The organism is Mucilaginibacter sp. P4_A11, assembly GCF_056402535.1.
In genome coordinates this window covers 403,700-519,042 of sequence record NZ_JBFUHE010000003.1, presented here as the reverse complement: position 1 = coordinate 519,042, position 115,343 = coordinate 403,700, and the positions used below count along the sequence as shown (strand labels likewise).

The following is a 115,343-nucleotide window of genomic DNA, read 5'->3' as shown; positions in this document are numbered from 1 at the left end:
TTTTTACCCGAAGGCTCGGGCGATTTCATCAGGTGTTTGCCGCTGGCTGTAATATTTTGCGTGCTGGCATCTATGCTGGTATCATTAACTTTTATCCCGTTCCTGTCGAGCCGGTTATTGAAAAACCATACCGGTCACCCTGATGGTAACCTGATTATGCGCGGATTGAAAAAACTGATTCACGGCAGTTATGCACGTTTATTGGATAAGGCGTTGCAGAAGCCGTTTTTAACTATTGGCGTTGCCGTGGTGTTATTTACAGCTTCTATCTATTTGTTCGGGGTTATCGGTTTTAGCCTGTTCCCATCTTCAGAGAAACCGCAGTTCCTGATCAATATCACTACACCTAATCAATCCAACCTGCCTTATACTGATACTGTTACGCGGGAAATTGAAAAGCAATTAAAGCAGGAGCCGTTGATAAAATACTACGCAACAAACGTAGGGCACGGTAATCCAAGGATCTATTACAACGTAATTTCAGAAAACAATCGCAGCGATTTTGCGCAGTTGTTTGTGCAGCTTGATAACGATACCCGGCCGGATGAAAAGCTCGCACTCATCCAGAAACTCCAAAACCGCTGGGCGCATTATCCGGGTGCTAAGGTAGAGGTGAAAAACTTTGAACAGGGCCCGCCGGTTGTCGCGCCGATAGAAGTACGTTTGTTTGGCGATAACCTGGATACCTTGCGTGCCTATTCGCTTAAAGTTGAAAAACTGCTGCACCAAACGGCAGGTACCATGTACGTAAATAACCCGGTGAGCTTGCTGAAAAGCGACATCCGCATAGCGGTGAATAAAGAAAAAGCGCAGCAATTAGGTGTTAACTCCTTAGCCGTTGATCAGATTGCGAGGTTGGCCGTTACCGGGCTCGATATGGGGACTTACTATAATAACGATAATAAGTACGGTTACACCGTGTTGCTTACCCGAGTAAAAGAAGGACGCCCAAGCATGGATGCTTTCCGCAATTTGTATGTGAACAATGCGCAGGGCAGTGCTTTACCGCTTAACCAGGTAGCAAACCTGCAGTTAGAAGCTTCGCCGGCAGTTATCAACCACCAGGAAAAGAAGCGTGTAGTATCGGTACAGGCTAATGTGCAAAAAAGCTTTTTGGTGAGCCGTGTAATTGATGACGTAACGCAAAAAATGGATAAGCTGAAACTGCCGCCGGGGTATAGTTACGAAATGGGCGGTGAGGTTGAATCAAGAAACAACTCCTTTGGTGGTTTTATGAGTATTATCCTGGTAACTGTATTCGTATTTGTTGCCGTATTGGTATTGCTATTCAAGACCTTTAAAAGTACGCTAATCATTCTATCGGTTATTCCGCTTGGGGTAGTAGGGGCGGCTGTGGCACTTTGGGTTACCGGTAATTCGCTGTCGTTCGTGGCAATTATAGGTTTAATAGCATTGGCCGGTATTGAGGTTAAGAATACTATTTTACTGGTTGATTTTACCAACCAGCTAAGGCAGCAGGGCAGGAGCTTGCAGGATGCCATTCGTGAAGCGGGTGAAGTGCGGTTTTTACCTATCGTACTAACTTCGTTGACAGCTATCGGTGGTTTGATTCCCATAGCTATTTCAACTAATCCGTTGATATCTCCATTGGCTATAGTGCTTATTGGGGGATTGATCAGTTCTACTTTATTGTCGAGGATTGTAACGCCAATAGTTTACGAGCTGATTCCGCCGGCTATCACCGCCGATCAGCAAACCAGTTAATTGAAGTTATTACTACCCCGGCAGCTTAATAAAAATGCGGCCGGGGTGTATAATTTGTTAACTGCATATTCTCAATATGTGTTAAAAATATACACAAAACCAATGATTAACCTTGCTAATGTTAATGTATGGTTATCAATTGGTTAACGATTTTTGTAAAGCTCATTTATTCAGTATTACTCCAGATTTAGCACGGTGTTTTGTCAAAAAACATGTGTTATATGATCAATAAAATTTACCTGTTATTTCTGTTAACCTTCTTCACATCAATTGCCTCGGCACAAACCGGCGGAATAAAAGGACAAATAATTGACGCGCAAACAAAAGAACCGTTAAGCGGCGCCTTTGTCCATTTCGATAACAAAAATGGAGGCTCCGTTACCGATGCATTTGGTAATTATGCTATTACCGGGGCTAGTCCCGGGACGTATAAGCTTAAAATAAAATACATAGGCTATACAGAGTACAAGCAGGATATCACCATTACGGCCGGCCAGGTATCTGTAATTAATATCCGGCTTTCAGAAAAGGCAGAAGAGCTTAAAACTGTTAAAGTTTACGGCACAACCAACGCCGAGTCTGAATCATCATCCCGCCATAAGGAAAATAAGGCGGATAATATTATTAATGTGCTTTCGGCGCAGGCTATGCAGCGATCGCCGGATATTAATGCCGCAAACGCCCTGCAACGTGTTTCGGCAGTTACTATCCAGCGTAACAGTGGTTCGGACGAGGCTTATGCTATTATAAGGGGTTTAGAACCACGTTATAATAATACATTAATTAATGGCGTAAAGGTTACAAGTCCCGATCCTGTTTCACGGTTCATCTCATTAAGTATTGTCCCTTCAGATCTGTTAGAAAGCGTAGAGGTAAGTAAAAGCCTTACGCCAGAAATGGAAGGCGATGCAATAGGCGGAACTGTAAACCTTGTTTTTAAAGATGCTCCCGAATATGAGTACTTTAAGGCCAACGGTTCAATAGGTTACAGTGCTATTTTCTTTAACCGCAGGTTTGATGATTTTTATCATGGTGCGGTGCAAAGTAAAAGCCCAACCGAAAGATTTGGAGCAGGTTATAATGCCCCTCCGGGTTATTTTTCAAGGGCAAATCTCGATTTTACAAAAAAGAATGCCCCGCCCACCTCATTGCTCGGCTTTACCTATGGGCGCAGGTTCCTGAAAAACAAACTGGGATTTATTATTGCCGATAGCTACCAAAACCAGTTTTATGGTACAAATTCGGAGTTCAATGTAGCCCAGCCCGATATCAGGGCGGGTAAAAACTTCCAGCCGGTTCTGTCAGATGTGGCCAATAGGGCCTATTCAACTCAGCAATTAAACAATGGGTTGTCGGCTCATTTGGATTATAAGTTTGACGATAATAACAAGATCAGCGTTGATAACGTGTTCCTTTACACGCACCTTGCACAAACACGCTTGAGTGTCGATACTTCGATATTGGGAGGTAATGGCGGCAGGATAGGGCCGGGTACAGGTACCGTGTTTAATGATAACCGGTCAAATATTCAAAACCAGTATGTCGAAAACCTTAAGCTAAGCGGTAAGCACGTCATTGAAAAGCATTTCCTTTTTGACTGGGCAGGCGTTTACAGTAATGCTACCCAAAATGCTCCGGACAGGGCCGATATATCCATCAACCATTTAATTAATCCTGATTTTACAAGCACTCCCGATTATTTTGATAATATATCGAGGATCTGGCAAAAAAGCGGAAATAAGGACCTGAGCGCTATGGCCAATATCGGCTACAAAACCGGGCTGGGTGAAAAAAGTGCTATTGAATTAAAGGCAGGCGGCCTTTACAGGCATAGTACACGCTACAACCACCAAAACCAATACATTTTGAGGCCGGCAGCCACTGCCAACGGAGGTAAAAGCGGTTTTACCGATATATACTCGGCCAACTTTGTAGTTTATAATCAAACTGGTACCGACCAAAGCGACAAAACCAATTATACAGCTTATGAAGATATAACCGCCGGTTACGGTGAAGTTAAGCTTGTACTGGATAATTTAGCAGTTATTGGTGGTGTACGTATTGAAGGTACTCAACAGGGATATGATACCCATCCGGTGGTACTGGACATCCGCAGTAATGCAAAGAAAACCTACACGGACATTTTGCCAAGTGTTCAGTTAAAATATAAGCTTACCGAAAACTCAAATTTAAGGGCATCTTACTTCAAATCGATAGCACGCCCGGCATTGTATGAACTGGTACCTACACCAACCCTTGGCGAAAGTACCGATGTTACAGGTAACCCACTTGTAAAGCATACCGAGGCCGATAACTATGATATCCGCTATGAATTGTTTCCCGGTAAAGAACAGCAATTGTTTATTGGCGGGTTTTACAAAAATATCATCAACCCAATTGAGTTTGCGTTAAATGATTCACAAAACGGGCAGCTTAACACTTCGCCGCAAAACTTTGGTACAGCCAAGGTTACAGGTGCAGAAATAGTTTACAGCAAGTATTTTGGCGATCTCGGGGTATCAGGCAACTACACCTATACTTACTCTAACATAAAAACCACAAAACTTTATACTTCTACCGATGCAAACGGAGTATCTACAACGGTGCCCAGGTTGCAAAGCAGGCCATTGCAGGGGCAAACAGGCGATGTGCTGAACCTGTCATTGTTATACAAAAATGATAAGCAAAAGGCATTTGTTCAACTGGCTTATACGTACACCAGTAAGACCCTTTCGCTGATCTATCCAAATTACGGCTATGATTATTATCAGCAGCCGCAATCGTTCCTGGCCTTATCTGGCGAAAAGCAGGTTGCCAGGCACCTTGTTTTAACAGTTAAAGTAAACAATATACTTAACACCCCAACAACAGTGCTTATTAATAACCTGGTACAATCAAAAGATTTGTACAACGTGAGTTTCAATGCAGGTTTCAGGTATTCATTATAAAAGCATCAAATTATGAAAGCAAAAAATATAATTATGTTAGCGGTTGGCTTCATGGCGGCTGCAACGTTTAACAGTTGTAAAAAAGCTGAGCTAACTACTTTTACTAAAATTAAAATACCAACTTCAAGCCCTATACAGCCTGGTAATATTAGTGGCTTTATTAAAGGTACCCTGGTAACCGGCGAAACTTATACCATAACAGCTGATATAACGGTAAAAAAGGGTGATACCCTTTATGCTCAGCCCGGTGCAAACGTTATTGTGAAAAATAATTCACAGATCAATATCCAGGGTGTCTTAAAATTAGTGGGGACTAAAGATCAGCCGGTATCCTTTAATTCAGATTCAAATAAGCCTGGTACCTGGGGTGGTTTTCAATGTGATACCGCACAGGCCATAACCATAATCTGGACGCACGTTGATAACACAGGCGGACCCGATGATTCCGGAAGTCCACGAGGTACCTTAAAGGTTAAGGCCGCTGTAAATGTAGATATTGAAGATTCATGGTTTACCAACGGCCAGGATGACCTGATGGCTTTAAGCAATGGCGCGAAAGTAACTATTTTAAGAAACACGATCAGCTCATCGGGCAGTACCGATGGAGAAGGCATTAACCTGAAAACAGGTGTTACCGGTACCGTGGCTTATAATGTGATTTTTAGCCAGGCAGGTTCGGGTGTTAAGCTTGAAACCAGCTCAAGCAAGCCTTTTCCGCAAACAGAGGTAAATGTGTACAACAATACCCTGGTTTCAAATGGTTGGCGAAGAGGTTCGGCGGAGCCGGGTAGGGCTGTTTCTGTGGGGGTAAATGCTATTGGCCATATTTTCAATAATATTATCGTTAATGATTACCACGGGATTGAACTATTTGACGATGGGGATATCACACATACAACTTATGGCAATAACCTGTTTTATGCTACTGTTGATACCTATGCCGATTTGGTTGACCCAACATTAAAGATCAATATCAGGGATGGCTTTTACCCCGCATCAGGTTTAGGTAAACCTCAAGCTACCGATTTGATCTCAAAAAAGATTGGCGATAAAGATCCGCTGTTTGTGAAGTTTGATGGTACGGTGGCTGCACCTAACGGATTTCCTAATACCAACGATTTTCACCTTCAAAGTACATCACCAGCGTTTAGTGCAGGCAATACGCAATATAACCTTGATCTGGGTGCTTATACCAGTGACGGCAAGGGGAATAAACATTAAGCACCTATATCTTAATATAACTCAATTATAAAAAACATCATGAAAAAAATAGTGTTATTGTTTCTTTTAAATGCCGGCCTGTTTTCAGGGGCAAAGGTATTTGCTCAAAATTATGTATTGGATAAAACCATCGCCTTACCCGGTAATGGTGGCTATGATTATGTGTTTATTGATCAGCCTAATCATATGTTATATGCATCGCATGGGACCGAAGTAAATGTGGTTGACCTGAAAACCGAAACCGTTAAAGGTACCATTGGCGATATGAAAGGTGTGCACGGTATTGCGGTTGATAATGAACTTAACAAAGGTTTTATCAGCGATGGCAAAGCCGATGAGGTTATTGTGTTTGATATCAAAACGCTGGCCGTGATTACCCATATTCCATTAGATCATAAGGGTGCTGATGCCATTATTTTTGATCCCTATTCAAAAAAGATATTCACGTTTAATGGCCATAGCAGCAGTTCATGTGTGATTGATCCGGTGTCAATGAAACAAATTGCGGCAATTGACATGGGAGGTGCCCCTGAGTTTGCTGTGGCCGATGGTAAAGGGACTATCTACAATAACCTGGAGGATAAAAGCAGCCTGAATGTAATTGATACAAAAACATTAAAGGTTTCCAAAAACTATAACCTAAACCCTTGCGGCGGACCAACAGGGATAGCTATGGATAAAGAGAATCAAAAATTATTCACTGTATGCCGCGAAAACAAGGGCCTCAGTGTGGTTGATATCCCAACGGGTAAAGTAATCCAAACCCTGCCAATTGGCGCGGGTGTTGACGCTGTTGTGTATGATCCGGCTAAAAAAATGCTCGTGGCTTCAAATGGTGATGGAACCGCCAGTATTTTTAAACAGGATGCTCCCGGTACTTATAGCCCTGTGCAAACATTAACCACGCAATACCGTGCTAAAACTATGGCTGTTGACCTGAGTACACATAAACTTTACTTCCCGGTTGCTGATTATGAGCAGGGAACCAAAACCTTGATGCCCGGTACTTTTAAGTTGCTTGTTTACCGTCAGCAATAACATAAATATGAAAAGAAGAGATTTTGTAAAAAACACAACCCTATCCGCAATTGGTGCTTCGCTTATTGCACCCTTAGGTGCTTTTGCGGCAAACAGGGTAACACATTTAACAAGCGAAGAGCTGACATTGCTGCCTGCAATCAAAGATGATTATTCCCTGCATTTTATGGCATTGGGCGACTGGGGCCGTAACGGCGAATATGACCAGGTGGAAGTTGGTAAGCAAATGGGCCTTTGGGGGGCAGCACATCCAAATGATTTTGTTATTTCGGTTGGTGATAACTTTTACCCCAAAGGTGTTGTAAGTGAGTTTGACCCATTGTGGCATTATTCGTTCGAGAATATTTATACCGCGCATTCATTGCAGTGCGACTGGTACCCGGTTTTTGGCAACCACGACTATCACTCGGATGTTGATGCCCAGATCAGGTATAGCAAAATAAGCCGCCGCTGGAGTATGCCGGCACGGTATTACTCGAAAGAAATAAGCCTGAACAAGGCTAAAAATAACGAAGACGAGGCTGTCAAGAAAGAACCAAAGGAAAAGAAGCAGCAGGCTAAAGCGAAAGCTCTTTTGATATTTATTTGATACCGATCCTTTTTTACATGAAGCACAAGCCCAATACGTTGAAAAGCAAATGCAATGGCTTAATGAAACACTGGCGAATGCATCTGAAGATGTAAAATGGAAGATCGTGATCGGTCATCATCCTTGTTATTCTGTAGGACCCCGTATCGATAACTACGATACGTTAACCATGAGAAAAGCATTGACTAAAACTTTTGAAGAACATAAAGTCGACGTTTATCTTTCGGGACATGAGCATTCATTGCAACACCTGAAACCCGAAGGGTTTACACATCAGTTTATTTCAGGTGCGGGATCTGAACTCACAAAGGTCACGGAAGGTGTTCCTTATAGCCGTTTCCAGGCTTCAGCGCATGGGTTTATGTATTTTGCCATAGATGAGAAACGATTAAATGTAAGGGCGATAAATTACCAGGGTGAGATACTTTATCAAACGGAACTTACTAAATAAAAATAGATAGGATCAGGGAGCTATCCGTGCATAACCCAGGTTTTTCAGCTCGTGTTTATTGTTTATTAAATGGGTTTTACCGTTTGATAAACAATAAACACGATCGCTGATCTCTAAAATATGGTTATACATATGATCGGTTATCATAATCCCTTTATTGGCTCTCTCTTGTTGTAAAAACAGTTTTACATTTTCAATCTGTAAAGGGTTTAAATGTGTAAAAGGCTCATCTAACATAATGAACCGGGCGGGTGATTTGGCTATTACATAAATTTCAAGCAAACGCCGCTGGCCACCGGACAGTGTTTTTACCCTGTTTTCCTGTATCATTCCTGTCTCGGGGAATTTATTCTGAAAGTGTTTATAATCCAGTTTAAAATCTCTGAAAACCTGGCTCAATTTTAAATGTGCAGGTATAAAATGAAATTGCGGAAGGTACATTAATAAATCCGGATGTTTGAAGGCATTGGTGATCTTTACACCGTCAAAACCGATATAGCTATTGGTGACTTTTAGGTTACCAAGGATAATGTGCATTAAACACGTTTTTCCTGTTCCGTTTCTTCCCAGCAAACCTATTATCTCGTTGGTATGGCATTTCATGAAAATACCGGCAAGTAGCCGGTGATTGTTGAATTGGAGCTCAATACTATCAATCTGAAGGGTATGAGTCATATGGCCATATAAGTTGAGGTAAATAATATCAAAAACAAAATGAAGTCAATTGTCGAGGTCGCTATGATTAATGTCCCTTTGGATACGCCAAGGTTTTGATAATAATAAAGCGTATGTTTTTTGCCGTTAATAGTTAAATAAAGTATGACAGACATAGTTATTATTTTATACCAGATCAATGTGGTTAAGATGAAATGCGCTTTAGCCCCATAAAAAAGAAGCAGGATCAGCGTACTTAGCGTCACACAAAAATCGGCAAAGAAAAAACCAGAATAAAACCTGCAGATCAGCATTAATTTTCGCATCATCCAGCAAACGTAATATTGCCGTAATTATTGGATTCCTATACGCGTTTTGCCAAAGATTATTGGAAGCCGTTTTTAATAATTAAAAGACTTGGAGCACTTAATTAGCCTGTGATGTTAAGTTTGTATTAAGTTTAAGTTATGGATTATTCATAGGTCTCTTTATTCAATTTTTCTCCAACTTTCAGCGGGTTTCTTTGCGGAAAATTAAACCCGTTGTTCATGAAATACCCTTACTTTCTTAACAGGCTATTACTATTATTTTCAATATGCCTGCTATTTTCCTTTTCGGCAATGGCCCAAACCATAAAAGGAAAGGTAACCGATGCTAAAACCGGCGAACCCCTTACCGGTGCAACTGTGCACTTAACCCAAGATGGGCTTAGCAAGTTTGTAGCTGTTAACCTGAATGGGTCTTACAGTTTTAAAAACTTAAAGAATGGGCCTTACAAAATACAGGCTAATTATGTTGGCTATGGCCCCTCTAAAATTAGCGAAGGTAGTATTACCTCAAGCAGTGATGTAACTACAGTAAATATTGCTCTGCAGGACGCCAGTATGCAAATGACGGAAATACAGGTTAAAGGCCAGGGCAATAAAGAATCTGATGGCGCGGTACGCGGCATCGAAAAAAACGCGCCGATGGTTATCAACGTGCTTTCGGCAAATACCATTAAACTACTGCCCGATGTTACCGTGGCCAATGCCTTACAGCGTGTTAGTGGTGTAACTATTCAGCGCTCGGCAAGTGGAGAAGGGCGTTACGCTATCATCAGGGGCATGGACCAGCGTTACAACTCAACCCTGGTAAATGGTATTAAAATACCAAGTCCAGACGCCCAGTACCGTTTTGTGCCGATGGATATATTTCCTTCAGAAATGCTGGAAAGGCTTGAAGTGATCAAAGCACTTACCCCAAGCATGGAAGGTGACGCTATTGGCGGCGTAATGAACCTGGTGATGAAAAGCGCACCAAGCCAATTTACGTTCAGCGCTAACGTATCAGGTGGCTTTTCTACATTGTTTTCATCAAGCAGACCATTTGTTGGTTTTAACGCATCGCCTAACAGCAAATCTCCGGCAGCTATTAATGGCAACAGCTATGCTGCTACTTATGCTGACTTCAGTAATAAAGCACTCACAAGCGATAAAAACATCTCAACTCCATTTAGCTCAACCGCAGGTATCACCATAGGTGATAGGTTTTTGGATAAAAAATTAGGCGTTATTGTATCGGCAAGTTATCAGAATATATACCGTGGCTCTAACTCAAAGCAACTTACGCCAAATGCGCAGCCATCGGCTATTCCATTGCCTAACTCGCCGCAGTTTTCTGATGCTTATGACCGTACTTATTCAACCCAGACAGAACGTGTTGGCATCCACAATAAAATAGATTACGCGTTTAACGACAAAAACAAGATCTCGTTATATAACCTTTACATCCATCAAAGCGAATTTGAATCGCGCTTTACTTCAGATACCCTGGGCCTTGGTTTAAACTCAACAGGTTTAAGCAAACAAATCACCATTTCAAACAGAAGCACTTTAACCAAGCAAAATATTTACAACTCAACCTTGCATGGTGAGCATTGGCTTGGTAACGAATGGCGTTTAAACTGGGATGGAGTATATTCAGAAGCTACCAGGCACCAGCCTGACAGGACCGAGTTTTTCTATGATGCCAATAAAACCCTTAATAATTCAGGAGCTGTAACCGCTGAGGTAGATAACAACACCCAGTTAGATCATCATTGGGAAAATAACAGGGATAAAGACCTTTCGGGATATGCAAACCTGATCTATACACCCAAAATTGCCGGTAAAGACGTTGAATTTTCGGCGGGTGGTTTATATCGCCACAAGGTAAGAGATGCTGATTATATCACTTATTCGTTAACCGGTGGTAAATCAACCTTGTTTAACAATAATTTTAATGCCATTCCTTTTGCATTTAATTCAGCAGCCGATGGTATTGGTAGTAATAACCCCGATCTGCAAAACAACTACCATGTAAGGGAAAATGACAATGCCGAATATTTGCAAGTTAAGTTTGATCTGTTCCCGAAACTCCAGGTATTAGGCGGTGTACGTGTCGAAAATACCGATTTGACCTATGCTACACAATCGCCCGAAACGGTTACTCAAAGAAGCGGCAATATCAAGTATACTGATGTATTGCCAAGTATCCACTTACGGTATCAACTAACTGACAACCAAAATATCCGTGCATCATACTTTGCAGCAATTAGTCGCCCTGGTTTTGGCGAACAGGTGCCATATAAAGTTACGGGCGAGTATTATGACCAGGTTGGTAATCCTTTGTTAAAACATATCACTGCCGATAATTACGATGTGCGATACGAGTTTTTTCCTGGTGGTGCTGATCAGTTATTGTTAGGTTCATTCTACAAAAAGATCTATAACCCTATTGAGTACTTTGTTGTGCGTAACGGTGGTCCGAGCGATCAGGTTATTAAACCTCAAAATGATCCGGGGAATGCTACCAACTATGGTTTTGAGGCTTTGGCCACTAAGTTTTTTGGTGTGATAGGTTTTTCTGTTAACTATACCTATACCCACTCAAGGATAACTACCAATAAATTATTGTACTCAAATGATCCGGTTTTAGGTTTACAGCAAACCAATGTGAATGAAACACGTCCGCTGCAAGGTCAGGCAGATCACGTGGGTAATGCATCTGTGTTATACAAGAGTGCAAAGTTAGGTTTAGACATGCAGCTGGCCTTTGTTTATACCGGCGAGCGCCTGGCACAGGTATCCCCATATTATAACCTCGATTTTTACCAGCATGCCTACAATCAGTTAGATTTTTCTTTTGAAAAAACTATTGCTAAAAAGCTATCCTTTTATGGCAAGGTTAATAACATAACTAATGCGGCCAGTAAAATCTATTTAAAATTCCCGCATGGCAGCCTTGATGCAAAACAACAGGAGTTTTTAGGCAAACAGGATATTGCAGGGCAAACGCTTGTTCAAAGCGACTATTACAAAACACTGTTCCTTGGTGGTTTCAGGTATAAATTATAATAAACGTAACGATGAAAAAATATATAATCCCAGTTATTTGTATCCTGATGGCAGCGGCATTTTCCGGCTGTCAGAAATGGAAAGGTGAACACTCCGATATTTACAGCTATACACCGCCGGCAGCAAACCCGGTAAGTGATAAAGCCCCGCTATCATGCAGCGCAAGCGGTACAAGTGTTATCCCGGTAAAAGGTACCATGCTTAGCGGCAAAACTTACACTGTTGAAGATGGTTGCGACCTGGTGATCAACCCAACCGATACTTTATTAATGCAGCCTGGTGTCAGGTTAAATATGGGCGTTGGAAGCAGCCTTATAGCTCTTGGTACATTGGTAAGCAACGGTTCAAAAGATCAGCCAAACTGGATCACCGTTCCGGGTATTGTGAAAAATGATGCACCGGGTGGCCTTACTGCCGCAGCCGATCCAGCCTATGCAGGCAAGTGGAAAGGGATTATTGGCGGCCCTACCTGTAATTTGCTCGTATTACGCTGGACACACGTTGAATATGCTGGTTTAACAGAAGGTAAAGCCACATCAACTATTGCAGGTGCAGGCACCGGCAACCAGTACAGTATTTTATTTGCCAATTACAACGGCAACTTTATTATGGAAGATTCCTGGCTGTACGGTGGTGTGGATGACCCGATCCGGATCTCGGCGGGTAAAATTGCCATCTTCAGAAATACTTTTGAAAAAAATGGCGTTAGCGGAGGCGACTGTTTAAATGCTAAGGGCGGTACTGTAGGTACTATGGCCTATAATATTTTTATGGGTACCGCAACCAACGGACAAAAAGCTTCAAACAAAGGCCAGGCAACAGGTGCCCCGCAAACCAATATCGTGATGTACAACAATACATTCGTTAGCGGCGGCTACAGGCAGGTGCAAAGCGGTCGTGGTGGTTGTATCAACTTTGAAGAAGGTGCAGCGGGTATGTATTACAACAACGTAGCCATCAATTGTAAGTTTGGTTATCGCGTAGTTGGCAGCCCTGTTGCGGATGTTGCCCACCTCTCATACGGTAACAACTACCAGTGGGCCGATTCATTGAGCGTAGCAAACCAGTTTTATCCTACGGGCTATATTACACAACCACAAAGCACGGATATTCCTTCAATTACAACATCGGCAAAATACCTGCCTGCAAATTATACATTAGGCTCTATTTATGATGGCACCGATGTTGTGCAGAAGAATAACCCGATGTTCCTGAATTTTCCGCTTCCTACAGTTGGCCACCCGTTATATCAATATAGTGCAATCGGAAACTTTAATTTCCATTTGCTGGCTAATTCGCCACTGATTGGTAAAGGTAATACCACTATAAAACCATTAATTACTGTGCCGCTTGATAAAATATACGGTTTATCGGATGCAACATTACCAGGTGTTGATCTTGGTGCATACCAGTTAAACGGTTCTGGGAATCAGCACTAATAATTTTTTAACTATTTAACTAAGGATGAGGCTGTATCACAAATCATGATCAGCCTCATTTTTTTACTTATTCAGATACTTAAGCGATATATAGTTTCGGGTTGACTCTACTTAAAAAAAGGGGGTTAACAGGGTTAACACAATTCGGGGTTAATATTTATTTATTTAGCTAATAATCAGTTAGTTGAGTGTATTTTATCAAAAAACATGTTAACTCCCTTTTGTATAGATATTATCGGCTAAATTTCAATTTACAGGTAACACAACACCGAGGGGTGGTCAATTTGACTTATGGTACAGCCTCATCCTTTTTATAAACTCAATTACAAAATGAAAAAAATCATTTGTATCCTTTTTTTATCTATCATATCTCCCTTAGCCATACTGTCGGTTAAGGCCCAGTCAGCTGATTTAAAGATTGTCTTTATCCGCCACGCCGAGAAACCGCTTAAGGGCGATAATTTGAATTGCCAGGGCATAAACAGGTCGTTGAAACTGCCCGCCGTAATAACAGCCAAATTTGGTGTCCCTGATAAAATATTTGTTCCCGGCTTAGGACTGGGAGAGGCTACCAAGCATGCCAGGATGTTTCAAACTATTGTGCCGCTTGCAGCTAAGTACAATTTAACTGTAAATAGTTCCCGCACAGAAAAGGACTCTTTAGGTTTGGCTGCCGATTTAAAGAGCCGTACAGGTGTAATACTGGTAGTATGGGAGCATGGCGGTATAGCGCCGATTGTGCGTTCATTGAGTGTAAAACAAGACAACTTAAAATGGCCTGATGACGATTATGACAGCATTTGGATCGTGACCTTTAAAAATGGCATGGCTGTTCTTTCGCGTGATAAGGAAAATATCGATCCGGGAAAAGATTGCAATTTTTAATTGTTACTGATGAGTTCCGGCTATAACCGGAACTTGTTTTAAAAATCCGGGTTGAAACTAAATTTAACGCCATATTCCGCGGCGCCCGGATGGTCAAGGTAGTTAAACCTTTTGATCCCATCCACCCTCAAAAATTTAAATATATTACCTATGCCTACGCCAGCCTCTACGTAAGGCTTAGTGCCTAAGGCGTAAGTACCGTTTGCACCATCACCGCCTACCGGGAATCGGAATAAATTAGATGAATAAAGCGGGTTGTTCTCATTGCGTAAACCACCATATAATACTTTGGCTGATAGGTATTCTCTCCATTTCAGATGTTTTATCAATGGGAATTTATTCAGCAAAAAGCCGTTGAAGCTATGAGTTAAGTTGATACCCGCGTAATGGTCGCTTACAAACTCAAGGTACGTCTGTTGGTTATACGCATCCTCGTTATAAGCCAGCGATTGGTTTGCCGGGGCGATGTTCAGGAGTGGAAAGGGCACTTTACCCATTAAATAATTTCCAAGTATAGTAATATCAGTATAACCAAGCTGAGAGAGGTAGAAACGCTTGAAAATGCTTGCTTTAACGCTTGTGAAATCATACGCACCGTTGAACAGGCCCTTAAAACCGTGATTGATCTGCAAATTCATGATCGGGTATTTGCTGTAGACGGTGCGGCGGTATACCGTTCCCTGTAAGATCTGTTCATGAGGTGCATACCTGAAGGCGAGGTTCAGCTCGCTGGTTGTCAGGTCATGCAGCAAGGTGTTAGCCTCATCGTTGTATTGAAATGCCAGTGACGCGGCCGGACGTTGGTTCCAGTTTCTGAATGCCAGATCGAACGAAAAGTGGTTTTCAAAATCCTTTACATATTCAATTTTGGCAATCTTACTATAAAGCCAGTATGTTGTTTTCCCTGTGGAAAATGAGGAAAGTGCAGCTTGCTGATTGATGGTTGAAAGATCCCTTCCAGGTACGTCGACATCGTTCTGATAACTTGCCTTAAGGTAGTCGTTAGGGTAGCGGTAAAAAGGTGTTTTATTAAATGAGTAGAAAGTAGCGATATTGTATTTAAATGCTTTATCACGTACCCCGTAAGCGCCAAAGCCCTCAAAATATATTGATTTGCTTAATTCGGGATTGGTACGCCCGCCGAGCTGAAAACGAGATCCTTCCTGACTGTCACGCGAGTAAATTGTTCCAATGGGGCCAATCATTACAGGCCCCACCTTAGCATAACCGCCAGTGAAGGTAGCCGCAACCCAGGTCGCTCTTTTAAATTGCGGCATTTTTTCTAACCTGGAAATGCGCGGATAGATCTTCGATTGATGATCTGACAAGGTATCGGGCCGTTGCTGTGTCCAGTACGCGGTATCTGGTTTGTTGGCATCGGCTGCTATCTGTAATTCTTTGCCATCGTAAAAAGTGGCGCTAAGTGGTTTATCTGCAACGTAGTTTGATAAAAACACCGTTCGTTCACCCATCAGACCCAGCCCTTTGTTTTTTAAAATACCAAAGTCGGCTTTAACATCACTTTTACTTAAAAAATATTTGCCACCGGGATTTTGCTCAAAATCAAGCGTGATCTTAAGCGTTCGCATAAAATTAATGTTGATCTGCTTGTTTACATCCAGCTCGCACGATCGTACTGCATAGTTGCCGGTCATGCTCACCATTAGTTTACCTTCAAAAAGCAAATCGCCTTTTGTGCGTGGTGTAAAGCTTAGCTCTATCAGTTTTTCCTTGCCTGTTTGTATAGTGTCGGTAATAAAGAATTTGTAGTAGTTAGGAGAGTGATCGGCAATGGGGCTGAGGAACTGGTTGGTTATAATGAAAACGTTGTTTTCGTAAATATCGATGTCATTACCATAAAGCCTGTTCATATAAACGTCCAAACCTGCAGTATCAAGAAATTTAAGCACATTGGCTTCTTTTTGCGCTTTCAGCACCCGTATAGATTTAGCCGGATTTTTACGGTAATAATTTTGGTATTGCTTTTCGCTAAAATAGGCGGGGAGCAGCACCTGTGTTTGTCCGTTGTTTTTGATCGTATCAAGCATAAACTGATACATTTTAAAATAACGGCTGTTCATTAATTTGGCGGGAACGTCGATAAATGACAGATTGATCCGTTCATATTGATCATATTGCAGGTAATCGGCACTTTCCATCCGGTTTTGTTTTTTATGGTCGATAACCTGCTGAATGAGTTCGACTGCCGGATTGCCTTTGTTGCGATAACGCTGTTTTTTGCCTGAAACCACAGTAACTTCTTTTAGCTGGGTTTGACTGCCATGAAGCCTTATGTGAAGAACGTTGACCTGTCCGGGTTTAATTACTTTGACAATGGTTTGATAGCCAATGTAAGAGAAGGAAATATGTGTAAACGCTCCCGGGGCGTTTAACTCAAATTTTCCATCCGGGTCTGCAATTGTTCCGTATTTACCGCCGGTAAGTTTAACATTAATACCGGGAAGCGCTTGCCCGGAGACATCATCTACCACTTGCCCTTTAACGCTTGTTATTACCGAGGATTGTGTTTTCTTAACGCTGTCCGGTTGCTGCGCTGTGCCGCACAGCGGAAACAATATGAAAATAAGCAACGGTGTTAAAATATTGGAAAATAACAGTCTTGTTGAGCTTGACGTTCGGGAATAAATCTCAAAAGAGGATAGCAAATTGTGGTAGATTAAAAATACAAAAAGAGTCCGGTTTTATTCATATTCCGGGCGTGAACCCGGAATATGCTTTACAATTGTCTTAAACGTACAAATTAAATTTGAATTGTTACAAAAGATAGTATTATTTTAAGATTAACTGGATTGTGACGACCGAACTCAATCAACTTTAATAAACCTGCCGCTTTCGTCAAATAACAGGTCTTTTCCTTTTATTTCTGCTTCAAACGTCTTTTTGCCCGCAGCATTGGTTACATGTCCGGCTTCCTTAACTTTTGCGCCTTTGTAATTGGTTTTAATGTATTCAAAAACAGCGGAAGGCAGTTGGCTAACCGGCATCGCATCAACTTCTTCAACAAATTCGCCCGCTGGGGTAAATGTTACCGAAGTATCCTCACCCGATTTACCGCCCCAATTGGCTTCATAATTTCCTTTCTCTTTTTCCCAGGTGACTTTTGTTGCATTCGGATATTTTTTGGCGAGGCCTTGTTTTACTGCCGCAGGTACTTCTAAACCAATGGCTGCATTTGCAATAGCACCAGTGCCAAGCAGGGCGGCAGTGATGGTTAATAAGGTGATCTTTTTCATAAGTGCTTTTATTTGATTTATACTAATGTAATGCACCAATCTGGAGAAATATGGTGCGCATAAACCGGCTTGATTTTAATTGAATCAAACTTGAACGGGTTTGAACCGGGGAATGTAACTCACCCCGCTAATTTTGTTTTGCAGATCTGTATATAACAAAATCACCATTAAAATAAACTTAACCACCGCGTTATGAAAAGCTTTGTACTTTCCCTGTTTCTGGCTTGTTGCTTTTGCACCAGCTTGTTAGCTCAAAATAATTTTTTCAATAGTAAAAATGCTTATTTAGGCCAACGCCTGCCCAATGATACGCCACGGATTTTCGCGCAGCAAATGCTGGTGCCAGATAGCGGCATAGCTATGGATAGGTCGGCTTTTTCGGCAGATGGAAAAGAATTTTATTATTGTAATGCTATGCATTGGTTTACCTCAAAGGGTAATAGGATTCGTTATTTTAAATTTGAAGGTAATAAGTGGCGGGGGCCCTTTGTACTCAACTATGGCTATTATGCGCCAACTTTCTCTATCGATGGTAAAAGCATGTACTTTTTAGGTGGTAAGGGCGATGGCCGCCATGCTATTGTTTGGGTATCGCACCGCACCAAAACAGGTTGGACAAGCCCCGTAACTTATTTAAAGAAGGATTATGGCTTGTATGACCTTATGCCCACATACAGCGGTACTTTTTATATAGGCAGCAATGTAAGCCCGGGTAAAATGAAAGATTATACTAATTATGATTTTTGTACCCTTACCGTCACCAAAACAGATACAGTTGTTAAAAGCCTGGGCCCGGTTATTAACACACCTGGCTTTGACGGCGATTTTTATATTGCGCCTGATGAATCATATATGATCATCAGTTATAAGGAAAAGCCTGATTTTGAATGTGAACTTGGCATCACTTTCCGCAAGTCTGATCATAGCTGGACAACACCGCAAAACCTTGGTCCGCTGATCAATGACGGTGACGCGCACCGCTGGGGTGAATATGTTACTCCTGATGGCAAATACCTGTTTTATACTAAAGGTACCGGCGAAAAGGATTGCCACCTGTACTGGGTACGGTTTGATGCTTTGAAAGCTAAATTAAAAAAGGAAGCTTTCAGTAAATAGCATTGGGCTTTACTTCACTTCAGGGCCATAAAATTTCAAACCTAAAACCCCGGTCATGATGAGGAGCATGAAAAATATCTCTACATAGGAGAGGCGTTGGTTCAAAAACGAAACCTCAACTAATTTGATCAGGATCAGGGTTACGGCTGTCCATACTGCATAAGCTACCGCGGTAGGTACCAGTTTTATAGCTAACGAAAAGAAATAGATATTTCCGATGCCAAAAACAATGTAGCCCACAAAGGGTAGCCAAACCGGTAAGCCATGCTGCAGGCTTAACACAGAATTGATGCGGAGCGCTTTCAAATCGCTGAATTTCATGAACTTCAATGAGAAGGTCCAGGCCGCTTCAAACGCGGCGGCAATAAAAAGATATAACCAGGCCAATATGTTAGTTTTGTTGTAGTACGTTTTCTTGTTCAGTTACTAAGGTAACGGGTTGTTGCTCAATCTCCAATTTGGGAGTGCTGTTTATTTTAACGGTAATGAGAGTTTTTAACCTTGCCGGTATGATTGTTATCAACCAATTCATAAACCGTGGCCTTAAATTATAATACCAGTTAAACCACCGGTATTTGAGTAGCGTTTTTTCATCAAAGCGTTTTACACTGAAGGCATGCTGCATAAAGTAATCTTTGGGGTAATCATAGTAAAGCCCCCAGTTTTCGGGTTTATTGCCGGGCGCATGACCAGGGTCATAAACGGTGCCGAACAGGTAATCCCAAAATGAAAACTTCGTCGCGAAGTTGGCGTGAAAAACCTCCTGGTAATTGGCATGGTGCCATAAATGCAGCTGGGGCGAGTTAATAATGTACTTAAGCTTGCCCATATTTACCTTGATATTGCCGTGTATGAACATGCCGAACATAGCATCTAACATGGCTTTAATAGGTATAACTATTGGGTCTGCACCTAACAATATGATAGGTGCAAACTCAATAGTTTGATTGATGACGATCTCCATGATGTGCGAACGCGAACCGGCCAGAAAATCAACTTCTTTGCCCGAGTGGTGCGCCTCATGAATGCGCCAAAAAAATTTATTGGAGTGCTGAAAGCGGTGAAACAAATAAATATAAAGGTCATGCGTAAACAGGAAGAATAACACTTGCAGTACCACCGGCCAGCTACTTACAAATTGAAAATGCGACAGATCAAAATGCGCTTTTAACGGCGTAATGATATAATCGAAAATAATGATCTTCAAAAAGTAGCTTTGTATCAGTGTATACCACACCAAATCAATCCAAAAGCCTTCCCTGAAAAATTTCAAACCTTTTCTGTAAGGTGAAATCCTTTCCCAGGCTATGATGAATGCTATCCAGCAAAAAAGGATAATGGATGTAATTAAGGTAGTTAAATCCTGCCGAGACATTTATTATTATTTAGCTGTTGGTTTTTCCTTGTATTCGTCGCTGATGTTAACTCTCAAACGTTTCATCGGTGCCAGTTCTGATTCGTAAACCCTTTTTTCACCATCGCCGGCTGCGGTTTCTACATCCCTGATATCACGCACCAAACGTTGCAATCCCTGTGGTTCAACTGATGCTGCATGGTCTGATCCCCACATAGCGCGGTCAAGCGTAAAGTGGCGCTCAACAAAGGTAGCACCCATAGCTACTGCACCTACTGTAGTTGCCAAACCAGTTTCGTGACCAGAGTAGCCGATTGGGATGCCCGGATATTTGTTTTCCAGTGTCTGGATCATTTTAAGGTTAAGCTCCTGCGGAGGGCATGGATAAGCCGAAGTAGAATGAGCGATGAACAATGGATAGTTTTCATCAAAAGCATTGATATAATCCATAGTTGTTTCGATCTCTTTCATTGTTGACATACCGGTTGAAAGCATTAATGGTTTACCAGTTTCCAATATACGCTGGATCAAAGCAAAGTCAGTCAACGAAGCCGATGCCAGTTTGTAAAGGATGGTGTCAAACTGCTCCATAAAATCAACAGAAGGTGCATCCCAGGCAGATACAAACCAATCGATGCCTACTTTTTTACAATATTGATCGATAGTGGCGTATTCGGCTATGCCAAATTCAGTTTTGCGTTTGTAGTCGATGTAGGTAATACGGCCCCATGGGGTATCACGCATAATATTCCACTGATCTAACGGTACGCAGATCTCCGGGGTGCGTTTCTGAAATTTAACCGCGTCAGCTTTGGCTGCTACAGCTTCATCAATTAATTTTTTACAAATCTCAAGTGAGCCGTTATGGTTAATGCCAATTTCGGCAATGATATAACTTGGCTGGCCTTTGCCAATAACGCGGCCGTTTTGCAGGGTAATAGTACCGTCTCTTTTGCCTGATAAATATTTATCGCTTTTGGCTTCAATGATGAGTTCTGCAAATTCGCGGAAACAGCCATCACCGCCGTTTAAGGCACTTACAAAATCTACCTGTGCTTTAACATGTGGTAAAGCATCGGCAGGGGAAGCGGTAAGACCAGCCAGCTTCATTACTTCCAGATCGTTGTAATCATCACCAATAAATGCAACTTCGTTTGGTTGCAGATTTAAGCGGCTGCAGATCTCCTTAAAAGAAGCTACTTTATCTTTTATCCCTAAGTGCAACTCGGTTATTTGCAGCTTTTCAGCCCTTTTAATTAATGAAGGTGAATTTTCACCGGTGATGATACCTGTATTTACATCAGCAAATTTGCGAAGGCGTTCAACCCCCATACCATCGCGCATGCTGAATTTTTTTAAAAGCTCGCCTTCGTGATTGTAGTATACTCCGGCATCTGTTAAAACCCCATCGTTGTCGGTCAGCAATAGTTTAATGCCCGCCGCTTTTTGTTTCAAAATCTCGTTCATAATAGTTGGTTTAAATTAAATAGCTGTCCATCCTCCGTCAACAACCAGGTTGGCGCCGGTCATGTATGCCGATGCCTCGCTGGCAAGGAATATAAGCGCGCCCTGATAGTCTGACGCTTTGGCCATGCGGCCTAATAAAGTTTTTGCTGAATAGTTTCCGATAAAATCCTCGGTTTGGCCGGCTTCAACACCGCCGGGCGAAAGGGTATTTACCCTCACACCGGTATGCCCCCAATAGGCGGCCAAAAAGCGGGTGAAATTGATGATAGCACCCTTGGTTACCGGGTAAGCTGCTGATTTGTAGAACGTTTGCTGGCCACGCGAATCGCGGTAAATGCTTTGATCGGGGCCAACCATGCCATAGGTCGACGCTATGTTGATGATGCTGCCGCTGCGGTGCAGCGCCATCTGCGTGCCAAACACCTGCGAGCATAAGAACACCCCGGTAATATTTACATTAAGCGATTGCTGGAAAGCCTCTAAGGGATAGTTTTCAAACGCCGATAGCTCCTTGGCCATGGCCGGGTTCTCGAACTTATCGTTAATAGCGGCATTGTTCACCAATACATCAACCGAATCATATTTATCAAGCACTGCGTTGAGCGCATCAATCAATGATTCTTTGCTGGTTACATCAACGCCCAGGCCCAAATGGTTATCGCCCAGTTCGGCAGCAAATTGCTGTGTTTGCGCGATATCGATATCCGCTACGATAACATTAGCGCCGGCTGCAGCCAGAGCTTCGCAATGTTTACGACCGATAAGCCCTAAAGCGCCCGTTACCACAGCGGTTTTTCCCTTTAATGAAAACAGCTCCATGCTTAGGCTATGCTTTTTGGTTTGATGTTGTAGTTGCTCACCTTACGGAAAACTGCTTCAAGTACTTCGCCTTTTAACTGATCTTTGATATTGCCACTTTCAATGGCTTCTTTTACCAAAGGCAATACATCGCGGTAGGCAGCAAGGATATAATCCATATCTTCGGTAGTATGGCTGTAGCACATATTGTGAAAACCAGCCCAAAGCACCCCGCGTTTGATCATTTCCTGCTGCATAAAGGTTTTTACTTCCAGTCCGTTACCGGCATCGGGGGTAAAGGTTACCATACTGCGGCAGTTAAATCCAACGCAGCGAGTGTATTTGTCAACACCCAATTCAATGGCAAGGCTGTTGTAGCCATCTTTCAATAAAGCGCCATGTTCGTCAAGGTATTGCGGTACTTTTTTATCGCGAAGCTCATTGATGGTAGCAATACAGGCAGCTAATGATAGTGCCTCGCCGCCAAAGGTGGTATAGCTAAACACTTCGGAGTTGAAAAGTTCCATTACATCTGCGCGGCCGGTCAGCAAGGCTATAGGCATTCCGTTAGCGCATGCTTTTGAAAACACGGCCAGATCTGCTTTAACATTAAAATACTCCTGTGCACCGCCTACGGCCACGCGGAAGCCAGTCCACATTTCGTCAAAAATGAGCAGGGTGCCGTTGGCTTTACATACTTCGGCCAGCTCCTGCAGGTAACCCGGTTTTGGTGCCTCAAAGATGAAAGGCTCCAATATTAAAGCTGCAACGGTTTCATCCAAAGCGGCTTTTACAGATTCAATATCGTTATATTCAAAAGTATAGGTAAGGTCCTGGATTGCTTCCGGTATGCCCGCATTACGGCTGGTGATACCAATGTACCAGTCATGCCAGCCGTGATATCCACAGCAAAATATTTTATCGCGACCTGTAAATGCCCGCGCCACGCGGATAGCAGCTGAACAAACATCAGCACCTGTTTTAGAGATCTTTACCGCTTCGGCATTAGGTACGACTTGTTGCACCAGTTCAGAAAGTTCAACTTCCAAAGGGTGCATTAATGAAAAGGTAATACCGTCGTTCAGTTGCTGACGGATAGCCTCATCAACTGCCGGGTAAGCATAACCCAACGAAATAGGGCCGATGGCCGAGTTTAAGTCGATATATTCGTTACCGTCAACATCCCATACATGCGATCCTTTACCTTTTACAAGATATTTCGGCGCTACACCTTTGGTAAATTGTCCCGGGCCTTTAGCCAGGGTTTGGGTAACCGGTTTTTGAACTTTTAAAGCGCGTTCATATAATTTATCCGATTCGGTGATGTTCGGAAAATCGTTGTTAAGCTCTATTTTATTAGCCATGATCAATATTTTTATTCTGAAAATTCAGGTGTTAAAATTTGTGGTTGGTGATGGGCAGTTTGATAGCCCAGTATTTTTTCGGCAATTTGTTTGCCTGTAAAACCTTCGTGCTCAAGCACAGAAGGAAGCAGAGTTGGCCTGAACCATTTTTCATTCAGTGCCATAGGCAGCACATTGGCCGTAGTGCGGTTTTTTAATAAAACCTCGGCTACAATAGTGTAAAGACCGCCTGTTAAAAAATGATCTTCAAGTGTAACTACCAGTTTGCTTTGTGCCGATGCTTTTAATATAGCCTGCTCATCAACCGGTTTAAGGCTGCGCATATTGATCAAACCAGCAGAAAGGCCTTCGCTTTTCAGCATTTCAACAGCAATTAACGCCTGTTCAAACAGTAGCCCATAGGTTAAAATGGTTACGTCGGTACCCTCGGCTATTATTTCGGCCTTGCCCATGGTAAAAGGCTCGTGGATATAAGTGGTTTTGCGGGTATTGATGCGGGTGTAAGCCGGGCTTTTGCTTTCCCAGATCTGCGGCAGCATCTTTACCAGGTCGTCCTCGTCGGCAGGGGTAAAAACCGTTACATTAGGGATGCCACGCATGATAGAAATATCCTCGATAGCCTGGTGAGTTGGGCCGTTACCGTCCGATAAAAAACCGGGGATAAAGGAGCTTAGTTTAACCGGTAAATTGGCTATACCAACATCGGTGCGTACAAACTCAAAAGCGCGCATAGTTAAAAATGCGGCAAGTGCGTGTACAACCGGCGTCCGGCCACGCAAAGCCAGACCAGCCGCTGCGCCGATCATAGTTTGCTCGGTAATGCCGGTATCAATAAAACGTTTGCCTAATATGCCGGGCAGGTTACGTACCAGTGCTCGGTTTTCGGCAGTCATTACAATCACCCGCTCGTTGGCAAGGGCTGTTTGGGTTAAAAGTTCTTCGTAACTCATCTTATCGCACCACTAAAGTTTCTGATGTTAATGTTGTATTGTGCTGGCCATGCAGCTCCAGTAAAAGCTGCTCAATCTCGTCTGCATTGAAATTGCAGAACCATCTGTCGGCACGTTCCTGGATACTTGGCAAACCTTTACCACGTACGGTATCGGCAATAATTACATTCAGTTTTCCGGCCTGGAAAGGGAAGGCATTAAAAGTTTCGTTGAGTTGGGCAAAGCTGTGTCCGTTTATTCTTTTAACTGCCGCACCAAAAGCCTCAAACTTATCGGCAAGCGGCTCCAGCGGAATCAGATCCTCCGTACGCATATTGGCCTGGAAGTGGTTACGGTCTACCACGAAAAGCAGGTTATCCAATTTATAGGCGTTAGCCACCAGCATGGCTTCCCAGCAGGTGCCTTCGTTCAGCTCGCCATCGCCTAAAATACAAACTACTTTGTTTGTGCTGCCGCTGATCTTCAGGTCCATAGCAACACCAATAGCCACCGAAGGTAAATGACCTAATGAACCAGAGTGAAATTCAATGCCCGGAATTTTAGTATTTGGGTGCCAGTAAATATGATCATTAAGCAGGAGGTGATTTTTAAGGCGCTCTTTTTCCAATAAACCCAGTTCGGCAAAGGTGCCGTACAGGGCAGGTACATCATGGCCTTTAGATAGAAAAAGGTAGTCGCGGTTTGGATCATCAAGGTTATCTTTATTAATGTTCAAAAAACGACTATATAAATAAACGATCAGGTCGACCGCAGATAGCGATGCCCCTGTAAAACACCCGCCATCGGTAGACATGCGGATGATATGCTCCCTTACTTTCAGAGCGGTATCCGTTAATTCCTGGTAATTGTTATTCTCCACTGTTATCATTCGCTTGTTATAATTCCTGTAAGTTTTTTGTGGGCGCCTGTTTAGTTTGGTCAGGCGCGATAGTTTTTAGTTCATCCATATGATGCCTATACCAGTTTACACCAGCGTATTGTGCGTTAATGTTATAGATCTCGGGCTTTTCATTAAGCAGGTTAAGAATATCATCGCAGGAGAACTGATTATTATCAGCGTATAATTCCCGGAATACACGCTCTATAAAGTAATAATCTTCAGCGTAATCAATAGTAAACCTATGCGACATGGAATAATCCAATCCCGCAGGCCAGGCTACATTATTTATCCTGAACAATTGCGGGTTTTCCCATATATAAGGCGTAGTGTGTTCTAACTCTAAAGGGCGGTTTGCACCTTCCCATGCCTTGGTGAGGCATTGCATGGTCATTATCTCAACATCGTTGCCATCGGGGTAAGTAGCCGGGTGCAGGTTGCTCACAAAATCGAAAGACTCGCGGTTGGCAAAAAAATAATCCAATACATGATCAACAATGCGCGGGTCAATCAGTGGACAATCAGATGGGATCTTTAATATGATATCGGCATCATGAAGTTTCGCTACCTGGTAATGCCTGTCGAGCAGGTTGTTCAGACTACCACGATAATAGGGGATACCTATGTTTATAGCCTCATTTATAATGATGTCATCATCCGGCGTTTCGGATGTGGCGATGATAATCTCGGCTTTATGACTGATCATTTGAAGCCGCTCAACCATCCGGGCAAGCAGGCTTTTACCCAATATTGGAAGCATTACCTTACCCGGTAACCGGCTCGATGCCATGCGGGCTTGTACTACTATTAGTATCTTGTTTTTCACGGTAAAATTATTACCAGTTAGCAATCAATTCTTCGGTTAATTGAAATTCCGCCTTATTAACCAGGTGTTTATTCATAGCCAGTTGCGGATCAAAGCTTTCGCCACTACCGGTATGATTTAAATAGCCGCGGCAAATGGCTGCTATATTTTTTGCCGATACACCATCGTTTTGTATTGGTGCAAGCCGTTTAAGTTCATCAACATCAAAAAGTGAATGAACTTTTTTGCCTAAAGCAATGCCGGTATACACCACGGTTGAATATTGTGTAATGAGCTCGCAGCAATTGGCTATCATTTGGTTGGTATTACCTTTACTGTACACCAGGGTATTGGCAGGAGTGTTGGCACGGATCTCCTTTTCGGCCCGGACAAAATTTTCGTTTGGGTGAAGTTTGAAGAGTAAAGGCCTGCCGTTAGCGATTTTTACTGCCTTTTTAATGAAAGCTATCCTGTTTTCAATGCGGAAGGTTTCACGCATATCGGTAGTGGCAACCATTACATAATTATGATGTGGAAAATCATTGCTTACGTGCTGAACCAGGTTATCATAGTTAGGCATGCCCGTAACGGCAATTTTCCGCCCTTCGGTACCTTTGCCCATAAAATATTGTTTATAACCTTGAGATGCTGCACAGTATACATCACAGATATTTGATGATCCGTTCAGTGAAGTATTACCACATAGTGTAGGGGGGAGCTTGAGGCTCCTTACAACCCGGCTCCACGGGGTATAACGGTCAATCATTCCTTCCTGAACCCAAATGGTTTTGGTGTTTTGCATCCGTTGAGGTACAACCAGGTCGCTACAATAAACAACCAGGTCATATTTGTTTTTTCTGGCTTGAAAATCTATTTGCAGATTGTTGTTTTTAAGGTACTCTTCAGAGATAAGCCTAAACTTGGTAGAAAGCACCGTGCCGCTTAGTACCGTAGTATTATTAATAATGTAATTGAGCGTTGTGTTATCAGTAAACAACTGGCTAAACCAGCAATCAAATTCAGGCAGCTCATTGGCTATCTGGTGCATTTGCGTGGTTTGGTTAATTGAACCGGTAATGAATAGTATTTTCTTCATCCTTTTATTTCAATTAGCTTTAATTCCTGAAATTGTGTTTGTGAAAGGCATTAAGTTATGAACCGATTTTGGAAAGATTCTGTAATTAACCATCGTGAAAAGAAATTGGCCGGAGAGCACAGTAATATTGTCAGGTTGAGTAATTATCATATCAAATATTAAAATACCATAAGTGTAAACTCCTGCAAATTCCTTATTCAGAATTTCAATAACAGGAGGCAACCATATCCGGCTAAAACTTATGATTTGATAAATGTAGGAGGGTAACTTTTAAATAATGAGAACCCTGGGTTATCAAATCGTTAAGCCATAATTTGCAGTAAATTATTTATTAACAATCATTACGTTCTGTTAATTAATTTAAACAGAGTGTGATAGCGCAGGAGAGAAATAAAAAGAGCGTATTAAATTGCAGTAAGGTTAATTGATATACAAGTTACGACCAATTTACACCATTGCAAAATTTTTTTTACAAAGTATTTTTGATAGTGGTAAAAACTAAATTTACTGATTTTGCCAATGACAAGTGCGTAGAGATGATAATGCAATGCCGGAAGCTAATGGGCTCCATGCAAGTAATTATCGGTATTGTATAAATGTTTAGGATGGTTTGTGTTTTTTTTAAGCCAGAAACAAGATTGTGTATGCTAAACCTAAACCATGATATTAAATATAATAAGTATGGCGGTAACAAACAATACCATCATCCCGCCAAGAAAAAGATAATCGGCCACGGCTTCTGACCGGCCACCTGGTTTAATATTACCCCTGATTGAAAGAAACGATAAGATGCAGCTCAGCATAAAGAAAACCAGTGCTATTGTAACTGTTTCATCGATATAAGTCCGTTCGGAAAGTTTAAGAAATTTCAATGAGGTAAGTACTACAAAACATAACCCTAATAAATTTGATGCTGCATTAAGGATGTGAGGTGATTTATCGTTGCGTGACATATTGTTATAAAACTAATAAAATCTACCGTACCGAAGCCGTTTACCTTTAAAATGTTTATCGGTCAATATCAACAATGTAGTAACATAACCTCCGGCCCAATGTGCAAAATAATTGAGGATTGTTTATTTTTATCAAAATATTAGAATATCATTAACCGGGGATCGAGAGCTGTTGCACCACAGCTGCGTTATTTAGGCTTATTTTGGGTTAAATAACGATATATCGTCAGTTTTTTTTGTATTTTAGTTTGTAAGTTATTGCAAAACAAATAGTTGTATTTTTGGTATGCATCTTGCAATCAGTTTAGCATTTTAAGTCCCTACATCTTAAGCACATTGCCTCATGACAAAAAAGTTACTCAGTTTTTTATTCCTTACAGGTTCGGTGGTGTATGCCAATGCGCAGGCCATCGCTCCGGCGGCCTGGCAAAAATTTCAGGATAGTACCGTTGTAAGTGTTCACGCTTCATATGATGATGTAACCGGCATACATCGTTGGTTGTTTGGTGAAAATTACCGTAAGGATTGGGCCATGAAAGTTAAGCTGCCGATTATAAAATTATCGCAAATAAATGGAGGGCTAACACCTATTAAACAAGGTGGTGGCATGGAATCAAAATCGCTGCGTCTTGAAGATAAAAGCGGTCGGGAATGGGTATTGCGCAGCGTTGAAAAAACACCAGATAAGTTGTTGCCCGAAAATTTACAAGGTACTTTTGCGGTTGATTGGGTTGGCGATGAATTTAGCGGGCAGCATCCGTATTCGGCATTAATAGTACCTCCGCTTGCCGAAGCTGCACATGTACCGCATGCAAACCCGGTTATAGGTGTTGTTGGTGAAGATCCCGCGCTTGGTCAATACAGTAAGTTGTTTGTTGGTACGGTTTGTTTGATAGAGGAAAGGGAGCCTACCGGATCGTCAGACAATACTTTAAAAACGGAGGCGCAACTACTTAAAAGCTATGACAACAGGCTGGATGGCGAAGGCTTTTTGCGGGCCCGCATGCTTGACCTTTTAACGGGTGATTGGGACAGGCACGAAGATCAATGGCGCTGGGCCGATACCAAAAATGGTAAAGGAAAAACTTATGCAGCTGTACCACGCGACCGGGACCAGGTATTTCACGTTACACAGGGTGTGTTTCCAAGCATTGCGGCCTTGCCCTGGATTGATCCCTTACTTGAAGATTTTACCGGAGACATTCCGCATGTGAAATATTCTCTTTTTAAAACGCGCTTCATGAAAGAGTATCCGGACGCGCAAATAGGCTATGAGCGATGGATGCAAATTGCCAATGAGTTTGTTAAAGCCGAAACTGATGCGGTGCTTGAAGAGGGTTTAAAGCGTTTGCCTGCCGAAAGCTATAAATTCAGGCACAATGAACTATTGGCCATACTAAAAAAGCGCCGGGACAATATTCCCGCTGCTATGAGCCAGTATTATAAGTTCATCAACCGGATAGTTGATATCCGCACTACTGACAAAAATGAGCTGATAACTATTTCAGATGCCCCTGATAAGGCGACAAGGATAACGATAGATAAGCTAAATAAAGATGGGGAAACTAAAAACCGCTTTATGGATATGGTTTACAAGTCCGAAATTACGCAGGAGATCAGGCTGTATGTTTCAGCAGGCGATGACCAGGTTGTGATCAACAATGGAAATTCACCAATAAAATTGAGGCTTATAGATAGCATCGGCAGCAAAACAGTTGATGTGAAAAGTTCGAGCAAAAGGGTTTCGTTTTATGGCCGTCGGGATAGCGTAACATTTAAAGGCAATACCGGTAGGTTAAGCAAGCATTTATCTAATGACACATCAAACACTCAGTTTTTATCTACCAACCTATATAATGTATGGATGCCGCTTGCAACAGCCGCTTTGAATAAGGATGACGGCTTTCTACTCGGCCTGGGCTTTCAATACACTGGGCACGATGGTTTTCGGAAACTTCCTTACTCAACCTTACAGCAGGTAATGATCACCCATTCTTTCGCCACCGACGCATTCAGAATAAAGTATAATGGCGAATGGATCGATGCCTTTGGTAAAGCCGACTTTGTTATGAGGGCCAATATTCAATCCCCGGATAACACCGTGAACTTTTTTGGTCTCGGTAACGAAAGTGTACTGAACAAATTTGAAGGTTACCGTAGGTTTTATCGTACCCGGTTTGATATTTACCAGTTTGACCCGGCTGTACGCTGGCATACAGGTAAAAACAGTAATATTAGTGTTGGGCCATCTTTCCAGTTTTATCATCTTAGTCTTGCAGACAACACCGGGCGATTTATTAACCAAGCGTCGCTCATCAATTCATACGATAGCTTAACAGTTGGAAAAGACAAAGCACACCTTGGAGCTTTGATCAATTATACTACCAATCAGCGGGATAATAATATCCTTCCTACAAAAGGTTTCTTTTTTACTGTTACGGCTCAGGGGTATACAGGCCTTAACAGTTACTCAAAATCATTTGTACAGATCAAGCCAGAGTTTACCTATTATCAAAAGCTAACCCCCGGAGGAGCAATTGTATTGTCCGATCGTGTTGGGGGAGGTGTAAGCTTCGGTCAGCCTGCCTTTTATCAATCTATGTTTTTGGGTGGGCAGGGAAACCTGCTTGGCTACCTGCAAAACCGTTTCGCGGGCAAGCATATGGTGTTTAATAATTTGCAGGGACGGATTAAACTTGCCGATATAGCCAGCTATATTTTACCGGGTCAGTTGGGTTTAGTAGGTTTTTATGATGCAGGCCGTGTTTGGATTGATGATGAACATTCAGATAAGTGGCATACAGGTACCGGCGGCGGCTTGTATTTTGCACCTGCCAGTTTAACAGTGCTGCAAATATTAGCCGGGCATTCAAGCGAAGGTTGGTACCCATACATATCGCTTAATTTCAGGCTGTAATTAACCTTTGGGAAAATCAATATAAAGTATAAAGAAAAGAGCCGGTGCCGAATCCAAAAGGCTTTGGCTCTTTTTTGTTAATATTTGGCATTGAGTTAGTTATGGTTGATGTGTGCCAAATTGCATCAATGCAAAAAGAGTTAAAGCCTATTTAACATTAAGTGGTGAAATAGGCCTGAAAAAAACATTTCTTTATAATTCCTTATTCCTATGTTGTTGATCTGAGAACCTTCTCTTAATACCTCTGTAATAATTTCGTTGCAAACTAACTGTATTGCAATGAAACAAAATTTACTTAAAATTTCAAGATTGTTAATTCTTTTTGCAGTATGTATGCTTGCTTATGGCAGCTCATACGCACAGAATTTAACTATCAGAGGTATCGTATTAGACGAAGCCAATCAGCCTTTGCCCGGCGTAAATGTGCAGGTTAAAGGTACCACTATTGGTGTAGTAACCGGTACCGAAGGCCGCTTTACCCTTGCGGTTGCTAAAGGCCAGGTACTAACTTTCAAATTTATTGGATATGCGCCGCAGGAAGTAACCATTGGTACCGAAACCAATATTTCCGTTCAATTAAAATCCGATTCAAAAGCATTATCTGAAGTTGTTGTAACAGCTTACGGTGTTAAAAAAGAAACCAGGAGACTTGGTTATACAGTTCAGGAAGTTAAAGGCCCGGAGCTTGTTAAAGCCCGTGAGCCTAATCCCATTAACTCATTGGCAGGTAAAGTTGCAGGTTTAACAGTAGGTACCAACGCCGAATTATTGGGCCGTCCGGAAATTGTTTTACGTGGTAGCAAGGATTTACTTTTTGTGGTTGATGGCAGCCCGATCAACTCGGATACCTGGAATATCAGCCCGGATGATATCGACACCTACACTGTGTTAAAAGGCCCTAACGCTGCGGCATTGTACGGTTCAAGAGGTATCAACGGTGCAATCATCATCACAACTAAAAAAGGTACTACCGATAAAAAAGGCTGGGAAGTTAACGTTAACAGCAGTACCTTATTTGAAGGTGGTTTGATTGCTTCACCTGAGGCTCAAACTGAATATGGCCGCGGTAATGGTTATCACTATGAGTATCAGGCTAAAGACAATAGCAACGTTTATTTGCCCGCTGCTGATGCTTTGTATGATAATGGAAACCGTTTAGGTGAATATGGTCCTCGTTTTGAAGGCCAACTATTGCGCCAGTATGATAGCCCTTATGATCCTGCTACCGGTAAACGTACACCTACGCCATGGGTAGCCCGTGGTAAAGATAACTTTGCTAATTTTAAACAAACAGGTATTATTTCTACAAACAACTTAGCTGTTGCGGCAAGTGGTCAAAATTATAATACAAGGTTTTCATATACTCACTTGTATCAAAAGGGTATGTTCCCTAATACAAAGTTAAACGCTGATAACTTCAGTCTTAACGCCAGTTATAATATCACATCTAAGTTGACTATCGATGGAAACATCAATTTCAACAAACAATATACTCCCAATATCCCGGATGTGAGCTATGGCCCTAATAGCTATATTTATATGTTTAAGGTGTACGGTTCGGCAGATTACGACGTGCGCGACCTGGAAGATATTTACAAAGGTCCGATGGGGGTTCCTGGTTTGGTTCAATACGCACAGGAGTATGGCCGTTTGAATAACCCTTGGTTTATGGCTCAAAAATGGTTGCGAGGCCATGATAAAACAGATATTTATGCCTACCTGCGTTTAAATTATAAAATCACACCTGATTTGAATGTAAGCTTGCGTTCGCAAATCTCTACCTGGAACCAACAAAGAACTGAGCAGGTGCCTTCATCGGCGAACTTAAATGCTTATACCAAATGGTATTATTTTGGCTGGTATGGCGATTATCGCCAGGACGATCGTAAGTTGTTTGAAAACAATACCGATTTACAGCTGAACTACAACAAAACTTTTGATAAATTCAATGTATCAGCTTTATTAGGTGGCAACTCCCGCTCATTTACCTATAATTCATTTTACGGTACCACGCGTGCTTTGGCTTTACCTAACGCGTATGTTTTATCAAACTCACAACAGGCACCGCTTACTTATACCTGGGATTCAAAAATGCAGGTTTACAGCGGTTACTACTCATTTGATATCGGATATGATAAATACATAAACGTTAATACCACCGGCCGTGTTGATAAATTATCAACTTTTGCTCCGGGTCATGATACGTTCTTTTATCCGTCTGTCTCGGTATCAACCGCCGTTTCTGATTATGTTAAACTACCCGAAGCCATCAGTTTCTTGAAATTCAGGGCATCTGAGGCTGTGCTTAAAGCAGGTTTAACCCAGTCAACTATAGCCAGCGCTTATACTCAGGTTCAGAATACTCCTGGCCAGAACACGAATACATTACTTGGTTATGGTACCGAACTATACAGTTCATACGATGGACCAAGCTACACTAACCAGGATCTTGCCTCATATATATCGCTTTATAATAACACTTCATCGGTTCTTTACTCAAACACTAAAGCTAATTCAAACCTGCATTCTCTTAAAAGAATATCTTACGAGGCTGGTATGGATATTAAATTCCTTAAAAATCGCTTAGGTTTGGATGTTACCTATTTTGATACACAGAATGGTCCTCAGATCTATCAATTCCCAATAGATCCGGCAACCGGTTATAACGCTTATAACCAAAACGCGGTAACTACGAAAAGAGCGGGTTGGGAACTTTCACTAACTGGTTCTCCTTTCCGTAACAAAGATGGATTTTCATGGGATGTGAACGTTAACTATTCTACATTTAAAGAAACACTAAAGGATATTGGTTATAATAATGTTCAGTCCATTGCACTGGTAGCCAATCACAACTTTGCTATCGGCGATAGGGTTGATGAAGTATTTGGTACCAAGTTTTTAAGAGATGGTAACGGAAATATAGTTTATGATGCAGGTGGTGCATTATTAAAAGCATCTGGTTCAAACAGCCAGGTATACGGATCATTAGGTCACTTAAACCCTGATTTTACCTTTGGTATCAATAACAGGTTTTCATACAAAAGTTTCAGCTTTAGTTTCCAGGTTGATGGTCGTATAGGTGGCGTTATTTATGATTATAACTACTACGCGGCCAGGCAAGGTGGTACCGATCTTTCAACAGTTCAGGGTGTTATTGGTGCGGCGCGTTTAGCAGAGTGGAATTCAACAAAAGTTGGTACACAAGCTCCAACTCCTTCATTATTAGGTAACGAAAGCGGCGCGGGTGTTAAAATTGTAAGTGGTACACCTAAGTTTCAAAATGGTGTTATCTCAAACATGAGCGAGCTTACTTTCGCCCCAAATACAACTCCTATTACTGTTCAGGGATATTTGAATGGCAACGTGAAAAGTATTGACGAATCGTTCATGATCAGCAGGTCATTCGCGAAACTACGCGAGGTGACTATAGGTTATAATCTTCCGGCAAGGTACCTGAAAAACTCGGCTGTTAAAGCGGTATCATTCTCATTGGTTGGCCGTAACCTATTATATTTTGCAGCCCGCAAAGATTTTGACATAGATCAATATGCTTCTGGTTATAACTCGGCCGACGGTACAACCGGTGGTGCCCCTTCAAACGGAGCATTGCAAAGTACAACCGCGCGCAGGTACGGTTTTAACCTAAACGTTACATTCTAAAATATTTTATAAAACCTATTTATAAAGATGAAAGCTTTAAAAGTAATTACAGCAGCGGTAGTATTGACTATGTCGATAACGAGCTGTCAAAAAGGTAACCTCAATTTAAACCCGAACGCCGTAAACGCTAATTCGGTGATCCCGGTTTCATTGATCGTTAACCACCTTACCGCCGTATTGGTACGTTCGGAAGAAGCCCCTTTCGGCGACGTAAATAAATCAAACCAGTTCCAGGTTTCTAACTACGCAAAATACTGGGGTACCAACGAAGATTCGTGGTCGTACAGCGCCCACAGTTATGAGTTATTGAAATATGCTGTGCAACTGGAGTTGCAGGCAAAATCGCAATTTGGCAATACAACAAATAAATATTTTGCTATATCTAAATTCTTTCGCGCATATTCAGCAATCTGGTTATCACAAAGGGTAGGCGATATTCCGATGAGCCAGGCTGGCGATATCAACTTCCTTACACCCGTTTTTGATCCCCAACATGATGTTTACAAAAACTCATTACAGTTGTTGGATGATGCCAATAAGATACTTGCCGCGTTAGGTTCGCCGGGCACTATTTTAGATAGCGGTGATATTTTTGGATTAACCAATCTGCAATGGCAAAAAGTAATTAATTCATACAGGTTAAGAATATTGATCAGCTTAAGCAAAAGGGCTGACGATAATGCAGATTTAAACATCAAATCGCAGTTTGCAGCTATTGTTGGCAATGCGGCTACTTATCCTGTAATGACGGCAAATAGTGATAACGTTGTTTATAAATATACCACGGCAACTCCTTATCCGGTTTTTGCTTCGGGTAGTAATTCATATAACAACTTTATGAATGTTGGTAAAACCGTGTTGGATATTACCACGTCTACAAAGGATCCGCGTACTTTTTTAATGGCTACTCCGGTGGGCACCACAAATATTAGCGATTTTGCAAATTACATAGGTGCCGATCCTGGTACTCCTTTATCAACATTGCAAAACGACGCCGCTAAATATTCAAACTTTAATGGTATGCGTTACTTTGGGTCTGCTACGGGTGCTACTGTCGAACCATTTATTTTTATTGGGTATCCCGAATTATGCTTCAATATTGCTGAGGGGATCAATAGAGGATGGGCACCGGCACTTGCCGCAACTGATGCTAAGACCTGGTATGACAAAGGTATTGCTGCTTCATTTAGCAACTTTGGTTTAAATGTTGCTGCAAATTCAACAGTCTCAATATCTGAAGTAGGCGGTAAAAGCATTGGTTCTGTAACTACAGATAATGCTACATTTCTTGCTAATGTTAGTTATAACCTCGGCTCCTCATCTGCTGCCCTTGCCCAGATTTTACAGCAAAAGTATGTTGCTTTCTTCATGAACTCGGGTTGGGAAGCGTATTTTAACCATCGCCGTACCGGCTTGCCTGCATTTAGCGAAGGTGGTACAGGTTTAGGCACCCCCGGCGGTAAATTGCCTCGCCGTTGGTTATATCCTCTGGATGAGATCAACGCCAATAATGTTAACTATCAAAAGGCGTTAGCAAGCCAGTTTGGTGGTACTGATGATGTATTTAAAGATACATGGCTTACTAAATAATTTTAATCAATATAAAAAAACAGGGCCCTGGTTTCGGGGCCCTGTTTTTCCATTTAGAAAGAATATGAAAAAACTACATTTATTACTGGCAATCGTTTGTCTCGCCGGAAGTGTTAATGCGCAAATTGCCGATAGCACTAAACGAAAAGTTGAACTGCAGGGAGCGGTAAACTTCAGGGATCTGGGGGGATATACCACTAAAGACGGACACCATGTAAAATGGGGCAAGGTTTACCGCAGTGCCGATATGAGCAAGCTTACAGACCAGGACCTGGCGGTATTAGCCGAACGTAAAATAGCCTACGATGTGGATTTGCGGGGTACACAGGAATCAAAGCAGGCACCTGACCGTATGAACCCTAATACCGACTACATCTTATGCCCCGCCGGAAGTGATAATGTTGGCAATATGCTTCAAAGCTTTAAAGGCAAAACGCGCGGTGATTCGGTTATGGAAGCGTACTACAGTAACACTACTTTCCTTGCCGACAGGTACAAGCCATTTTTTGGTAAATTATTAGCAATGCCCGAAGATAAAAGCCTCGTATTTCATTGCACTGCCGGGAAAGACCGCACAGGGATAGGCGCTGCGCTGTTATTGTACAGTTTAGGCGTACCTTATGAAACCATTATGAAGGATTATGAAGCATCGAATTATTACCGCGCTGCTGAGAATGAAAAAATGGCTAAACAGATGGTTCAGTTTATGAAGATTAATGAGGGCGTTGCTAAAGATGTTGTTGCTGTTAAAAAAGAATACCTTGATGCCACCTTCACTGCTATCAAGAAACAATATGGATCTATCGATAACTATCTCAAAACTCAAGTAGGTTTAACTGATAAAGATATCACTGCATTAAAAGCTAAGTTTCTGGATTAAGAATTTAAAAATAGTAGATAAAGCCGTCATTGATTCGTACAGCAATGACGGCTTTCTTTTGTTTTTCGCAGCTTCTAATTAATCAAAAGTACCCTTCACCGGGCCGCGCGCAACTACTTCGTTAATTCAGTTTCATACAAAATCTTGCCCGCCATATTAATAGCTTTAACATGCAACTTATTGCTGTTTATAGCAAAATACATAAAGCCATGCTCCGATGCCTCAAAACGGCTGTAGGGTATCCCCGCGGTAACTGGGGTAAGCTCCGAACCTGCACCCGTAATAAACTGGTGGGTATATCCTTCGGGTTTAAGGTGCTGAAGTGAATGATCGTGGCCTGACAAGTATACATCTACTTTATATTTTTCAAAAATGCCGGCCATCTTTTCTCTCACCGTTAAAGTGTCGTAGTTTTTGATACGGGGGCCAACTGTATAATAGGGGTGATGGCCGATGATCATTTTCCATTTTACGCCGGGCGATACGTTTTTTAGTTGTTCATTGATCCATACCATTTGCTCTTCAACCTGTTGCTTTTTGTCTTCGTGCAACATTGGGTCTGTATCAATCATCAGCATTAATACTTTATCGCCATTTTTCCCCAGGGAAAACTCCTTTTTATAATAAAGCGAAGGCATGTTCCAACGGCGGCTCACTTTACTATAACGGATCTGGGCATGTGGATCAGCGCCATAATCATGATTGCCCAGAACCGGGTACCAGTTACATTGCAGTGAATGTGCTGTATAAATGTTTTCGAACGAATAATGCCAAAGCGGGTCGTTTTCGCTTACAACACCTAATGGATAAAAGTTATCACCAACGGAGATTACAAAATCATTAGGATTGGCCGCTCCCCATAGCCCCATTTGTTTAGCTACTTCAGTTTGGTCATATTCTCCATTCCGGCCCCAGTCGCCTATCGCCATAAAATGAACATCAAATTCGTCTTTTAAAGCTGCTTTTGATGAAAGGTCATCACTCTCAAGATGTGTTATGTTTTCGCCGGCTAAAGCTGTTATCGGGGTTATTAATGACGCGCCTAAGGCGGTAATAGTAGTGTTTTTAAGAAAGTCGCGACGTTTCATTTATTAGGGTAATTGTTAAATAGTAGGTTTCAAAAGTACCTAAACATAAATGTCTGGGATAGTATCGTCAGGTTAAATAATTGTAAGTATTATATTAAATTATAAATCCAATTATTGCTTTAGTTAAAAGCAATACATAACTTCAATGCCTGTTAAATGCAACATTAAATGAGTACCATAAGCCTTAAAATAACCGATGAAACCTTCGCCGGAAAAATATTGAATGAAATAAGTATTGCCGTATCCGGCGAACGCATAACAGTAAAGGATATCATAGAGGCACGTGTTTACCAGGAGGTTGAGGATTATAATAATAAGTCGCCGCAAACATTTTATGGTCTGGTGCAGCCAACAGATACGGAAGTGTTTCTAAACGGCTTCAGGATAAAAAAGCCAAAGAAAATAGATGCCGAAAAACAGTTGTATGCCGCGCTGGACGCGTTTCAAAAAAATGGTTTTTTTGTACTGATTGATAATAAGCAGGCAGAGCTGTTGGAAGAAGAAGTGCTGGTAAATAATGAAAGTACTGTAAGTTTCATTAAACTGACACCCCTTGTAGGAGGTTGATATGGGATTGGGGGACCTATTTAAACGATTTTTACCTAAGGTGGCTGTAGCTACAGGTGCGATGAGCGCCGAGGAAGCCTTTTTTGATGAGGTAGTAAACAAGGTAAGAAATGAACTTGCAGATTACAGAAGATGGTGGGATTTCAAAGCGTCTGATTCGGAAGTATTTAAGCAAGAGGTGCTGTCGTTGCCGGATAAGCATAAAGTTGCTTTTATCATATACAACGTTAAACTGGTGCATGATTATTATGCCTCAACAAGTTCTATGTCATCTGCCGACAGGAGTTTTCAAGTAACCCAGATCCGCCAGGGTTTCCTAAAGTACCTGTTCAAAACACGGATAGAAATGGATGATGATGATTTTGCGGACATAATCAACACAGCAATTTCATATAGTCAAAAGTACTGGGGAGTAAAAGTACCGCTTAAATCTATCCTCAATCAGTTTCAGAAAAAACATGAAAATAAGGAGTTATCCCCGGTAGCCACTAATGCGTTAAAAAAGTTACTCGTTAAGCTGAAGGCTTCGGCAAACACTTATAATGAATTAGAAACATCTAAACTTAAAGAACAGGCCCAGGCTATTTTGGCTCCTGGCAATAAATCCCAAATCGTTCTTTTTCCGGGCAATGATGATTTTCCTAAAATGATCAATAATGAAATAGCTTCATTATCCGGTCATGATAAGATTGTTTGGTATCGGCTTTTTGAAGCAGTGAAAAAAGGGGGCGGTGCCAAACCTTCAAAGAAGTATCTTCAGGAGGGGGAATTGCTAATTGATCAACTTGGAGTAGAAAAGTTTAAGCAAACTTTCATTCCATGGATCGATCATTTGATCAACCATAAAGAAAAACAGGTTACAAACGCTGTAAACTACGGATATGCCACTTATAATGTTTTATTCCACGAATTTCTCTCTGCACCCGCAACAGAGTGTTTTAAGGGGTTGATCTGGTTGTGTGGCACACTCAATGATACTACTTTGCTTAATCGTGTTGCGATGATGGCAGATCGCGCTTATCGTAAAATACCGGGTCATGGTCAAACATCAACCGCTATTGGTAATGCCTGTTTGTTTGCATTATATAAAACCGAGGGCTTAGAGGGGATAGGACATTTATCAAGGCTTAAAGTAAAAATCAAGCTCGCCAGTACCCTTAACCTGATCGAAAAGTATCTTGTACAAGCAGCTGAAGACAGGATGCTCCCTGTTGACGACATTGAAGACCTTGCAATAGACGACCATAAGCTGGTGAACGATGAACGGGCTTTTAAGATAGGAGAGTTTGAAGCGATTTTGCGAATTGAAAAGATAGGTAAAGTAAGCCTGCGTTGGGTTAAACCTGATGGCACCACGCAAAAATCAGACCCCGTTTCTGTTAAAGAAAATCACCCCGCCGAGCTAAAAGAGATCAAGCTTATCGTCAAGCAAATTGAATTGAGTTTGAGCGCCCAGCGCGACCGTATTGATGCAAGCTTTAAGCAGGGACGAAAACTGGTCTGGAGCCATTTTGAAACCTATTATTTTAATCATGGTTTATTATCATACATAAGCCGTAAGCTTATCTGGAGATTCAGGAAAAATGATATCGAAACAGAAGGATATTGGTTGGAGGGAGCCTGGATAAACCGGTTGGGACAAGCGGTTGATATAACTGGCGCGGAAACGGTATCGCTTTGGCACCCATCAACAGCTTTGGCAGAAACGGTGAATGAATGGCGGACTTTTTTCCTCGACAGGCAAATACAACAACCGATAAAGCAGGCTTTCAGGGAAGTATATCTGCTTACAGACGCGGAAATAAATACGCGAACATACAGTAACCGCATGGCTGGTCATATACTTAAACAACATCAATTTAATTCGCTGGCCGGCGTGAGGGGCTGGAAGTATACCTTGCAGGGACAGTTTGATAACGGCGCTAACGGGATTGCAACAATCAAACTACCTGCGTTTGATATGATAGCTGAATATTGGACCAATGCGGTTGAAGCGGGCGACGGCGTAAGCAGTAGCGGGGTATTCAATTATGTGGCTACAGATCAGGTAAGGTTTACTCATAGCCGACAGTTGGAAGCCGTACAATTGATCGATGTACCCGCTGAATTGTTCTCGGAAGTGATGCGCGATGTTGATCTTTTTGTGGGGGTAACCAGTGTTGGTAATGATCCAAATTGGCGAGACAATGGGGGCTTACCCGCTTATCGTGATTACTGGCAGGCTTACTCATTTGGCAATCTCACAGAAGTAGCTAAAGGCCGTAAAGAAATTTTAGAACGATTACTTCCACGTTTGAGAATTGCAAAAGTTGCTGAAATTAAAGATAAATTCCTGGTGGTAACAGGTAAGAAACGAACTTATAAAATTCATCTGGGTAGTACTAATATCTTGATGGAACCTAACGACCAGTACTTATGTATAGTCCCCGATCAGTCAAAGAAAAACATAACTGAAAATGTGTTCCTGCCTTTTGAAGGGGATAATGGCCTTTCGGTTATTATAAGTAAGGCTTTTTTGCTGGCCGACGATGATAAAATACAAGACCCCACTATTTTAAGTCAGATTCGCCGGTGATCTGAATCTTCGCTTACTAAATTCAGGCAAATTACTTTGTGTTAATTTATTTCCTTTTAATTAATAGTCGGAGGATTTTTAGTTAATTTATATTATGTTGAAATAAAATTTCTAAAAAGTTAATTTTAAGATACAGTAAACGGAACTATTGTAACAAACCTGTCGTATAAAAGCCTACCTGATTATTGTTAGGGCGGTAGCAAAATCATTTATTACCCTGAATATAAATGGTTTCGCAAATAGAAGCTTTAGCAACCTCATCATTTATGGATTTGATTTTTAAGGTTTTTTTAAAGGTTCATGAACAACCGTTTATTAGTATTACTGCTCCTGTTATTGTCGTCCAAAGCAAAGGCGCAAAACTGCACTTTGAGTGTTAATTTAACAGCCTCATCAACCACCATCTGTTCGGGCAGTTCGGTGGTGTTAACAGCCGCTGCTACCGCTGGGACAGGGCCTTTTACTTATTTATGGAGCACCGGGGAAACCGGCCCTGCCATCAGCGTAAATAAATCAGGTATTTATACGATAACAGTTACCGATAAAACAACAGGATGTAAAGGCGTTGTAAAAAGTATAACCATTGCCGATGCCAATACACCAGCTGCACCTACTGCTAAAAGTGTAGTTGTTTGTCAAAACAGCCCGGCAACGCTTACTGCCACCGGGCCGGGTGGGGATTATCAATGGTTTGACGCCCCTGTTGGCGGTAATTTTTTAGCAAGTTCAAATAGCTTTACCACACCGCCGGTAACATCGTCAACTACTTATTACGTACAAGCCACAATAGCCGGCTGTACAAGCCCGCGTACGGCCGTTGTTGTATATATAACCGGCAATCCGAATGTTACAGGCGCAGCCGTATGTTCTGGCGGAACAGCTACGTTAACAGCGAGTGGCGGCCAAAGCTATACCTGGTATGCTTCTGCAGCAGGCGGGGCGATTTTAGGAACAGGGCCGTCATTTGTTACGCCGCCACTATCTAAAACTACCACTTATTATGTTGTTGCTGTAATTAATGGTTGCACAAGTGTACCTACCCCTGTTGTGGCTAAAGTTAACGCGCCGCCGGCTACCCCCGTGGTTTCAAATATCAGTAGTATTTGTTCGGGTTCGGCAGCAACCTTACATGCTGATGCAACGGCCGGTTATTTTCAATGGTTTGATGTGCCGACAGGCGGCACCCCTCTTATTTCGAGCCCTGATTATACCACGCCGGTACTAACTGCCAGCAAAACGTATTATGTACAAACTGTACTTAATGATTGCGAAAGTCCACGTGTGGCTGTAACTGTATCTGTTAACGCGATCCCTGCTGCACCCGTACCTCAAACAACAAGCATTTGTTACGGCTCGGCAATTACATTAACAGCCGCTGTAAACCCGGCCGGCACGTATACCTGGTATGATGCTCCAACAGGCGGACGGTTATTGAAATCGGGCTTAAAGTTTATAACGCCGGCGCTAACTAAAACAACTACTTATTACCTTGAAAATACTTCAGCATCAGGTTGCACAAGCGACCGCGCGCCGGTAAAAGTAATTGTTAATCCGCCTGTAGCTACGCCCGTTGCGGCAGGGGCGGTGATCTGCTCCGGTTCGGTGGTTTCATTAACAGCATCATCAGCAAATGGCAGCTATCAATGGTATGATGCGCCTGCAGGCGGCAATCTTTTATCATCCCAGGCGGGATATACAACACCGGCGTTAACAACAAGCACAACCTATTATGTACAAGCTGCTGTTGATGGCTGCACCAGTGCCAGAACTGCTGTGCCGGTAACTGTGATCCCGCCGGTAACGGCCCCGCAGGTACCTGCCACAACTGTTTGTTATAACGGATCGGCTGTGTTAACCGCGACGGGTAGCGGCGCAGGTTTCACATGGTATGACAGCGCTGTTAGTGGTAAGATCTTATCATCAGGGCCAACCTTTGTTACTCCTAATTTAACCGCACCGGCAACATATTATGTTGAAAATTCATCAAATGATTGTATCAGTGTGCGTACTGCCGTCATTGTTAGGGTGAATCCGCAGCCATCGCCACCAATAGCTTCCAATACATCGGTTTGTTCCGGTACATCGGCGAAGCTTACGGCTACCGGCGATGGCAATATCCTTTGGTTTGCAACACCTAACTCTGGTAGCCCTTTGTTTACAGGGAGTACATTCAACACACCAATTATTTCCCAAAAAACAACTTATTACATGCAAAGCAGGGTTGGCGATTGTGTAAGCAGCCGTGTACCTGTAACGGTTTCAATCAATTCGGCCGATGAAACACAATTCCTTTATACATCAGGCACTTTTAGTCCCCTTAGCCCCAACCCCAACCCCATAATCAATAATCCATCGGGCGGAACTTTCAGCTCCTCGCCGGCAGGGCTGGTATTTGTCGATATTCATACCGGCGAGATCGACGTAAAGGCCAGCGCACCAGGTAAATATATTATTACCATAACAGGCAATGGCCCTTGTACCTCAACTTACAGCGCCGGAGTGGAGATCGTTTCTATATTCAATGCAAAGTTCACTTACGGCGGGCCGTTTTGCCAGTACGGCACTAACCCTAAACCAATGTTTCCGCCCAATGCAAGTGCGGGTATTTTTTCGGCGTCTCCTTCAGGTTTGACCTTTTTGAGTACGGCAACCGGCGAAATTAATTTAAGGAAAACTACTCCGGGTACATATGAGGTTACCAATACCATTCATAATCCCAACGGAACAGTGGGCAGCACTGCTACCGCAAAAGTAACGATAGATCCGGGCGCAACGGTAACCGTTGGTTCTGACCAAACTCTACAGCCTGGTGAAATCGTTCAACTGGAGGGCACCATAAACGGTGTTAACGGCGGCAAATGGTCGGGAGGTTTAGGTAAATTTGCTAATGCAACAGATCCCAATACCACTTATACCCCTGCTGCCGGCGAAAAGCAGGTAACACTTACCTTAACCTCTAACGATCCTCCCGGGAATTGCGGGCCAGGCATTGGGAGGGTTGTTATTAATATCGGCTCTGTTTTATCGGCACCAACAGCATCCGGCACATCAACCTGTATGGGAAGTATAGCTACGGTATCGGCTACAGGCCCAGGCGGTACCTACCGCTGGTATAGCGCCGCCGAAAACGGTACGTTGCTATCAACGGGGCCTAATTTTATTACCCCTGCGCTTACGCAAACAACAACGTATTATGTAAATACAACTGTAAATGATATTACCAGCAGTATGACTGTTGTAACGGTAACGGTTAATGAGCCGCCACAGGCTCCGGTAGTTAACAATGTGCCAGCCTGCGAAGGCAGCCACTCAACTTTAACTGCTACCGGCTCAAAAGGTACTTATCAATGGTATGATGCCCCGGTTGGGGGCACTTTGCTATCTATTAATAACACCTATACGACACCTGCTTTGATTACCAACACAAGCTATTATGTACAGGCTGTTGTTGATGGTTGTGTAAGTGCGCGCACTAAGGTTGATGTTACCGTTAATCCTTTGGCGGTTATCACCAGTGGTTCTGCCGATAATGTTTGCAGCGGGGTACCTCAAAATTATACCATTACAGCCGATCAGCCCGGCACAACTTTTTTATGGTCGCGTGCAGTAGTTGAGGGAATTAATAACATAGCGGTTGCCAACCAAACATCTGCCCGGATAACAGAAACACTGATCAGTGCAAGGAGCGGCCCTGTTGATGTTACTTATCTAATTACGCCTGTATCTAAAAATTGTCAGGGTACACCATTTAGCTATGTAGTTACGGTATATCCGTCGCCTCAGGTTACAAGTGCACCAACTACAACATTGTGTAATATGACTACCGCTAATTACGCCATTGCATTCAATATCCCGGGAGTAGGTTTCAGCTGGGCAAGGGATGCGGTTTCCGGTATCAGCAATCAGCCTGTATCCGGGCAAATGGCAGGCGTTATCCGCGAGGTATTATTTAATACAACAAATGTTCCTGTTGATGTTACTTATACGTATAATTATCAAACAAGTAACTGTTCGGGGCCACCTTTTAAGTGGGTTGTAACCGTTAATCCTTCGGTTAATGTTACCAGTAAACCATCGGGCGTGGCCTGCAGCGGGGAGCCGGTTGATTATACTATTACTTCCAATGTGCAGTCGGCAACATTTACCTGGAGCAGAGCGGCTGTGGCTGGTATCAGCAATGCTGCCGTGGCAAATAAAACTGGCAATAAGATTGATGAAGCGCTTGTTAATAAAGGAACAAATGCCATAAATGTGCTTTATGTTATCACGCCTTCCGCTTTTGGCTGCGATGGTGTGCCATTTGCCTATGTGGTAAAGGTTAACCCCGGGGTACCATTGCCCGATATCAGGACAAATTCACCGGTATGTATAAATACGCCTATTAAATTAAATGTACCAATTACACCGAATGCGGTTTATACCTGGGCTGGGCCTAATGGCTATAAATCATCGTTACCAAATCCTGTAATTGAAAATGCTACTGCTGATATGACGGGTACTTATTCGGTGTATGTTACAGTTAATGGTTGTAGTAGCCCGGTAGCTTCTAAAGAGGTTGTGGTAAACAAACTGCCAACAGCGTACGCAGGTACAAATGTACTTGCTTGTGTTACCGATCAGTACATTCAACTGGCTGGTAAAATTGGTGGAGGTACAAAGACAGGGCTATGGTCAAAAAAAGGTACCAACCCCGGGCAGTTTTTTCCTTCAAGCAATGAACTTAATGCAAGGTATGAGCCCACTGCCGAAGATAAGGCTGCCGGTTCGGTTACTTTGATCCTAACGTCCACCAGTCCGGATAATTGCAACAATGCCACGTCCGAATTGACTATAACCTTTGGCAAAACACCTGGTACAAACGCCGGTTCCGATCTGGAAGTTTGCTCCCGCCGAGATCCGATTAAGCTGGATGGTAACGTGTTGATAGCGGGCGGCGGTAAGTGGACAAGCTCAGGCACGGGTACGTTGCTCTATGCAGAAAATGCGCAGGAGACTGTGTATACACCATCCGAAGAAGATGTGAAAAATGGATCGGTTACCCTTACACTTACCGCGAATGCGCCGGGACAGTGTTATACAGCCAGTGATGATATGGTAATTAAATTTATACCACCGCCGGCTGTTAACGCAGGTGGCATAAGATACGTACTTAAAAATCATACCATCAACTTAACGCCAACTGTAAGTGACGAAAACGTTCAATACTTATGGCTGCCTGATGCAGGTTTGAGCAATAACAAAATAAAAGAACCTGTAGTCACCGGTGATTTGGATATTATTTATACACTTTATGTTACAGATGTTAGAGGCTGCGTTAATCAAAGCCAAACTATTATTAAGGTATCGCCGGATATTACCGTACCTAATACTTTTACCCCTAACGGGGATGGTTTTAACGATTTTTGGGAAGTGAAGGGATTAGTGGCATATGAAAACTCGACAGTAGATGTATTTAACAGGTATGGCGAACGTTTATACCATTCGATAGGTTATGGTGTACCCTGGGATGGTAATTTTAACGGGCGGCAGCTACCGGCGGGGACCTATTTCTATATTGTTGATCTTAAAACGGGCAAGCCACCTTTATCGGGCTCGGTGACTATCCTGAGATAGTTTGGATCTGAAGAAAAATAATAAAGATTGCAACGTTTTTTTTAAAAAAGCGTCATATACTTAAACACGCAATCATGAAAAAAATAATCTTCTCAATGATGGCTTCGTTACTTACGGTTGCGATTGCCTTTAATGCATCTGCCCAAACAGTTACCCGCAATGTTTCGGGTTATAAAGGCATTGCCTGCGGTGGCCCATTCAACGTGTTCATTAAAATTGACGGAACCGAAAGCGTTAAGCTTGATGTTGACGCAAACATTGTTGATGATATTAAAACTGAAGTGGAAAACGGTATATTGAAAGTTGAATTTAAAAATCACTTCAAAAATCATCGTAATATTCAGCGCGCCAACATTTACATCTCTGCTAAAACTGTAGAGTATCTGGCCAACAGTGGTTCAGGCAATTCAACTGTCGATGGTACAATGACTGGCGAGAACGCTAAGATCGCCTTAAGCGGATCTGGAAATATCAAAACTGCTGTTAAATCGGGTACATTGGATTTGAGAATCAGCGGATCGGGGTCAATTGATATCAAGGGCGGTACCGGCATGGCCGATTGTCATATTTCTGGCTCAGGAGAAATCAACGGTAAAGCATTGAAGACTGAAACTGTCGAAGCATCAATTGCCGGTTCAGGGAACATTAACATTACTGCCAGTAAAACGGTTTCGGCCCGGATTTCAGGCTCAGGCAGTGTGAACTACTCTGGTACCGCAACAACAGGCGAAACACGCTACGCCGGTTCAGGCAGGGTAAGCAAGGTTGACTAATTAACTACTCATTTAAAATATTGAAAAGACTGCTCCATCACCGGGCAGTCTTTTTTATTATTAAAGTAAGGGGGAAGTGTCTCCGGGTAATTGATCAGTATAGAGTTTTGGGCTATGACTTTCTTATTTCATGCATTCCCGTTGTATCTCAAACAAAAATTCAAACAGGTTAACTTCGGTTGGGATCTGTAGTTTTTTGCGCAGACGGTACCGGCTGATCTCTACTCCGCGAACCGATATTGCCATTAACTGTGCTATTTCCTTGCTCGACAGGTTCATGATGAGGTAAGCGCACAGTTTGAGTTCCTGCTGATTGATGGTCGGGTATCTGTCTTTGATCACGGTGAGGAAATCGGCATGTACTTTATTAAAATGCATGCTGAATTGTTCCCATTCCTCGTTTATCTTTTTTTCTTCGGTAAGCAGGCGGAGGAGTTTCTTGATCTCTACAGCTTCAACCATTTCTGTACCCGATTTATTCAGGCGCTGCAGTTCTTCTTTTACTTTTAACAGGAACTCTTTCTTTTGCACCAGGTTCATTGCTGATGAGGCCAGCTCTGAGTTCTTAAATTCTATTTCACTTTCCAGTTTTTCGTTTTTAAGTTTTACGACCTCTTTTTCTGATCGTTCAAGCTCAATTTGGTGCTGGTAGGCCATTTGGCGCTGTTCTTCCTCATTTTTTTGTTGCTGCGCAAGCAATCGTTTTTCGTTATTGCGGATGTGACGTTTTTCCTGCAACTGGTAAAAATAATAGATCAGGTAAACAAATATCAGCAGGTAAACCAGGTAGGCCCAGATGGTTTGGTACCAGGGCGGATTTATAGTAAATGAATAACTTGCCTCCGGCGAAATATTATCATGGTGGTTGCGGGCCCTTACTTTAAAGGTGTAATTGCCTGCCGATAGGTTGGTGTAATCCTTCTCAGTTTTCTTCGACCACTCTGACCATTCGTTGTCAAAACCAACCAAATAGTAGCTGTACTCAACGTTTGATTGCTCTTCAAATGTTGGGGTTGAATATTCAAAATGCAGTGAATTCCAGATATGGCTTAGCGAAGGTATAGCGGCTGCAGGTTGCTTGTCATTATCATTAACATTGCTGAAATAACCTCCAAATAAAAGGCTATCCATACCGGCAATAGCTTTAACCTTACGGATATAAGTTTTTAGCGGATGAATATTCTGCTTGTATTTGGCATAATTGATATGATAGAAGCCATTTTCACCACCTACAAAAATGTTGTTTTCATTTACCGGGAATACATTTTCAAACCCGCTCAGGATCCTGCGGCTAAGTTCGGGGATATAAATGATTGATGGGGTAGGTGTTGAATAATCAGCGACACCGATGTTTTTTTCCTGAACGAACCAGATATTACCTGCCTGATCCTCTTTAAGGTAGCGCAACGCCATATTGCCGAAAACGCTTTTAAATAAAGCCGACTGATGAAAACGGTCGGTTTTGTTATCGTATTCGTAAATGCCTTTCTGCGTAGCTATTACCACCCTGTTTTTGATCCGGAATACAAAGTTATCCAGCGTTGAAGGCAAACCATCGGCCTGGGTGTAAACCCTTAATTTTGATGAACCCGGCACAAGTTTATAAACGCCGCGATAAGGATGCGAAGTCCAGATATTATTATTATCGTCGATCTCCACAAAACGGGCCGACTCATCATAGCTGTTGTTTACACTACCTTTATTAACGAGGCCATTGTTTTTATCCTCAAATAACCTTACGCCGTTGTAATTACCGGCTGCTATATATTGCCCTGCATTTAGTTTTATGGGGCGATAAAGCCAGTAGCCGGCGCTTTTATCTACCGGTTGCAATTTGCCGTCCTTGATCTGGTAAGCTCCGTCATCCACGCCCGAAAGCAATTTATTGTCAACTACAGAAAGGTTCCAGGAGAGGCTTTGTGACAGCACCCTGAAATTATTAGGTGTATAACTCAGATCGCTATTATTGCCAGCAGGTAACTCGTAAATACCGTTTGACAGGGCGAAGTATAGCTTATTGCTAAAAGCTGCAACCGAAAAGCCGCCCCCGTCTTTAAATACTGCCGGGTTAATGTGTTTAACGGCATTATTGTAGGCGATAAAATCTATCCCGTTATCAAGTCCGAGCCACACATTATGGTTATTATCCAAAAACATGCTGCGTACATTGCTGTTTTGCAGTCCCTCTTTCTTGGAGATATTTTCAATTACATTCCCCTGTTTATTTACCTGGTAAACGCCGTTAGCGTAGGTGCCTATCAAAAAGCTGCCATCGCCAAGTACCACCACGCCCGAAAAATGCTCGTGGTTATCAATTCCGAAACCATTGATATTGCAGCTTTTAAGCTGGTTCCCATTGAGTATATAAACACCATTTTTAGCCGTAGTAACCAGGCTCGAATCCTTATTAATAGTCGCAATTCCGGTAATGAAAAAGCCGGCAGGTAAGTCTTTCTTATCAATGAATTTTTGCCAGCTATTGTTCTTGAAAGTAACCAGGCCCCTTTGCTCGTCATGGGCTATTAATTGCTTTTGATATATGCCCAGTGAAAGCCATGCCGAGTAGGGGGCATATGAGTTAATTTTACCATGATGATACCGGAAGATCTTGTTCCGCGACCGGAAGAAAACATCATCGTCATAACAGGCAATATCCCATATATCTGAAAACTGCCTGTCGGCTTTGGGCAGCAGTGTTTTTAGTGAAGTAAATTGAAGCAGTCCATTTTTGCCGGGCGAAAAATAACCCATCTCATCCTGCCCGCCGGCATACAGCTTTTTATCTTTTCCAAATTCTATAGACCATACAATAGTTTTATTGGGCAGGGGATAAAGCTGCCAGTAAGCGCCGTCAAATACCAGCACACCTTCGTTATTGGCAAAATACATGCGGCCCTGCGCGTCCTGAATGATCTTCCAGTTTTGGGTGCCGGCATTGTATTGTTTTTTTTCATAATTAACCGTTTCCCGCTGGCCGATATAGGTCTGTGAATACGAGGATAGGTTACCCGCAAGCAGGATTATAAAAAAAACAATAAGTGAGCGCATATAGGTTTTGCAGGCGAAAGCCCAACATTTTATTAAATGTATCAAAGATGCCGCGAATATCAAGCATTACAATAAAAATTTCAACCTGTGTGGTAGTGATGTAGTCCGAAATTTCACTGTGGGTTAATCTGCCTATACATTTGGTGCCATAAACCTGATGCCCCGGCATTATTATTTAACCAAAAGTATAAACCTGTAAATGAGTTATTTAAACTTATGTACACCTGGCTTTGCGCTTGTGCAGGCCTGCAGTTGCTTTATGGCAGCTGCACATGAGGTGCTTCCGCGATTTCCACCCTGAAAAGGTGAACCAATTTACAATACACTGCCCCACGTAGTGTGTAATGAGTGCCTGCAAAGGCTTTCATCCCTCCAAAAATCAAAATAGTATCAACCTAAAATTAAACTTTATGCAAAAAAAACTTACGTTTTGTATAGCCCTCGCACTGCTCTTTTGCTTTGTTGACAGGGCTTATTCACAAACACTTCGTGTAACCGGTAAGGTTACCGAAAAGAAATCCGGCGATCCGCTGCCCGGGGCCACCGTTGCTATTAAAGGCACCACCAATGGTACGGTAACGGATATCAACGGAAAGTACGTACTGCAAATACCACAGAGCGGCGCAACCTTGGTAGTATCCTTTATCGGTATGAATAAGATTGAGCAGCAGGTAAGCCAGGCCGGCGAAGTAAACTTCGCGCTGGAAGATAACGCCGCCAATACCCTTAGCGAGGTTGTTGTTGTAGGCTATGGCACCCAAAAAGTAACCAATATATCGGGCGCTATATCTGTAGTTAAGGCTTCGGATATTAAAAAGCTTACGCCTTTACGTGCGGAAGAAGCCCTGCAAGGCCAGGCTTCGGGCGTAACGGTGATTCAAAGCGGTTCGCCGGGTTCAAAACCTACCGTGCAGGTGCGTGGCATACCATCATTTTCAGGTAATGACCCAACCGTGATCGTGGATGGTTCGGTACAAACACTGACCGATTTTAATGCCATTAACCCTTCGGATATTGAATCGATTAACGTACTGAAAGATGCAGCTACTACTGCTATATACGGTTTAAAGGGCGGTAACGGCGTTATCGTGGTTACAACTAAATCGGGCAGAAGGAACCAGAAAACCGAGATCTCCATCAATAGCAATTATGGTATTCAAAGTGTGCAGCGTAAAATAGGTGTATTGAACGCTACAGAATATGGCGCTATTGTTAACGAAGGCAGTGTAACCTCAGGCGGCCCGGTCATCTTTCCCGATCTTTCCATACTTGGTGTAGGTACCGACTGGCAGGACCAGATCTTCCATACCGCGCCTATGCAAACGCATAACCTTTCGGCCAGCGGCGGCAGCGATAAAATGCAGTATTTCCTTTCTGCGGGATACCAGAGCCAGGGCGGTATAGTAGGTGGTTATGATAAATCGAGGTTTAACCGGGGAAACTTTACGGCTAACCTGTCTTTTGATCTTACCTCTAAAATCAAATTCCTTGTTAATGCTACCGATGTGATCCTGACAGGTAAATCGGTACAGGAAAACTCCTTTAACAGTATTTTGGGCAGTGCCCTCAACTTTGATCCAACGGTACCTGTTTACAATAACGATCCTAATAGCGTTGGTAAATACGGTTATAGTAACCTGATCCTGTCAGAAGTGTTTAACCCGCTAACCAAGCTGGATAATACCTACAACAAAAACACAGGTAATAAGCTGTATGGTAAATTTGAATTGCAGTACGATGTAATTAAAGGCCTTAAACTGAACAGCAGGTTTGGCTACACCAAGTATGATGACAATTCTAAAAACTTTACCCCGCTGATTTTTTATGGTCCGCTTAACGTAAACAACACCATGAATGCCGATGGCAGCACGGTAACCGGTTCACACAGCAGTGTATCGCAAACTAAAAACAGCAATTTTAACTATACCTGGGAATCATTTGCCAATTATAACTTCAACATTCAAAAAGATCACCATTTTGAAACGGTTGTTGGTTTTTCAATGGCGAAAACCACAGGTAACGGCATGAATGCCACCCGGCAGGATGTACCTTTCAATTCATGGGAGTTTGCCGATTTTTCGGCCGCTACAGGCAATAACACTGCCGATAACCTAAATGCGCTAACAGGTTCATACTACCAGTATTTTAAACGTAACCTCTCTTATTTCGGTCGCGTTAATTATGATTACAAAGGCAAATATCTTGCATCATTCTCTGCCCGCCAGGATGGTTCATCTGCTTTTGGTAAGGACAATAAATTCGCCAACTTTTACGCCGGTTCATTGGGCTGGGTAGTAAGCAGCGAAGACTTTTTCAAAGTGCCTTTTATTGATTATTTAAAGATCCGCGGCAGCTATGGCTCAACCGGTAACGAAAACGTGAACCCGGTTTATGTTTCTATAGTAACCGGCGGTCCTGATTATGGCCCAACTGCCAATAGCAACGGTTATAACTTTGGAAACATCTTTTATCCGGGTTCAACCGTAGGGTCGGCAGCCAACAACAGTTTGGCCTGGGAAAAACAGCTGCAAAGCAACGTAGGTTTTGATGCTACATTCTTTAAAGGCAAGCTTTCCCTCTCTGCTGATTATTTTGAAAAAAGGGTAAGCGGTTTGCTGTTTACGCCTTCAATTTCCTTGTATTTAGGCACCATACCTCCGCCAACTGCTAATATCGGCTCAACCAAAACAAACGGTGTTGATATCACGCTCGGGTATAACGAAACCATCAGCAAAGACATTAAATTAAGCAACAACTTTACATTTACCACAAGCAAAAACATTGTTACCGCTACTAATACCGACGGTACTGCTAAAGTAACCGGCGGCAGTTATTTCAATGGCCAATCGCAAACAGTTACCGTGTTTGAAAAAGGGCATACTCCGGGTTATTTCTACGGCTACAAAACCGATGGCTTATTTCAGAACGCTGCCGAAATTGCTGCCGCACCAACCCAGGACGGCGCACAGCCGGGTGATATCCGCTATGTGGATGTTAACCACGACGGAAAGATCACCGCTGCCGATCAAACTCAGATCGGTAACCCTTTCCCTAAATTTACTTTAGGCTGGAACCTGAGTGTATCCTACAAAAGCTTTGATTTCAGCGCGTTTACTTATGCTTCAATAGGTAATGATGTTTACCGGGCTTATGAGCGTAATCAAAACTTCACCAACAAGTTCCGCAACGTGCTGGCCCGCTGGACTGGTCCGGGTTCAACAAACGATGCTAAAGATCCGAGGTATTCATTTAACGACCCCAACAGTAACATCCGCGTATCCGACAGGTATGTTGAAAATGGCAGCTTCGTGAAAATAAAAAATCTGCAGCTGGGTTATACACTGCCAACTTCATTTGCACGTGGTGTATTTAAGAGCATCAGGGTTTACGGACAGGTTAAAAATGCCTTCACCATTACCAAATACACAGGTTTTGATCCGGAAATAGCCGGCGATGTGTTGGATACAGGTATCGACCGCGGCGCGTACCCGCAGGCGAGGATGTACAGCTTTGGTCTTGACATTAAACTATAACCACTAACAGATACTAAAATGAAGAAGATATACATACCGATAGTGAGCATGGTTCTGTTAATGACCATGAACACCTCATGTAAAAAATTTGTAGACTATAACCCGCACGAAGATTTTAAAGTAACCGACCAGGATTACCTTAAAACCGAAACCGATTACCGCACCATGGTGATCAGCGCTTACACGCCTTTACAATGGTTAAACCAGATGGTGCCCGTAGGCGATATTGCCTCTGATAACTCGGTGGCTGGCGGCGAGGCAGCATCAGATGTGCTTTCATTGCAACAGATGGATGATTATACCCTCACCCCGGTTAACTCAACACTTACCGATCTGTGGCAGGTATCCTACGAGGGCATAAACCGCGCCAATTACCTTACGCAATATAAAGACAAGAACCCGGCCGGTACGCAGGTTACCTTTGCAGGCAAGGATGCCCTTTATGGTGAGGTTAGCTTTTTACGCGCTTACTACTATTTTTCGCTGGTGCGGATGTTTGGCGATGTGCCGCTGTTTACCGACAAAAGGTTAGAAGTAAGCGATTCCAAAACCCTTAAGCGTAACCCTAAAGCTGATGTTTACAAACAGATAGAAGCGGACCTGAACAGTGCCATTGCCGTACTGCCGGCCTCGCAGGATCAAAAAGGCCGTATCACCAAATATGCAGCCCAGGCTATGCTGGGTAAAGTATATCTGTACGAGAATAAGTTTGATGATGCCAAAACTGTACTTGAGAGCGTGATCAGTTCAGGCGCATTTACTTTGGTGCCCGATTTTGCCTCGATATTCCTGGCAGCGGGTGAAAACGGCCCCGAATCGGTTTTTGAAATTCAGTACAGCAACAACTCTCCTTACTACAACTGGGGTGGCGTTACGCGTGGACAAGGTAATTACTCGGTACAGCAATGCGGTATCCGCGGGTTAAATGGCTCGGCTGATATGCCTTATGCGGCTGGCTGGAGCACCAACCTGCCTACACAGAATTTGGCAGCGGCTTACTCTGCCGGGGATCAGCGCAAAGCTATCACCACTTTTGATATCGAAGCTTATAAAACTGCTAATCCATCTTTCAATATCACTTACCAGGTAGCGCCTTATAAAAATACCGGCTTATATAATGGCAAATACCTGCCACGCAAAGGCGAAACCTCTGGCCAGGTGGAGTTAAACTACCTCAATAATTTCAGGACTTTGCGTTATGCCGAAGTTTTACTGATGGCTGCCGAAGCCGAAAATAGGGCCGGATCACCCAATGATACCAAAGCTCAGGGTTACCTGAACCAGGTACGTGCCCGTGCTTTTAAGGATGCCAATCACAATGTGACGGCTACAGGGGCAACGTTAAAGCAGGCCATTTGGGATGAAAGAAGATTGGAACTGGGCATGGAAGGTGACCGCTTTTTCGACCTGGTACGTACCGGGCAGGCTGCTACCAAGATCACAGGGTTTAAAACTGGTAAAAATGAAGTGTTCCCTGTACCTCAGCAGGAAGTGGATATTTCAGGATTAACGCAAAATCCGGGATACTAATCATTAACCATTAACGAAAAAGATCATGAAATCAACGAAATATATTTTAGGTATTTCTCTTTTACTTGCCATAGCGGCCGGTTGTAAAAAGGAAGAATTTACCGATACTTCATTTGTTAAAAACGCCGCCGATCCCGGGAAGTTATCCGTATTGTTTGACATTACGCATGATAATACCGGGCTGGTAACTATTACCCCAAACGGCGAGGGAGTAACATCATATGATGTTTACTTTGGCGATAGCGGCGATACCTTTGTAAAAGTTGCTGCTGGTAAAAATATTCAGCATAAATATGCCGAAGGGAACTATACGGTAAAGTTGGTAGGCCATAACCTTACCGGTAAAACCACTACCGCTACCCAGCCATTAACAGTGGCATTCAGGGCACCGGAGAACTTAAAGGTTACGCTTGCTACTGATGGCCTTAACGTCAATGTATCTGCAACTGCAGATTACGAAACGCTGTTTAAAGTATCCTACGGTGATTCAACTGCCACCAACCCGGTGCCATCCCAATCATTTTTGGAGGGGAAAACGGTAACGCATGCCTATGCAGGTGCCGGCAGCTATACTGTTACTGTAACCGCTTTAAGTGGTGGTGCCGAAACAACGGTATTTACGCAAGCGGTTAAAGTAGGTAAGCAAATAGACCTGCCGGTTACCTTTGATGACCCTAACTACGATTATACTTTGAGCGATTTTGGCAATAACCAGTCGTCATTAGCTGCCGACCCGGCCAATGCTGCTAACAAAGTAATGAAAACCCTTAAACCAAATGGTGCTGAAGTCTGGTCAGGTACAACGCTCGGTACAGCATCGGGTTTTGCTACCAAAATCCCGCTTACTGCTGCGTATGCTAAAATGAGTGTAAGGGTTTACTCGCCTGCTGTTGGTTTGGATATTAAGCTGAAAGTGGAAGACCATGCTAATGGCAACCATGCGGTTGAAACTGATGTAAAAACCACGGTAGCCGATAAATGGGAAACTTTGGTGTTTGATTTTACACAGCAGGCAGCAGGTACACCGGCGCTTGACCCGACCTTTACTTATGACAAAGCTTCTATCTTCTTTGATTTTGGCAATCCGGGCAGCGGTAAGGTGTTTTATGCCGATGACTTCCAACTGGTAGCCGCTCCGCCAACACTAAAACAGATCAACTTGCCGGTAACTTTTGACGCGACCGACGTTAATTACGCCGTAACCGACTTCGGCAACAATCAAACTGTTGATGGTGTAGATCCAACCAACGCAGCCAATAAAGTTAAAATTACAACCAAACCAAACGGAGCCCAAACATGGGCAGGTACAACTATTGGCACGCCAATCGGCTTTTCGGCTAAAGTGCCACTTACTGCTACATCCACCAAAATGAGTGTAAGGGTTTATTCTCCGGCGGTAGGCATCGATATCAAGCTGAAACTTGAAGATCATAACAATGGCGCTAAATCAGTTGAAACGGATGTGCTCACCACCAAGGCCAATGCCTGGGAAACGCTGACCTTTGATTTTACTAAAAATTCAACCGGTACACCAGCGCTTGACCTGTCAGTAAATTACGATAAAGCGTCTCTCTTCTTCGATTTTAACGTTGCTGGAAATGGCAAAAAGTTTTACTGGGATGATGTAATGTTTATAGCACCCGATCCTTCGTCAAGCGTTTTAGGCTTGCCGCTTACTTTCGAGTCATCGGCAGTAACTTATGCCTTTACCGATTTTGCGGGAGGTGCTGTGTCGATAGTGAATAATCCTCATGCTACAGGAATCAATACCAGCAGTAAGGTTGGCCAGATGATCAAATACAGCGGTGAAACTTACGGCGGCAGCTTTATAACGCTTGATAACCCAATAGATTTTTCGACAAAGAAAACCTTTAAAATGAAGGTGTACTCTCCACGTGTAGGGGCTAAAGTATTATTGAAAGTAGAAAACCTGACCGATGGCAATACCAACTATCAGCAGGAAGTAGCAACTACTACAGCCAATACATGGGAAGAACTCACCTTTGATTACAGTGCTATCAATACAGCAAAATCATACCAAAAAGTGGTGCTGATATTTGATAATGGTACGCAGGGTGATGGATCTGCCAATTATACTTTCCTGTTTGATGATATCACACTTAATTAATAACAGATCATGAAAATCAACATAAAAGCAATAGCGATAATTATCATAGCGGCTGTTATTGGTTATACCAGCTGTAAAAAGCCCCAATATTCGTTTGGTCCGCTGAATACCCCGACCGACCTGACGCTCAATGCAGCTATCGACGGTAAAAATGATGCCAACCCAGCAGGTGGGGGTACCGGTAAAGTGACCATTACTACCACGGCCAGTAAGGCTATCAGTTACAAGATAGATTTTGGCGATGGCAATACACAAATTGTACCATCCGGAACTATTACTTATAAGTATAGCAATCCCGGTACGTTTGATTATACCATCACGGTAAATGCTATAGGTACAGGCGGCACAACATCAACCATCAGTAAAAAGATAAGCGTGTTTGTAGCATTCGATATTCCTGCCGAGATACTTCAGAACCTGACCAAAGGCTCATCACAAACATGGGTTTCCGCCAGAACCACGCCAGGCCACGTAGGTGTAGGTCCTGCCGATGGATTTACCCCATCTTACTATGCAGCTGCTCCTAATGAGCGTGCTGAGTGTTTATATGATGATGAGATCACCTTTACCAAAAATGCCAACAATACCGTGAGCATGAGCATTAATAATAAAGGACAATCATTTTTCATTGCGGCATCAACTGTGTTTTACGGTAAGTCGGGCGGAGACAATTGTTATGATATTGATGTATCGGGTACCCGTAACTTAACCTTTATGGATGCTACATCGGCTTCAACATCAGCAAATTCAACCCGCATCCAGTTTGTAGTGCCGGGTAATGGTTTGATCAATTTTGGTACAGGCGGCAATACTTACGAGATACTGTCACTTACTTCAACCCAGATCTCTTTACGCAACATCGGTATCGACGGGCTTGCCTGGTATCAGATATTAAAAGTTAAACAATAATCATATGAAAAATTTACGCATATCTCTATTCATAATGCTGGTATCGTTTCTTTTTGCCGCCTGCGGCAAAAAGAACGAAGGACTGGGTTCGGTTGGAACACCGCCCACCGGGCTTACTCTTAAAGCCGTGGTAAGTAACGATGGCAGTGGTAATGTAGCCTTTACTGCAACTGCAATCAATGCCGTAAGCTACGAGTTTGATTTTGGCAACGGCAGTTTCCAAAACTCAACAAATGGCACGCTAACCTATAAATACCCCGCCGAAGGTACATTTACTGCCAAGGTTACGGCTAAAAGCAGCACAGGGCATATCGCTACAAAATCATTGGCGGTAACCATATCATTCGCAACAAGTGGACCGACGCCTACCTGGTCGGAAGAGTTTAACACTGACGGGGCACCAAATTCCGCTGTATGGGGCTATGATCTTGGTGCCGGTGGTTGGGGTAATAACGAACTGGAATATTATACCGACAGGGCAACAAACGTTATTGTATCCGGCGGAACGCTGAAGATTAACCTCAAAAAGGAAGATTACATGGGCAGCGCTTATACATCGGCAAGGTTAAAGTCCGATCAAAAGTTTGCCTTTAAGTATGGCCGTCTTGAAATAAGGGCTAAGTTACCTGCCGGTGGTGGTACATGGCCGGCCATATGGATGCTGGGCAGTAATTATGCTACTTCGCCATGGCCTGCCTGCGGGGAGATCGATATTATGGAGCATGTGGGTAACCAGTTAAATAAGATCTTCGGTACGCTGCATTATCCGGGGCATTCGGGTGCTAACGGAAATGGCGCTAACACAACCATTCCAACCGCTACTACCGAGTTTCACGTGTATGCTGTTGACTGGTCGGCCACATCCATTAAGATCTCTGTTGATGGTACGGTGTTCCAAACAGTTGCCAATGACAGCAGTTTGCCATTCAATCAAAACTTCTTCATCATCCTTAACGTGGCCATGGGCGGTAATTTTGGCGGCGCGGTTGATCCGGCAGTTACGGGTGGTACCATGGAAATAGATTATATCAGGCTGTATCAATAAATTAATTATCCGGTGGCCGGTTTGTTCAAAACAAACCGGCCACTCATTGAACCAAATAATAATTATGAATTTTAAAAAATACAGATACAAGCTGCCTGTTGGCCTGTTATTCGGAGTCGCATTACTATCAGCCTGCTCATCTACAAAAAACACAGTAACTACCGGCTCAACAGGTAAAGTTGTTTTTTACGACGATTTTAATCGGGACAAGATCGACCGCTCCAAATGGAATTTCGAGATAACCGGGATGCATTTTAACGACGAGCTGCAGGCTTATGTTGATACCCCGTCTACCGCCTTCATTGCACATGGTGCAGATGCCGAGGGGGCAGATGGAGGCGTACTGGTGATCAGACCGCAATCTGCTCCGGGTTTTGTTACGAAGGATGGTCAGCATTTTGATTTTATATCGAGCAGGATGACTACGCAGAACAAATTCCAGTTCACATACGGCACTGCCGAAGCACGTATTAAACTGACGGATGGTGCCGGCCTGTGGCCTGCCTGGTGGCTGCTGGGTACGGGGAATTGGCCTTTAACCGGCGAAACCGATATTATGGAATATATTGGTGAAAAAGACTGGGTGAGCGCTGCCGTACATGGCCCCGGTTATAGCGGTGAAACCCCTTTTGTAAACCGTCAGTACTTTGATGCTGATAAGGATGTAGCCCACTGGCATACTTATGCTGTAGACTGGACGCCTGATGAACTTGATTTTAAATATGATGGCAAGCTTATGTTCCGGGTAACCAAAACAATGGCCCAACATTACGGCAAATGGGCTTTTGATAACCAACAGTATCTCATCCTCAATTTTGCATTAGGCGGCGGATACCCGGTAAAAATAAACGGGGTTAAACAGCCTTACGGTTTGCCGCAATCCTCAGTTGAACTTGTTAAAAATGGCCAGGCTAAAATGCTGGTTGACTGGGTGAGGGTTACTCAAAGATAATTATGTGCAGCCGTTGCCTTAAGCAATAAATTGACAAAGGGTTTAAACAAATCCTCTCTTGAGAGGGGGGCGGAGGAATAGGGGTAGCAGGGGTGTGTTTATGCGATTAGCTTATAAAAGCAGAAACATACTCCTGCACTCCTCTCAAGGGCAGGGCTGTTGCATTCTAATATACAGAATGCAAGTTCAAGCGTCTTTCGCTTGAATTATTACTCAAGTAAGCGTCCGCGCTTACCTTTTAGTGTTGTTAGGTGAATGTGGACGCATTAACAGGTTTGCTGCAAAATATAAACTATGATTTACCCTGCCTCGTTTTCCTGCCCCGAATCATCTGTGGCTTCCCAAAGTTCAATGACGTTCCCTTCAGGATCAAGTATATGGACAAATTTGCCGTAGTCATACTCCGCAATCTCATCAACAATGGTCACGTTGCTCTTTTTTAGTTCCTCAACCAGTGCAACGATATCTTCTACCAGGTAATTGATCATAAATGGCTTAGTCGAAGGATCGAAATATTTGGTATCCTGCGGAAACGTACACCATGCTGTTGTTCCTTTTTTCGACGGATCATCGGCCTGCCGCCAATCAAATGTTACCCCGTATTCACTGGTGGGCAACCCAAGGTTTTTAGCGTACCATTCGTTCATCTCCTGCGGATTATCGCATTTAAAAAATACGCCGCCAAGCCCCGTTACTTTTTTCATGTTAAATGTATTATACGATTAAGAATTGATACAAAATGGAAGTAAAAGATGTGCGCTACAATGACAATTCAATATTTCTTTCTGCACAACCTTCAGGGCAATTTCCAGCTATTTGGGGACATTACCAAATCTGCAATTCATTAAATATTGAAAATTAATAACCGGTAAAAAGGTACAGAACTACTATAGAAACAAAAAAATGCCTGCCTGTAAAAAACAGGCAGGCCCCAGACAGTTAATATATTAATAAGTATCGGCAGGTACAATTTACATTGCAGGGGTAAGACCCTTACGCTGGCTCTTCAGTTTAATTGCCTGGTATATCATACCTGCTACAAATAATACCAACATGATCAAAAGCCCCATTTTTACTACGGGCGAATCAGGGCCGTCGGCTGCAGGTTGTTCAACAGGGAGCCTTGTGAGTGTTTCAACTACGGCAGGTACTAATGAAAAGAATAATGTGGCTGTCATACCTATGGTTTGTACGTAATCTGCCTTACTGCCAAAAATGCGTAGGGAAGGGGCATAATAAACAATAGGCAGCAATATTAAAATGAGGAACGAAAGGTTGTGGGCGCTGCTCAGGTGACCGGTTTTCATAACCAGAAATGATGATAAACAGGCCAGCACGGTAAAGAAGCCGTAAAGCCTGCCATTTGTTGTTTTAGGATTGATTTTTCCATCCTGAAATAAGGCGATAAAACCAAAGGCAACCCCTACAAGGCTTATTGCCGTATGAATAACTCCGAATGTTGATAAAGGATTTGGCATAGATTAGTGATTTAAGGTTAATGATATTCTTATTGTGATTTAATTTACGAATATCCAGATTCAATACTAATGCCTTTTTTCTATATTATTGACAATGAGTTTGTTGTATTTTTGTGTGGCTTTGAAATGACGAAATATCGTAACGATTTGTCATTTGTAACGGAATGCAGTAATTGTCAGTTAGTTAATAAAGATATAACTTCATTGCTCTCAAACGCTTATGATCTGATTTTTGATAGCGAAAAGTACCATGCCTGTTCGTGATTTAAGCCCAAACTTCTGAAATAATGATTCGCGGTAGTTATCGATAGTATGAGGGCTTAAGTTCATTTCGTCGGCAATTTGCCTGTAGGTAAGTTCTGAGCAACTTAGCTTTAGAAAAGTAAGCTCGTTGGAGGTAAGTTCTTTAGATTTATCGACGGGCGTATTTTTGTTTTGCATGGTGTACAGCAATTTGCCGCTTACCAGTTCATTAAGGTAATAACCATGTTTTTGGATAGTTTGCATCGCGTACACTACATCCCGAATCTTCGATTCCTTAAGCATGTAACCAACAGCCCCACTCTTGAGCATGTTGATGATCGGTTTATCCTCGTCAGACATGCTTAGCGCCAGTACTTTTACAGTTGGATGGTTTTCCCGTAGCCAGGCCGTGGCCTGGTAACCATCCATCACAGGCATGGTAATGTCCATCAGGATAATATCGGGCAAAGGGAATTTTTTAAGCTTGCTGATCATATCCTCGCCGTTTTCAGCGTCGAAAACTATACTGATCTCGTTAAAATCATCAAGCAAACTGATCATCCCTTGCCTAAACAATGTATGGTTATCAATAATAGCAATTTGAATAAGTGGGGTTGATGTTAAAGTCTGCATTAATTATAGGTTATATCTGTTAACTGGTGTTAACTGTAATGCAAAGTAGGAAAAATAATAAACTTCTATTTCATTTTATTACCTGTTTTGAAGCTAAAAAAGGGTGAAAACACCCTTTATAGTTTTTAGCACTTAAACGAAATTTGAGATATTAAAGAAATACCCCCGGTTTTAAAATTTGTACCCCTGATAAAATAAAAATGTTGAAGTATTCAATAGCCATGATAAGGCTTAAGAATGTAGAAAATTAGCTCAAAAAATATAAACCTAAACTAAGGAGAAGCCCCTAAACCTTTTTACTTAATTATTTTAACATTGATGTTTAACCCATTGTAAAAGCCGGCAGCTCTTATAATGGGTTATTTATTTTTATAGCCGCCTGTCACCTTCTTTAATGGGCAGATCATTGATACTGGCATAGCGTTTTTGCATTAGGCCGTTTTCGTCAAACTCCCAGTTCTCGTTACCATAAGCGCGGAACCATTGGCCTTCGGAGTTATGGTATTCGTACTCGAAACGTACAGCGATGCGGTTATCTGTAAAAGCCCACAATTCTTTTTTTAACTTATAGTCGAGTTCTTTTTGCCATTTACGGGTTAAAAACTCAACTACCTGTTGGCGCCCGTTCACAAATTCCGAGCGGTTGCGCCATTCGGTATCAATAGTATAGGCTAATGAAACCCTTGTCGGGTCCTGGCTGTTCCAGGCATCTTCGGCTAATTGAACTTTTTGAGTGGCTGTTTCAAAATTAAATGGAGGTAGTGGCAGCTTTTGTTCCATGATGGTAATAATCTGATTTGATGCACCAAAGTTAAGATCATGCAGGCTCATTTTGTGGTACTATTTAAGGTTCCTTTGGTATTAAGTATCTTTTTTTTAATTTTATTTAAGCCTTACAATTAGTTTATTTCCTTTTTGTGATGAAAGCCAAAAACTTTAAACCAATCGCCCTTGCCGATTCTGCCGGTGTAGACGCCTATATGGAAAAGCTGGATCACCCTTTGAAGAACGAATTGGAGGCATTAAGGAAGATCATCCTCAGCGTTGATAGTGAAATAGGCGAGCAGATCAAATGGAACGCGCCAAGCTTCTTATATATCGGTGAGATGCGGTCTTTTGATCCTAAAGAGTACAAAAGGTATCTTGTCGTTTCAAACGTATACCAAAAAGATTGTATCCGGCTGGTATTCCCCTCGGGAGCAAAGATCAATGATACTTCCGGGTTGCTTTCCGGCGAGTATGCAGATTGCCGGAGGTTAGCGTTTTTTTACAATATGGACGAAGTTGAGGCAAAAGAGGAAGCTTTGCGGAACGCGGTGAAAACCTGGTTGGGCTTGCTGAATAAATAATAGGAGAAAGTTATGATCAAATTTATTCAGCACGTAAAAGATCTCAACGTTGAAGCCGTTAAAGCTATGATCGAAAAGGATCACAAATGGCTTGCCTGGGCCGAGGACAGCGGTAAAAGCGCCCTTCATTACCTGTGCGGTGTTGAAATCGCTAAACGCCCTGCAAAAGCCGGAGATAGTTTGACCCTGCTTAAATTGTTACTGGCAAAGGGGATGGATATTAATTCCGTTCACCGGATAAAAGAAGAATGTGGCTTTTTCCCGGCCACACCGCTTTGGTATGCTTATACCAGGGGAAGAAATGAATTACTATATAAATACCTGTTGGCCAACGGAGCCGATCCCGAGCACTGCATGTATGCCATAACCTGGTATAACGATGTTGAAGCCGCCAATCTGTTTAAAAGTTACGGGGCACAAATAGATAATGGTATAGACAATGACACCCCGTTCATGGCTGCCTACAACTGGAAACGCTTTGAAATTTCGGAGTGGTTTTTAAACAATGACGCAGACGTAAACTTTGCCGATAAGGATGGCAATACCGCACTCTTTTATGCCGTGAAACGGAAGTATAAGCTGGATCAGATTAGGTTACTGCTGAGGTTTGGTGCTGACTTCAATAAGGAGAATAATCAGGGAATATCGGCCAAGAAACTGGCAGAGCAGAATAACCAGACAGGGATTTTGAAGTTGTTTAATGAATGATTACAGAATATCTTTTGTGGAGACGCATCACATGCATCTCCTTAAGGACAAGCCGCTTTGCACAACATTTGGAGAATTTAGCCATTACGTGGGAGACGCATGTGATGCGTCTCTACAGCCAAAAAAATGGAACTATAACTCGATATTACATCCACGCCAGGCATCCCATCATAATAAACATCAGTTTGCTAACCTTACTTGGCAGCATATCAAAGTGTTTTTTAAACGCAGCTGTAAAGTGATGCGCGTTTTTATAACCCACGGTTTCGGCAACTTCGCTAACGGTACGCCCGTCTTTAAGCAGCTTGTAGGCCATGTTCATCCTGAGTTCGGCGAGGTATCCAAAAACGGTATTACCAAATAAGGCTTTAAATCCTTTCTTTAGTTTGAAATCATTGAGCCCGGTTTTGCGCGATAACTCGATCAAAGAGCAGGGATGTTTTAGATTTTGTTCTACAATATTTTTAGCTTCAAGTAAACGCGCTTTGTCTGCTTCGCTAAAAATGGGGTGTCGTGGCTCTTCGTCAGGCTGATATTGCTTAATTAACAACTCAACTATACCAGCTTCAAACAACAGGCGTTTTATGTAAGGTGTTTGACTATTATCTAAAATGTTTTTACTGATGGATTCAGCCTTTACGATCAGGTTTTTTTTTATCAGATGATCATGATATTTTTTTATATCTGCAGGCAAGGTTCCTTGGGCGGATAGCTTCTCTATAAATAATTCATCAATACATATCGCCAGCATGGTGCTGTTGGCATGGATAAATATATTGACGTTCAGATTGGCTCTGCAAGCAGAAGAGCAGTTGCCTTTATTCATTCTTATTAATGTTCTTCCGGTATCTGCCTCCAACTTACCATCCAATGAAAAAAGTAGGATTCTGCACGGTTTAGAGTAATCCAAACTAATGCTGAATGACTGCGCAGAGTGAAGAACGCTGTATATAGCGCAAATACCATCAAACCAGTATTCATCCACTTTAATTCTGCCATCTGTAAGCGATATCTCTTGACTCCTTTTTTCGAGACATGACGTAGCGGTAAAACTCTCCGGATAAATCAGTTGAAGACGGTTTGTTTGTGAAGCAGGGGTAAGGGTAACGAGCATAAAATCCGTTTAGCGTTGTTTTCAATCCGTTTGGCGTTAACCATACTTGACATTGATGTCACAAATTTGCATCATTATTTTTAATTAGTCTAAATAAATGAAAATTATTCTTCCTTTGGTACTTGTCTTGTCGGTTTCAACTGCTGCTTTTGCACAACGCGACACAACAAGGAAGGATAGCACCAAGCAATTAAAAGAGGTAGTAGTAACAGGGACCCGAACTGCAAAAAGTTTACAACAGGTACCTATCCCGATAACCCGCATCACATCCGAAGAAATAAAAAAACGCGGATTGGTACGCCTGAACGAGGTTTTGTCGGAACAAACCGGCATCAATATCCTGGATGATCCGCACGGACAAGGCATCCAGATCCAGGGTTTTGATCCTGCTTATACCCTGATCCTGATAGATGGTTTACCGCTGATCGGGCGTAGTACCGGCATATTGGAATTGTCGCGCATCACTACCAATAATATCGACAGAATTGAAATAGTTAAAGGCCCTACATCTTCCCTTTACGGCTCGGAGGCAATGGCCGGCGTAGTGAACATCATTACTGCCGAGCCAGCCAAAGGCTTTTCAGGTGGTGTGGCCGGGCGATATGGCACCAATAAAAATGCCGACATCTCCCTGAACTCATCATACAAAACAGATAAATTCTATATCAGCGGTTTCGCCAACCGTAATAGCAGCGGTGGGTATAGCCTGCAACCTGCATCAGGCATCCCAACGGTTTCGCCTTTTCATGGCTATACGCTTAATGGTAAAACAGCTTACCGTTTTGATGATAACACCAGTCTGAAGTTATCAATTAGATATTTTACCAATGATCAGGATAGCCGTTTTTCGGTTGATGACAACCGTTTTGCATCAGGTAAAGGAACAGAAAAGGATTTTAATATAGCTCCGGTACTTACTCATCGCTTCAGCAAAAAAGATGTTTCGGTGTTACAGCTTTACCGCTCGGTTTATAAAACCAATTCGGATATCAGGTACGAGGATAATAACGAAGTTTACGATCAAACTTACTTTACCCAAAGCTTTAACCGCGCCGAAGTCCAGAACGATTATGCCCTTCAGGACAACCTGAAATTAACGGCGGGTGTTGGTGGCCAGTACGAAACGGTTGAGGCTACCCGCTATACCAAACAACAATCGTTCACGTCCGGCTATGGCTATTTCCAGGCGGATTGGATCCCGGTTAAAAAGCTTGACATTATTGCCGGTGGCAGGTTTGACGCACATAGCGTTTACAAATCACAGTTCAGCCCTAAGCTGGCAGCAAGTTATGCCCTTAGTGATAAGCTTACCATATTAGGTTCGGCAGGCAAAGGCTACAAGGCCCCCGATTTCAGGCAGCTTTACCTCAACTTTACCAATGCCGAAGTAGGTTACAGCGTATTTGGGTATGAAGAAGCACAAGCCGGGATAGCCCGTTTACAGCAGGAGGGGCAGATTGAAACAGTATTGATTGATCCCTCCACACTTAAAAGGTTAAATGCTGAGAGTTCCAGCGCCTTCAACTTTGGTTTCAGGTATAAGCCGGTAACCAAACTTTACTGGACTGCTAACCTGTTCCGCAACAATATCAGTAATCTGATCGAAGCCGCTGCCATCGCCCTGAAAACAAACGGGCAATCGGTTTTCTCTTATTTCAACCTCAATAAAGTTTATACGCAGGGTGTGGAAACAGATGTTACCTACCAGCTTTTTAAACCCTTACAGGTAGGTGGCGGGTTCCAATACCTTGAAGCATATGACCAGGATGTGCTTGACCAGATCAAGGCCGGTAAAGTTTTTACCAAAGACCCTGAAACCAACTTAACCAAGCTATTAAAACGAAGTGATTACGGCGGTTTGCTTGGCAGGTCAAAATATACCTACAACATCAGGCTGAATTACAACGACGAAAAAACTGGTATCAACACATCGGTAAGGGCTATTTATCGCGGAAGGTACGGCTATAAAGACAGCGATGGCAATGGTATTGTTAACCGGGACGACGAGTATACCAACGGCTATATGCTGATCAACGCATCAGTTTCAAAGCTGTTTATGAAAGATGCCCTCAGGTTGCAAATTACTGCGCAAAATCTATTTAACCATAAAGACCCGCAGGTGATCCTGAACCTGCCCGGCAGACTTATTTACGCCGGGTTAGCTTACAATTTTAACAAGCAATAATTATTAAACTATCATACATACAACACACATGAACAAATTCAAAACTTTATCATTGGCATTCGGCGCGGCGGCTATATTACTGGCATCATCATGCAGTAAAAATAACGATGATCCAACTCCTGCTGTAAGCAAGCTTACCACTAAAACTATTACTGATCTTGACGGGGCTTCAAAGGCCACAGTTTACTTTAGTCTTGCTACCGGCGCCGCGGTTACAGGTGCAGATACTGCGTCTGCAACCAAATGGGACATTAAATTTAAATCAACCAGCATTTTTATAAATGGTGGCACATCAGGCACCGGGACAGCCCAGGCCCAGGTAGTGAGCGGCACGTTCGAAACGTTAACCACAGCACCAACAGATGGTTATAAAAGCGACGCGACGGGCGCTCCTGCCATTTCGGGCTGGTACACTTATACCGCTACTACCGAGCCGCAGCACGCTATACTTACCGTACCTGGTAAAATATTCGTAATCAAAACTGCTGATGGAAAATACGCTAAGGTAGAAATGATCAGCTATTACAAAGGCAATCCAAATACCACAACTGCCACGTTTGCTGATCTTACCACAAGGCCTGCATCACGTTATTATACTTTCCGTTATGCTTATCAGGGCGACGGAACAACAAGCTTCAAATAGACAGGTTTTCTTTGGTTGGTTAATTATGTCGGAAGTCTCCTGAAAGGGAGACTTTTTTGTTTTATACTTGTTTTATGGAAATTCAAAATGCAGCTCATTACATACAATTGTTAAACCTGTTGCCCCATCCAGAAGGTGGTTATTACAAAGAGACTTTTCGTTCTGAACAGCAGGTTAACCGAGTTGGCGAGGCAAACGTTAAACAGGCTTGCACTTCCATCTACTATTTATTGGAGAATGCAGATTTCTCCGGTTTTCATCGTATTGCATCAGATGAGATCTGGTATTTTCATAAGGGGCAGCCTTTGATCATTCACGTGATCCAAAAAGATGGAGGTTTAATAAGCCATGAATTATCTGATGAAAGTACAGGTAGCTTTTCGGTTATTGTACAAGCCGGGTTATGGTTTGCCGCCGAATTGAAAACAGGTGAGGGTTTTGCGTTGGTAAGTTGTGCCGTTGCACCGGGTTTTGATTTTAGCGAATTTGAAATGGCTAAGCGTGACGAATTGGTGTTGCAATATCCTCAGCATGAGGCTTTGTTAACGCGGATGTGCCGGGAATAAGTTGTTTATTGGGATATACGAGGCACCTACGGAGCCCACAATCAGGTTCGTATTCAACTATAAACACGATACAAAATTCGGCTCCGTAGGTGCCACGTAGATCTAAGCAGAGACATCACCATTTTAATATTTTCAATCCGCCCATTTTATTTAATTTTGCCGAATGGATTTTATTATTGAAGCAGCCGTAAAAGCAGTTAAGCAATTATACCAAACTGACATTGAACCGGCTGCCGTTAGCATACAGGAAACCCGTAAGGAGTTTGAAGGACAAGTAACCATAGTAACCTTCCCGTTTACCAAGTTTTCGCGTAAGGGCCCTGAACAAACAGGTGCCGAAATAGGGGAGTTCCTTAAGAACGAGTTGAAGGAAGTTGCTTCCTTTAACGTGATCAAAGGTTTCCTTAATCTTTCTATCAGCGATGAATACTGGATCAGCCAGTTATATAATAATATTACTGCCGATGATTTCGCGGTAGCAAAGCCTAACGGGCAAAAGGTAATGGTGGAATATTCATCTCCCAATACCAATAAACCGCTGCACCTTGGCCATATCCGCAACAACTTGTTAGGTTATTCGGTTGCCGAGATCCTGGCTGCCGATGGCTATGAGGTAATCAAAACCAATTTGGTTAATGATCGTGGCATCCACATCTGTAAATCCATGCTGGCCTGGCAAAAGTTTGGCAATGGCGAAACTCCTGAATCCTCAGGCATGAAAGGCGATCACCTGGTAGGTAAATACTATGTATTGTTTGATAAGGAATTGAGGGAGCAGCTTAAGCCCGTGTTGCATGAGGTTTATGAAAAGCATGATCTCTCGGCCTTTAAAGAGAATCAAAAGTTAAAAATCGAAGAATCGTTAGCTACCATTGTTAAGGTAAAGGAAAAGCGCGCTCAAACCGATGATGCAAATCAAAAGCTTATTGCTGAACTTAATGAGAAAATAGCCGGCGAAGAAGATAAGATCAAAGAGATAGCTAAAAACGCTACACCTATCATGCTCGAAACCCAGCAGATGCTGCAACAATGGGAAGCTGGCGATGAGGAAGTAATGAACCTGTGGAGAACTATGAACGGTTGGGTTTATGCAGGCTTTGCCGAGACCTACAAGCAACTTGGTGTTGATTTTGATAAATACTATTACGAATCGAACACTTACCTGTTAGGTAAAGATATTATTGAAGAAGGCCTTGCAAAAGGCGTCTTCTTTAAAAAAGCCGATAACTCGGTTTGGATAGACCTTACTTCTGACGGGCTTGATGAAAAGCTGGTACTTCGTGGCGATGGTACTTCAGTTTACATTACCCAGGATATGGGTACCGCACAGCTGAAATACAACGATTACCACATGGATAAATCTATCTACGTGGTAGGTAACGAGCAGGACTATCACTTTAAAGTGCTGTTCCTGATACTGCAAAAATTAGGTAAAACAGGTTCAAACGGATTATTTCACTTGTCGTACGGAATGGTTGACCTTCCTTCGGGCAAAATGAAATCACGTGAGGGAACTGTGGTTGATGCGGATGATTTGATGGCTGAGATGGAAACTACAGCTAAAGAACAAACTGAAGCCATGGGTAAAGTAGATGGCTTTAGCGAAGAATATAAGACTGAGCTTTACCATACCATAGGTATGGGCGCGCTTAAATATTTCCTGTTAAAAGTTGATCCGAAGAAGCGTTTATTGTTTGATCCCAATGAATCAGTTGATTTTCAGGGACATACCGGACCGTTTATTCAATATACGCATGCCCGTATTAAATCGGTATTAAGCAGGGCTGATTACTCAGCAGAAATTAAACCGGTTGTAGCAGAATTAGCAGGTGTTGAGCGCGATTTGATCGTGTTACTTGACAAATACCCGGATGCTGTTAAAGAAGCTGCCAAAGGTTACAGCCCGGCTATTATTGCCAACTACGTATATGAGCTTGCTAAAACTTACAATAAGTTTTACCACGAAAAATCAATATTACAGGCTGAAGATGAGGAATCAAAACAATTCAGGCTGCATTTATCTGCCTCGTCGGCTAAAGTGATCAGTAAAGGGATGAAACTTTTAGGAATTGAAGTGCCGGAGAGGATGTAAAGCCCCTACCCCCTAAAGGGGGAACGATGATTGTTAATACAAAAGCCCCAGGTAAAGTTATTTACCTGGGACTTTTCTTTTTAAACTCTCCTTTTAGGAGGCCGTGGGGCTGAATTTATCAGCAACTACCAGATCCTTGCTGCCTGCGGCATACTTGTAAAAACCGCTGCCGGTTTTTGCTCCTAAATGACCGGCGGTAACCATATTTACTAATAACGGACAAGGCGCATATTTGGGATTGCCGAAGCCGTCATGCAAAACTTTCAAAATAGCAAGGCAAACATCAAGCCCAATAAAATCGGCTAATTGCAGTGGCCCCATCGGGTGGGCCATGCCAAGCTTCATCACCGTATCAATTTCCTGAACGCCTGCTACACCTTCATATAAGGTATAAATAGCCTCGTTTATCATCGGCATTAAAATGCGGTTGGCTACAAAGCCAGGATAGTCGTTTACCTCAACAGGATCTTTGCCCAGGGTACGCGAAAGTTCCATGATAGTTTCGGTTACGGCATCAGTAGTGGCATAACCCCTAATCACTTCCACAAGCTTCATCACCGGTACCGGGTTCATAAAGTGCATGCCTATTACATTGCCCGGTTTCTTGGTGGCCGAAGCAATTTTGGTGATTGATATGGATGAGGTATTGGAGGCCAGTATTACATCTTCACTACAAATTTCGCTGAGTTGCTTAAACAGTTTAAGCTTAATTTCCTGGTTTTCGGTGGCGGCTTCAATTACAAGGTCGGCATGTTGAGCACCTTCGGCCAGGTCAGTAAAAATGTGGATGCGGCTCAGGGTTTCGGTTTTTACTTCCTCATTTATAGTGCCTTTTTTTACCTGCCTGTCCAGGTTATTGCTGATAGTTTGCAGGGCTTTGCTCAAAGCATCATCGCTGATATCAACCAATGATACCTCGAAGCCATGCTGGGCAAAAGTGTGGGCAATGCCGTTGCCCATAGTGCCAGAGCCAATTACAGTAATGTTTTTCATAGCATTTATTTACGAAACCGGCAAAATATCGGTTTATGAAAGCTGCCGGTGTTACAAGGTAATAAACTTACCGGCCTCTTTAACAGTTTTTTTGTTGATAGTTTTAAACTCCGGGATCTGCCCAAGATCGGGTACTTCTGAATATTCGAGGATATAGCTTTTTGAATAGATATCCTTATCGCCGTTAAAAATAATCCCCATAACCGGGATGCCATATTTTTTTAATGCATGTAACGACAGCAGCGTGTGATTAATACTGCCTAAGTAATGCTTGGTTACCAATATCACCCGTGCATTCAGCTGCTTAATGAGATCGATGATGAGGAAATTGTCGTTAAGCGGCACCATGAGTCCACCAGCCCCTTCTATCACCAATTGGTTATCTGTTTTCGGCAGAACGATGTTTTCCAGATCGATGCTTATTTTATCAAGAGCGGCCGATTTATGGGGTGAGAAAGGTTGCGTAAGCGCATAAGCCTCCGGAAAAAAGTGGGTGACTTTATTGGAGATGAGGCTTTTTACTTTCAGAGTATCGCTTTTATCAAGGTCGCCAGATTGTACTGGTTTCCAGTAATCAGCGTTTAGTTTTTCGGTTAAAATAGCCGAAACCAGTGTTTTACCAATCCCGGTATCAATGCCGGAAATAAATATCGGTTGCTTATCAGGCATGTAATAGTATGAATTTGTTAACAGTTGCAGCCAGCAAAGTTAAATCATTTTCGGTATTAAAACTATGCAGGCAAATCCTGATCCGTTCGGTGCCCTGTGCAACTGTTGGGCTTAGGATAGGCCTTACATCCAGGTTATTCATTTGCAATTGCTTAGCCGCTTCCCGCGCCATTTCATTGCTCCCAAGTATGATGCACTGGATAGGGCTATCGCTGTTTAACAAAGTGAAGCTTTCGCCTGTATTTACTTCCTGTTTAAATAGTTCAATATTCTTTTTTAGGCTGATGATAGCTTCGCCGGAATTTCCTAATAGCTGATAAGCCATTTTGATAGCTGCCAGTTGATGGAAAGATGCCGCGGTTGTATAGATAAAAGAACGCGCGAAGTTGATCAGGTAATTCCGCAGGCTGTTACTCCCAAGCACTATCGCGCCATGACCGCCCAGCGCCTTGCCAAATGTTACCACGCGGGCAAAAACTCTTTGCTGTAAACCAAGTTCACAAACCAACCCTTTAGGATAAAGACCTACAGCATGTGCTTCATCAACAATTAAGGCGGCGTTATATTTTTCAGTTAGATTAAGGATTTCCAAAAAGGGAGGAGTATCGCCATCCATGGAATACACACTTTCAATAACTACATAACAATGGCCTTTGGCCAGTTTTAGTTTAGCGTCCAAACTTTCCAGATCGTTATGTTTGAAACTGTAGCGGTTAGCATAGCTCAATCTTGCGCCGTCGATGATAGAGGCATGCACCAGTTCATCTAAAATAATGGTATCGCCACGTTGGGCGAGGGACGAAAGCAAGCCCAGGTTGGCATCGTAACCCGAATTAAAGAGCAGACCAGCTTCGCTTTCATGATGTGCTGCTATTTGATTTTCCAGGTCTTCAGCATATTGTATGTTGCCCGATAGTAGCCTTGATCCGGCAGCGCCGTTTAAACTAAGCGGATGATGATCTACTTCGTGTACAATATTTTGTTTTAAAACAACCGAACGGGCAAAGCCAAGGTAATCATTCGAGCAAAAATCAAGCAAACCGTTTTCGGGCTTTAGTTGGCGGTATGTGCCTGATTGGTGACGCTCATGCAATTTGTTCTTTAAGAAATTTTCGGCTGCTTTCAATGTGCTTCGTTTTGTGCAAAAATAAAAAAAGCGACCATTGGTCGCTTTTTTCTATGTGATAATGTTTTACTGGCCACCGCCACCCTGGCGCATGCGGTCCATTCTTTCCTTCATTGCTTTGTCGTAAGCTGCAGCTTGGTCGGCTGTTAAAATAGCTTTGATCTTGGTGCTGGTTGCTTCCATCATTGGGCGCATTGCAGAGCGCATTGCATCCCTGTCGCCATTGGCAGCAGTACGTACGCTGTCCATTTTAGTTGCCTGTTCTTTGTAAACTGCAGTGATCTTGGTGGTTTGATCATCTGTCAATTTAAGCTGGGTTTGCAAATCCTTAGCTCTTTCTTCAGGGCTTTTCCTCATGCCGCCTTGTGCGTGGCTGGCTGCTGAAATTCCAATCAGGAAACAGCACATTAACAATAATTTTTTCATCGCTTTTTAATTTAATTTACGTTTTAACAGTAGGATAAAGATATATCGTAAAGGTTTAAAAAAGCTGATGTAACTTAATTGTTGCCTTGCTGTAAATTTGATATGGAGCGTTGCATTTGTGCCATCATGCTGGTAAGGCTTTCCATAGTAGGCTCAGGTGAAGGCTCTGGCAAATGTGTTGAAATGTAGCCTTTAGCTTTCCATAATTCCAGTACATCCTCGCCCGATATTTCATATGGTTCATAAACCGGGTTATCAGAAATAAGCTTTAGTTTTTTATTCTCTTTAAACTTATTACCGATGCGCTTATAAACCACGCCATCATTTTTGGATATTACTACGTAGGTTTCGCCGCTTTTTACATCGCCCCAGTTTTCTACATACTCACCTATTATAATAGTACCTGATTGTAATGGCAGCATCGAGTCGCCTTTAATCTCAAAGGCACGAAATGTACCCTGCTTAAACATAGGCAAATAAAACTTAGGCAGTTGCGCTACATATTCAGGATCAGCATAACCATTAAGGTAACCTGCGCTGGCCTTTACAGGTACCATTTCTATATTTTCGTTTTCATCTTTATCAACAGAAATACTCAGGATACGCAGGTTGGCGGGGTTACCTTTCGGTTTTGGCTGCCATTTTTCGTTGATGGTTTCGTTGATAAAGTCATCAATAGTAACGTCAAAATAGGTTGCTAACGATTTTAGTAATTCATACTTCGGATCGGCCCTGTCTTCTTCATATGCGCCTACTAATGAACGTTTTATACCTAATTCGTCCGCAAATTGCTGCTGCGTTAAACCCTTCTTTTTGCGGAGAAACTTAATATTTTGTGAAATTATTGACATAAAATTTGGATTTGCTAAATTTATTAGTAATTTTATGCTCATAAAGTTAGTAATAATTATCTGTTCACCAAATTTTTTATCATAAAATGAAACGTTTTGTTTATATCATTACCGACAGGAACCGTAAAAATCTGCATGTAGGCTTATGTTCTGACCTGATGAAAACCATCCAGTTTTACAGCGAAATGCCAACCTTGTTTTTTGACAATGCGCAGCAGCTTAACCGTTTGGTTTACTTTGAGGAGATCAATACCGAAGAGCAGGCTATGGAACGTTTTAAAGTGGTGAGCACTTATACCCGCCCGCAAAAAGAAAAAATGATCAGGGCTGTTAACGCCGATTGGATAGACCTGACCATTGGATTAAAATATGAGCAAGGTTTACGCGTAAGGCCACAACTGCGCCCGTCATTAAATGCAAACCGCAGGGTTATGGCTTTTTAATAAATTTTAAAGCTCCTGAGTTCATGCAATACCTTTTGCCGCCGCGGTCGGCAGGGCCATCATCAAATACGTGGCCGAGGTGTAAGCCTGTACTTTTCTCGATAACCTCGTCGCGGCTCATGCCGTAGCTGTTATCGGTAATTATTGCTACTTTTTTTGGGTCAACCGGTTTAACAAAACTTGGCCAGCCCGTACCGCTGTCAAATTTATCGCCGGAGCTGAATAATGTATCGCCGGTTGCAGCGCTTACGTAAATACCTTTTTCGTGATTATCCCAGTATTCATTGTGATATGGCGGTTCGGTACCGCTTTCAACCATAATGTGGTATTGATTGGAGTTAAGAGTTTTTTTCCATTCGGCAGCCGGTTTGCTCAGCTTACGTTTTGTATCCTGTCCATTGGTATTCTGGCATCCTACAGCTGTTAGGATGCTTAAAGCAATCATTGCTAAAATGAATATTTTCATAACCTGTTATGTTTTGGTGCTATCTTTGATTATAAAGGTTTCTTTTTTGATCATGTGAAACCTTTATATGTTAATAACTCAAATACGTAATTATATTATACCAGGATTGTCATTTAGCGGTCTGTTTATATTATCTTCTTTTTGGGCACCAGCACCTTGCTTACGAGGTGTACTATGCCATTGTTCTGCTTAATATCAAATTGGCTGATAGTACTTTTACCTCCATTGCCATCAATCAAAACTATATTGTTGTTGCTATCTATTTTAGCGAACAACTTGCCGCCTGAAAGTGTGGTGAATGTCGCTGTGCCTTTTCCTTTATTGATCTTTTTTTGAATGTCTCTTTCTTTTAGCTGCCCGGCAATGGCGTGATAAGCAACCAGATCGGTAAGTTCCCAAATATGTGCAGGTTTTGAAATTGAGTCGAACTTACCAGTTGGCATATTGGTGTAACCTTCATCAACCGGTACAAATATGGTGATAGGCCCCCGGCTGGTATAAGTACGGGAAAGGTTTGTTTTTTGAATGAAAATATAAAATGTGTGCGTGTTCGGAGCCAAGGATATATTTTTTACAATATCATTTGCAGGGAGCATAGTTGGCTCTGTCGTAGTGTTACTGCTTTTATTTACAGTTTGAGCCCGCAATATCGCCGGGCAAAATGCGGTAAACATAATTAGTAGTAACTTTTTCATAGTGTGCAGGTTATAAACTAAACATACAAAATATAAATAGGTTTTTGAAATGGTAGTTGGGTTGTAGATTATAAGCTACCTTTGTTTACCTATGAATATCTTCCCTACACAATACTCAACCTTATCCTCAAAAGCACTAAATATAAAACTTCAGAAGAGTTATGATTTAAGCAAAACCATTTGCCGGTTGTTGATTCGCAATGTAAGCGATACCTATGTTATTGAAAACGCAACGGAAAAATACATTTTCAAAATCTATAGGGATGCGCACCRTAAACTGGAGGAGATCAAAGGCGAGGTAGAGTTATTGAAGATCTTGTTTGAAAAGGGAGCAAAGGTATCCAGTCCCATCCCTGATAAAGATGGAGAAGTATTACAGGTTTTCAACGCTGCAGAAGGGACCCGGTATGGGGTTTTGTTTTCATGGGCACAAGGAGGTGTTGTTTATGCCATGAATGATCGGCAGCTTGAAACTGTGGGCAGGGAGATGGCTATAATACATAACATTACATCTTCAATCGAACTTAGCCATTATCGTAAGGAGTATTCTGTCAATACCATGATCATCGATGCGATTAAGATCATTGAACCTGCGTTTACCGGACTTGAGGAAGAGTTTGCCTATTTGAAGGATACTGCGGTTGATGTAATATCCCGATACAATCAGTTTAGTTCTGATTTCAGCTTCGGCTATTGTCATTATGACTTTCTCCCCAAAAACTTTCATTTTACTGAATCCGGGGATATCACTTTTTTTGACTTCGATTTTGCCGGGAAAGGGTTGTTGGCTAACGATATTACGTCCTTTTTTATTCACTACTTTATGGAAGTTACCTCCGGAAAGATTACAGAACAACAAGGGCGCGATGCATTTAAAACTTTTGTTGCTGCTTATCGTAAAGTCCGGTCATTGTCAAACGAGGAAATTAATGCCATCCCATATCTGGGCTTTGGCTTTTGGGTATTTTACCTGGGGTTTCAGTACGAAAATTTTGATGACTGGTCGAACCTCTTTTTCGGGCCAAAGTTTTTAAAGGATAGGGTGGCGCTGATTAAGAAATGGATGGAAACAGCACTTGTGTTGCTGCCATAGTTTTTTAGGCAACGGTTTGATGATGTTAAAATCTGTTAAAGTAAATAACAGGTTTAATTTAAACCCGATATTGTTTACATAAACCATAACTAAACCACCTATGTATCCATCCAAATTTTTGTCGCTTTGTATTTGTTTTACGGCTTTTGCCGGGTCCGGTTTTGGTCAAACAGGCTACAGGGCACAATTGAAACAAGCCGAGGATATTTATCACGATGGTAAGTATACGAAGGCTGCATTGACATATAGAGTGGCTTTTACAACCTATCCTGATTCGATCAAAGCAATGGATATTTACCGCTCAGCCCGAGCGTGGGCTCTGGGTGGTAAGACAGACTCGGCTATGATACAATTGAATACTGCTGTACAGATATATAAATTCAATAAGTACGGTATGCTGATGGCTGATGCTGATTTCGTCAGTCTCCATCGGCACGAAGGTTGGGAGAGTCTCACTGTAGAAACCAATAAAAATATGAAAGCTGCCTATACACCTCTGCAGCGCGAGTTACAACAAATTAAAGATGACGACCAGCGATACAGGCGACAGGCTAAGGATATTGTTAAAACAAAAGACACAATTGAGTTAAAGAAGCTCGAGAGGCAGATGTTTGCAGCAGATTCCATGAACCTTGTGAAAGTAAGAAATATATTGGATACGCGCGGCTGGCCTGCATATAGTGAAATAGGTGATCTGTATGCAGCATTGTTTTTAGTGATACAACACGCCGATCTAAATATCCAGATAAAATATCTGCCAATGATCAGAGAAGCCCAGAAAAAAAATGATATTGACCCCGAAAGTGTTGCAATGTTAGAGGATAGGGTTGCTGTTGGGCAAGGAAGGAAACAGTTGTATGGTAGCCAGTTAGAGTATGATCCTAAAAGCCGTGCTTACATAGTTTCCCCGATAGCTGATGAAGCACATGTAAATGAGCGCCGTGCAAAAGCAGGGATGATCCCTTTGGAGGAATATCTTAAACAAATGGGGGTAAATTATTCGCCTGTTAAATAAAATAAAACAACAAAAGCGGCTTTAAAGTCGCTTTTGTTGTTATTGGGAAAGTCGAATACACTACCAGCCCGGTGTAAAGCCTAACCCAAACAAAGGTTTTTTAACGTCGCTGCGGTTAAACGGAACGGCAAGGTAAGGCTCCAGTATAAATGCCCCAAAAACGTTGATACGTAAGGAGATACCTGCGCTCAATGCCGGTACACGGCCATAAATATTTTGAGTGGTTACATTTCCGCTATTGTCAACAACATCTTGCTGACCAATTACCGGCGGATCTTTCTGGAAATAGATATGATCGCCGGAATTCCAGGCTAAGCCCGCATCAAAAAATAAGTTAAGATCGGTAAACAGGAATTTGGATTTGATTGCCGCTAATTTTTCGGGACCGGTAAACGGCAAACGTACCTCAAAATTAAACACAGCTAAGCGGCTTCCGGATAATTGATCAATAGTGAAACCATTGGTTGTGGCTTTGCCGTTATTATAAAATGTTTGGCCTTCGTAACCCCTGATATAAAAAGGATAACCCACAAATAATGGATAAAGCCCTTTATCATCACCAAAACGGCCGGTAGCAAAGAACCTGGCAGCAAAGGTAACCGGAGCGGTACGTACGTATTTTCTTACATCAATAGTTGGTGAAAAGAACCGGTAAGTACCAAAGTTATAACCGGCTTCCAGCCTGTATCTGAAACCGTTCAAGGGCGCCGTAACACCAAAAAATGAGTTGTCGCCAATTAAAGCAGTTGATACGGTTAAAATGGAATATGCTTTTAAGTTATAGAAATAAGTAGAGCCGTAATTTTGATTAAGGGTTGCTGATTCTTCGTCATTCGGGATCTTTTTCCTGTCGGAGTTTATGTAGTTACCTATATTAACTTGTTGTTTACCATTAACTACTGTTGTGTCGAGCAGATAGGAATCGCTGTAACGGTCAACGCGATAATAGTTATGAGAGGCTGCTCCACTTACTTCAAAACGTGTGGTTTTTGAGATAGGATAGGAGGTGAACACCCTGCCGGCATCTTCAAAATTGCGGATAATGTCGATATTGTCGGAATAAACCGTCTGATTTTTACCGCCCACATTTTTTACCGGGTAAGTAACCGTATTGAAACCGAATTGGTAGGGGATGTGTGATACACCAACACCAAGATTCCAGCGGCCGGTTTGGTTTACGTAGGTTACGGCAGCACCCGAATCATAGATCTGCCCGTTTACCGACGCGGCGGCGAAGATCTGGTTTCGGCCTAAAATATCGCTGAATACACCCTGGATTCCGCTTGAAAGGCTTGTGCCATAAAAGTTACTTACGCCAACTCCAATACCACTACCGGCAAGGTAATCGAGTTTGAATTTTGAGCGGAAAGGAATGGCTTTTACCGAATCAGTTGGGATTTTGCGGTAGGCTAAAAAATTATTCAGGTTTGAGTTGATCAGGTCTACACCTACCGAACGATTTGGGGGCAGGGTTCCTGCTGCAAAGTTAACGTCACCGGGTTGCACTACAACCGGGGTAAAGTCGGATGCTTTAGCATTATAGATAGAATATTTTTGTGCGCGGTAATATGAATAAACTACATCATCATGATTGGAAATACTTAATGCCGGAGAATATTCTGTAATGCCCGAAATACCAGTAAACAGGTTTGTCATTTGTTCTATCTGACCGGAAGCTATGGTGAACCGATAAAGGTTGCGAAAACCGTCGCGGTTTGACAAGAAATAGATCTGTTTACCATCTGCCGAATATTGCGGGTTCAGGTTGTTAGCTCCATTAAAGATTTTTATGTCGGTTACTTTTCCTGTTGCCAGGTCAAGCTCTGCGAGGTTGAAAGGAATATCCTGCTCCAATGATTGATCGTAAGTACTTCTATCGCTCGAAAAAATGATCTTTTTACCATCAGGCGAGTAGCTTGGCTGGTAATCAGAATATTTATCATTGGTAAGTTGGGTGATCTTTTTGGTGTCGAAGTTATAAGAATATAAATCTCCTTGTCCTTCAACCAATCCCTGAAAAACCATATCCTTACCATTTGGCGACCACGACAGGTTACTGAACTGGCCTACCTGTTCCATAGAAATGTCATCAATTACATTGCCGCTTTTCAGATCAACCACATCGAGCCTGTTACGCCCTTTGCTAAATACACTGAACGCGAATTTAGTTCCATCCGGCGACCATGCACCCGCAGATTCAATAAAGTTGAACTCATCAATATGCGTGTTGGATACTTTACTCGTGAGCTTTCGTATTATACGCCCGGATTTGGCATCAGCCAGGTAAAGATCAATGCTGAACAAACTTTTGGCAGATAGAAAAGCCACATACTTACCATCGGGACTAACAGAAGGTGCAACGACAAGGTCGCCGCCGTTTTTACTATCAATCAGTTTAATACCTTTCGGTGTCTGGGTAGTATCTTTTAGAAAAGGTTTGTAAGTAGCCTCGATAGAGTTTTTCCAAAGACGGGAAAGTGTGCGGTCGTCATACCCAAACGTACGCCTGATGCCATATTCCAAGCCGAATTTGGCGGCGTTTTTAAAGAAGGGCACTATAACGGTATCGCCATAAGTTGAACCAATGAACGACCAGAAAGCCTCGCCATAACGGTATGGAAAATACTTGCTGCTTTCGGTTAGGTCGCGAACAGTAGGGATATCATGGTTCAGATAAGCGTCGCGCATCCACATAGCTGTGTAGGTGTCCTTTTTACCTAATGAAAGGTATTCGGCCATACCCTCAATCATCCAAAGCGGAATGTTGTTTATATTTTCATATTCGGACGAATCATGACCCATTAGCAAGCGATACTGGAAAGCGTGTACCAACTCGTGACCTATTACGTGCCTCGTGGTTTGGTTGGTTTCCATTACAGGCATTACTACCCGGTTTTTAAGGCCTTCGGTAACACCGCCTGTACCTACGCTGATTTCGCCATCGATAGCTGTGGTTTGTTGAAAATCAGGATGATTAGCGTATAGGATTATTGGGTTGGCATGTTTAAAGGTATCCCTGAAAACCTGTTGGTGCAGGGTATACCAAAGCTCACTTTCCTGGGCAAAGCGTTTCACCATACTATCATTTTTCAGGTAATAGTAAATCTCGAAGTGAGGGGTTTTATAAACGTTAAACTTAAGGTTTTTGTACCTTACCTTGTTTTGGCCAAAATATTGCGCCTTTACATTGGTGCTAATTAACAGCGAGCCAACAAAACAAATAAAGATAATGGTGTGCTTTTTAACTCTATTGAAAAGTGAGTAAACTTTATTCATATATTATTTAACTAAATAGATATGGCTAATTTAATAAAATAAGGTTGTTCTTAATTCAAAAAACAACCTTATTCATTTTCTCTTCACTTATGAAAAATAGCGCCTCTACCCATTTATCGCTGGTTAGCCGGCGTGCTTTCCGGGTTTTCCGGATTGTTTTCCTGTACAGGTGTTACGCCTGTTGTATCAATAGGGTTGCTTAAGCTATCTGTTGATGTTGTGTCTTCTTCAATATGCGGCGACGGGCAGTTATAAGTCTTAGTGATCTTGGTCCACGGTTTTGGGAATGGCCCATAAGTATACCCTAACGATTTATCAGCATAAACCCTTTCCATAAAGCTGCCGAAAATAGGTAAGGCTGTGTGTGAGCCTTCACCGGTTTCTGAAGTAGTAAAGTGTACCGAGCGGTCATCAGCTCCAACCCAAACACCCGTTACCAGGTCCTTAGTGATACCCATGTACCATCCGTCTACATAGTCAGACGATGTGCCGGTTTTCCCGCCTATCTGGTTGTCTTTTTTCCAAAGGCCATTGTATTCCCAAAGTGCTTGAGAAGTACCGCCTGGTTCTTCCATACCTCCGCGGAACATGTAAAGCATGAGCCATGCGGTTTCTTCACTTAATACTTTTTCGGTCTTAAGTTTAAATTCCTGTATTACATTACCCTGCTGATCGGTGATCTTTGTAACCAACAAAGGATCAAGTTTTTCGCCTTTGTTTAAGAAAGTACTGTATGCCCTAACCATTTCATAAACCGAAACATCGTTTGATCCCAATGATACTGATGGTACTGATTTTAAAGGGCTTTCAATGCCGCAACGGTGGGCGTATTCTACAATTTTATCCCAGCCTACTTTTTCGGTTAGCTGTGCCGTAATAGAGTTTACAGATTTGCCCATGGCCCAGCGTAGGGACATTTCACGATAGGAGAAATGGAAATCGGCATTGTTGGGTTCCCAAACTTTGTCTTCGCCGTTGTCTTTGTATTTGATAGATACCGGTTTGTCGGTAAACTTATCGCAAGGGGTAAAACCGTTGTCAAGTGCGGTAAGGTAGGCAAATGGCTTAAAGGTCGAACCCGCTTGCCTGCGGCTTTGATTTACGTGGTCGTAATTAAAGAAACGGTGATCAACACCGCCTATCCAAACTTTTATTTTACCGGTTGATGGCTCCAGGGTCATCATACCTGTATTAAGGATTTTGGCGTAATATTTAATGGAATCTATGGTCGAAAAAGTAGTGTCCTGTTCACCATGCCAGGTAAACACCTTCATCCTTTTCCTGGTTTTAAAGTAATCCTGGATCTTTACCGTGTCCCCACTGTATTTCTTATCGAGTAGCTTGTAAATAGGTAATCTTTGCTCGTTTTTCAGAATGAAATCTTTGATCTCAACGCCTTTTGAATCACGCCATGGGTTTTTGTTTCCCCAAAGATTATAGAAGCGTTTTTGCAGCATTTTCATTTTTTCGGCAACGGCCTCTTCGGCATATTGCTGCATCTTTGAGTCGATGGTGGTGTAGATCTTTAAGCCATCCTCATAAAGGTTATAATCATTGTCCTTACACCACTTATCCAGCCATTTTTCAACCGCACGGCGCAGGTATGAATCGCCATGAGAGTCATCTTCAACATAGCTCAGGTCAAGCGCGAGCGGCAACGCTATGTTACTTTTATATTGATCGGCAGTGAGGTACTTGTATTTCTCCATCTGCCCCAAAACGGTATTACGCCTTTCGGTAGCACGCTGCGGGTTTTTGATTGGGTTGTAGCTCGATGTAGCCTTAAGCATGCCGATCAATAATGCCGATTCGGCCGGATTTAAAGCGCCCGGCTGCTTATTGAAATATTTTAATGATGCTGTTTTGATGCCATAGGTATTATTGCCGAATGGTACGGTATTGAAATATAGCGTTAGTATCTGCTGTTTGCTGTAAACGTGCTCAATTTTAAAGGCGGTAAGCCATTCCTTACACTTATAAACAACGGTGCGCAGCACCGGGATATGCTTAATAATACCCTGCGATTTCTTTTTACGCGTTTCGAAAAGGTTTTTGGCTAATTGCTGGGTAATGGTACTTGCACCGCGCCTGTCTCCCTTAGCTGTTGACAGTACGCTGGTGAAAAAAGAGTAAAAATCCACACCACCATGACTGTAAAAGCGTGCATCCTCAGTAGCTACAAGGGCATTTACGAGGTTAGGGGAGATCTCTTTAAACTCGATGGGTGAGCGATTTTCCTTGTAATACTGGCCTATCAGCTTGCCATCGGCTGTATAAACTTCTGATCCTACCGAAAGTACGGGGCTTTTAATATCCTGCATGTCAGGAGAATATCCGAAAAGCCCAAGGAAGTTAAGTTCTATCGAACAAAAAAAGATGATAATGAAGTATATTAATATGACGAAGTATCTTAAAAAACGATTGCGTATACGTCTGAACATTGGGTAAAGATGAAAAATTATGACACTATATCATAGTGTGTTTAACAAATATAAACAACGTAAAATGGACAGTTAAATTTTAGGTTAACACTGGCATAATACATATTTATGATGTGCAAAGTACACAATAAATAAATCAAAAGCAGTTTGGATATAAAAAATCACTTTTTGCTGATTTCGGTGCGTGTTTCACACAAGATTGCTAAAACTTTATCATGCTTTTTGTACTTTGTACAGATATCTATTCATATGAAAAGTTTGACAGAACAATTCAAAGTAAACAGCAATACAAAATTTTCGTTAGGCGATTATGATCCTGAATTTAGCGATGGGTATAAAAAAGAAGAAGCGGAAGCAGTACTAACTAAGTTAATCGAAGAAACTTCTAAATTACAGGCCCAGCTTTATGCCTCGAACAGTTTTTCATTGCTCATCATTTTTCAGGCTATGGATGCCGCCGGGAAAGACAGTGCTATAGCGCATACCATGTCGGGGCTGAACCCGCAGGGCTGCCAGGTTTATAGTTTCAAACAACCGGGTACCGAAGACTATGACCACGATTTTTTATGGCGGCATTATAAGGCCCTGCCCGAAAGAGGACGCATCGGCATCCATAACCGATCTCACTACGAAAACGTGCTGATAGTTAAAGTGCATCCTGAACTCGTTTTGAAAGAGAATATTCCGGAGATAAAACAGGTAGAAGATATTGACAAAAAGTTTTGGGATCAGCGGTATGAGAGCATCCGTGATTTTGAAAAACATATTCATCACAGCGGTACCGTTGTGATGAAATTTTTCCTTAACGTTTCTAAACAGGAACAAAAGGAGCGGTTTTTAAAACGAATAGACAATCCCGAAAAGAACTGGAAATTCCAGGCCAGTGATATTGCAGAGCGGGAGCATTGGGGGGAGTACATGGACGCATATGAAAAGGCTATTGGTGAAACTTCCACAGACGAAAGCCCCTGGTACGTTATCCCTGCTGATAAGAAGTGGTTTACGCGCATTGCCATCTCAACTATTATCCGGGATACCTTAAAAGAGTTGAAACTGGAGTTCCCTGTGCTACCTAAGGAGGAAATGGAAAAACTACAGGAAGCTAAAAGGATATTAGAAAAGCAATGACGATGTATTAAGACTTACGAAGTTTTTAAAACTTCGTAAGTCTGGCTTATACTTTGTTAAAATCTTAAATGCCTGAAAACATATTTTGTGCAGGCTCGCCGATAAGTGGCATTGGTTTCTTTTCTCCATTAATGGCACCAATTAGGCCAATGAGCCAGATAACTAAAAACCCCAGGCGTATTATCCAAATAATGGATACGCCAATAAATACGCCGGATGTTATAAAGGCCATGCCTATAATAAAACCGGCAACCCATGAAACCACTATTGAAGCAAGATGAAACAATAAGGTTTGTCTTAACTGGTAAGCTGCCAGAGGCGTTTTATTGTTGGTGTACAAAGCAAAATAGGCTATAAGCCAGCCAATAAGTGTAAAATAACTGATAATGCCGGCTGTTTTGCCGTCATCACTTGTCGGTTTGTAATTTTCCATGTGTGGTAAAGTTTTTTGTATAAAGCTAACTATTTAAAAATGAAATGGTTTTATTCATTTTTAAATGACGGCTCATAACTGGCTTATTCATTGCACATCTGAAATCTGCACATCAAAACATTACTCCACCGTTATCTCATCAGCAAAAATGTACGACTGACTGCCCTTGTTCTCATGCCAGTCGGGTAGTGGGCCATATTGTTTGGCTATCAGTTTGATATAGCGGGCATTGGTATTGAGCGGCGCTGTAAATTCCTGGGTTTGTACGTTAGTATCTTTGATGTCGACTTCGGTGTTAACGGTAGTTGCCAGTTTATAAGTTTTGCCATCGTTGGATGTCCAAAACTGCACGTATTTCGGGAACACAATCCACGCACGGCTATCTTGCAATGTGCTGATGCTGATTTGTTTTATTGGCTTAATAACGCTCATATCAACAATGGCAATAAAATCTTTGCCCTGGTAGCCCTGCCAGTTGCCTAAGCGCCAGTTGGTGGTGCCGTGTTGGCCGTCAATCAGCGATTCATCCCCTTTGGCTGCGTAGTTTGGCAGGTATTTGTTCAATATGGTTAGCTTGATATCATTACGGAGTTTGATGAAACTGGCCTCATCAACAAAGCTGCTTTTACTATCCTTTATAGCGATAGCTTTCACCGTAATATTATCACTAATATTAATAGGCTGGGTGTATGGGTTTGAAGCTGCGGTAGGAGCAGAGCCGTCAAGTGTGTAATAGATTTTAGCATCGGCGTCCTGGTCTTTTATCTGGATGCTGAATGGCTGTTTAAATGATTTGGCGGGTGCAATGATATATGGATTAGGTACAATAAGGTTATCGGCGATCTTTGAAACGGGCTTTTCCAAATCCTGGGTAAAGATCTTATTAGCCAGCCTGCCGGTAAATACTTCGAAATCACCGCCTTTATTAATGTCATCGTAATTGATAAAAAGCTTGCTGTACACCTTTTTATCAAGGTTCATGCCCTGCAGGTAGATATTACTACGGGTAATGCCTGCACCGGGGTTAATAATGCTGAATTTTTTGCCGTTTTCCAGGTTGATCACTGCCTTATCAAACTGAGGGATCCCGATCTGGAAATCTTGCTGACCGGGCGCAATGTTGTAAATGCCTAACGAACTCATCACATACCAGGCTGACATTTGTCCGCAATCCTCATTCCCTGCTAAACCGTCGGGTTTGTTGCTGTATTCCTCTCGTAAAATGCGGCTTACGTAAAACTGGGTTTTATCCGGCGAATCGCTGAAGTTGTACAGGTATGCCATGTGATGGCTTGGTTCATTGCCATGGGCGTACTGACCTATCAAGCCACTGACATCCGGAATGTCATTGCCACTCAATTTTGATTTTGTGCTGAACAGTTCGTCAAGCTTGTTTTCAAATGATTGCCTGCCGCCCATTTTTTCAATAAGGGTTTCTACATCATGAGGCACCAAAAACGAATATTGCCAGGAATTACCTTCGGTGTAGTTGCCATTGATCTCGGTAGGGTCAAAAGGCTCGAGCCAGCCGCCGTTTGCACGGGCCTGCATAAAGGTATTCTGGTTGTTGAAAACGTTTTTCCAGTATTGGGCACGCTGAATGTACTGGGTATAGTCATCGGTTTTGTTCAGCATTTTGGCCATTTGCGCTATGCACCAGTCGTCATAAGCATATTCCAATGTTTTGGATACAGAGGCATCTTCCACATCCGATTGTACTGCTCCGTTTTTACGATAATTATCAAGCCCAAACTGGTTGCGGTTTACGGCGGCCTTCATAGCGGTGAATGCTTTTTCGGCATCGAAATCCCGGATTCCTTTAGCGTAGGCATCTACTATAACCGGGATAGAATGATTGCCGATCATACAATAGGTTTCGGTAGTGGCAAGCGGCCATATCGGTAGCAAACCTCCCTGATCATACATCGCCATAAAACTCTTGATAAAGTCGAGCGTGCGTTTACGATCTATCAATGTTAATAGTGGGTTTTCGGCCCGGAAGGTATCCCATAATGAAAATACGGTATAATAATCAAATCCCTGCGCGGTATGTACCTGCTGATCCATGCCGCGATATTGCCCGTCTACATCACTGTAAATGCTTGGCGCAACCATGCTGTGATATAGTGCGGTATAAAAGATGGTTTGCTTTATTTTGGCGTAATCGGGTTGTACTACTTTTTTTGCAGGAGGGGAATAGCTATATGGCCCGGTGCCGCCTACCGCTTGAGTTTGTGAAGACGGGGCTGGGGCACCACCCTCAACCTGAATTTTGTTGAGCTCATGGTTCCAGGCTATTTTGGCGTCCTTCTGGATCTTTTTAAAGTCGAAATCGGAAACTTCCGTGTCCAGGTTTTTTAAAGCGCCCTCAGTACTTACAGCTGAAATGCCTACTTTGCTGATAATCTCACCGGGGTTATCAAACTGCAAAAATAGCTTGACGTTTTTACCCTGGACTTTGCTTTGCCCATTTTGTACCTCATTATTTAATGCGATACCATAGGTTTTAAAAGGCTTTGAAAATTTAGCGTAAAAATACACTTGCTGCTTATCGGCCCACGATTTTGACATGCGGAAACCCCGTACCTCATGATCGTTCACTACTTCTATCCATGAATCCAAAACCTCATCGCGGTGCTGCAAGTCGATGATGATATTAGCCTTATCGGTTGATGGATAAGTATAACGGTGTACGCCAACACGGGTGGTTGCGGTTAGCTCAACGCCGATGTTATATTTATCAAGCAGTGTTTTATAATAACCGGGCGTAGCACTCTCGTTCTTTTTGCTAAAGTGGGAGCGGTATTCGGTATTTTTAAATTTAGGGTCGCCGGTGGTAGGCATGAACAATACATCGCAATAATCGGGTACACCGGTTCCGCTGAGGTGGGTGTGCGAGAAGCCGTAAACCAAACTATCGGTATAATGATAGCCTGAACAGCCATCCCAGCCTTCCAGTCGTGTATCAGGGCTGAGCTGTACCATACCAAAAGGCATTACCGGTCCTGGATAAGTATGCCCATGCCCGCCTGTACCAATAAATGGGTCAACCAGTTGGGCGTAGTCTTTATCCTTTTCTTTTTTCTTTTGTGCCGATGATAAAAAAGGCAGAGCGAGCAACAAGGCGACCGGTAAAGCAGAACGGAGTACGGGCTTTATAAATGACATATTATTAAAAACCAATTATATGATTTGAATGTGCACAAATTACACTAATTAACACGAATATTTACTAACTGGTACGGTCTCTATTTATTACCTGATTGAACGAAATAAATAGCAACGGTGTGAAGAATGCATAACCCCAAAACGTCATTGCGAGGAACGAAGCAATCCCAAACTATGCAGAGCGACTCTGTAAGTAGGGGATTGCTTCGTTCCTCGCAATGACGACTTGTTAAATTTTATTAGAACAACTAATTCGTGAAATTCGATTTAATTCGAAATAATTAGTGTTCAATCTTATCCTTTTATCATACCCACCTTTTTCAGCAGCTTACGGTTTTCACGGCGGTGAATTAAACGGTAAACTATAGCGTAAATGATAGGCAATATTAGTAAGGTTAGTACAGTTGAAGTTACCAGGCCACCAATTACTACGATAGCCAGCGGTTTTTGTGTTTCGGAGCCGATGCCTGTTGAAATTGCTGCCGGCATCAAACCGATGGCAGCCATCAGCGCGGTCATCACCACCGGGCGAACACGCGATATTACACCTTGCATAATAGCTTCATCAAGGTGCATCTTTTCTTCAATGTTTTTCTTGAACACTGAGATCAGGATTACACCATTTTGAATACAAACACCAAACAAGGCAATGAAACCGATACCTGCCGAGATACTGAAGTTAGTGCCGGTAATATGCAGCGCTAAAATACCACCTATGAGTGCAAACGGTACGTTAAGGATAACCAACACAGCATCTTTGGCGTTGCCGAAAGTAATGAACAGGATAAGGAATATCACCAACAAACAGATAGGCACTACGTGTGCTAAAGTATTTGATGCCCTGATCTGGTTTTCGAACTCGCCGTTCCAGGTAAATGAATAGCCCTGATCAAGTTTTACAGCAGCGCCTACTTTTTCCTGGGCTTCGGCAATGGTACTACCTAAATCGCGACCACGTACCGAGAATTTTACGGCAATGTAACGCATGTTGTTATCACGGTAAATAAACGCCGGACCGGTAAGTGTGGTGATCTTTGAAATTTCCTTAATAGCAATTTTTGAGCCATTTAAGGTAGGTACCATTAGGTTTTCGATTTTACCTTGAGTATCCCTGTACTGTTTCTGATAACGGATCCGGATATCAAATTTACGCTCGCCTTCATAAAGCTGTGAAGCCGCTTTACCGCCTATAGCCATCTCAATAACTGAGTTAGCATCGGCAGTAGATACACCGTAAAGGGCCATCTTACGCTGATCAAGCTCAATCCTGAACTCTGGCTGGCCAAGGTTGCGAAGGATACCAAGATCTTCAACACCCTGTATTTTTTTAAGAACGGCCATTACCGAATCGGCCTTTTGATCGAGCACCTGGAAATCAGGACCGAATATTTTTACCGCCATGGATGCAGGTACACCTGCAACTGCCTCGGCAACGTTATCAATAATAGGCTGCGAATAATTAAATACAATGCCCGGAAACTGGCTTAATTTCTTGTCCATCTCAGCTATCAGCTCTTCCTGGCTGATACTGCGTTTCCATTCCTTTTTAGGCAGAAGGTCAACCTGGATCTGTACGTTAAAGAAGCCTTTAGGGTCGGTGCCGTCATTGGTACGGCCCACCTGCGATAGGGTTTGTTTTACCTCAGGGAAAGTTGACAGGATCTGCCTCATTTTATCTGTAACCTTTACCGAGCTTTCCAGTGAAGTACTCATCGGCAATTGCGCGGTTACCCAAAGGGCTCCCTCGTTAAGCTGCGGCAAGAACTCTGAGCCTAAAAACTTAGCAGAGAAGAAGGTAACCGACATAAAGGCTACCGCTACAATGAGGCTTAGTTTTTGATTACGGTAAGTATAGCTGAACATACGGCGGATACCCTTTTCAAAAAAGATCACTACCGGGTTGTGTTTTTCTTTTACATTTTTATTAAGCAAAATACTTGAAAGGGCGGGTACCAGGGTAAGTGTAAATATCAATGCACCCACCAGGGCAAAGCCTAAAGTGTAAGCCAGCGGAGAGAACATTTTACCTTCAACTTTTTGGAAAGCGAAGATCGGCACCAAACAGGTAAGGATGATCAATTTGGAGAAGAAGATAGCTTTACCCATCTCAGCACCTACATTCTTGAACAAGCCAAGCTTGGCCAGCCCGTTGAATTTTTGCATGCCTACTTCCTTTGCCCGGTGATCGAGCGCGACAAAAATCCCCTCAACCATTACCACCGCACCATCTATGATGATACCAAAGTCGACTGCACCCATGGAGAGCAGGTTGGCGCTCATGCCCTTCAGTCGTAAGCAGATAAAGGCAAATAGCAAAGCCAGCGGAATGATGATAGCTACAATAAGCGTTGTACGCCAATCGGCCATGAAGAGGAACACAATTACCGTTACCAGGATAATACCCTCGCACAAATTGTGGATAACTGTTTCGGTACAAAAATCCATCAGGTTTGTACGGTCGTAAAAAGTGGAGATCTTTACATCCGCAGGTAATACACTTTTATTAAGGTCAACAACTTTTTGGTTGATAAGCTTTAATACCTCGGCAGGGTTTTCACCTTTGCGCATTACCACAATGCCTTCAATAACATCGTTGTTTTTATCGCGGCCAACCTGCCCCAGGCGCGGTAAACCTCCTTCTTTAATTTCGGCAATATCGCGGGCCAGGATAGGCACGTTATTTACGTTCTTAATAATGATATTCTGAATCTCATCAATATTATTGATCAAGCCTATACCACGTACAACATAAGCCTGGTCATTTTTTTCGATGATATCACCACCCACGTTAATGTTACTGCGATTAAGGGCGGTGTAAACATCAAGTGAGGTAAGGCCATATTTTTGTAATAACGATGGGTTTACGCTTACTTCATAAGTTTTTTCCTCGCCGCCAAAGCTGTTAACGTCGGCTACGCCCGGAATTGATTTAAACTGGCGGTCAAGCACCCAATCCTGAATGGCGGTAAGGTCATGTAGTGATTTGGTATGGCTTTTTAACGTATAGCGGAAAATCTCGCCTGTTGGGCCGTATGGCGGCTCAACTTCGGGTTTAACACCATCCGGTAAATCAGCATTGCCAAGACGGCTCAATACCTGCTGACGGGCAAAGGCATCGTCAACATCATCATCAAAAATGATGCGGATATATGATAAACCAAATGATGATGTAGTACGAAGGTTAGCCTTTTTTTGTACCGAGTTTAAAACAGTTTCCATTGGGATGGTAACCATTTTTTCCATCTCTTCGGCACTGCGGCCCGGCCATTGGGCTATAATGATGATCTGCGTATTGGTAACGTCAGGAAAAGTCTCAATAGGGGTGTTGGTATAGCTCCACACACCCAAAACTACCAATACCAGTGTCATAAAGAACACGAAGTAACGGTGCCTGAGCGAGAAGTATATGATATTTTTGATGAACTTGTTCATTGTAGTCTTTGTAATTTAAAAACGTAAATGCCCGGTTAAAAAGCCAGGCAAAGTTTACTTACCTGCCTGTTAGTTATTGCCGGCAATGGCATCATAAAAAAGCAGCTGGTTTTTCGATATGATCTTATCACCCGCCTGCAATCCTGATGATATATATGTGGTATCTTCAACTGTTTTTATAACTCCTACTTCACGCACTTTCAGGTCATCTTTACTATTGTACACTACTACAAAGTTTTTGCTGTTGTCATAAACAACGGCTTTGGCCGGTATAGCAACCGACTGTGCTTTTTCGCTGTTGGCTATGATCACGCTGGTAAACATCTCCGGTTTAAGCAGCATGCCATCGTTAGGTAATACTATCTTGATCTTCAATACCTTGTTGTCAGGATCAAGTACAGAGCTAACCGCATCAACTTTGCCTGTAAATACCTTATCAGGATAAGCAATAGTGGTAACCTTTGCAGTATAACCGACTTTAACACGGCTAATGTCAGACTCGAACACATTTGCCCATATCCACACATCTTTCATGTTGGAGATGGTGAACATGCTGTTATTATTATCCGGGCGGATATAACCACCTGCTGTAATATTTTTTTCAACTACGAAACCACTTTCAGGCGCTTTGATCACCAGGGTACCACCCGGGCTGGTGTTGCCGCCACCATTGATGGCAATTTGGTCTTTAACCTTGATGTAAGCAGCCTCGGCCTTATTATAGTTCTCTTTAGCCTCTGTATAATCACGTTCGCTTGAGATGCCGTTCTTGTACAGGTATTCTGCCTGTTCAAGCTGACGTTTGTAAATAGCAAGGTCTGATTTTGATGAACTCAAATCAGTATAATTGCCAGCAACGTCAGCACTGCGCACAATAGCCAATGTTTGACCTTTGCTCACTTTATCGCCAAGCGAAACTTTTACATCCAGTACCTGCCCGCTTGAAAAAGGGAATACTTTAACAACGGTGTTGTCATCGTATGAAACTTCGCCCGAAAGGGTAAGCTCATTTTTTATGGTAGCTATCTTGGCGGTATCGATAGTGATAATTTTTGCCATCGAATCGCTCACAGTTACCTGTTTGTTTTCGACAGCAGGAGGGGTTTTGCCTTTACAAGCAGCAAGCAATAGTAAAGCTGAGAGGCCGGAAAACAGCGTTTCTCTTTTCATCATAGTAAGTCTTAAAAAGTTAGTCAGGATTTTATTACGGTTGTGCCAACAGCAAAATTGAGGTCGGCAATAGCTTTTTGCAGGTTAAATTGCTGCTGCAATATTTTTAGTTTAGTATCCTTATAGGTGTCAAAAAAATCAACAAACTCAACAAGGCTTATCTGGCGCTGCTGGAAACTCTTAAGCATAGCGCCGAAGAGTTTATCATACTGCTCGTTAAATGTGATCTGTTGGGTTGAAAACAACTGAATGTTCAATTTATATTGATTAACAGCTGCAACTACATCGTTTTTAAGCTGAAACTCACTTTGTTTTAAAGTGCTTTCCTGGCTTTTGATATTATACTGTGCCGATTTGATATTGCCCTGGTTACGGTTAAACAAGGGTATCGGAAAACCGATCTGTAAGCCATAGTAGTGCGGGGCGTAGCTGCTGTTCTGATCGTACGAAACGCCTAAGGTAACATCAGGTACCGCAAGTGCTTTCTGATAAGCAAGGTTATGGGTAGCCGAACTTAACTGGTATTGGTTTGACAGATAATCGGGCCTGTTGGTTAAGGCCTGAGTTATCAGCGACTGCACATCAAGATCAGCGGTTTCAGTTGGTTTGGCGTTTATGATAGGCTGTACAAAGGTAGTTTCTTTAGTTTGCAAAAGCGTTTTAAGCTCTGTTTGCAGATCATTGATTTGGCGGTTATTCTCAACCATGTCATTCTGTAGGCCAAATAGCAGGGCTTTCAAACGGATGAGATCCTTTGCAGAAGTGTTGCCTACATCAAATGATTTTTGAATAGCGTTAACCAGATCGGTGGCCGCTTTGATTTCGTTTTGGTAAACCGCCTGCTGCGCGTTCAACGAACCCAGCTGACTGAAATCAAGCTGAAGGTTGTAGCGCAGGTTGCGCATCAGGTCGTTAAACGCAGCTTCCTGAACCTTGGCATCATCTTCGGCTACTTTTACCTGTTTGCCGCGTTTGCCGGCGGTAGTAAATACCTGGTTTAGCTGAACAAATACTTGTCCACCGCCATTGGAGTGGTTAAAAAATTTGTTGGTGCTGCCGTCATGAATATTCTGATCGGTGCTTAGAGTTGGGTTATCCCATAGTTTAGCTTGTTGAATGAGCGCCTTTGAGGCATCAACATTATACTTTTGGGCAAGCAGGCTCAGGTTATTTTCAATGAACTGTTTTTCAGCGTCAGGGAAATTGATCTTTAACGTATCTGTTTGTGCTTCGGCCTTTTGTGTTAGTAAACTAAAAAATAACGGTGATATAAATAGCAGGGATTTTATAGTACGCATGTTTCCTTCTTCAATTCTACATTACAAAAATTCAAAACGGTTATGAATTTTGTATGAAGTGAGGAAAAACTAATGGTAGAGAAGGGAGGAGGGTTGTCTCAACTGGAATTAAACGAATTTGAAGAATTTATTGAATTTTAACTTCTGGTCATTCAATAAATTCTTCAAATTCCGGTTCAGACAAAAATCAGGGTGATCCTTAAATCCTATGAATCAGGGTTCCTTCAGATATTTATTTCAAAGTCATCTGCGTCTTTTAAAAACGGTAGGGCGGTTCGTACTTTTTCAACTTCATCGCCTATGATGCTAAAAGTATAAAGGTCTTCTTCATCGCGTTTGTAATAAACCACCTTGCCGTTGGGATCGATACAGGTAGAATCACCGCTGTGATAAACTTCGTTGCCATCATGACCTACACGGTTTACCGCAATCACATACGACTGGTTTTCAATCGCGCGCGCAGGTATCAGGGTACGCCAGTGTGCAGCCCTGCGTTCGGGCCAGTTGGCTACTACTATAAGCAGATCGTAAGGGTTTTCGTCGATATTGCGCAGCCACACCGGGAAACGCAGGTCATAACAGATCACCGGGCAAATTTTCCAGCCGTTCAGTTCTACAAAAAGTTTTTTTGTGCCGGCGGTGTAGGTATTATGTTCGCTGCCAAGTGCAAAGAGGTGGCGTTTGTCGTAATGTTCATGGGTGCCGTCGGGGCGCATCCAAATTAACCGGTTATAGTATTTGCCGGCTTCTTTAATAATAATGGTCCCGGTTATCACACAATCATATTGTTTGGCTGTTTTTTCCATCCATTGCATGGTTTTACCATTCATGGGTTCGGCCAGTTCAGCGGCATTCATGGTGAAGCCTGTAGTGAACATTTCGGGCAGGATGATGAGATCTGTTTTCTCGCGGATCCCGCCAGAGAGCCTGAGTGTAATATTCTGAAGATTTTTATCGGTATTTTCCCAAAAAAGGTAGCCTTGAAAAACAGTAATTTTAAGATTCTCCATATTAGTTCATGGTTAATAGATCATAGTTCATGGTAAAAATGTATGATGATCTAATGGTCTACAATTGTAAATTTAATCATTTGGCTATGATTCATTAACCAAAAATTAAATGCGAATTAACCTATCAACGGCTTTATCTAAAGTTTCTTGTCTTTTGGCGAAACAAAACCTTAACACATGGTGATCAATCCCCTTGCTATAAAAGGCCGAAACAGGTATAGATGCTACTCCAAATTCCTTTGCTATGCGGATAGAAAAGTCGGCGTCTTTTTCGTCGGTAATGCCGAGGTAACTTACTGATTGAAAGTATGATCCTGAGCATGGTAAAAGCTCAAAACGGGTTTGTTCGAGGCCTTTTCTGAAGTAGTCCCGTTTCTCCCTGAAAAATTCTGCCAGGCCAAGATAAGTTTCTTCATTTTTTAAATGTTCGGCAATGGCATATTGGATAGGGGTATTCACGGCGAACACCAAAAACTGGTGGATCTTCCTGAACTCACTCATAAGATAGGCCGGTGCCATGCAATATCCAACTTTCCAACCTGTAGCATGAAAAGGTTTGCCGAAAGATGCTACAATGAAACTGCGTTGCTGTAACTCCGGATAGCGGGCCATGCTGTGATGGGTTTCGCCATCGTATATCAGGTGCTCGTATACTTCATCGCTCAGGATCAGAATGTCCCGGTTTTTTACCAGCGCACTCAATTCATCGATATCCTCTTTATGCAAAATGGTTGCCGTTGGATTATGCGGTGAGTTAAGGATGATCATTTTTGTTTTTTGGTTGATCAACCGCTTAACCATGTCCCACGCAATACGATAATTGGGCGGCTCAAGGGCCAGTGATTTTACTACGCCGCCCATCAATTTAATAGCAGGAGCATAACAATCAAAAGCGGGCTCAAAAATGATCACTTCATCATTAGGATGTATTACGGCGCTTATAGCCGTAAATATGGCTTGTGTACCGCCGGCCGTGATGGTGATCTCCGTTTCGGGGTTATAAACAGCGCCGTAAAGTTTTTCGGTTTTTTCGGCAATGCCCTCTCTTAAAGCCATAACACCAGCCATGGGGGCATATTGATTGTGCCCTGCTTTCATAGCTTTATTTACAAGCTCGATCAGCTCGGGCGAACAGTCGTAATCAGGAAAACCCTGCGACAGATTTATTGCACCCAACTCGTTGGCCAGGGCCGACATGACGGTGAATATGGTGGTTCCGGTTTGGGGTAATTTTGAAACTACGGGTATCATCAATGGCTAAAGTAGGGAAAAATCATCATGAACCTATCCACACAACCGGGTATTTTTTGTATTTAGAAATATTTTAATTTAAAGGTTTAAACATATTTGGAATGTTTTATCAGGAGATTTTGGCTGGAAAACGTTTTACTTCTCAGGTGAGAAAAAGCTTCTAAAAATTATCGGGACAATTATTGTCGCTAACAAAAATGCCGAAATAACTGATACAACTACATTGGCTATGATCCGGTAGTCGGGTGTTATCCAAAATCTAAAAGCAATTACAATTGCAGTAGAAACAGCCACCAGGATCCAGTATTTTGAAGCGGGTGAGTTTGCTTGCCGGCTAACCTTCATTCTTAGGAAGTAACAAATTATATATATGGAACTGATCAGTGTAAATGAGTGTTGAAGGATTTTATAAAGAGGAACGGCCGCTATAATGGTTTTGTTAAATATTGCCGGAAATAATTTGACGAAGTAGCCAGCTGGATGGGTAAAAGCATCTAAAAACAAATGAGAACAGGCGCCAATAAAGATCGAAAGTAAAACTACAAGCCAGTGTTTTTTAAAATGGTTGTTCCAGTTAAAGGTTTTATATGGAGATAAACGCTTGCTTAAAACCGCGGGCAGATTGTCGTATAAATTATTCCGGACAATGTTGCGGAATAGGAATGCTAACAATATACCCAAAGGAATATCGAACCAGAACAATCCCATGACGGTATGGCTATAAACGCTGTAGATGCGCATCCTGATAAAATATTCGAAATCGGGTACAAGAGCCCCTGCTATCAAACCGGTTAAAGAAAACCACCGGGATTTAAGGTTATCAAGTGGTAAAATTATAGCAGGATGCGCAAATGTAAAAGGCATAGGTTTTTTGAATATCTAAACTAAAATACTATCCGTGATCTTGGTAATATCATAGCTGATCTTATTGATAAAGCCTAATTGTTCTTTCAATAAAGCATCCTCTGCCTGGGCCACAGGTTTTTGAGCTTCCGGGTTAACCGGTGGGATTTTACCTATATTAAACTCAATGTTTTGAGCCTGCAACTTTTGCCCGGTTTCATTCAGCACGGTTATGCTTTTTTTGATCAGCTTCATGGCTTCGGGGTGTGCAACAGGTATTTCCTTTTTGCTTTGTGCTGACGCAATGGTAGCTATGTACGATGAAAGGATATGGTTAAGCACCACAAATTTGTGCACCTCTTTTATTTTACGCTGCTTGCTCTTAGGCTCCGAGGTCATTCGTTCAAACGCGGCCGAAAGGTTGGCCGATTTTACATAAACCTCCTTGCGTGCCAGTTTGTAAGTAGTAATGCTGATCATCTTGCCCGAAATGCTTTCGGCAATGGTCACCAGGTAGTTGATATTGGCCACGAGGACCTCCCTCAATGTTTCCTGGATCTGTTCAAACTCCCAGGTTGGGAAAATGAGGTAGCTGGCCACCAGGGCAATAGTTGAACCTATAATGGTATCCAATATCCTTTCCTGGGCTACATTGAGCAGGCCTACACCTAAAAATTTGAAGAGGATAAGTACATACGGCGTCATGAAAATTACGCTTACTACATAATTAAGACGTTGAAAGCTGTACGCGCCCATCATAAATACTACCAGGAAAATAAACTGTACAGTAGCATTGGGGATAAAAGTAAGTATGGCAATACCAATAACGCCCCCGCCAATGGTGCCTATTAAACGCTGATAATTACGCTGTTTAGAAAGGCTGAAGCCTGGTTTCAATATTACAATAATGGTGAGCAATACCCAGTAACTGTGGTGCCCTAATGATACCAGCTTAGCCGTAATAAAACCTACCAAACATACCAGCGCCACCCGCAAGGCATGTTTGAATGCGCCGGATGCCAGCGTAAAGTTGTCGAAGAAAATATGGGGGGCGAAATCCTGGTGGGTTACGAATGCCGTATACTCTACATCGCCTTTGGGCTCGCCCAATGATTCGGCTGCTTTTGAGCTGTAGTATTTATATATATTATTGATGCCCTCGCCAAGCGAACGCAGGTTTACCAGGATCTTTTTAAGCACAAGGTTGCTGGTTTCCTGGTTGTTTTTGCCGATAGAGTCAATCTTTACTTTGAGTTTTTCCAGTTCGATATTAAAATCGGTGAGATGGCGGCGGCGCGTGTTTGATAATACTATGTAGGCTATATCTTCAAGTTCATCGGCCATGTTGTGGATAATACGGGCAATTTCTGAGAGTACCCCTGTGTCTTTAAATTTTTCGCGGATGTGATTATAATCATAGTGCGTGGCCATGATCTGCTCAAAAATATCAACCAGGTCAACAAAGGTGAGTACCAGGATCCTGCTCGGGGCTGTTGACTCGCGGGCCATGATACGGCTTTTAAAAAGTAATTCGCGTACGGCATCCTGGTGCTGGCTCACCTGGATCTGTTTGGAAACCAGCTTACGGTAGTTTTCGTCTATATCGGTATCTGACAAATAAAAGTCAGCCTTGATGCGTAAAAAACGTGCTATATCGGTCACGTTTTCGCCAAGCGCCTGTTGTGCCGCACGATAGGGGCGGATGCCGAAAAACAACAGACTGAAGATCATATACCAAACACCGCCGGCTAAAATGGTTGCGCTGTAACCCAATACTTCGGGAGCTGCCAGGGCCTTATCCATCATGAAGATCATGATGAGTAATGAACAAGTGCCTACCGATGCCGCCCTGTTGCCATAAACGGTGAACATGGAAAACAAAAACGCAAAAAATGTGATCTCGATACCAAGTGTAACTACATTGAGCCGCGCAAAACCCGTAATAACAGCTACCAAAAATAAACAGAGGTTGCCGGCTGCCATAGCGTTACGTTTGTGCGATACAGGCCCTGGGGTATCAATAACGCAGATACATAATGCACCCAACGAAAGGGTAAGGCCAAGATCGAATTTATCAAACTGCATCAGTAGCAGGGAGGGGAGTAAAATACCTATGCAGATCCGGATCCCATCAGAAAAATATTGACTGTAAAAGAAACTTTTTATTTCCCTGATGTTTATAGACATGGTAGTTGCAGCTTTATAAATAACAGAACTATTATAAGCAATTTTGTTTGTTCGGGCTGTTTTTATTAAATATAATTTATAGCCCTGAAATGGCGCTTCGAATTTACAGAATTTTAATTTTAGTATGTATTTTTAATGAAAATGGCATTAATTGAAGTTTTGTGTTAATAAATATTTACTTTTTGATGAAATTAAATTAAAGATCAGTAAATTCACCCCCCGGAAAAGGCCAAAAGCTAAACCAATCAATTTTACCTCAATTTAATTTTTTACTATGTCGCCAACGTTAAAACTCAGCCAAAGAGAAGCAGCCTTTAATAACGAGGTTGTTACCCGATTTGAGTTATATAACAGTTTGTTTCAAACGCTTCCGTTTTACCAGGTAAAGGATACTGGTATTTTATTACCGTTCTTCAGTTCGCATTGCGAAAAGGGTGCTATTACGCATGATTCGCCGACAGACATTATCGAATCATTTTTCGAAAAGTACGTACCGGATATCGATCACCGTGAGCAGATCAACCGCATGTTCAGGTTTATTCAATATATCGAACGCCAGGTAGTTTTGTTTGATGCTATTGAAGATTCATCCTTTAATAAAATAGGTAAGTTTGATGATAGCGGTACCCTGCAAAGTTTATTGCAGCATGCTGCCATCAGTGATGAAAGCCGCAATGATATCAGCGAAAAACTAAAGGATTTTTCGTTGCGACTGGTACTTACCGCTCACCCTACGCAGTTTTATCCCGGTACGGTGCTTGGCATCATGACCGATTTGATTGAAGCTGTAAAAACCAATGATATCAATAACATTGATGTATTGCTGCAGCAATTAGGTAAAACACCTTTCTTTAATAAAACATCGCCAACACCGGTTGATGAGGCTGTTAGCCTTTCCTGGTTTTTGGAAAATATATTTTACCATGCGGTATCAGGCATTCAGTCAAAACTGGAAGAAGAATTTGATATTGACGCTGCAAGCCGTCAGAACCTGGAGCTTGGTTTCTGGCCAGGCGGCGACCGTGACGGTAACCCTAACGTAACCACGCAAACTACTAAAGAGGTAGCCAGCTTTTTAAGGCAAAGGTTATTCAGGTGTTACTACCGTGATTTCAGGGTACTGAAACGTCGTATTACTTTCCGCGGCGTTGAACAGGCCATGACCAAACTGGAGAACCTGTTTTATAAAAATGCAAATGAGCAGTTAACCCCGGTTAATCTGCAGGGCGAAATACTGGAACTGTTGTTATCTATAAAGGAAGTTATCCTGAAGGATCACGATGGTTTATTTGTTGATATTGTTGAAGATATGATCCAGAAGGTGCGCCTTTTTGGATGTTATTTCGCTACGTTGGATATCAGGCAGGATAGCCGCATTTTACGCAAGGTATTTGAATACGGTACCCAAAATATTGATACTGGTGTGCTTGAAGGCTATTCAGAATTAAGCGAGGATGAAAAAGTAAAGAGCATCACCTTTAAAGAGGCTGATTTTGTTTGCCCTGAAGAGGAAAAGGATGCCATGATCCATGATACGCTGGATACCATCAGGCTGGTTAAACAGATCCAGGAGGGTAATGGTGAAAGGGCCTGTCAGCGCTTTATCATCAGTAACTGCCAGCGTGCATCTGATATTCTGCAACTGATCGACCTGTTTTTATGGAGCGGTTGGAAAAAAGATAACCTGAGCATCGACTTCATGCCGCTGTTTGAAACCGTGAACGATTTGGAACATGCTGCCGCTATTATGGAGCAGTTGTATACCCATCCGTTTTATGCCGAGCACCTGAAAAACAGGGGCAGCCAGCAAACGATCATGCTTGGTTTCTCTGACAGTACTAAAGACGGTGGTTACCTGATGGCTAACTGGTCGATATATAAAGCTAAGGTTGAGCTTACCGCTATTGCCCGCAAATATGGTATTCAACTGGCGTTTTTTGACGGCAGAGGAGGCCCGCCTGCACGTGGTGGTGGTAAAACACACCGTTTCTATGCGTCGATGGGTAAAGAGATTGCCAATGAGCATATTCAATTAACTATCCAGGGGCAAACTGTAAGTTCGCAATACGGCTCGGTTGAAACCGCAAGGTTTAACATGGAGCAGCTGATCAATGCCGGTGTTATTTCGGCACTGCACCCTAACCGTAACGATCTGTTGGATAACCGCCATAAAGAACTCATCCAGCAAATGGCCGATGTGAGCTACAAGCTGTTTATCGATCTGCGCGCGCATCCTTTATTTGTTGAATATCTGGAAAAATTCAGTCCGCTGAAATTACTGTCAAGGATCAATATCAGCAGTCGGCCAACCAAGCGGAATGCTGGTGCGCAGCTAAAACTGGAAGATCTGAGGGCTATCAGTTTTGTAACCTCATGGAGCCAGCTTAAACAAAACATCCCGGGCTTTTATGGTGTGGGCACAGCGCTTAAACAGGTTAAGGAAACCGGCGGCTGGGACGAGGTTAAAGAACTGTACCAAACTTCAGGATTCTTCAAAACTATGCTGGATAACTGTATGATGTCGATGTCAAAATCAGATTTCAGGGTTACCGCATATCTTGAAAAAGATGAAAAGTTTGGTGCTTTCTGGAAAGTGCTGAAGGATGAGTTTGTACTTACCCGTGAGATGTTACTTGAACTAACCGGCAGCACTGTACTAATGGAAGAATATCCGGTTGAGCGCCGTTCTATCGCAATCCGCGAGAAAATCGTTTTGCCGCTGGTTATCATTCAGCATTACGCCCTGCAATGTATGAACTATGAAAAAGACACTGAGCTTAACGATGTTTATAATAAGCTGGTGATCCGCACAGTTTACGGTATTGTAAATGCCGGGCGTAATTTGGCCTAAGAGTTTATTGTTTTAATTTATATCCCCATCCACCTGTTAGCAATAGCAGGTGGATTTTTTGTTGGGGGGAGGTGAGTGAGTGGTTTGGTGTTAGTTGTTTTTTTTAGTAAGATATTGATTTTTAATTGTTTAATTAGTTTTGTTAGGGTTTTCTTAACCCTGTTAACCCCTCCAGTTGCTTTCCTCTCGCAGGTTTAAGCGTGGACATCTGCACCGTTAATTTAAGAAAAAAGCGCAGGATTGTGCGATTTCTCTCTTAAGGGTAATAGTCCATGTATTGACAGTTAAAGCAAATTGGTATGGCGCATAGTTGACTCACCCGGTCTGCGCTGCGCTGGACCACCCTCTCTTCGCCTTTGGCGGAAAGAGGGTAAAGAAAAAATGAGGATAAAATCCCCTCTTTACGCTTGCGTAGAGAAGGGTGACGAGCGAAGCGATGTCGGGGTGAGTAAATACGCATCTTGATCTTACACCGCTATTGCCTTTTCCATCTTTTTTATCCACAACCACCGCAACCCCTACGCATCTTGATCTTACACCGCTATTGCCTTTTTCATTTCTTAAACCTAACTTTAAAAGGTTCAGTACTTTAAACCTTTTATCCGATGAAAAAAATCATTATTCCGGTAAGTATTTTGATCTTTGCCGCTTCATGCAAACAAAATACTCCAAGTACTATGTATAAATGGCCCGATGTAAAACCACCCGTTGCCGAAGTTAAACCGCATATCCGCACCATCCACAATGATACCRTTACCGATAATTATTACTGGATGATAGATTACTTTAAGAAAGGCCCCGACAGCACCAAAGCGGTGGATTACCTGAAAGCCGAAAATGCTTACCAGGACACCATGATGAGCGGTACTAAAAATTTTCAAAAGGTATTGTTTGATGAAATGAAGGCAAGGATAAAGGAGAAGGACGAATCGGTACCGGTATTTAAAAATGGATACTATTATTATTCGCGTACCGATGAAGGGAAGGAATATTACAAATATTGCCGCAAAAAAGGCAGCCTTGATGCTAAAGAAGAGGTATTGCTTGATGTGGATGAGTTAGCCAAAGGTCATAGTTACTATTCGGCCAATGGTTTTAACATCAGTCCGGATAATAAACTGCTGGCTTATGGGGTGGATATGGTTTCACGTCGTCAATATACCATTCATATTAAAAACCTGGAAACAGGAGAGGTTTATGCTGATGCTATAACTGACGCAACAGGTGGTTCGGTTTGGGCTAACGATAATAAAACACTTTTCTATACCGCTAAAAATGCCGAAACATTATTAACGGAAAAGATCAAACGGCATTTGTTAGGTACCAAAGAGACCGATGATGTTGTTGTTTATGAAGAGAAGGATAAATCGAACTATATAGGCGTAGATAAGTCAAAATCAGGCAGCTTTATCTTTATCCAGTCGAGCGCTACTTTATCATCGGAGTTTAGGTACCTGGATGCCAATAAACCTAACGATGCATTTAAGGTTTTTCAGCCACGCATTAAAGACGTGCTGTATAGCGTTACCGCGCTTGCCGATAAGTTTTTGATAGTAACCAACCAAAATGCCATCAATTTTAAACTGATGGAGTGCCCGCTTGATAAAACTGAAAGCAGTAACTGGAAAGAAGTATTGCCGCACCGTAAGGATGTATTGCTGGAAGGGGTTGAAGAGTTTAAGGATTATATCGTGATCACCGAGCGTAAAAGCGGACTGAGCCAGTTCAGGGTACGCAACCTTGCATCAAATCAGGAGCATTATGTTGATTTTAAGGAAGCTGCTTATGCTATTTATGTTGGTGCCAATCCCGATTATAACAGTAAGGTATTAAGGTATGGTTACACATCGCTTACCACGCCGTCATCTACTTTTGATTATAACATGGATACCAAAGCATCCAAATTGATGAAGCAGCAGGAGGTATTGGGTGGATATAAAGCCGATGATTATGTAACCGAACGCCTGTATGCAACCGCAACTGATGGCACTAAGGTTCCTATATCGCTGGTTTACAAAAAAGGCTTTGAAAAGAATGGAAACGCGCCTTTGCTGCTTTATGGTTATGGGTCATACGGCTACACCAATGATGTGTATTTTTCGAGTGCCCGACTAAGTTTGCTTGACAGGGGATTTGTTTTCGCGATGGCCGGGATCCGGGGCGGACAGGAAATGGGCCGTCAATGGTACCTGGATGGTAAACTGATGAAAAAGAAAAACACGTTTACCGATTTTATCGACTGCGGCAAATATCTTGTTGATCAAAAATATACCAGTAAAGAACATTTGTATGCCGAAGGTGGAAGCGCCGGTGGTCTCTTGATGGGCGCGGTAGCTAATATGGCTCCCGATCTGTGGCATGGTATCATTGCCGAAGTTCCTTTTGTTGATGTGGTGAACACCATGCTTGATGAAAGTATCCCCCTAACCACCAATGAATTTGATGAATGGGGCAATCCCAAAAATGAGGATGCTTATAAATACATGAAAAGCTATTCGCCGTATGAAAATGTAGAGAAGAAGGCTTATCCAAATATGTTGGTTATAACCGGTTTGCATGATAGCCAGGTACAATATTTTGAACCTGCCAAATGGGTAGCCAAGCTAAGGGCCGACAAAACAGATAATAATGTATTGATGCTGCATACCAATATGGATTATGGCCATGGCGGGGCTTCGGGCAGGTTTGATTATTTAAAGGAAGAGGCATTGAATTACGCGTTTTTATTTGCGCTGGAAGGGGTTGAGAAGTAGGTGTTTGGTGAGTGGTTGATTATGTTGATTGGTGAGTGGTTGGCTTCTTTCTTGTCGCCCTAAAAAACATCACGTCATTGCGAGGAACGAAGCAATCCCAAACTATACAGAGAAATTTGCATAGTCTCTCTGCAAATCGGGGATTGCTTCGTGCCTCGCAATGACGCTTTTTATTGATGCCTATAAATTTTATCTTCTTGAAATAATTCCCCACAACTTTCAGGCTAATTTTCAGCAAGTGCCGGGATAAATAAATCCACGTTTATTATATTCGGCAAAACCCACTCGGATAATGAAATTAGTATCTAAGTTAACCCTATCATTTTGCCTGTTTTTGAGCACCGGGGCGTTGGCCCAGCAGCCTGTTAATATGCAATATTCGGTGTCGATGGAAAAGGCGGCCGAACATTTGTATCATGTTGAGCTCACCAATAAAACCCACCTCAAAACCCTCGATTTTAAAATGTGTGTTTGGACGCCCGGGTACTATCAATTGATAGATTTTGCAGGCGCGGTGCAAAATTTCACTGTTACCGATGCAAAAGGAACTAAGCTTAAGTTTGAGAAACCCACAAAAGATATTTGGAAGGTTGCTAACCCTGCAGCCGGAGATGTAAAGATCTCATATGATGTAAAAGCCGTTGTGCCCTTTGTAGGTAACGTTTATTTGGATGAAACAAGAGGTTATATCACGCCTGGCGGGCTGTTCATGTACCTCGAGCAGGAATTGCGCCATCCGGTTACCATCAAAATGAAGCCTTACAGCAAATGGAGAGACCTGGTAGCTACAGGACTGGACACCTTGAAGGGCCAATATCATGTTTATAAAGCCGCCGATTTTGATGTGCTTTATGACAGTCCGTTTTTAATGGGCGAACTGGAAGTTTTACCGCCATTCAGCGTACAAAACAAACCGCACAATTTTATCGGCTACAAGTTGCCCGCTTTTGACAGGCAGGCCTTTATGGATGACCTGAAAAAGATAGTAGTTACCGGCAGTAATATCATCGGCGAGATACCTTATACTCATTACACTTTTTTATCAATAGGTGCAGGCGGCGGAGGTATTGAGCATTTAAACTCAACTTCGCTAAGCTTTAGCGGTGGAGAAGGGTTTAACACGCCTGAAGCCCGTAAAAAGCTCTACAACTTCATAGCTCACGAGTATTTTCATCATTACAATGTTAAACGCATCAGGCCGGTTGAACTTGGCCCATTTGATTACTCAAAGGAAAACCATACCAATATGCTTTGGGTATCCGAAGGGTTTACGGTTTATTACGAGTACATGATCACCAGGCATGCCGGTTTAATGAATAATGAAGATATGTTTGGCGATTTTCAGAACAACCTGCGTAACTATGAAAACCAGCCGGGGCATTTATATCAATCGGCAACACAGGCCAGTTATGATACCTGGGATGACGGACCTAACGGCAGGCAAGCGGATGATTTTAATAAAACCATCTCTTACTATGATAAAGGGCCGATTTTGGGCTTGATGCTCGATTTTAACATTCGTCATGCTACCCAGAACAAAAAAACGCTTGATGATGTGATGCGCCTGCTTTATTATAAGTATTACAAAAAGCTGAACCGTGGTTTTACCGAGCAGGAATTTAGGAATGAATGCGAAAAAATGGCTGGCATACCTTTAACCGAAGTGTTTGAATATGCATCGACCGTTAAGCCGCCCGATTATCCTAAATATTTTGCTTATGGTGGTTTAGCTGTTGATACTGCAACTAAAGTAGTTTCTGAATCATGGGCCGGTCTTAATGTGCGGCAGCAGGGCGACACCCTCCGGATCAATACTGTCGCTTACAAATCACCAGCCTGGGATAAAGGTATCAGAGGTCGTACGGTTATACTTACGGTTGACGGTGCCCCTGCAACAAAGGATGTGCTTTTCAAAGCTTTCGAAACCAAAAATACAGGAGATAGCTTAACATTGGGTTTGTTAAAGAATGGGGAAAAGAAAGATGTAACCATTGTTTTAGGCAGGTTGAGGGAAAAGACATTTAAAATTACACCCTTGCCAACCCCCGATAAATTACAGGCTGCCATTTTTAAAAGCTGGACAGAAGGTAAGTAGCCTTTGAATGCAGTAAATTTTCATTGAAAAGATTGGGTGCACGTTTTTTTATGTGATTTAATGTTTGCTATATATTAAATCATATAAAATAGCGTTTAGGTTTCATTATAAACTTAACCTATCCAAATCAATGAAAAACAGCCTGCTGCTTTTATCCCTTTTTGCATGTTTATTTAGTTGTAGTAAATCTATTGGTCAAAGTTCCAAAGATGAATTTAACGGTGACTTTGAAAAAATTAATTATGCAAGTAAATACCCGGTCGGCTGGATGCACTCCGATGGGAAGGATTATAAATTCGCGTTGGATAGCAGCACCGTGCAGCATGGCAAATACGCGCTTTCTATCACATCCACAACAGACACTGCCGGGTTTGGTGCTGTTACCTTTGCTATCCCCAAGGCGTTTGAAGGCAGTGAGGTAGAACTGAGAGGTTACCTGAAAACCGAAGGAGTAAACGGAGGTTTCGCTGGTTTTTGGCTTCGGATTGATGGCACATCCGCTTTTGACAATATGCAAGGGCAAAATATACATGGCACAACCGATTGGAAACAATATAGCATTAAACTGCCCTACAATAGCCAAAAGGCTATCAACATAGTTGGCGGCGCGCTCCTGGCAGGTAAGGGGAAAATTTGGTTCGATAATATTGAACTGTTTATTGACGGAAAACCCATTGAAAATGCTGTGCCTAAAAAAGTTATCCGGCTTAAAGCTGATCTGGATACTGCCTTTAAACGTGGATCTGGCATTAATACCATCGCACTCGATCCGCAAGTAACTACCAATTTAAAGCTGCTTGGCCAGATTTGGGGCTTTTTGAAATATCACCATCCTGAAATCGCAAAAGGCAACTATAATATGGATGCGGAGCTTTTTAGGGTGATGCCTGATGTTATCAAGGCCCGTAGTAATAAAGAGTTAAGCAAGGTTCTTGAGCAATGGACTGATAAGCTTGGTAAAGTGAACGCTTGTGATGGCTGTAAACCCAATACAGATAAGAAGGTTAAGCCCATAGCCAACTATGGAAACATCTTCGATCATTCGGTACTCAATAAGTCACTTACCGACAAACTCCAAACTATTTTAGATAACCATAAAATTACTGAAAGCTATTACATAGGCATGACGGGAATAGGTAATCCAATATTTGATCACGAAAGCGGATATTACAACATAAAATATCCGGATGCAGGTTGCCGCTTGCTTTGCCTGTTTAAATATTGGAATATGGTGCAGTACTTTTTTCCTTATAAGCATTTGATAGACAAAGATTGGAACCAAACTTTGCCAGAGTTTATTCCGCAGTTTGTGAACGATAAAAATTCAACAGAATATATACTCACCACGCTCAAGCTTATCAGCAGTATTCATGATACCCACGCCAATATCTGGGGTGGTAATGCTGAGTTGGAAGCTTACCGTGGTAAATACAGACCATCCTTTAAAGCTGGTTTTGTGGAAAACAAATTGGTCATAACCGGTTTTGAATCTGATTCGGTTGCTGTTAAAAAAAGGTTGAGGATAGGGGATGTAATAACGGCTATTAATAATGTTGCCGTCGACGAGCTGATCAGGAAATACCTGCCTATAACTGCCGCGTCCAACTATACTACGCAATTAAGGGATATGCCGGGCAATTATTTATTGAGAAGCAATAACCCGCACTTTGAATTTACAATACAACGGGATGGAAATACTTTAAGTGCAGCTAATGAAGGCGTACTTGTTTCCAGGGCCGGCTTAATGAATAACAGCAATATTAATGTTAAAGATCCGGGCTACTACTTAATAAATGAAAACATCGGGTACGTGTATCCTGCAAAATATCACAACGCGAATCTGCCCGCCATCAGGGAGATGTTTAAGAACACAAAAGGTATTATTGTTGACATGCGCTGTTACCCTTCTGAATTTATGCCTTATACATTTGGTGCGTATATTAAGTCTGGCTCTGCGCCATTTGTTAAGTCTACAAAAGGAAGTATTAATCAGCCGGGTTCATTTGTTGAAGCACCTCCGCTTGATGTTAATCCAGAAAATTCATACCCGGGTAAAGTTATAGTGATCGTAAATGAACAATCACAGAGCCAAGCCGAATTTACTACGATGGCTTTTCAAAGTTCCCCCAATGTTAAGGTTATAGGAAGTACCACGGCGGGTGCGGATGGTGATGTATCGCGAATTGTCTTACCGGGGGGGATAAGTTCGCTATTTTCGGGAATAGGAATATTATACCCTGATGGAACACAAACCCAGCGCAAGGGTGTTAAAATTGATGTAATAGTAAAACCCACCATTAAAGGTATCAAAGCAGGAATTGACGAGCCGCTTGAAAAAGCGAAGGCTTTGATCATGGAGCAGTAATTAAGTTTTTCTAAATTGCGTGTTAAGTAAATTGCAATGAAAATTAGCGAACAAATAGTCAGGTTAAAAAGGTGTGGTATTGACGAAACTGTGTTAGACCGCTACCGTGAACCGCACCGGTTTTATCACACGCTTGAGCACCTGGACAATATTTGGCAACAATTAGAAAGCCAGGGTTACGGTGATAATGATGTATTGCTGCTGGCCACTGTTTTTCATGATATTATTTATGATCCGCGTTCGGCAACAAACGAAGAGGATTCGGCGCAGTATTTTAAAGAGGTGTTTACCGGGGATAGCGCACTTAAGTCACTTGTAATAGATATCATACTAGATTCCAAACATCATAAACCGGGCTCTGCATCATCAGAGGTATTCAGCGCTGCCGATTTAAATATCCTAAAGCAGCCATTCGACAAACTGCTGATTTACGAACAGCAGATATTTAAGGAGTTCCAGTTTGTTGACCACAAAATTTACCGGGAGAAGAGGGTAGAGGTATTGAAAAGTTTGCAGCAGGGCATTAATAACCCTGTCCTGGATTATTTGATAACCTATGTAGGAAACTTTAAACCCCGCATTGCTGTATATCCCGGAAGTTTCAACCCTTTCCATAAAGGACATTATAATATACTGCAAAAGGCTGAACATATTTTTGATAAGGTGATCATAGCCCGCGGCGTTAACCCTGAGAAGGATAAAGCCACTTATGAATTGCCGGATGTTTTAAAATACCGGCAGATTGAAACCTACGAAGGATTACTCACCGAATTTATAGAGGGTCTGGGTTATGATGTTACCATCATTCGTGGGTTAAGAAACGGATCTGATCTGCAATATGAACTAAATCAATACCGCTACCTGCAGGAGTTAGGTGGTAAGAATATTAGTGTAACTGCTATTTTCTGCGATATGGAATTTGAGCATATTTCAAGTACTGGTATCAGGCAGTTGGAAAAATATGGTAAAGCAGGGGAGTATTTGTTGTGATTTGGTGAGTGGTTGGTTTAATGTTTACGAATCTGCGTTAGCGATAGTAGCGGATACCGTCCGTTAGCCAACGGATAATGCCTGTAGGCGTATAGCGCGGGCCGGAGGTAACGCCCATATTGATTTCGGATTTGGGGTTTTCGATTTCGGATTTTTTGTCTGAACTCGAATTTTACGAAATTTTGAGAATTTTTTGAATGTGCTTATCATTCTGTTAATTCCTTAAAATTCAGGTTCAGACAACTATAAAGGCTATTATCCTAACCAACCATTCACTTAATCAACTCAATCAACCACTCACTTAATCCAACCCAATCAACCATTCACTCAAAATTCACCCACCCCTTGCTTTTGCATAATTAATCACTATCTTTGCACCCACAATTAATAAAATAGTTAACGCTTTAATATTATTCAAGTAATGTATTTAGGTAAAGAAGCAAAGGCAGAGATCTTTGCAAAACACGGTAAATCGGCTACAGACACAGGTTCTGCAGAAGGACAGGTAGCTTTATTCACCACTCGCATCGCGCATTTAACTGGTCACCTGAAAAAAAACAAACATGATTTTTCAACCCAGTTATCACTGCAAAAATTAGTAGGTAAACGTCGCGCTTTACTTGCATACTTATTCAAAAAAGACATTGAAAGATATCGTGCTATCATCAAGGCTTTACAGCTAAGGGATATCATTAAGTAATTCTCTCCTTTTTTATTTAAAAGCCATCCCCATTTTAGGATGGCTTTTTTACTTTTGAAACATATATTTACACACATAAAATCCGATGCGCTCCCGAAGATGAAAAGTGCATCACAAACAAAAAAAGATGAGTTTAAACGTAATTAAAAAAGTTATTGATCTGGGCGACGGACGCACCATTGAGATCGAAACAGGTAAACTGGCCAAACAAGCGGATGGTTCAGTAGTAGTAAAAATGGGTGATACCATGTTACTGGCTACTGTTGTATCATCGCCTGAAGCTAAAGAAGGTGTTGACTTCTTGCCGTTATCTGTTGACTACCAGGAAAAATATGCTGCCACAGGCCGTATCCCAGGTGGTTTTTTACGCCGCGAGGCTCGTTTATCAGACTATGAGGTATTGATCTCTCGTTTGGTTGACCGTGCTTTGCGTCCATTATTCCCTGATGATTATCACGCAGATACACAAGTGATGATCTCTTTGATATCTGCTGATAAAGATATCATGCCTGATGCATTAGCTGGTTTGGCAGCATCTGCAGCTTTATCTGTATCTAACATCCCTTTTAACGGTCCTATCTCTGAAGTACGTGTTGCTAAAATTGACGGTCAGTTAGTAATTAACCCTACTTTAAGCCAGCTTGAGCGTGCTACTTTAGAATTTATCGTAGCAGGTAGCGAGCATGATATCAACATGGTTGAAGGCGAATCAAAAGAAATTCAGGAAGCTGAATTGGTTGAAGCCATCAAATTTGCCCATACTGCTATCAAACTACAATGTTTAGCTCAAAAAGAACTGACCATTGAAGTTGGTAAAACTGAAAAACGTGTTTATAGCCACGAGCACAGCAACGAGGATTTGAAAAAAGCCATCTACGCTGCTACTTATGACCAGGTTTATGCCATTGCTTCTGCTGCATCAGCAAAAGAAGAGCGTGGTGCTAAATTTAAAGAAGTTCGTGATGCTTACATCGCTACTTTAGGCGAGATCGACGATATCACCAAAGGCCTTGCTAAAAAATACTACCATGATGTGGAGTATGATGCTATCCGTAACCTTGTATTAGACGAAGGCAAACGTTTAGACGGTCGTACCACTACCCAGATCCGCCCAATATGGAGCGAGGTTGGTTATTTACCATCTGCTCACGGTTCGGCGGTATTTACCCGTGGCGAAACTCAATCATTAACTACTGTTACCTTAGGTGCTAAGGACGACGAGCAAATGATTGACGGTGCTTTCATTAACGGATACCAAAAATTCCTGTTGCACTACAATTTCCCTGGTTTCTCAACAGGTGAGGTTAGGCCTAACAGGGGTGCCGGTCGCCGCGAAATTGGTCACGGTAACCTGGCTATGCGTTCATTGAAACAAGTATTGCCTTCTGAAGATGAAAATCCATATACTATCCGTATAGTTTCTGATATTTTGGAATCAAATGGTTCTTCATCAATGGCTACAGTTTGTGCCGGTACATTGGCACTGATGGATGCAGGTGTTAAAATTAAAGAGCCTGTATCGGGTATTGCAATGGGCTTGATCACCAACGAAATGGGTACTAAATATGCTATCCTTTCTGATATCCTTGGTGATGAAGATCACTTAGGTGATATGGACTTTAAAGTAACGGGTACTAAAAATGGTATCGTTGCAGTACAAATGGACTTGAAGATCAATGGCCTTTCATATGAAGTGTTAACCAACGCTTTAAACCAGGCTAAAGACGGTCGTTTACATATCCTTGGCGAAATGGCTAAAACCATTACCGAGGCACGTGCCGACTACAAACCACACGCTCCACGTATTGTTACCATTAAAATTGATAAAGAATTTATTGGTGCAGTTATCGGGCCCGGCGGTAAAATCATCCAGGAAATGCAGCGTGAAACTGGCGCAACCATTTCTATCGAAGAAAAAGACAACCAGGGTATTGTTCAGATCTTTGCCGATAACAAGGCTTCTATTGATGCTGCTTTAGGACGTATCCGCGCTAT

The 115,343-nt window shown here is 42.4% G+C and carries 80 protein-coding genes (2 of these 80 running past the window's edge); 41 read left to right on the top strand and 39 right to left on the bottom strand.

Translation table 11 applies throughout. From position 1 onward, the window contains the following. From AC1DUD_RS09095 to AC1DUD_RS09070, 6 genes are all read left to right on the top strand, one after another. Positions 1-1,725, top strand: partial view of an efflux RND transporter permease subunit gene (locus AC1DUD_RS09095; protein ID WP_477373783.1) — the 3' portion only. The gene continues 1,335 nt to the left of window position 1, outside the view; only the last 1,725 of its 3,060 coding nucleotides appear in the window; its start codon lies beyond the left edge, outside the window; its stop codon occupies positions 1,723-1,725. 221 nt (positions 1,726-1,946) lie between these two features. Continuing rightward, positions 1,947-4,673, top strand: coding sequence for a TonB-dependent receptor (locus AC1DUD_RS09090; protein ID WP_477373781.1), 2,727 nt, complete (start codon positions 1,947-1,949; stop codon positions 4,671-4,673). A 12-nt stretch (positions 4,674-4,685) separates the two neighbouring features. Continuing rightward, positions 4,686-5,894 carry a right-handed parallel beta-helix repeat-containing protein gene (locus tag AC1DUD_RS09085; protein ID WP_477373779.1) on the top strand — a complete coding sequence of 403 codons (1,209 nt, stop codon included), beginning with the start codon at positions 4,686-4,688 and terminating at the stop codon, positions 5,892-5,894. A 39-nt stretch (positions 5,895-5,933) separates the two neighbouring features. Next, the gene (locus AC1DUD_RS09080; protein WP_477373777.1) at positions 5,934-6,932 is read left to right on the top strand and encodes a YncE family protein; all 999 of its coding nucleotides are present in this window, start codon (positions 5,934-5,936) and stop codon (positions 6,930-6,932) included. Between the two features lie 7 nt (positions 6,933-6,939). Continuing rightward, on the top strand, positions 6,940-7,521 hold the full coding sequence (locus AC1DUD_RS09075; protein WP_477373775.1) for a metallophosphoesterase: 582 nt from the start codon (positions 6,940-6,942) through the stop codon (positions 7,519-7,521). A gap of 49 nt (positions 7,522-7,570) precedes the next feature. Next, on the top strand, positions 7,571-7,972 hold the full coding sequence (locus AC1DUD_RS09070) for a metallophosphoesterase (RefSeq protein WP_477373773.1): 402 nt from the start codon (positions 7,571-7,573) through the stop codon (positions 7,970-7,972). A 12-nt stretch (positions 7,973-7,984) separates the two neighbouring features. Here AC1DUD_RS09070 and AC1DUD_RS09065 read toward each other — a convergent pair whose 3' ends face one another. Then, on the bottom strand, positions 7,985-8,647 hold the full coding sequence (locus AC1DUD_RS09065; RefSeq protein WP_477373771.1) for an ATP-binding cassette domain-containing protein: 663 nt from the start codon (positions 8,645-8,647) through the stop codon (positions 7,985-7,987). Beyond that, positions 8,644-8,955 carry a hypothetical protein gene (locus AC1DUD_RS09060; protein ID WP_477373769.1) on the bottom strand — a complete coding sequence of 104 codons (312 nt, stop codon included), beginning with the start codon at positions 8,953-8,955 and terminating at the stop codon, positions 8,644-8,646. The genes AC1DUD_RS09065 and AC1DUD_RS09060 overlap by 4 nt, the downstream gene beginning before the upstream one ends. 219 nt (positions 8,956-9,174) lie before the next feature. Here AC1DUD_RS09060 and AC1DUD_RS09055 point away from each other — a divergent pair, with 219 nt between their 5' ends. The 3 genes from AC1DUD_RS09055 (at position 9,175) to AC1DUD_RS09045 (ending at position 14,327) form a co-directional block, all read left to right on the top strand. Next, positions 9,175-12,003, top strand: coding sequence for a TonB-dependent receptor (locus tag AC1DUD_RS09055; protein ID WP_477373767.1), 2,829 nt, complete (start codon positions 9,175-9,177; stop codon positions 12,001-12,003). Positions 12,004-12,014: 11 nt separating this feature from the next. Then, positions 12,015-13,442, top strand: a complete 1,428-nt coding sequence (locus AC1DUD_RS09050) for a hypothetical protein (protein ID WP_477373765.1) — start codon at positions 12,015-12,017, stop codon at positions 13,440-13,442. Positions 13,443-13,772: 330 nt separating this feature from the next. Next, on the top strand, positions 13,773-14,327 hold the full coding sequence (locus tag AC1DUD_RS09045) for a histidine phosphatase family protein (RefSeq protein WP_477373763.1): 555 nt from the start codon (positions 13,773-13,775) through the stop codon (positions 14,325-14,327). Between the two features lie 38 nt (positions 14,328-14,365). Here AC1DUD_RS09045 and AC1DUD_RS09040 read toward each other — a convergent pair whose 3' ends face one another. Then, positions 14,366-16,918: a DUF5686 and carboxypeptidase-like regulatory domain-containing protein gene (locus AC1DUD_RS09040; RefSeq protein ID WP_477373761.1), complete on the bottom strand. Its 2,553-nt coding sequence runs from the start codon at positions 16,916-16,918 to the stop codon at positions 14,366-14,368. A gap of 234 nt (positions 16,919-17,152) precedes the next feature. Then, positions 17,153-17,581 (bottom strand): PepSY-like domain-containing protein, encoded by a 429-nt coding sequence (locus AC1DUD_RS09035; RefSeq protein ID WP_477373759.1) that lies wholly within the window; start codon positions 17,579-17,581, stop codon positions 17,153-17,155. Between the two features lie 192 nt (positions 17,582-17,773). Here AC1DUD_RS09035 and AC1DUD_RS09030 point away from each other — a divergent pair, with 192 nt between their 5' ends. Next, entirely contained in the window at positions 17,774-18,697 is a 924-nt protein-coding gene (locus AC1DUD_RS09030) for a hypothetical protein (RefSeq protein ID WP_477373757.1), read from the top strand. Between the two features lie 9 nt (positions 18,698-18,706). Here the strand turns inward: AC1DUD_RS09030 and AC1DUD_RS09025 are convergent, their stop codons facing one another. The 10 genes from AC1DUD_RS09025 to AC1DUD_RS08980 form a co-directional block, all read right to left on the bottom strand. Continuing rightward, entirely contained in the window at positions 18,707-19,084 is a 378-nt protein-coding gene (locus AC1DUD_RS09025) for a DMT family transporter (protein ID WP_330861167.1), read from the bottom strand. Between the two features lie 4 nt (positions 19,085-19,088). After that, on the bottom strand, positions 19,089-20,072 hold the full coding sequence (locus tag AC1DUD_RS09020; RefSeq protein ID WP_477373755.1) for a sterol desaturase family protein: 984 nt from the start codon (positions 20,070-20,072) through the stop codon (positions 19,089-19,091). Positions 20,073-20,078: 6 nt separating this feature from the next. Then, positions 20,079-21,518 (bottom strand): N-acetylneuraminate synthase family protein, encoded by a 1,440-nt coding sequence (locus tag AC1DUD_RS09015; RefSeq protein ID WP_477373753.1) that lies wholly within the window; start codon positions 21,516-21,518, stop codon positions 20,079-20,081. A 15-nt stretch (positions 21,519-21,533) separates the two neighbouring features. Then, positions 21,534-22,337 carry an SDR family oxidoreductase gene (locus AC1DUD_RS09010; RefSeq protein WP_477373751.1) on the bottom strand — a complete coding sequence of 268 codons (804 nt, stop codon included), beginning with the start codon at positions 22,335-22,337 and terminating at the stop codon, positions 21,534-21,536. 2 nt (positions 22,338-22,339) lie between these two features. Continuing rightward, positions 22,340-23,680, bottom strand: a complete 1,341-nt coding sequence (locus tag AC1DUD_RS09005) for an aminotransferase class III-fold pyridoxal phosphate-dependent enzyme (RefSeq protein WP_477373749.1) — start codon at positions 23,678-23,680, stop codon at positions 22,340-22,342. An 11-nt stretch (positions 23,681-23,691) separates the two neighbouring features. Continuing rightward, on the bottom strand, positions 23,692-24,630 hold the full coding sequence (locus AC1DUD_RS09000; RefSeq protein WP_477373747.1) for a transketolase family protein: 939 nt from the start codon (positions 24,628-24,630) through the stop codon (positions 23,692-23,694). 1 nt (position 24,631) lies between these two features. Beyond that, positions 24,632-25,498 (bottom strand): transketolase, encoded by an 867-nt coding sequence (locus tag AC1DUD_RS08995; RefSeq protein WP_477373745.1) that lies wholly within the window; start codon positions 25,496-25,498, stop codon positions 24,632-24,634. Between the two features lie 7 nt (positions 25,499-25,505). Continuing rightward, positions 25,506-26,333 carry a cytidylyltransferase domain-containing protein gene (locus tag AC1DUD_RS08990; protein WP_477373743.1) on the bottom strand — a complete coding sequence of 276 codons (828 nt, stop codon included), beginning with the start codon at positions 26,331-26,333 and terminating at the stop codon, positions 25,506-25,508. A gap of 10 nt (positions 26,334-26,343) precedes the next feature. Next, positions 26,344-27,408, bottom strand: coding sequence for a hypothetical protein (locus tag AC1DUD_RS08985; protein ID WP_477373741.1), 1,065 nt, complete (start codon positions 27,406-27,408; stop codon positions 26,344-26,346). A 653-nt stretch (positions 27,409-28,061) separates the two neighbouring features. Next, a complete protein-coding gene (locus AC1DUD_RS08980; RefSeq protein ID WP_477373739.1) occupies positions 28,062-28,361 on the bottom strand; it encodes a hypothetical protein in 300 nt (99 codons plus the stop codon). Positions 28,362-28,704: 343 nt separating this feature from the next. Here AC1DUD_RS08980 and AC1DUD_RS08975 point away from each other — a divergent pair, with 343 nt between their 5' ends. The 4 genes from AC1DUD_RS08975 to AC1DUD_RS08960 all read left to right on the top strand — a co-directional run bounded on the left by AC1DUD_RS08975 (position 28,705) and on the right by AC1DUD_RS08960 (position 37,408). Beyond that, positions 28,705-31,278 (top strand): BamA/TamA family outer membrane protein, encoded by a 2,574-nt coding sequence (locus AC1DUD_RS08975; RefSeq protein WP_477373737.1) that lies wholly within the window; start codon positions 28,705-28,707, stop codon positions 31,276-31,278. A gap of 279 nt (positions 31,279-31,557) precedes the next feature. Further along, positions 31,558-34,938: a SusC/RagA family TonB-linked outer membrane protein gene (locus AC1DUD_RS08970; protein ID WP_477373735.1), complete on the top strand. Its 3,381-nt coding sequence runs from the start codon at positions 31,558-31,560 to the stop codon at positions 34,936-34,938. A gap of 27 nt (positions 34,939-34,965) precedes the next feature. Next, positions 34,966-36,528 carry a SusD/RagB family nutrient-binding outer membrane lipoprotein gene (locus tag AC1DUD_RS08965; RefSeq protein WP_477373733.1) on the top strand — a complete coding sequence of 521 codons (1,563 nt, stop codon included), beginning with the start codon at positions 34,966-34,968 and terminating at the stop codon, positions 36,526-36,528. Positions 36,529-36,592: 64 nt separating this feature from the next. Then, positions 36,593-37,408 carry a tyrosine-protein phosphatase gene (locus AC1DUD_RS08960; RefSeq protein WP_477373731.1) on the top strand — a complete coding sequence of 272 codons (816 nt, stop codon included), beginning with the start codon at positions 36,593-36,595 and terminating at the stop codon, positions 37,406-37,408. A 113-nt stretch (positions 37,409-37,521) separates the two neighbouring features. Here the strand turns inward: AC1DUD_RS08960 and AC1DUD_RS08955 are convergent, their stop codons facing one another. Beyond that, positions 37,522-38,496 carry a metallophosphoesterase gene (locus AC1DUD_RS08955; RefSeq protein ID WP_477373729.1) on the bottom strand — a complete coding sequence of 325 codons (975 nt, stop codon included), beginning with the start codon at positions 38,494-38,496 and terminating at the stop codon, positions 37,522-37,524. 168 nt (positions 38,497-38,664) lie between these two features. Between AC1DUD_RS08955 and AC1DUD_RS08950 the strand changes: the two genes are divergently transcribed. From AC1DUD_RS08950 to AC1DUD_RS08935, 4 genes are all read left to right on the top strand, one after another. Beyond that, positions 38,665-39,063, top strand: a complete 399-nt coding sequence (locus tag AC1DUD_RS08950) for a hypothetical protein (RefSeq protein WP_477373727.1) — start codon at positions 38,665-38,667, stop codon at positions 39,061-39,063. A gap of 40 nt (positions 39,064-39,103) precedes the next feature. Further along, the gene (locus AC1DUD_RS08945) at positions 39,104-41,638 is read left to right on the top strand and encodes a DUF4132 domain-containing protein (RefSeq protein ID WP_477373725.1); all 2,535 of its coding nucleotides are present in this window, start codon (positions 39,104-39,106) and stop codon (positions 41,636-41,638) included. A gap of 300 nt (positions 41,639-41,938) precedes the next feature. Beyond that, complete coding sequence (locus tag AC1DUD_RS08940) at positions 41,939-47,251, top strand: Ig-like domain-containing protein (RefSeq protein WP_477373723.1); 5,313 nt, start codon at positions 41,939-41,941, stop codon at positions 47,249-47,251. Between the two features lie 74 nt (positions 47,252-47,325). Beyond that, positions 47,326-48,024: a head GIN domain-containing protein gene (locus AC1DUD_RS08935; protein ID WP_477373721.1), complete on the top strand. Its 699-nt coding sequence runs from the start codon at positions 47,326-47,328 to the stop codon at positions 48,022-48,024. 123 nt (positions 48,025-48,147) lie between these two features. Here the strand turns inward: AC1DUD_RS08935 and AC1DUD_RS08930 are convergent, their stop codons facing one another. Then, positions 48,148-51,072, bottom strand: coding sequence for a ligand-binding sensor domain-containing protein (locus AC1DUD_RS08930; RefSeq protein ID WP_477373719.1), 2,925 nt, complete (start codon positions 51,070-51,072; stop codon positions 48,148-48,150). Between the two features lie 410 nt (positions 51,073-51,482). On the opposite strand from AC1DUD_RS08930, the gene AC1DUD_RS08925 reads away from it, so the two are divergent. The 6 genes from AC1DUD_RS08925 to AC1DUD_RS08900 all read left to right on the top strand — a co-directional run bounded on the left by AC1DUD_RS08925 (position 51,483) and on the right by AC1DUD_RS08900 (position 61,169). After that, the gene (locus AC1DUD_RS08925; RefSeq protein WP_477373717.1) at positions 51,483-54,605 is read left to right on the top strand and encodes a SusC/RagA family TonB-linked outer membrane protein; all 3,123 of its coding nucleotides are present in this window, start codon (positions 51,483-51,485) and stop codon (positions 54,603-54,605) included. Positions 54,606-54,623: 18 nt separating this feature from the next. Further along, entirely contained in the window at positions 54,624-56,135 is a 1,512-nt protein-coding gene (locus tag AC1DUD_RS08920) for a RagB/SusD family nutrient uptake outer membrane protein (RefSeq protein WP_477373715.1), read from the top strand. 25 nt (positions 56,136-56,160) lie between these two features. Continuing rightward, positions 56,161-58,263 carry a hypothetical protein gene (locus AC1DUD_RS08915; RefSeq protein ID WP_477373713.1) on the top strand — a complete coding sequence of 701 codons (2,103 nt, stop codon included), beginning with the start codon at positions 56,161-56,163 and terminating at the stop codon, positions 58,261-58,263. A 9-nt stretch (positions 58,264-58,272) separates the two neighbouring features. Next, positions 58,273-59,172 (top strand): PKD domain-containing protein, encoded by a 900-nt coding sequence (locus AC1DUD_RS08910; protein ID WP_477373711.1) that lies wholly within the window; start codon positions 58,273-58,275, stop codon positions 59,170-59,172. Positions 59,173-59,176: 4 nt separating this feature from the next. After that, entirely contained in the window at positions 59,177-60,217 is a 1,041-nt protein-coding gene (locus AC1DUD_RS08905) for a family 16 glycosylhydrolase (RefSeq protein WP_477373709.1), read from the top strand. 64 nt (positions 60,218-60,281) lie between these two features. Then, positions 60,282-61,169, top strand: coding sequence for a glycoside hydrolase family 16 protein (locus tag AC1DUD_RS08900; protein ID WP_477373707.1), 888 nt, complete (start codon positions 60,282-60,284; stop codon positions 61,167-61,169). Between the two features lie 299 nt (positions 61,170-61,468). Here the strand turns inward: AC1DUD_RS08900 and AC1DUD_RS08895 are convergent, their stop codons facing one another. From AC1DUD_RS08895 to AC1DUD_RS08880, 4 genes are all read right to left on the bottom strand, one after another. After that, positions 61,469-61,873: a VOC family protein gene (locus AC1DUD_RS08895; protein ID WP_477373705.1), complete on the bottom strand. Its 405-nt coding sequence runs from the start codon at positions 61,871-61,873 to the stop codon at positions 61,469-61,471. Positions 61,874-62,140: 267 nt separating this feature from the next. After that, positions 62,141-62,647 carry a hypothetical protein gene (locus AC1DUD_RS08890; protein WP_477373703.1) on the bottom strand — a complete coding sequence of 169 codons (507 nt, stop codon included), beginning with the start codon at positions 62,645-62,647 and terminating at the stop codon, positions 62,141-62,143. Positions 62,648-62,857: 210 nt separating this feature from the next. After that, on the bottom strand, positions 62,858-63,523 hold the full coding sequence (locus tag AC1DUD_RS08885; protein ID WP_477373701.1) for a response regulator: 666 nt from the start codon (positions 63,521-63,523) through the stop codon (positions 62,858-62,860). Between the two features lie 369 nt (positions 63,524-63,892). Beyond that, positions 63,893-64,354, bottom strand: coding sequence for a nuclear transport factor 2 family protein (locus AC1DUD_RS08880; RefSeq protein ID WP_477373699.1), 462 nt, complete (start codon positions 64,352-64,354; stop codon positions 63,893-63,895). Positions 64,355-64,443: 89 nt separating this feature from the next. On the opposite strand from AC1DUD_RS08880, the gene AC1DUD_RS08875 reads away from it, so the two are divergent. Together AC1DUD_RS08875 and AC1DUD_RS08870 are read left to right on the top strand one after the other, a co-directional pair. Then, a complete protein-coding gene (locus tag AC1DUD_RS08875) occupies positions 64,444-64,872 on the top strand; it encodes a DUF1801 domain-containing protein (RefSeq protein ID WP_477373697.1) in 429 nt (142 codons plus the stop codon). A gap of 12 nt (positions 64,873-64,884) precedes the next feature. Then, entirely contained in the window at positions 64,885-65,580 is a 696-nt protein-coding gene (locus tag AC1DUD_RS08870) for an ankyrin repeat domain-containing protein (RefSeq protein WP_477373695.1), read from the top strand. Between the two features lie 145 nt (positions 65,581-65,725). Here the strand turns inward: AC1DUD_RS08870 and AC1DUD_RS08865 are convergent, their stop codons facing one another. Further along, on the bottom strand, positions 65,726-66,694 hold the full coding sequence (locus AC1DUD_RS08865) for a helix-turn-helix domain-containing protein (RefSeq protein ID WP_477373693.1): 969 nt from the start codon (positions 66,692-66,694) through the stop codon (positions 65,726-65,728). Positions 66,695-66,791: 97 nt separating this feature from the next. Between AC1DUD_RS08865 and AC1DUD_RS08860 the strand changes: the two genes are divergently transcribed. From AC1DUD_RS08860 to argS, 4 genes are all read left to right on the top strand, one after another. Then, positions 66,792-68,879, top strand: coding sequence for a TonB-dependent receptor plug domain-containing protein (locus tag AC1DUD_RS08860; protein WP_477373691.1), 2,088 nt, complete (start codon positions 66,792-66,794; stop codon positions 68,877-68,879). Between the two features lie 28 nt (positions 68,880-68,907). Next, complete coding sequence (locus AC1DUD_RS08855) at positions 68,908-69,522, top strand: HmuY family protein (RefSeq protein WP_477373689.1); 615 nt, start codon at positions 68,908-68,910, stop codon at positions 69,520-69,522. A 74-nt stretch (positions 69,523-69,596) separates the two neighbouring features. Next, positions 69,597-70,088 carry a cupin domain-containing protein gene (locus tag AC1DUD_RS08850; RefSeq protein ID WP_477373687.1) on the top strand — a complete coding sequence of 164 codons (492 nt, stop codon included), beginning with the start codon at positions 69,597-69,599 and terminating at the stop codon, positions 70,086-70,088. 163 nt (positions 70,089-70,251) lie between these two features. After that, the gene (gene argS, locus AC1DUD_RS08845; RefSeq protein ID WP_477373685.1) at positions 70,252-72,180 is read left to right on the top strand and encodes an arginine--tRNA ligase; all 1,929 of its coding nucleotides are present in this window, start codon (positions 70,252-70,254) and stop codon (positions 72,178-72,180) included. A 93-nt stretch (positions 72,181-72,273) separates the two neighbouring features. Here the strand turns inward: argS and AC1DUD_RS08840 are convergent, their stop codons facing one another. The 5 genes from AC1DUD_RS08840 to AC1DUD_RS08820 all read right to left on the bottom strand — a co-directional run bounded on the left by AC1DUD_RS08840 (position 72,274) and on the right by AC1DUD_RS08820 (position 76,245). Next, on the bottom strand, positions 72,274-73,173 hold the full coding sequence (locus AC1DUD_RS08840; RefSeq protein WP_477373683.1) for a 3-hydroxybutyryl-CoA dehydrogenase: 900 nt from the start codon (positions 73,171-73,173) through the stop codon (positions 72,274-72,276). A gap of 51 nt (positions 73,174-73,224) precedes the next feature. Beyond that, positions 73,225-73,842 carry a dethiobiotin synthase gene (gene bioD / locus AC1DUD_RS08835; protein WP_477373681.1) on the bottom strand — a complete coding sequence of 206 codons (618 nt, stop codon included), beginning with the start codon at positions 73,840-73,842 and terminating at the stop codon, positions 73,225-73,227. Further along, on the bottom strand, positions 73,835-74,968 hold the full coding sequence (locus tag AC1DUD_RS08830; protein ID WP_477373679.1) for an aminotransferase class I/II-fold pyridoxal phosphate-dependent enzyme: 1,134 nt from the start codon (positions 74,966-74,968) through the stop codon (positions 73,835-73,837). The genes bioD and AC1DUD_RS08830 overlap by 8 nt, the downstream gene beginning before the upstream one ends. A gap of 66 nt (positions 74,969-75,034) precedes the next feature. Then, positions 75,035-75,394: a hypothetical protein gene (locus AC1DUD_RS08825; RefSeq protein ID WP_477373677.1), complete on the bottom strand. Its 360-nt coding sequence runs from the start codon at positions 75,392-75,394 to the stop codon at positions 75,035-75,037. A gap of 74 nt (positions 75,395-75,468) precedes the next feature. Then, positions 75,469-76,245, bottom strand: coding sequence for a helix-turn-helix domain-containing protein (locus tag AC1DUD_RS08820; RefSeq protein WP_121227331.1), 777 nt, complete (start codon positions 76,243-76,245; stop codon positions 75,469-75,471). Positions 76,246-76,331: 86 nt separating this feature from the next. Here AC1DUD_RS08820 and AC1DUD_RS08815 point away from each other — a divergent pair, with 86 nt between their 5' ends. Beyond that, positions 76,332-76,688, top strand: a complete 357-nt coding sequence (locus tag AC1DUD_RS08815) for a GIY-YIG nuclease family protein (protein ID WP_330858928.1) — start codon at positions 76,332-76,334, stop codon at positions 76,686-76,688. Here AC1DUD_RS08815 and msrB read toward each other — a convergent pair. Then, positions 76,675-77,154 carry a peptide-methionine (R)-S-oxide reductase MsrB gene (msrB, locus tag AC1DUD_RS08810; protein WP_477373674.1) on the bottom strand — a complete coding sequence of 160 codons (480 nt, stop codon included), beginning with the start codon at positions 77,152-77,154 and terminating at the stop codon, positions 76,675-76,677. The two genes, AC1DUD_RS08815 and msrB, sit on opposite strands and share 14 nt — an antisense overlap. A gap of 125 nt (positions 77,155-77,279) precedes the next feature. After that, positions 77,280-77,849 (bottom strand): fasciclin domain-containing protein, encoded by a 570-nt coding sequence (locus tag AC1DUD_RS08805; protein ID WP_477373672.1) that lies wholly within the window; start codon positions 77,847-77,849, stop codon positions 77,280-77,282. A gap of 91 nt (positions 77,850-77,940) precedes the next feature. On the opposite strand from AC1DUD_RS08805, the gene AC1DUD_RS08800 reads away from it, so the two are divergent. After that, positions 77,941-78,942, top strand: a complete 1,002-nt coding sequence (locus tag AC1DUD_RS08800; protein WP_477373670.1) for a phosphotransferase enzyme family protein — start codon at positions 77,941-77,943, stop codon at positions 78,940-78,942. Positions 78,943-79,042: 100 nt separating this feature from the next. Continuing rightward, on the top strand, positions 79,043-79,957 hold the full coding sequence (locus AC1DUD_RS08795; RefSeq protein ID WP_477373668.1) for a DUF6624 domain-containing protein: 915 nt from the start codon (positions 79,043-79,045) through the stop codon (positions 79,955-79,957). 60 nt (positions 79,958-80,017) lie between these two features. On the opposite strand, the gene AC1DUD_RS08790 is transcribed toward AC1DUD_RS08795, so the two are convergent. Next, positions 80,018-83,233 carry a tolB protein precursor gene (locus tag AC1DUD_RS08790; protein WP_477373666.1) on the bottom strand — a complete coding sequence of 1,072 codons (3,216 nt, stop codon included), beginning with the start codon at positions 83,231-83,233 and terminating at the stop codon, positions 80,018-80,020. Positions 83,234-83,346: 113 nt separating this feature from the next. Further along, positions 83,347-85,674 carry a penicillin-binding protein 1A gene (locus AC1DUD_RS08785; protein ID WP_477373664.1) on the bottom strand — a complete coding sequence of 776 codons (2,328 nt, stop codon included), beginning with the start codon at positions 85,672-85,674 and terminating at the stop codon, positions 83,347-83,349. 249 nt (positions 85,675-85,923) lie between these two features. Here AC1DUD_RS08785 and AC1DUD_RS08780 point away from each other — a divergent pair, with 249 nt between their 5' ends. After that, positions 85,924-86,802, top strand: coding sequence for a polyphosphate kinase 2 family protein (locus tag AC1DUD_RS08780; protein WP_477373662.1), 879 nt, complete (start codon positions 85,924-85,926; stop codon positions 86,800-86,802). A 64-nt stretch (positions 86,803-86,866) separates the two neighbouring features. Here AC1DUD_RS08780 and AC1DUD_RS08775 read toward each other — a convergent pair whose 3' ends face one another. The 9 genes from AC1DUD_RS08775 to AC1DUD_RS08735 all read right to left on the bottom strand — a co-directional run bounded on the left by AC1DUD_RS08775 (position 86,867) and on the right by AC1DUD_RS08735 (position 101,594). Further along, positions 86,867-87,235 carry a DUF4870 domain-containing protein gene (locus tag AC1DUD_RS08775; RefSeq protein WP_477373660.1) on the bottom strand — a complete coding sequence of 123 codons (369 nt, stop codon included), beginning with the start codon at positions 87,233-87,235 and terminating at the stop codon, positions 86,867-86,869. Positions 87,236-87,355: 120 nt separating this feature from the next. Continuing rightward, a complete protein-coding gene (locus AC1DUD_RS08770; RefSeq protein WP_477373658.1) occupies positions 87,356-90,403 on the bottom strand; it encodes a GH92 family glycosyl hydrolase in 3,048 nt (1,015 codons plus the stop codon). A 294-nt stretch (positions 90,404-90,697) separates the two neighbouring features. Next, the gene (locus AC1DUD_RS08765) at positions 90,698-93,835 is read right to left on the bottom strand and encodes an efflux RND transporter permease subunit (protein WP_477373656.1); all 3,138 of its coding nucleotides are present in this window, start codon (positions 93,833-93,835) and stop codon (positions 90,698-90,700) included. 69 nt (positions 93,836-93,904) lie between these two features. After that, on the bottom strand, positions 93,905-95,008 hold the full coding sequence (locus AC1DUD_RS08760) for an efflux RND transporter periplasmic adaptor subunit (protein WP_477373654.1): 1,104 nt from the start codon (positions 95,006-95,008) through the stop codon (positions 93,905-93,907). Between the two features lie 20 nt (positions 95,009-95,028). Next, the gene (locus tag AC1DUD_RS08755) at positions 95,029-96,303 is read right to left on the bottom strand and encodes a TolC family protein (protein WP_477373652.1); all 1,275 of its coding nucleotides are present in this window, start codon (positions 96,301-96,303) and stop codon (positions 95,029-95,031) included. A gap of 224 nt (positions 96,304-96,527) precedes the next feature. Next, positions 96,528-97,313: an amidohydrolase gene (locus tag AC1DUD_RS08750; protein WP_477373650.1), complete on the bottom strand. Its 786-nt coding sequence runs from the start codon at positions 97,311-97,313 to the stop codon at positions 96,528-96,530. A 105-nt stretch (positions 97,314-97,418) separates the two neighbouring features. Continuing rightward, complete coding sequence (locus AC1DUD_RS08745) at positions 97,419-98,564, bottom strand: methionine aminotransferase (RefSeq protein ID WP_477373648.1); 1,146 nt, start codon at positions 98,562-98,564, stop codon at positions 97,419-97,421. A 135-nt stretch (positions 98,565-98,699) separates the two neighbouring features. Beyond that, positions 98,700-99,428, bottom strand: coding sequence for a DUF4184 family protein (locus AC1DUD_RS08740; protein WP_477373646.1), 729 nt, complete (start codon positions 99,426-99,428; stop codon positions 98,700-98,702). A gap of 15 nt (positions 99,429-99,443) precedes the next feature. Further along, on the bottom strand, positions 99,444-101,594 hold the full coding sequence (locus tag AC1DUD_RS08735; protein ID WP_477373644.1) for an FUSC family membrane protein: 2,151 nt from the start codon (positions 101,592-101,594) through the stop codon (positions 99,444-99,446). A gap of 274 nt (positions 101,595-101,868) precedes the next feature. On the opposite strand from AC1DUD_RS08735, the gene AC1DUD_RS08730 reads away from it, so the two are divergent. The 7 genes from AC1DUD_RS08730 to pnp form a co-directional block, all read left to right on the top strand. Then, positions 101,869-104,445, top strand: a complete 2,577-nt coding sequence (locus AC1DUD_RS08730) for a phosphoenolpyruvate carboxylase (RefSeq protein ID WP_477373641.1) — start codon at positions 101,869-101,871, stop codon at positions 104,443-104,445. 605 nt (positions 104,446-105,050) lie between these two features. Further along, on the top strand, positions 105,051-107,198 hold the full coding sequence (locus AC1DUD_RS08725) for a S9 family peptidase (RefSeq protein WP_477373639.1): 2,148 nt from the start codon (positions 105,051-105,053) through the stop codon (positions 107,196-107,198). Between the two features lie 292 nt (positions 107,199-107,490). Continuing rightward, on the top strand, positions 107,491-109,293 hold the full coding sequence (locus tag AC1DUD_RS08720) for a M61 family metallopeptidase (protein WP_477373637.1): 1,803 nt from the start codon (positions 107,491-107,493) through the stop codon (positions 109,291-109,293). A gap of 130 nt (positions 109,294-109,423) precedes the next feature. Beyond that, a complete protein-coding gene (locus tag AC1DUD_RS08715; RefSeq protein ID WP_477373635.1) occupies positions 109,424-111,658 on the top strand; it encodes a S41 family peptidase in 2,235 nt (744 codons plus the stop codon). Between the two features lie 36 nt (positions 111,659-111,694). After that, positions 111,695-112,648 carry an adenylyltransferase/cytidyltransferase family protein gene (locus AC1DUD_RS08710; RefSeq protein ID WP_477373633.1) on the top strand — a complete coding sequence of 318 codons (954 nt, stop codon included), beginning with the start codon at positions 111,695-111,697 and terminating at the stop codon, positions 112,646-112,648. Positions 112,649-113,069: 421 nt separating this feature from the next. Continuing rightward, entirely contained in the window at positions 113,070-113,348 is a 279-nt protein-coding gene (gene rpsO, locus AC1DUD_RS08705) for a 30S ribosomal protein S15 (RefSeq protein WP_243486851.1), read from the top strand. Positions 113,349-113,475: 127 nt separating this feature from the next. Further along, positions 113,476-115,343, top strand: the 5' portion of a protein-coding gene (gene pnp / locus AC1DUD_RS08700; protein ID WP_477373631.1) for a polyribonucleotide nucleotidyltransferase. It continues 265 nt past the right edge of the window; 1,868 of the gene's 2,133 nt are visible here — the first part of the coding sequence; the start codon lies at positions 113,476-113,478; its stop codon lies off the right edge, out of view.

Coding starts and splice junctions, on each gene's coding strand:
- AC1DUD_RS08970 (WP_477373735.1), top strand. CDS start 31,558: ATGAAACAAAATTTACTTAAAATTTCAAGATTGTTAATTCTTTTTGCA.
- AC1DUD_RS08975 (WP_477373737.1), top strand. CDS start 28,705: ATGACAAAAAAGTTACTCAGTTTTTTATTCCTTACAGGTTCGGTGGTG.
- AC1DUD_RS08765 (WP_477373656.1), bottom strand. CDS start 93,835: ATGAACAAGTTCATCAAAAATATCATATACTTCTCGCTCAGGCACCGT.
- AC1DUD_RS08720 (WP_477373637.1), top strand. CDS start 107,491: ATGAAATTAGTATCTAAGTTAACCCTATCATTTTGCCTGTTTTTGAGC.
- AC1DUD_RS08790 (WP_477373666.1), bottom strand. CDS start 83,233: ATGAATAAAGTTTACTCACTTTTCAATAGAGTTAAAAAGCACACCATT.
- AC1DUD_RS08965 (WP_477373733.1), top strand. CDS start 34,966: ATGAAAGCTTTAAAAGTAATTACAGCAGCGGTAGTATTGACTATGTCG.
- AC1DUD_RS08885 (WP_477373701.1), bottom strand. CDS start 63,523: ATGCAGACTTTAACATCAACCCCACTTATTCAAATTGCTATTATTGAT.
- AC1DUD_RS08730 (WP_477373641.1), top strand. CDS start 101,869: ATGTCGCCAACGTTAAAACTCAGCCAAAGAGAAGCAGCCTTTAATAAC.
- AC1DUD_RS08750 (WP_477373650.1), bottom strand. CDS start 97,313: ATGGAGAATCTTAAAATTACTGTTTTTCAAGGCTACCTTTTTTGGGAA.
- AC1DUD_RS08760 (WP_477373654.1), bottom strand. CDS start 95,008: ATGATGAAAAGAGAAACGCTGTTTTCCGGCCTCTCAGCTTTACTATTG.
- AC1DUD_RS08960 (WP_477373731.1), top strand. CDS start 36,593: ATGAAAAAACTACATTTATTACTGGCAATCGTTTGTCTCGCCGGAAGT.
- AC1DUD_RS08980 (WP_477373739.1), bottom strand. CDS start 28,361: ATGTCACGCAACGATAAATCACCTCACATCCTTAATGCAGCATCAAAT.
- AC1DUD_RS08875 (WP_477373697.1), top strand. CDS start 64,444: ATGAAAGCCAAAAACTTTAAACCAATCGCCCTTGCCGATTCTGCCGGT.
- AC1DUD_RS08860 (WP_477373691.1), top strand. CDS start 66,792: ATGAAAATTATTCTTCCTTTGGTACTTGTCTTGTCGGTTTCAACTGCT.
- AC1DUD_RS09045 (WP_477373763.1), top strand. CDS start 13,773: ATGAAAAAAATCATTTGTATCCTTTTTTTATCTATCATATCTCCCTTA.
- AC1DUD_RS08905 (WP_477373709.1), top strand. CDS start 59,177: ATGAAAAATTTACGCATATCTCTATTCATAATGCTGGTATCGTTTCTT.
- AC1DUD_RS08895 (WP_477373705.1), bottom strand. CDS start 61,873: ATGAAAAAAGTAACGGGGCTTGGCGGCGTATTTTTTAAATGCGATAAT.
- AC1DUD_RS08755 (WP_477373652.1), bottom strand. CDS start 96,303: ATGCGTACTATAAAATCCCTGCTATTTATATCACCGTTATTTTTTAGT.
- AC1DUD_RS08825 (WP_477373677.1), bottom strand. CDS start 75,394: ATGAAAAAATTATTGTTAATGTGCTGTTTCCTGATTGGAATTTCAGCA.
- AC1DUD_RS08955 (WP_477373729.1), bottom strand. CDS start 38,496: ATGAAACGTCGCGACTTTCTTAAAAACACTACTATTACCGCCTTAGGC.
- AC1DUD_RS09055 (WP_477373767.1), top strand. CDS start 9,175: ATGAAATACCCTTACTTTCTTAACAGGCTATTACTATTATTTTCAATA.
- AC1DUD_RS08840 (WP_477373683.1), bottom strand. CDS start 73,173: ATGAAAAACATTACTGTAATTGGCTCTGGCACTATGGGCAACGGCATT.
- AC1DUD_RS08940 (WP_477373723.1), top strand. CDS start 41,939: ATGAACAACCGTTTATTAGTATTACTGCTCCTGTTATTGTCGTCCAAA.
- rpsO (WP_243486851.1), top strand. CDS start 113,070: ATGTATTTAGGTAAAGAAGCAAAGGCAGAGATCTTTGCAAAACACGGT.
- AC1DUD_RS09035 (WP_477373759.1), bottom strand. CDS start 17,581: ATGAAAAAGATCACCTTATTAACCATCACTGCCGCCCTGCTTGGCACT.
- AC1DUD_RS08780 (WP_477373662.1), top strand. CDS start 85,924: ATGAAAAGTTTGACAGAACAATTCAAAGTAAACAGCAATACAAAATTT.
- AC1DUD_RS08930 (WP_477373719.1), bottom strand. CDS start 51,072: ATGCGCTCACTTATTGTTTTTTTTATAATCCTGCTTGCGGGTAACCTA.
- AC1DUD_RS08950 (WP_477373727.1), top strand. CDS start 38,665: ATGAGTACCATAAGCCTTAAAATAACCGATGAAACCTTCGCCGGAAAA.
- AC1DUD_RS08850 (WP_477373687.1), top strand. CDS start 69,597: ATGGAAATTCAAAATGCAGCTCATTACATACAATTGTTAAACCTGTTG.
- AC1DUD_RS08935 (WP_477373721.1), top strand. CDS start 47,326: ATGAAAAAAATAATCTTCTCAATGATGGCTTCGTTACTTACGGTTGCG.
- AC1DUD_RS09060 (WP_477373769.1), bottom strand. CDS start 8,955: ATGATGCGAAAATTAATGCTGATCTGCAGGTTTTATTCTGGTTTTTTC.
- AC1DUD_RS08890 (WP_477373703.1), bottom strand. CDS start 62,647: ATGCCAAATCCTTTATCAACATTCGGAGTTATTCATACGGCAATAAGC.
- AC1DUD_RS09000 (WP_477373747.1), bottom strand. CDS start 24,630: ATGAGTTACGAAGAACTTTTAACCCAAACAGCCCTTGCCAACGAGCGG.
- AC1DUD_RS08740 (WP_477373646.1), bottom strand. CDS start 99,428: ATGCCTTTTACATTTGCGCATCCTGCTATAATTTTACCACTTGATAAC.
- AC1DUD_RS08805 (WP_477373672.1), bottom strand. CDS start 77,849: ATGAAAAAGTTACTACTAATTATGTTTACCGCATTTTGCCCGGCGATA.
- AC1DUD_RS09065 (WP_477373771.1), bottom strand. CDS start 8,647: ATGACTCATACCCTTCAGATTGATAGTATTGAGCTCCAATTCAACAAT.
- AC1DUD_RS08735 (WP_477373644.1), bottom strand. CDS start 101,594: ATGTCTATAAACATCAGGGAAATAAAAAGTTTCTTTTACAGTCAATAT.
- AC1DUD_RS08920 (WP_477373715.1), top strand. CDS start 54,624: ATGAAGAAGATATACATACCGATAGTGAGCATGGTTCTGTTAATGACC.
- AC1DUD_RS09020 (WP_477373755.1), bottom strand. CDS start 20,072: ATGTCTCGGCAGGATTTAACTACCTTAATTACATCCATTATCCTTTTT.
- argS (WP_477373685.1), top strand. CDS start 70,252: ATGGATTTTATTATTGAAGCAGCCGTAAAAGCAGTTAAGCAATTATAC.
- AC1DUD_RS08900 (WP_477373707.1), top strand. CDS start 60,282: ATGAATTTTAAAAAATACAGATACAAGCTGCCTGTTGGCCTGTTATTC.
- AC1DUD_RS08870 (WP_477373695.1), top strand. CDS start 64,885: ATGATCAAATTTATTCAGCACGTAAAAGATCTCAACGTTGAAGCCGTT.
- AC1DUD_RS09050 (WP_477373765.1), top strand. CDS start 12,015: ATGAAAAAATATATAATCCCAGTTATTTGTATCCTGATGGCAGCGGCA.
- AC1DUD_RS08710 (WP_477373633.1), top strand. CDS start 111,695: ATGAAAATTAGCGAACAAATAGTCAGGTTAAAAAGGTGTGGTATTGAC.
- AC1DUD_RS08795 (WP_477373668.1), top strand. CDS start 79,043: ATGTATCCATCCAAATTTTTGTCGCTTTGTATTTGTTTTACGGCTTTT.
- AC1DUD_RS09075 (WP_477373775.1), top strand. CDS start 6,940: ATGAAAAGAAGAGATTTTGTAAAAAACACAACCCTATCCGCAATTGGT.
- AC1DUD_RS08880 (WP_477373699.1), bottom strand. CDS start 64,354: ATGAGCCTGCATGATCTTAACTTTGGTGCATCAAATCAGATTATTACC.
- AC1DUD_RS09080 (WP_477373777.1), top strand. CDS start 5,934: ATGAAAAAAATAGTGTTATTGTTTCTTTTAAATGCCGGCCTGTTTTCA.
- AC1DUD_RS08820 (WP_121227331.1), bottom strand. CDS start 76,245: ATGTCAATAATTTCACAAAATATTAAGTTTCTCCGCAAAAAGAAGGGT.
- AC1DUD_RS08775 (WP_477373660.1), bottom strand. CDS start 87,235: ATGGAAAATTACAAACCGACAAGTGATGACGGCAAAACAGCCGGCATT.
- AC1DUD_RS09090 (WP_477373781.1), top strand. CDS start 1,947: ATGATCAATAAAATTTACCTGTTATTTCTGTTAACCTTCTTCACATCA.
- AC1DUD_RS09010 (WP_477373751.1), bottom strand. CDS start 22,337: ATGGAGCTGTTTTCATTAAAGGGAAAAACCGCTGTGGTAACGGGCGCT.
- AC1DUD_RS08815 (WP_330858928.1), top strand. CDS start 76,332: ATGAAACGTTTTGTTTATATCATTACCGACAGGAACCGTAAAAATCTG.
- msrB (WP_477373674.1), bottom strand. CDS start 77,154: ATGAAAATATTCATTTTAGCAATGATTGCTTTAAGCATCCTAACAGCT.
- AC1DUD_RS08855 (WP_477373689.1), top strand. CDS start 68,908: ATGAACAAATTCAAAACTTTATCATTGGCATTCGGCGCGGCGGCTATA.
- AC1DUD_RS09070 (WP_477373773.1), top strand. CDS start 7,571: ATGCAATGGCTTAATGAAACACTGGCGAATGCATCTGAAGATGTAAAA.
- bioD (WP_477373681.1), bottom strand. CDS start 73,842: ATGCCTGATAAGCAACCGATATTTATTTCCGGCATTGATACCGGGATT.
- AC1DUD_RS08745 (WP_477373648.1), bottom strand. CDS start 98,564: ATGATACCCGTAGTTTCAAAATTACCCCAAACCGGAACCACCATATTC.
- AC1DUD_RS08915 (WP_477373713.1), top strand. CDS start 56,161: ATGAAATCAACGAAATATATTTTAGGTATTTCTCTTTTACTTGCCATA.
- AC1DUD_RS08770 (WP_477373658.1), bottom strand. CDS start 90,403: ATGTCATTTATAAAGCCCGTACTCCGTTCTGCTTTACCGGTCGCCTTG.
- AC1DUD_RS08865 (WP_477373693.1), bottom strand. CDS start 66,694: ATGCTCGTTACCCTTACCCCTGCTTCACAAACAAACCGTCTTCAACTG.
- AC1DUD_RS08785 (WP_477373664.1), bottom strand. CDS start 85,674: ATGTTCAGACGTATACGCAATCGTTTTTTAAGATACTTCGTCATATTA.
- AC1DUD_RS09005 (WP_477373749.1), bottom strand. CDS start 23,680: ATGGCTAATAAAATAGAGCTTAACAACGATTTTCCGAACATCACCGAA.
- AC1DUD_RS08995 (WP_477373745.1), bottom strand. CDS start 25,498: ATGATAACAGTGGAGAATAACAATTACCAGGAATTAACGGATACCGCT.
- AC1DUD_RS09015 (WP_477373753.1), bottom strand. CDS start 21,518: ATGAACGAGATTTTGAAACAAAAAGCGGCGGGCATTAAACTATTGCTG.
- AC1DUD_RS09030 (WP_477373757.1), top strand. CDS start 17,774: ATGAAAAGCTTTGTACTTTCCCTGTTTCTGGCTTGTTGCTTTTGCACC.
- AC1DUD_RS08925 (WP_477373717.1), top strand. CDS start 51,483: ATGCAAAAAAAACTTACGTTTTGTATAGCCCTCGCACTGCTCTTTTGC.
- AC1DUD_RS08715 (WP_477373635.1), top strand. CDS start 109,424: ATGAAAAACAGCCTGCTGCTTTTATCCCTTTTTGCATGTTTATTTAGT.
- AC1DUD_RS08985 (WP_477373741.1), bottom strand. CDS start 27,408: ATGAAGAAAATACTATTCATTACCGGTTCAATTAACCAAACCACGCAA.
- AC1DUD_RS08910 (WP_477373711.1), top strand. CDS start 58,273: ATGAAAATCAACATAAAAGCAATAGCGATAATTATCATAGCGGCTGTT.
- AC1DUD_RS09085 (WP_477373779.1), top strand. CDS start 4,686: ATGAAAGCAAAAAATATAATTATGTTAGCGGTTGGCTTCATGGCGGCT.